This window comes from Pandoraea fibrosis, from assembly GCF_000807775.2.
Taxonomy (GTDB): domain Bacteria; phylum Pseudomonadota; class Gammaproteobacteria; order Burkholderiales; family Burkholderiaceae; genus Pandoraea; species Pandoraea fibrosis.
On sequence record NZ_CP047385.1, the window covers coordinates 3,339,386 to 3,453,474 of the forward strand.

Below are 114,089 nucleotides of genomic sequence, written 5' to 3' on the forward strand. Positions count from 1 at the left end.
AGACCGGCATGGTGACCGGCGCGCATCTGCATTTCGAACTTCGCAGGGACGGCGTGCCGGCCGATCCGCGCCCGCTGCTTCGCCGCACCGCCAACGCAAGTCAGGCGAATACCGTCGTCAACAACGTCTGTCAGGGGTTGCTGGAAGACCTGCCATCGTGCCATGCGCCCGGGCGAGCGGGGGCTGCCGAGCGCTGGCAGTACTCGCCGCTCTGAGATTCACCTCGACGCCCGGCTTCCGGGAATAAAACGACATACCCGCCGGTATTACGGATAACGGCGCGCCCGAAACCCGTCATGGTGACGAGCCGGGCAGCGCGTCTATCCCGCGGAGGTGTGTCATGAGTCGCAACGAAAACGACAAGCCGGACGTCACGTCTGACGAAGCCGGTCCGGTCCCTGCCGGCGAGGCGTCGCCCACGATGTCGCGGCGCAGGGCGATGGCTTGTCTCGCGTGGGCGGGCGCAGGCATCCTGTGGACGCTCGACGGCGGCGTGCCGCGTGGCATCTCGCTTGGCACTGCTGCCGCAGCGGAAATGCCGGCCAGCCATGCGCTCACTTTCGTGCAGATCAGCGACAGCCACATCGGCTTCAACAAAGCCCCGAATCCCGATCCGGCTGCCACGCTCCAATCCGCCATCGAGCGGATTCGGGGGGCGTCGGAGCGCCCGGCGTTCATGCTGCATACCGGCGACGTCAGCCATCTCTCCCGCCCCGAGGAATTCGATATCGCGCAGCAGATCGTGAACGGCGCGGGGCTGGAGACGCATTACGTGCCCGGCGAACACGACGTCATCGGCGACGACGGCCGCACGTTCTTCGCGCGCTTCTCGCCGGACACCAAAGGCCTTGGCTGGTACAGCTTCGATCAGCGGGGCGTGCACTTCGTCGCGCTCGTCAACGTGCTCAATCTGAAGGCCGGGGGCATGGGGTATCTCGGCGACGCGCAACTCGCATGGCTCGCTGCCGACCTCAAGGGACGCTCCCACAGCACACCGCTCGTGGTGTTTACGCACATGCCGCTGTGGTCGGTCTACCCCGCCTGGGGATGGGGCACGGACGATGGCGATCGCGCGCTGGCCTTGCTCCGGCCGTTCGGTTCGGTCACGGTGCTCAACGGGCATATCCATCAGGTCCTTCAGAAAGTGGAGGGCAATGTGCGGTTGCAGACCGCGATGTCGACCGCGTTCCCGCAACCCGCGCCGGGCGATGGCCCCGGCCCCGGACCGCTGAAGGTCGAGGCCTCGCAATTGCGGCAGACGCTCGGCATTCGTCGCGTCGACTTCACCACGCTCGATGGCGCGCCGTTGCTCGGCGACACCACGTTGGCGTCATGACACAGACCGCTTCCGGAGACCTCTCATGAAATCGCTTCTCCCGAGCACACACGGCATGCAGCGGCGCCAATGGCTGCGTCATGTGGCCGTAGTCACCATAGCGACCGCAGGTACGCTTGCTCTGACACTGCCCGCGCCGGCGAACGCCGCCGAGGCGGATGCCGTTCACATCGACAACTTCACGTTCTCTCCGGCCACGCTCACCGTGCGGGCAGGCACACGGGTCACCTGGACCAACCGCGACGATGAACCGCACACCGTGACCAGCTCGGGCAACCCGCGCGCGTTTGCGTCCGGGGCGCTCGACACCGACGGCACGTTCTCGTTCGTCTTCGACAAACCGGGGACGTATCCGTATTACTGCGCGATTCATCCGCACATGACCGGTGTGATCATCGTGAAATAGTCATTTGCCTGACCGGATGTGATTCAATGAGCCCATTGGCGTCGCGCTCGCGACACCTGACCGATTCACTCGGGCACTGCGTTGCCCGTTCTCGGGAGACCCCGGTGACCGACGCTGAAAAACCCGGCGCACAGGCGTCGGGACGGTTCGAAGCCCTGGCGTTGCCGCATCTCGATGCGGCGTACAACCTCGCGCGATGGCTGTCTGGCAGCGCGAGCGATGCCGACGATATCGTGCAGGAAGCCTATCTGCGCGCGCTGCGTTTTTTCGACGGCTTTCGCGGCGAGAATGCGCGGGCGTGGTTGCTGGCCATCGTGCGCAACACCTGGCTGACGGAGTGGCGCCGCCGTTCCGATGCGTCGGACGGCACACCGTTCGACGAGGCCACGCACGGTCTGCACGGCGATGCGAGTTTGCCTGGTTGGGACGACACGACGCCCGGCGATCCCGAAATGCTGGCGGTTCGCCGCGACGAATGTGCGCTGGTACGCGACGCGCTGGCCACGCTGCCGGTCGTCTTCCGCGAGGTGCTGGTGTTGCGTGAGATGGAGGACATGAGCTACCGGGAAATCGAGACGATCGTGGGGGTGCCCGCCGGCACGGTCATGTCGCGTCTGGCCCGCGGCAGACAGATGTTGGCCGCCGCCGTGCGCGCCGCGCGGGACACGGTGCACAAGCCCGCCGCCGCGACATCGAGCACGCCGTCGGCGCAGATCACACGTCTCACACGTCTGCCGCTCGACGGCACCACCCGGGGAGGACGCGATGAATAAGCCCGACGAACCCAACGACACGACCCAGGCGGGCGGGATGACGGACAAGTCCGCTGGCGCGACACCTGCCACACCGGTGGCTGGCGAGGCCACGACGCTCGGCAAGATGTTGCGTGACGGCTCGCTGCGTCACGAGGCACCGCAGTCACTGCGCGAACGCCTGCGCGACGAACTGGCCCATGCCGAACGTCACGTGAGTCCTACCCCCGACGCGACCGCTACACCATCGGTATCGCCGCGGCCAGAGCCGAAGCCCGAAACCACGCCGGTCAGGTCGAATAAGCCCGACAAACCCGGGAAGCCGCCGGAGGCCGCCTGGGGGCCGAGTCTGGCACCGTGGCTGTTTGGCGGGGCAGGGGGAGCATTGCTTGGCGGCATGGCCGTGGCGATGGCGTTGCTGGTGGCGCGGCCGCCTGCGCCGCCGCAAGATCCGCAGGAGATGCAGGCCAGCGTCGGACTGCAACCGCAGGAGATCGTGGCGAGTCACGTGCGGGCGTTGCTGTCGCAACACCCGATCGATGTGGTCTCGACCGACCAGCACACCGTCAAGCCGTGGTTCAACGGGCGCATCGACTATGCGCCGCCTGTGGTGAACCTCGCGGACAAAGGCTTCCCGTTGGAGGGAGGGCGGCTCGATTACGTGGGCGGACGCACCGTCGCGGTGCTCGTCTATCGGACGGACAAGCACCCGATCGATCTGTATGTGTTTCCCGCACGCGACAAGGGATCGGCGGCACCGACGATCAGTGGCACGGATGGGTACACCATCGCGCGTTGGCGACGCGCGGGCATGACGTACTGGGCCATTACCGATGCCGAAGCGTCGCATCTGCGTGTGTTTGTGGAGGCATTGCAGGCGGCGACCTGATATCGTGACGGCTATCGTTTTCCCCCGGAGTCCGTCATGTCGCAAGATCCGTCGCCCAATGCCCCGGTGAATCCGGCGTGGCAAGCCGCGCAGTACGTCAAGTTTGAAGACGAGCGCACGCGTCCTGTGCGCGATCTGGTGGCTGCCATTCCTACCATCGAGGATCGCGATGTCAAACGCGTGGTCGATATCGGCTGCGGCCCGGGCAATTCCACGCAAGTGCTCGCTGCGCGTTATGCGCAGGCGCAAGTGCTGGGCCTGGATAGCTCGCAGGACATGGTCGATGCGGCGCGTGCCCGCCTGCCGCAGTTTCGCTTTGACGTCGCCGATATCGCCCAATGGAAGGACGGGCCGTTCGACGTCATGCTCGCCAATGCGGTCTTGCAATGGCTACCCGATCACGAGACGCTGTATCCGCGTCTGATCGACTGTCTCGCGCCCGGCGGCTCGCTCGCGGTGCAGACGCCCGACAATCTCGACGAACCTGCACATCAACTCATGCGCGAAGTGGCAGCCGATCCCCGCTGGGCGTCGTCGCTCAGGGGCACGGAACGCACGGCGCGGCATGGCGCAACGTTCTACTATCCGTTGCTGCGCGCCCTATGTTCGCGCGTCGACATCTGGCGCACCACGTACTATCACCCGCTCGCTGGCGGTGCGCCGGCGATTGTGGAATGGTTCAAGGGCAGCGCATTGCGGCCGTTCCTCGCCAAGCTCGACGACGCGTCGCGCGACGCTTTCCTGACGCGCTATACCGAAGAAATCGCGAAGGCTTATCCGTCGCTGGCCGACGGTACGGTGTTGCTGCCGTTCCCGCGACTCTTTGTGGTGGCCACGCGCTGAGGGGCCGGTGGCCGCACGGCGATGGAGCGCCGGTGTAAAGTAGCGGGCATGAATGCCCTGTACCAACCCATTGCGCCGTTCCGCAATGCCCCGCTGTACTGGCGCTCGTCGCTGGTGCCCGGCGGGGACATGCTGACGGCCGAATACAACGACCACACCTTTGCGCCGCACTGGCACGATGCGTACACGTTCGCGTGTATCGTCGAAGGCGCAGAGCGCTACGCCTATCGGGGCGGCGAGCATGTGGCAGACGCCGGGTCGGTCGCCATCATTCATCCCGGCGAAGTGCATACCGGCGCGCGCGAGACCGACTTCGGGTGGCGCTACAGAGTGTTCTATCTGCCCGTCAGCTTTGTGCAGGGGGTGCAGCGTCAGTTGAGCAGTCCCTTGCCGGGGCTGATGGCGTCCGAGGGCGCCTTGCCGTGGTTCGGCGAGAACGTCATCTACGACAATCAGGCGATGCAGCGGCTGATCGAAGCCCACCGTCTGTTGCAGACCGGGGCGGACCCGCTGCTGGCGGAAAGCGTGTTGATCGAGGCGGTGTCGATGATGCTGATTCGTCATGCGCAGGCAAACGTGCCGGAGATGCCGGCACATCGTGACGCCGTGCGCGTCGAGACGATGAAGGCGCGACTCTCGGCCGATCTCACCGAATCACTCTCGCTCACGGCGCTGGCCGAGGCCGTCGATCTCTCACCCTTTCATGCCGCACGGTTGTTCTCACGCGAGACGGGCCTCGCGCCGCATGCGTGGCGCAATCAGCTGCGTCTGGTACGCGCGTTGCCCGCCCTTCGGGCGGGGACGTCGGCCACCGACGTCGCGGTGGCACACGGGTTCAACGACCTGTCCCATTTCACTCGTCATTTCCGGCGTGCGTTCGGCGTGTCGCCCGGGAAGTGGAGCGTTCGGCCGAAGGAGTGAGGTCGGTGGCCCTCTCGTTGGCAGCGTCATGCACCCACGTCAGGAAGTCCCGTAACGGCCGCGACTTGTCGGCATCGCGCGGCACCAGTGTGACGTAAGTCGCGCCTGGCACCTGAACGTCCGGAAAAGGCATGGCCAGACGGCCGGCGGCCAGTTCGCGCCCGAGCGTCGGCGTGCAACCGATCCCCAGTCCCAGCCTGTCGATGACGGCTTGCAAGCTCACGTGGTAGTGGTCGAAGCGATGGAATCGCACTGGCCGCAAAGCGGGCACGCCGGCGGCACTCAGCCAGTCCTCCCACGCGCCCACGCGGGTCTGTGTCGCGACGAAGGCATGCTTCGCGAGATCCTTCAAACGCCGTAGGGGGATGGCGTCGAGCAGCGCGGGCGCAGCGACGACGCTCGCCTGCTCGGTGAACAGCACGGCCTTCTCGTAGGGCTGCCATTCGGGACGCGGCGGCGGATCGCGCCGCATCGCGACATCGAAGCCGCCGCGAAACGCCGGGTCGGCGCTGCTCGATGTGGTCACGACCACTTGCACGTCGGGATGCGACGCGTGAAACGCGGGCAAGCGTGCGATCAGCCAATGCATGGCGAGCGTGGTTTGCGCATTCACGCGCACGATACGGGTTTGCGGCGCTTTGCCGAAGCGCAGGGCAGCATCGTCAATCCGGTCGAATGCCGCACTGATCTCGGCGGCGAACGCGCGGGCATGGTCGGTTGCGACGTTACGTTGCCCCTGCCTGACGAACAACGTCTGCCCAAGCCAATCTTCCAGCAGCGCGATCTGACGGCTCACCGCCCCATGAGTGATCGACAATTCCTGCGCGGCCGCGCTGAGACTTTCGGCGCGTGCGGCCGTCTCGAACACACGTAACGCGTGCAACGGGGGGGGTTGACGACGCGACATCCTGAGCCCTCATCGGTGACATGACATTGGAGTTGTGACTTTTTATCACGGAACTCATGCCAATTTGTCGATGGTGTGAGTCTTCGTCATGCTTTATCGTCCTACTCATGGCTCACGCGGCACAAGGCGGGGTGAGCGCGCAGGCAAACGACGAGGCAAGCATGCTGGCAGGGCTATTCGGGCTTTATGAGGGACACGCGTGGGGGATGGCGATGATTGCCGTCGTGGGTACGGCGGCGGGAGCGGTGAGCGGCGTGGTCGGCACCGGGTCGTCGATGATGCTGCTTCCCGTGCTGGTCTACACGTATGGTCCGAAGCAGGCTGTGCCGATCATGGCCGTCGCTGCGATCATCGGAAACGTCTCGAAGGTGCTGGCCTGGTGGCGCGACATCGACTGGCGCGCCGTGATGGCTTACTCGCTGCCCGGCGCGCCGGCCGCGGCACTTGGCGCACGCACCCTGTGGAGTCTGCCGGCCACGGTCGTCGACATCGCGTTGGGACTGTTCTTCATCGCCATGGTGCCGGCGCGGCACTATCTGCACCGCAAGCAATGGCGACTTGCGCTCTGGCAGTTGGCGGCTGCCGGTGCGCTCATCGGCTTCCTCACCGGCATCGTGCTCTCCACGGGGCCGCTCAGCGTGCCGGCGTTTGCCGCGTATGGCTTATCGGGGGGCGCATTCCTCGGCTCGGAGTCGGCCAGTTCCGTGCTGATCTACGTCGCCAAAGTGCTGATGTTCTCCGACCTTGGCGCATTGCCGCCCGAGGCGTGGGCCAACGGACTGATCGTCGGCCTGACGTTGATGCTCGGTACCGTTCTCGGCAAGCACTTCGTGCTGGGCCTGACCCCGGCAGTGTTTCAGCGCTTGCTCGATACGATGCTCGTCGTCTCCGGCGGCGTGATGCTCAGCGCCGCTTGGCGTTGACGTTCACGCCCGTTCGAGGCGGGCGGCGATCAGGTTGAGCGCCGACCAGAGGGTGATGGCGACACCGCCGCCCTAAGCCGGGCACCGGCATTGGCACGGCCCAAGTCTGCGCAACGTAGGTAACGCGCAACGTCCGCGCGATCACCCGGTCAGAAGGATGAGCAAGATTGCCCTCAAACCCGGCAATGCGGCGACAATGGCGTGCGGATTTCCCGCCGGAGCCAGACATCATGCTGACGGTTCATCACCTGAACAACTCCCGCTCTCAGCGCGTGCTATGGCTGCTCGAAGAGCTGGGCGTTCCGTACGAACTGCGCCGTTACGAGCGCGACCCCAAGACCATGCTCGCCCCGCCGGAATTGCGTCAGGTGCATCCGCTAGGCAAGTCGCCGGTGGTGACCGACGGCGAACTGACGCTGGCCGAGTCGGGGGCAATCATCGAGTATCTGGTGGAGCGCTACGGGCAGGGCAGGCTCGCGCCGCCACGCGACACGCCGCAGCGGCTGCGTTGGACGTACTGGCTGCACTATGCGGAAGGATCGGCGATGCCGCCGCTCTTGCTCAAGCTTGTGGCGTTGCGCATTGCGAGTGCGCCGATGCCGTTCTTCGTGCGGCCCATCGCCCGCAAGATCAGCGATACCTTGCAGTCGAGCTTCGTCGACCCGCAGTTGACACTGCATTTCGGGTACGTCAACGACGCGTTGACGAAGACTGGCTGGTTCGTCGGCGACAGTTTCAGCGCGGCGGACATTCAGATGAGCTTTCCGCTCGAAGCCGCCACCGCGCGTGCCGACGGGCAAACGTCGTGGCCCGCCATTGACGACTTTCTCAAACGTATCCATGCCCGAGACGCGTATCAACGTGCGCTGGCGCGCGGCGGACCGTATGAACTGCTAAGCTGATCGCTCGCCAATGCAACGCTAACGCCACCCAACTCAAACATCATGAAAACGCCCATCGCTTCGAGGCTTGCCATGGCCGTCGCCGCTGCCACTCTCTCGGTCGTCGCGACCGTTTCCGTTCACGCCGCCGAGGGCATGCCGCCGGTGCCCGGCGCCGCCATTTCTGCGGCTGTCGCAGCACCCGCTGTGTCGGCGTCGCAGATGGCGGCCAACAAGCAGGCAGTGCTCGCGTTCTACGACGCCGGCCTCAACCGCAAGGATTTCGAGGCAGCGCGACAGTATCTCGGCGCGCAGTACATCCAGCACAATCCGAACGCGGCCGATGGTGTTGAAGGGTTCGGCAAGTTTCTGGACTTCCTGCGCAAGAATCAGCCGGACTCGCATAGCGATATTGTCCGGGCGTTCGCCGATGGCGATTACGTGATTCTGCATGTGCGCAAGGTGCCCCATCCGGGGGATCTGCCCATCGCCATCGTCGACATTTTCCGTCTGGACAAGGGCAAGATCGTCGAGCACTGGGACGTGTCGCAACAGGTCCCGGCAAAGACCGTCAGCGGCAACCCGATGTTCTGATCAGGCGGCTGCGGCGAATCATGCCTGCCCGGAGAACAACCGTTTGCAGTGCTCCAGATAGGCGGCTTCGTGTTCGCTTGTGAGTTGCACAACGCTGTTCCAGAGCCATACCGGGGAATCGATCGACTTTGATCGGTTGCGCAGCAGATCGGCCTGCCACGCGCGACAGGTGGCGTTGTCCATCTGCCGCGCGTGCGCCTGCCCGACGACACGTCCAAGATAGCGGGCCACCTCGGCGGCGTCGTCGCGGGTGAGCGTCTCGATGTCGAGCTTCAGATCCTGCGGAAGGAGTTCACGGATCACGATCGAGCGGTCCATGAAGCGCGCTGCCCGCATCCGCTCGCCCAGCGACGGCGAGAGATGGCGGGCACCTTTGACCACACGCTCGGCGTTGTCGCGCGGCATGCGCACCCCCGAGTAGCGCGGTGCAGCGGCTTTCACACCTTCTTTCAGATCCATCAGACACAGATCGTCGCCTTGTACCACGCCGCCGTCTACGTCGAGCAGCACGGCGTAACGCAGACGCCCCAGAGAACTGCATCCTTTGACCCAGTAAGCGGCGTCGAGCACCTCGACATGCCCGTCACTCGGGCGTCCGCGCAGCGATGTCGCGAGGCTGGCGATGGCGTCGACCTGAAACAGCGCATCGATGTCCTGTTGCTCCGCCTTGCTGAGCGGCCAGAAGCGGCGGCCCAGCGGAATCTTCGGACGAATGTCCTCAATACGCTCCAGCGCGAGATGCTTCCACGAGCGCTTGACCGCGCGCCGCATGATGAGATCGACGATGGCAGGCCGCGTGTCGTCTTCCTTATCGGTCTTCCCGGTCTTCGCTTTGCCGATGCGCTTGCCCGATTTGGATTTGCGTGGTGCGTCGCCGTTTGCAGCGTCTTCGTCGCGCTCGAACGCCGAGGCATAGCCATGCGTGAGCGCTTCGAGCATCTGAATGATGGTCAGGCCAGACAGCGCTGAGCCGCGCGCGGCGCTGGCCAGCGAGAGCGCCAGTCGGATCAGGTCGTGGACGGGATTGCCGATGACGGTCTGATCGAGATCCCGGATCAGCACATCGACGCGGCCATGCGCATCGGCCAGCGGGCCGAGATTGCCGGTATGGCAGTCGCCGCAGATCCAGATGGCCGGTCCTTGCGGCAGATTGACATCGGCCTCGTCGAGCCATTCGTAAAAACGGGCCGTGCTGCCTCGCACATAGGCGTGAGGCGAGCGCGCCATCTTGCGCTCGCGCTCACGGGTGAGTCGTTCCCACCGGACCTCGGGTGTGGCCCATCGTGTCTTCTTGCTGCGCTTGCCGTTCGCCATTCGACGCTCCCTGAGTGCACACCGCCCGGCCGTCTGTGCTGCCGGGGCGATGTCGTGCCCCCAGTGTCGGTGAAATGTCCGCCAAGTGGCAAGCCGCGAGCGTGCGTCGACCTCGGCGAGGGGGGCGTGTCGCGCCCCTGGGCACCCTCGAATGTCATCCGGGTAATGCTCAGGCACAACGCCCCGCGTCATGCCCGAGTCATGCCCGAGTGATGCGTTAGCCGGCCGAAGCACACACGTCGACAATCTGCTCGCGCAGCCAACGATGCGCCGGGTCGACGTCACGCCGTGCGTGCCATATGGCCTGAAAGGGGAACGGCGGGATCGGGAAGGGAGCGGCGAAGCGGCGCAACTGGCGGTCGTGACGCAACGGTGCCACCGAGCGCTCGGCCACCGTGAGCACAAGGTCGGTGCCGGCGATCAATTCGGGGGCGATGCTCCAGTGCGGCAACGTCACGGCAACGCGTCGCGCGTGTCCTAGTCCCGCAAGCGCCTGATCGATTTCGTTGTCCGGCCCCGGGCGCATTGCCACGAGCACATGCGGCCGTGCGAGCCATGCCGCCAGTGACAGACCGCCGCGCGTGGGCAATGTCGCACGGTCGGCCACACAGACGAACGATTCGTTGAACAGCGTCTGCGTCTGTAGTTCGCCGGGCAAATCATGGAACACCCCCAACGCCAGATCGATTTCGCCATCAAGCAATTGAGTGAGCATCGCCTCGCGACTAGCTTGCGACGAAGCCAGGTCCACGCCCGGCGCTCGCTCACGCAGACGCCGGGTCAGCGCAGGCAATGCCACGCGCGCGCCATAGTCGGACAACGCCACGCGAAACGTGCGTCGTGCTCTGCGCGCGTCGAACGCCGGGGCGTGCAATAGCCCCTGCAACTGATCCAACGCGTCTTCGAGCGGCCGTCGAAGTTCGATGGCCCGCGCCGTCAACGTCAGTCCGCCATCTCGCCGCACCAGCAGCGGATCGTCGAAGATTCCCCGCAATTGCGCCAATGCGTGACTCACGGCCGGTTGGCTGCGATGCAACCGCAACGCCGCGCGCGATACGTGACGCTCGGCGAGTAACGCGTGCAGCGTGAGCAGCAGATTCAGGTCGATCCGACGAAGATCATCCATTTGGCGAATAGTTTGTGTGAAAATTAAGAATTTCCATTATTGAAATGGATGATTCAGGCTAATGGCAAGTGATATTTACGTGAGAGGTCACACCATGAATCCTTCCTTTTCCTCCTCGCTTTCGTCCTCGCTTTCCGCCACCGCGTTGCTGCCGCTTGCCATCGCCATGCTCGCCGGCGCGGTCGTACCGTTTCAGGCAGGTAGCAATGCGGCACTGGGGCGCGCACTGGGTCATCCGCTTTGGGCAACGGTGGCGTCGCTACTGGTCAGTCTCATTGTGGTGCTGCCGGTATTGCTTGCCATGCGGGCCGGCGCCCCGGATATCGGTGCGGCCATCCGTGGGCCTTGGTGGCAGTGGATCGGCGGTATCGCGGGCGTTGCCTATATCACGGCGGCGCTGATATTGACGCCGCGTCTGGGCGCCGCAAATTTCATTGTGTGCGTGGTGGCAGGGCAAGTCGTGGCCTCGCTCGTCATCGACCACTTCGGACTGATGGGCCTGGCAGCCAGGCCAGCCAATCTGGCGCGCGTGGCAGGTGTGGCGCTCATCGTGGCGGGCATGCTCGTGGTGCAGTGGGGGACACGCGCCGCACCGGCAAGTGCGACGGCCGCTGTCGGGTCCTGAGCGCCTGGATGGCTCTGATATACGAGATTTGCGTTGTTTTGGTGCCATTGTCCATCCGTGGACAGCCTTGCTGCGTGGGTGTTTGCGGGCGGTTTGACGATTTCGTCGTCCGCACGCTCAAGTTTCGTCAAAAGGGCTCGTTAAGTCTCGTCAGGGGTACCGAGAGAGACAGTGGCCTGTTGCGCGTGCCGGCAGTGGGCTGAAATTACGATCCGCAGGACGAACCGCGCAAGGCAATGTTCAACAATCTGAGTATCAGCAAACGGCTCGCAGCCGCTTTTTCCATCAATGTCGTCATGTTGTTGGTGGTGGCTGTGGTGGCGGTGACGAAAATGGCGACGATGGACACGAATACCCAGCTCATCGTGTCCGACCTCAACAACAAGATTCTGGAGTTTCACGGGCTGAAGGATCGGGCGGCGAACATCGCCGTGGTGCTGCGCGATATCGTGATGTCGGAAGATGCATCGCAGCTCGACGCGCGTCTGGCCAGAATCGACGAACTGAACGCCGCCAACCGCAAGAGCATTGCGGGCATGGCGACGATCTTTTACACGGAGAAGGGCAAGGCGTTGTACCGCACGCTGACAGAAGCCAGCGCCGAATACGCGAAGCAGCTCGATGCCATCAAGGGGCTGGTGCGCAGCGGCAATTACGCGCAGGCCAAGACCGAACTGCTGGGGCCGGTGCAGAAGGCACAGTTGGCATTCTTCTCGCCGCTCGACGATCTCATGGGCGTGGGCAAGGCCGTCAGCGCCAAGGAAGCCGCCGATGCGAATGCCGCCTACGCGTCGGCGCGCCTGTGGTTGCTGATTGCGCTGCTGGCGTCCGTCGGGATCTCTGTGGTGTCGGGGGTGGCGATTGTCCGGTCGGTCACGCGTCCGGTGCGCGCTGCGGCGCAAGGAGCCGCGGCGCTCGCGAGCGGCGATCTGACGCATCGGGTGAAGGCGACGCAGTCCGACGAGATCGGGCAGATGGCCAACGCGCTCGACACGGCGGTCGAACAATTGGCGCATCTGGTGCGCAATATTCAGGGCGCGTCGGGGGCGATCGACAATGCCGCGCGGGAGATTGCGCAGGGCAACACCGATTTGTCGCAGCGTACCGAGGAGCAGGCGGCGTCGCTGGAGGAGACGGCGGCGTCGATGGAAGAGCTGACGTCGACCGTGCGTCAGAACGTCGAACATGCGATGCAGGCGCGCCGTCTGTCGCAAGACGCGTCGGGCGCCGCCGATGCCGGTTCGCAGAGCGTGCGTGCCGTCGTCGAGACGATGCAGGCGATGGCCAGCGCCTCGGCGCGCATGAGCGACATGATCAAGGCCATCGAAGGGATTGCGTTCCAGACCAATATTCTGGCGCTCAATGCGGCGGTGGAAGCGGCGCGCGCAGGTGAGCAAGGGCGAGGCTTCGCGGTGGTCGCCGGTGAAGTGCGCACGCTTGCACAGCGTTCGGCCGGCACCGCCAAGGACATTCGAGAACTGATTGCGGCATCCATCCAGCAGGTCGAGGACGGCACGTCGCGTGTCGAAGTGGCCGGCCGCACGATGGATCAGATCGTGGTGTCGGTGCGGCGCGTGAACGAACTGATCGCCGAGATTGCCGCCGCGAGCGAAGAACAGGCACGGGGTATCGAGCAGGTGAACCAGGCGGTTACGCAGATGGATCAGGTTACGCAGCAGAACGCCGCCCTGGTGGAAGAGGCGGCGGCTGCGGCCGAACATATGCGTCAGCAGGCCGCCGATCTGGTCGGCGAAACCGCGAAGTTCCGGGTGGACGGCGGCGACAGTCTTTCGCTCGATGCGCCCCGATATGCGCCGACGCTGACGGCGTTGGCCGGTACATCCCGGCAGGCCGGCCTTGAACCGACGGCGCAGCGCAGGGGACAACAGCGCGCAGCCGCCTGACGCCATAGCGTCAGGCGCGCTCGCGCAGCACATCACCCCCCGTCGGACATCAGGCCGCGGTGGCCGCCCTGGTGCCGAATTCGGCGTCGATGGCGGCGACCGCCTCCACCAACTGTTGCGCCAGCGTTGGCGATGCGCTCGTCATCGGTGCCCGCAACACGTCCATCAACAGCCCTTCGCGCGCGAGCCACGCCTTGACCGGGCCGGGATTCGCCTCCGCGAACAGCAGCTTCACGACCGGCATCAGCGCGTGGAACAGCGAGCGGGCCACGTCAAGCTGCTGCGCTTGGACTGCGCGATACAACGCTGCGAAGTGCGCCGGCCGGCAATGCGATGAGGCGATGATCGCGCCGTGACCGCCCATCGTCAGCGTGGACAGCAACTGATGATCCTCGCCCGCGAGAACGGACAAGCGGCCGTCGGCGATGAGCGCCTGTGTTGTGTGGGCGTTGCCGCCACAATCCTTGATCGCGCGAATGTTGCCGTGACCCGCGAGCGCGAGCAATGTCTCGAGCGTGAGCGTCGCGCCGGTGCGATAGGGAATGTCGTACAGCACGAGCGGTGCGCGCGAGTGGTCCGCCAGCGTCTGAAACCAGTCGACAAGCCCTGCCTGCGACGGTCGTATGTAATACGGCGCGGGGGTCAGCACGCCTGCCAACGGGAGCGTGTTGAAGGCGTCCAGGCGAGCGAGTGTGTGGCCCAGATGGTTGCCCGCTAGCCCGGCAATGACCGGCAAATCGCAGGCCTCTGCCAGCACGGTGTCGAACACGGCAAGCTGCTCGGCGTCGTCGAGGGCCGCCGCTTCGCCCGTCGTGCCGCAGATCACAAAGCCGGCAATCCCCGAGCGACGGTAATGGGCGACGAGCCGACGTAACGCAGCGTGGTCGACCGGTGTGTCGCCGCCATGGCGCAAGAATGGCGTAACGAGCGGCAGCCAGATGCCGCGAAAGGCCGGCGTACCGGCGGCGGTGTTCGAGGTGGACGACGCCGATGAGACCGGCGACGAGGCGTAATGGGTATGACGTTGCGCGACTTGCATGAGTGTCTCCCTGGACCGTACGTAGGCAAGGAACGTGGGGTGACCTGTACGGAAACCGAACAGCGGCGCGACGCAATGGGTCAGACGCGTGGGAGAACTTCAGGGCAGGGGCCGGGTGATGCTGGGTGCGCCAGGCGCAGGGCGGGACTGCCGGGTCCACGTGGCTATTCCGTCGCTCAACTGACGGAACAGCACGCTCCGGTCAGTTGAGCGACTGTTTTTTGCTTTTGACGAACGCACCCCGCTGTCCCATCGGGACAACGCGCAAACGCGGCGAGAGGTGGATGCTGGAATTCGTCATGCGGCGACTCTATACGCTTTGCGCGGGTGACGTCAAGCGCGTCGACAGTGGGCGTGGGGAGAGATCGTCGGCGAATATCCCGGGTGCGCGCGAATGCGACATTGAAATTTTGTAGCCGATCGCCGCAAGACATAGGAAGTTTCGATGACATAGCACCGAACGGCATCGCAGATCGCGTAGTCGAACGGGCATCATAGGGCCGGGACATTCCAACGACACGACTGCTTTTCCGGGAGGGCAATATGCAATCACGACACATCACCGCGCGCGGCGCATGGCTGGCCGGCGCTGCATTGCTCACGAGCTCTGTCGCCATGGCGCAGGAGTTGCCCAAGGGCGAACCCGCGCAGGGCGGGGGCACTGAGTTGGGGTCGCCTGTCGCAGGCGAAGACGTAACGCATTCCCCGGCGAAGGTGGTGCGCACGGCGCAGCCGACGGCAGGGCTCGATGCCGAGTTCGTCGACAACGCGCAAAAGGCGGGCAAGGCGGAAGTGCAGGCGAGTCAGGTGGCGTTGCAGCGTTCAAACAATGCCGCCGTCAAGCGCTTCGCACAGCAGATGGTGACGGACCACAGCAAGGCCAATGAAGCGCTGCGCCAACTGGCCGCGAAGAAGGGTGTGAGTGTGCCGAATGACCCTGGCGTCAATCCCGACGTCGAAGCGCTCAAGCGGAAAAAGGGGCGTGAATTCGATGTCGCCTATATCGCGCTTGTCGGACCCGAAGCGCACGAGAAGGCCGTCGCCCTTTTCCAGACGGAATCCGAAAAGGGGCAGGACCCGGACTTGCGCGAATTCGCGCGTCAGGCGCTGCCCACGCTACGCCATCATCTGAGCGAGGCGCGCGAAGTGTCCGCCAAGGTGGAGATGGGGAAATAAGGACGTATCGCTGGAGCGTCGCCGATGACCCGGAGGGGCGCCGGCGACGGACAATGCACGGCAATTACCGATATCAATCGGCATCAACCGGCAACCGCACGGTCGAGCGCAGCGATATCGATCTTGTGCATGGTCATCATTGCCTCCATGGCACGGCGCGCCATCGCGACGTCCGGGCTCGTGACGAGATCCAGCAGTCGCTGCGGCGTGATCTGCCACGAGAACCCCCATTTGTCCTTGCACCAGCCGCACGCCGATTCCGTGCCGCCATTGCCGACGATCGCGTTCCAGTAGCGGTCGGTCTCTTCCTGACTGTGCGTGAGCACCATGAAGCTCACCGCTTCGTTCGGCTTGAATTCGGGGCCGCCGTTCAGGCCGACGAATCGCTGGCCGAGCACGGTGAATTCCACCGTCAGATCGTCTCCCTGGCCGATGCCGGGAATCGGTGAGGCATGGCCCGCGTCGACATGACTATCAGGGAACGTTGCGGCATAGAAATTCGCCGCCTCACGAGCCTGTCCCTGATCGAACCACACACATGTCACTAGCTTCGTCATTGCAGTCTCCTGTCGTCTCCGCTGTCGTGAGCGGTCATCACGCCTTCCATGCTAGTCGACATCTGCCCGAGAAGGTAGGTCTCCATGTCGTCGAAACGAAAACCGACATCGACCGCGAATTGTTTTCCGGAATGTCGGGGGCTGGCTTTGAATCGCGGTTTCGCGAACGACGCCGCTCAAGCGCGAACATTATTAATAAGTCGTTGGATATGTGTCCGAACGGATTTTTATCGTTGGCGGAAATTCATTGCGCGACGACTCTATATCAACGCAATTCGAAGGTAAGAATTTTTTAATTCGTCATCCAATGTATTTTTCAAAGAATTGTTACGAATAAATCGCGCTGCATCAGTCCTTGCCGACCGTCGTCCGTCGACAAAACGCCCCGTGGTAAGGCCGCCACGGGGAGGATTACGGTGGTTGCCAATTTGAATTTGCCAAGTGACAATCAGCTTCACCACCCGGCAGCACAAAAAATAACGGAAAAGTCCGGGAAGGGGCGAAACGGATAAGAACGGGGATAAGATGGCCGCCAAATTGGTGAAGTATTCGCGCGACGGGGTGATTTATTACGAAATTCGAGGCGCTTTGCCGGACGGTACGAGATATGTGGAGCGGGTGGGATTTAGCGAACGAGAGTTGGAATTCCGGCATCTCGTAGCGGGCAGAATCAGGCTGCTGCGTACCGAGTACGCGGCGGCGTGCCGGAAATGCCGGTCCGAATGTGTGACGGATGTCGCCACGCCGGGCTGGGTGAAACAACTGATCTTTTGAGTCGCGCGCCGCAGAGCAGGCAATGGCCAGTGTTGTGTTGTCACGGTGATGAAATATTCACATGTTGAGATTGTCATATGCAGGTCCGACGCTTTGTGTCCGTTCGAAATAAATGGAATTCGTAACAAAAGACGTCCTGGCGAGTTGCATGGAGCTGCTGCTGGACGCGGTTTTTCTCGTCAATCAGGCCGGCACTCTGGTGTACGTGAGTCCGGCTTGCGAGCATATTCTCGGGTACTCCTCACAGGAATTGATGGGGCGCTCGATGATCGATTTCGTGGCGAAGGAAGACCGCGAGCGCACGATTGAAGAGTCGAAGCGGGTGATGTCGGGACAGCCGCGCATCGGCTTCGAGAATCGTTACCTCCACAAGGACGGGCATTACGTCCACATCATGTGGTCTGCCCGCTGGTCCGACGAACATGGACTGCGTATCGGGGTGGCGCGCGACGTATCGGCCAAGAAGCACGCCGAGGCGCTGCAACGCGCAACCTACTCGATCTCCGAAGCGGCGCACGACGCGGCGGACGTTCGCACCCTCTGCAAGGCCGTTCACGACACGCTTTCCACGCTGTTTCCCATCCACGCCATCGTGGTCGCGACGTGTGACGTCGAACTGATGACTTGGGAGCGGGCCTATCAGTATCGCGAGAGTGCTGACGTACCGGTGCTCGACTGGTCGCAGGCAGAGGCGCTGTCTACCCGGGCCACGAATGCTCAGCAAACGCAGTGGCGGCGATTCGAGACGGTGTCCGTCGATGGACGCGACCTGCCGTTCGCGCAGTGGCATGGAGACCCCCTTTCGCCCGAGGAAACCGCAGCGCCCGGCACGCATGCGTTGGCCGTGCTGCCCATGTACACGGCGCGGCGCGCGGTGGGCACACTCATGATCTACGGACCGTCCGGTGCGTTGCATGCGGAGACGGCGCAGCGCCTGCTCGCGTTCGTCTGCGATCAGACTGCGCTGGCGATCGAGCGCAAGCAACTGATCGACGACCTGTACAAGGCGGCACGTTTCGACGAACTGACCGGCCTGCCGAACCGCCGTACCTTTGGGGAGTTCGCCAGCGAGGCTGTGCGACGTGCGCAACGCACCAATGGCAAGCTGGCGCTGCTTTTTGCCGATGTTGACGGATTCAAGGGGGTGAACGACAGTCTTGGCCATGCCGCGGGCGACGTGCTGCTCAAAGAGATCGGCCGTCGGATGAAAGCGGGGGTGGCGGAGTGTGGTTTTGTGGCGCGTCACTCCGGCGACGAGTTTGTCGCTTTGGTCCAGGACGCGGAGATCGTGGAACGGATCGACTTTGCCGTGACGCGTCTGCGCTCGGAGATCGAGCAGGCCATCTCGGTGAACGACGCTAGTCTGACCGTGCGCGTGAGCGTTGGCGTGGCGGTGTTCCCCGACGATGGCGAATCAATGAGCGAACTCATTCGTGTGGCCGATCAGCGCATGTATGCGAACAAGTCCGAGCGCAAATCCGGCGGCGCCAGCTTTCTGGAACGGTTGATGTAAGGCGCGTCGGGACGTCCGCCATGGGGGGCCATGGCGCGGGCTTACCCAAGTGTCTGCGTCGGCCAGACCATTTCGATTTCGACGGCGATCGAGCGTGCCAGACCATCGAGGTCAGGGAACAGCGATGCGTTCGTCACGTTCATCCGGTAGAGCCATTTCATGGCGTCCGCGCGCAGTGCGACCGGCAGCACGATCTTGCGCAGCAGCGGCTCGTCGCTTTCGTAGCCGTCGAGAATGCGATGCAGCGGCCGGTCGATCACCCCCGGCACAACCAAGGTGCCCGATTGCGCGATCAGGCGGCCATCCATCTCTTCCGGCTCGCCGAACCAGACCACTTCATTGTCGTTGCCGAGAAAGTACTTCTCCATGTTCCCTTTCACACGCGGATCGATCGTATCGCGCGTGAGCCACGGCGCATGGCGCGGGCGGGCGCGGTCGTCGTACAGCGCAGGGGTATTCAGGGCGAAGATGGCCGAATCGCTCGTCGCGCGCTCCAGCGCGAAGAAGGCGGCGACGAAGGGCGACTTCGTGAAGTCCAGCAAACGGGTGGGGGCGCCGTGGTGTTGCATCAGCCCGAGGCAACGCAGGTCGTCGTGCAGCAGTTCGGGCCAGGGCACATGGTTATGCGCCTTGCGCCGGAAGATGCGGATGGCACGCGCTTCGCGACTGCGCCACTGCTCCTTGTCGGACACATAGGCGTGCAGATACCGCGAGAGCGAACTTTGCAGGTGCCAACGCGCATCCTGCTGCCCGCGAAAGGCCCAACCTTCGAAGCGGGAGGACAATTCCATGAAATCCTTCCAGCTTTCGACGACGGTGGTGTCCATAGTGGGCGAAATCCTTGAGTTGGCGTGCCATGACGCCATGCCATTTTTGTGAGGACGCCAAGGCACCGCAAGCGATGCATGGCGTCGGCCACTATAGTACGGCGTCTGTGACAGCTCAAGCGTGCGTCGTGCGAAACCGGGAAACCGCGAGATCAACTTACCCGGCCGTTGCGCGGTCTGCCAGACTCGCCAGCCACGCCCCCCCATACAGACCGAGACCGAAGACGCTGTGCGTCATGAGGCTGCGCAGTCTGGCCTGTGCGGGGTTGGGCGCCTTCGATGCCGCAATGCCTGCGCCGAGCGCCGGTTGCAAGACGAAGAACGGCGCCACGATGGTGACAATGCCGAAGGCCAATGCCGGCACGAGCGTAGGCGCGCGCAGCCACGCCGGGCCGGCGAGACCGACGAGACAGGCAGCGAACCCCACGCCAATGGCGTAATGGGCGAACCATCCCAATGCCCTTTCCCCTGCGACCGGCAACGCGTGCCCAATGCCCGCGTGGGCGAAACGTCCGGTCCGCATATGTCCCAGCCATCGGCCGACCAACGCGTAATCGAGCGATGCCATGCCAAACGCACGTCGTAGAAACACCGCCCAGAGGTCCATCACTACGGTAGCGAAAATGCCCATCGCCAGCACCTGAGCGACGAGGAACGACAGAACTTCGGGGGCGGTTGTCATGTTCGACTCCTGAATGCCAGTGGAGCGGCAGGCTGAGCAATGCCGCCGCGATTGAGGCACTATACGAACTCAAGTCAACTTGAAGTCAAGCGGGGGCGTCGACATGACACTGGACATTGGCGAAGTCGTGGCGCGGGCAGGGGTGCCGCCGTCGACCTTGCGCTATTACGAGGAGAAGGGGCTGATTGCAGCGACGGGGCGGCGCGGGTTGCGTCGTCAGTACGATGCGTCGGTCTTGCAGACGTTGGCGCTGATCGCGCTGGGCCGAGCCGCCGGGTTTTCGCTGGACGACATCGCCGGGATGTTGCTGCCGCAAGGCAAAGCGAGCATTGATCGCGCGAGGCTGACGGCAAAAGCCGATGACATCGACCGGACCATACGGCAACTGAGCGCGCTGCGCGACGGGCTGCGACACGCGGCCGTCTGCCCCGCGCCGGAGCATTTGGCGTGCCCGCAGTTTCAACGGCTCATGCGGCTCGCCAGCGTGAAAGGGGGGAGGATAGCCGCGACGGACCCGCCATCGCTGTCACGCCGCAAGGCGACCGCGAAACGGTAGAAGCGGTAGAAACGGGGGACGTGAAGCGTGCCGGCAGCAACGGGCGGGCATCCCGGAGGTGACCGCCCGTGGTTCATTGCATCGGGCAAACGCTCGCGAGACTGCGCGGCGTTGCAGGCGTCGCACGCAACTCGCGCTGCGTTTCCGGTGTGCCGATGAGCGTCATCAACCCGCAGGCGAGCGATCCGCGCCAGTGGAGGTAATCGTGACCAGTCGCTGTCGACGCATACGTCACGTCATACCCCTTCGCGCGCAATACGTCGCGCATGTGCCGGCCTGACGTGCCGATGCCGGTCGGCCCGCGCCGGTCTTCGAACAGTCCCGACTCAAGGTAGAACTTCACTGGCAGACGTGGGCCGTCGGCGTACTGGCGGATCAGCCAGCCGGACTCGCGCGTTGCGGTGTCGCCTTGTGACGGTGCCCACCAATAGGACCCCGACTGCGACAGCACATTACCGAACCACTGGGGGGCAATGTGCGCCGCCCATGCGGAAGCCAGCCCGCCATAGCTGGACCCGGCGACCACGGTGCGTGTAGCGGGTGCCGACACGCCTTGTGACTTCGCCCACGGCATCAACTCGTCGGACAGGAACCGCGCGAACGCCGGATTCGGTGGCAACTCCTTGCCTCGCGTGCCGCCGTCGATAACGCCGACGATCAGCGCAGCCGTGCGCGGAATTCGTCCCTCGGCGATGAGGTTGTCGAGAATGACGGGCGTGGGTACCGTGTTCACATAGGCATGCGCGTCGAATACGACGAGCAAGCCTTGCGAGGCATCGTCCGCGCGATACCCGGCAGGACGATAGAGGTAGACATCGCGCGTGTTGCCCAGCGCTTTACTGGTAAAACGTATCGCCTGCACGGCGCCGGCGGGCACGTTCGCGCGCCGATCGATCCATGGTTGGGGCGGCGCGCCCGGCAGGGTGACCGACGACTTCACACTGCGCTTGCCATCGAACCCTTCAACGATGAACGGGTGACGATTAAGCGGGTCGGCCTGTAACGTTTTCACCACGGCACGGCGACGTTCCATCGCGGTACCTTCCAGATCGGGAACGTCCGGCGCGAGCTGATACGACAGACGCGCCGAGTCGGGCACGACGTAGCTTCGGTACCAGACATCGCTGGTGCCGAGTTGACGCATATCGTCATGGTCGCCCGAAGGGGCCCCCAGAATGCGCACGTTACGCGGATGCCCGCGCCACAGGAACGTCAGCAGCGAGACTTTACCGGGCGGCTGCGCCAGCAGCGACGCCGACTCATCGCCCGTCACCGTCCCTTGCGGGATGGCTTCGATCATGGGCGTGCCCGACGTGCTGACTTCCTGCCAGAACGCATCGGTGCTGCCGCCTGCGCACAATGAGGCATTCAATGCCAGCAAACGCGGGCTGACGAGTCCAAGCCGGTATTTCGGCGCGTGCAGATCGCCGGTACACGCGTCATGCGACGTTTTGGGGGGGAGCGTGCCCGCCTGAACGTCGGTCACGGCAACGCTCATCAGCGTAACGATGGCCGCGAGTGCGGCGCGGGTCATGGGACGTGTCATGACGAACCTTAGAAATCGATGCTGGCGGAGAGCTTGACCGTGCGCGGCGCGTTCTGGATCACGTATCCATCGTTAAACGTGCCAGACCAGGCAATACGATTGGTGACGTTTTCCACGGCGGCGCGAAAGACCACGCCTTTGCCGTAAAGACGTGTGGCATAACGCGCGCCAATGTCGTAACGCGTCCAGCCGCCGATCTGTTGTGTGTTGGCGGAGTTCACGTATTGCGCGCTGGTGCTGATCATCCGTCCCGTGAGGGTGACGCCGGGCACCCACGGCAAATCCCATTCGGTGCCGAGGTTCGCCGTCCATTTCGGCACGCCGTAGGGCGTATTGCCGTTGTAGAGATTGCCGGCGGTCTTGGTCAATTCGCCACGGGTGTAGGCCACGCCGCCCAGCACCCGCCAGCGCGGTGTGAACTCGCCGAACACATTCCATTCCACGCCACGGTTGCGTTGCTCGCCGTCGGGGTTGTAGGTGTTGGTCGCCACGTCCTTGATCATGCCGGGCTTGGTGATCTGGAAGAACGACAACGTGTTCGAGAAACTGCCCGCGTCCCACTTCACGCCGACTTCCGCTTGCTTGCTGCGATACGGGGCGAAGACCTGACCGTAGTTGGCGGCACTCACATCGGTGACCATGCCACCTTGCGTGAGACCTTCGATGTAGTTGCCGTACAACGAGACGTTCGGGCCGAACGGCTTGAGCACCAGACCGAACGCCGGCGTGATGGCGCTCTCGTCGTAGCTGGAGGTGCGCGCGCCGGTGGTGGCGGCGAAGGCCGCCGCGCGCACGCGTTGACTACGCACCCCCGCGATCACGATCACGCGGTCTTGCCACATCGATACGGTGTCCGACACGGCAAAGCTCGACAGCGTGGATTCGGCCGTCTTCGGCGCAGCGCCGGGATCTTTCGCGAGCGTCGGATTGACCGGCGCGTAGATGTTCGAGTTGTAGTTCGCGCTCGTCGTGAAGACATTGCCGCTGGTCGTGTCGAGCGAGGTGGCCGAGAGCGTCAGCTCGTGCGTGACCGGCCCCGTGCGAAATCGTGTGCGCACGCCGGCATCGAGCGAAAGGGTTTCCGTCCACCCGCGCTGGAAGTAGGTCGCGCCGGTGTAGCTGCCGTCCGGCTGGATCGGGCCGGTGCGCGTGCCCGTGATGTAGCCCGCGTAGCGATAGCTCAGTGCGCCGATGCCCGCGTAGGCCGTGACGGCGTCGGTCACGTCGACCTCGCCGCGCAACTGCACACCATTGCTCTCCAGATCGCCGTATTCGCCGCGCAGCACGTTGGTGCCTGCGCTCGGCGGTGTGACGACTTTCGTGGCGAAGGTCGCCATCCACGGACTGCCGCCCGTGTACTTCTCCGTGTCGGTATAGGCGTCCAGTCCGATGCGCACGCGATCCGTTTTCAGATCCAGCGCGACCGAGCCAAACTGACGCCGCTTCTTCTGGCCGTCGAGTGTGGTGCGGCCGTCGCGCAGCGCGCCGTTGAAGCGGATGCCGACCTCTTCGTGGTCGCCGAAGCGTCGCCCGAGATCGGCTTGCACGCCGAATTGCGAATCGGACAGGTAGTCGGCCGTGAGGCGAGCCAGCGGCGTGCTCTCGGCCTTTTTCGTCACGACATTGATGGCACCGCCGACGGCACCCGATGGCGACATGCCGTTGAGCAGGGCATTCGGCCCCTTGAGCACTTCTACGCGTTCGATGAACTCGGTCGGCACGTGACCATAGGGCGAGAGACCGAACATGCCGTTGAGCGAAACTTCATCGGCCGTCAGCGGGAAGCCGCGAATGCTGAAGTTCTCGTACATGTGGCCACTCGACGTGGTGAAGCGCACCGACGGGTCGTTATCGAGTACGTCGGCCAGCGTGGTCGACTGTTGATCCTGAATGGTTTGCGCGGTGTATGACGTGAGGTTGAACGGCACGTCCATGAAGTCCTTGTTGCCGAGCAGGCCGAGATGGCCGCCACGCGCAACTTGCCCGCCGTCATAGGCTTCGGGCAGTCCGACCGCCTGCGCCACGACGTGCGTGGTCGGCAGCAGCACACCATCGCCCGCCGTCGCCGCAGCACCGTTGCCCTGCGTCGCGGCGCGCACGGTGTAGACCCCCTGGCTGCTGCGCATTGCCTGCAACTGATACGGCGAGAGCAACTGGTACAGGGCTTGAGTGACGGTGTATTCGCCATCGAGTCCGGTGCTCTGGCGACCCTGTGTCAGCGAGGCGTCGATCACGAGTTCGATGCCCGCTGTGTTCGCAAAGCGGTTGAGCACGGCGTCGAGCGTGCCGGGCGCGATCTGCCAGGCGCGGCGCGCGTCGGGGGCGGTTTGAGACGCGGCGGAAGCCGTGGAAGCGGGGGCTGCGATGGCGGGGTGTGCGACGCCGGCAGCCGTGAGGGCGACGAGCAGCGCGACGGCAGGGCGGAGCGCGGCGGCAAGTGGTGTCGGACGCAAGGGAGCAGCTTCGGAAATCAACACGGTCGGAGTGCCTGAGAGTTCGGAAAAAGGGATGCCGGTGCCATCGTTTCGCACCGGTGCATACAGGTATTCCGAACGAGATCGGCAATCCCTCAACCGACATCGCAAAAAAAACGGCGTTTGTCGGGACATCGTCAGGCGGCGCTTGCCCCGTATACGGGGCCGCCGTCGCTGCGCGCTCCTAACGTGCTTTCACCGTGACCCAGTACCGTGTGCGGTAGACGGTCTCGACAGGTAGTCCCACGGCCAGGCTGGCCAGCGCGCGGTCGGTATCGGCGAGCGAGAATATGCCGCTGACGCGCAGATCGGCCACGGCAGCGTCGCATCGCAGAACACCTCGCCGGTAACGTGCAAGCGTGTCGACGAGGTCGCCCAGACGCATGCGCTCAACGATGAGTTGGGCTCGGGTCCAGGCTGCTGCGTTGTCGTCAAAGCCGTCTGCCGGATCGACCGTCTCGATGGCGCTCGATGAGAAGCTCGCGGCCTGACCGGCGTCAAGGCGTTGTGAGCGTGCGCCCTCGGCGGTGCGCACGAGCACGATGCCGTCGAACACGGCGACCTGCGTGCGATCGCCGCCATCGCGCACCGTGAAGCGCGTCCCGATGTCGCGGATTTCCCCTTGACGGGTTGCCACGACGAGGGGCGCACGCGAGTTGCCGTTGGCCGTCGCCGCCGAGCCTGTCTCGATACAGATGCGTCCGCGTCGAAGGACGATGCGACGCTCGCCGGGTACAAAACGCACGTCGACGGCAGAGGCGGTATCGAGCCAGAGGCGTGTCCCGTCGGCCAGTGTCAGGCTTCGAACTTCCCCGACGCCGGTGGTGTAATCGGCGGTCACCGTGTCCCAGACCGACGAGCGACGCAGCGTGTAGCCCGCGCCGGCCAGCGTGATGACGCCGCCGAAAACGCGCAGCACGCGGCGACGTCCTGCGGCGCTGACGCGTGGTGTGGCGCTCGCATTCAGTGTGTCGAAGGCGACGCGCGACGGGACCGCATCGAACTTTTGTCCGATAGCCCCAAGGCGTTGCCATGCGCGTTCGTGATCGGGATGCGCGGCACGCCAGCACTCGCAAGCGGCCACGTCCTCGGCGCTTGCCGTGTCGGACCACAACCGCGCGAGCCAAAGACTTGCACGCTCGATAACTTCCGGTGAAAGGGCACCCGCCGACAATGCGGTGTGCGAGGGCGTTTTCAAGGTCACGCGCCGCCCCCGTAGTGCACGGCGTAACATTCGCGCAGCGCCTGGGCGACGTACTTTTCGACGGACGACACCGAGACATGCATTTGCTCGGCAATCGCGCGATAGCCGAGGCCTTCGAGTTTGCAGAGCAAAAAAGCGGTGCGTGCCTTGGCCGGCAGACGTGCAAGCAGCGCGTCGATTTCGATCAGCGCTTCGAGTACTAGGGCGCGTGTTTCGGGCGACGGCACGACTGGCTCGGGCAGGGTGGCGAGGACTTCCAGATAGGCCGCCTCGATATGACGTCGGCGGAACAGGTCGATTACCAGACAGTTGGCGATGCGGGCCAGATAGCGTCGGGAGTCTTCTGCCTGCGGCGCACGGCCGGTCGAAAGCACGCGAAGGTAGGTGTCGTGCGCGAGATCGGCAGCGTCGAACGCATTGCCCAGCTTCTTGCGTAGCCAACCGCGCAGCCAGCCGTGATGATCGCTATAGAGCGCTCCCACTTCGCGCTGAAAATGACTTTCCATGATTCCCCGTGTTCGCATGACGTGCTCGCCACGGACGAGCGCCTACCGACCCTGCGGCGGTTCGCGACGGCATGGCGTCGATCTGCAAATGATAATGATTCTTATTAATTCTAAGCGCGAATCGTGGGGCGACGCAATAGGCGTGACAATCAGGCGGCTTGCGCGGGGGCCAGATCGGTCTTGAGGACCGCGAGGGCGGCTTCCGGGGTGATGTCCGAGGTATCTAGTGTGATGTCGGCTAATCGGTAGAGTGATTCGCGGGCGTCGAGCATGCGATGGATATGGTCGAGCGCCTCGTTGCGCAGGGCTTCGGTGGCAATGCGGGCGTCGTTCTGCTGCATCACGCGCTGGAAGTGGACTTCCGGCCGGGCGCGTAGCCAGACCGTGCGAAACGCGCGGAGCACGCGCTCGTAGGTGGGGGCTTCGGAGACGATGCCGCCGCCCGTCGCGAGCACGACATGCTCATGCTCGGCAATGATCCGTTCGATGCACTGTCGTTCGATGCGTCGCATGGCGGCCTGCCCATAGAGCGTAATGACCTCGCCGATGGCGATGCCCGCTTCACGCTCGACTTCCTTGTCCAGTTCGATGAAGGGTGCGCCGATGGCCTGTGCCAATTGTGGCCCGAGCGTCGATTTGCCGGCGCCGCGCAGGCCGATGAGCGCAATGCGCTGCCCGGTGCGGCGTGTGTCCGTCGCGCCTGGCACGACAATCTGGCGCCGCAGGCGAGAGAGGACTTCCGGCGGTTGTTGTCGCAGATACTCGACGAGGATCAGCAAATCGCCGTCATGGGCCGAGCGCTCGGCCACAAGCGTTTCCACGCCGACGTTCAGCGCTTGCGCCAGTTTGTGCAGAACGGCCAGCGAGACGTTGCCGGTGCCGGCCTCAACACGGGCGAGATAGGGCAGCGAGACCCCCGACTGCGCGGCGAGTTGCTTGCGCGTCATGCCGCGCTGCGCGCGCAGCGTGCGTACCTGCCGCGCCAACGACGCCAGATGCGACGACACCCCGGCTTCGGCATCGTCGGTCGAGTCGAGTGGCGGGGCGTCAGCAGGCGATTGGCTCATGGGCACGTCTGGCAGAAAGAGTGATAGCAATAAATATACTATGAGATACCGACGATGCGGCCACTCCACTGCACTGGTTCCGCATCGCATTCTCAAAATATGCATTAAATTGCTTTTTGAATCGAATCATCCCTGTTAACCCTGAACTGCATTACACAAATCACGCAACGACGAAAATATCTTATAAGATACTTTTCACGATTTGGAGCCAACGCAGACAATGACCTATCCCCATCTGTGCGTGCGCGTCGACGACGCCATCGCCTTCGTCACCCTCGACCGTGCAGACAAGCGCAACGCGCTTTGCGATGCGGCGATCGACTCGCTCGAAGCTGCCTTTCGCGATTTCGACGACAGTGTTCGCGCCGTCGTGCTGAGCGGTTCCGGAGAACACTTCTGCGCAGGACTGGACTTGTCCGAAAACAGCACGCGCGATCCCATCGATGTTCTGCGCGTCTCGCAGCGCTGGCACAAGGTGTTCCACGAGATTCAGTTCGGCAAACGCCCGGTGGTCGCCGTATTGCATGGTGCCGTGATCGGCGGCGGGCTGGAGCTGGCGCTGGCTGCCCATGTCCGTGTCATCGAGCGCAGCGCATTCTTCCAGTTGCCCGAAGGCAAGCGCGGCATCTTCGTGGGTGGCGGAGCATCGGTGCGCGTCGCCCGCATTCTCGGGCCGGACCGCATGACGGAGATGATGCTGACCGGGCGTCGCTATGACGCGGTTGACGGCGAGCGTCTCGGCCTCGGTCACTATCTGACGCAGGCGGGAGAGGGCATGGCGTTGGCGACGCAACTTGCCCGCGACACGGCGGAGAATAGCCCCTTGTCGAACTGGGCGACGATTCACGCACTGTCGCGCATCCACGACATGTCGATGGCCGACGGCCTGTTCACCGAGTCGGTGACGAGTGCGCTCATGTTGGCTACCCCCGAAGCGCGCGAGCGCATGGAACGCTTTCTGGGTCGCGCGGCACGCTAGCCGTCCGGCTCACCCCCACGGAGACGAATGTGAAATACGACAACATCGAACGGGTTGCCGTCATCGGCACCGGTGTCATCGGTGCAAGCTGGGCGGCTTATTTTCTCGCGCGTGGTTTGCGCGTGAGCGCCTGGGACCCGGCGCCCGGTGCTCGCGAGCGGTTGCGCGAAGCGGTCGATGCGCACTGGCCCACGTTGATTCGCATCGGACTATCTGCGGATGCCTCACGCGACGCGCTGACGTTCCACGACACGCTTGACGGTGCGCTCGCAGGGGCCGACTTCGTGCAGGAGAGCGGTCCCGAGCGTGAAGATCTGAAGCAGGACCTCTTTCGCAAGATGGACGGTGCGCTGCCGCCGTCCGTCGTGATCGCGTCGAGTTCGTCGGGGTTGTTGATGAGTCGCGTGCAGTCGGTGTGTGCGCATCCCGAGCGTGTCGTGCTCGGGCATCCGTTCAACCCACCGCATCTGATTCCGTTGGTCGAAGTCATCGGCGGCGAGCAATCGTCGCCAGCGGCCATCGATACGGCGATGCAGTTCTATCGCGCCATCGGCAAGCGTCCGATTCACGTGAAGAAAGAGGTCAAGGGCCATATCGCCAACCGACTGCAAGCCGCGCTTTGGCGCGAGGCGATGCATCTCGTCGATACCGGTGTGGCGTCCGTCGCCGATATCGACGACGCGATCGCTTACGGTCCGGGTTTGCGCTGGGCTGCACTGGGGCCATTTCTCAATCTGCATTTGTCGGGAGGCGCAGGTGGGATCGCACATCTGCTGGAGCATCTTGGGCCGCCCATCGAGTCGTGGTGGGCAGACCTCGGCGAGCCCGTGCTGACGGACGACCTGAAGGCACGCATCACTGCCGGCGTCGACGCCGAACTCGCCGGGCGAGGGAACGCACGACTCGAGGCGCAGCGCGACGCCGTGATCCTCGGCATTCTCGCGAGCAAGCCTTAAGCGCGATCGGCGACACCTGCGTCAATAGCGGGTCCGCCCGCAGCATCCATGGAATCCCCCGATCCGGCGGATGGGGGGCGTGAATTCAACGGTTGAAGGAGACAGGTATGAGCAAACCGAAAGTCATCGTCACTATCGCCCCGACGGGCGGCATGGCGTACAAATCACAGAACCCCCATCTGCCCACCCAGCCCGACGAGATCGCGCGCGACGTCTACGACTGCTACAACGCGGGCGCAAGTGTGGTGGCGATCCACGCACGCCGCCCGGACGACGGCGCCACATGTGACCCGGCGATCTATCGCGACATCAACCGTCGCATTCGAGATAAGTGCGACATCGTCATCAACAATTCCACGGGCGGCGGCGTACACGGCGAGATGATCGGTCAGGCCGAGAACGGATACTGGGAAATTCTCTGGGAAGAGCGCCTGAAGGGCATGGATGCCGGTGCGGAGATGTGCACGCTCGATGCCACGACGATCATCGCGAGCTTCGGGGGCAAGGAGATCCTCATGCATACGTCACCGGAGCGCTCGAAGCATCTCGCCGTCGAGATGAAGAAGCGTGGCATCAAGCCGGAATGGGAGGTCTTCAGTCCCACGCACATCGTCCAGGACCTGGCCACGCTGACGGCCGCCGGTTTCGACGACGAGCCGTTCTTCGTGAACCTCGTGCTCGGCGTGCATCGCGGGTTTCAGAACGCCATGCCGTACACGCCGCGCGTGTTGCAGTCGATGGTCGATCTGCTGCCCAAGGGAAGCATCTTCTGTGTGAGCGGTATCGGCCCGGCGCAACTGCCGTCGGCCATGAATTCACTGCTGTTGGGCGGGCACGTGCGCGTCGGTCTCGAGGACAACCTGTATTACGAGCAGGGCGTGCTGGCAACGAACCAGCAACTGACCGAGCGCGTCGTGCGCCTCGTGCGCGAGATGGGCTACGAGCCGGCCACGCCCGCCGAAGCGCGCGACATCATGGGGTTGCCTCGCAACCGCGAAGTCCTGCCGGAGTTCGCCGTGCGTTGATCGTTGGTCGTGCGTCGCAAGCTGTCTGGCCCCAAAAAATGAAAAGACAAGGAGACATGTCACATGGCGGCAAACAGATTCACACGTGGTATTGCATTCTCTGGCGCGAGACTTCGTGCGCTGTCCCTGTGCCTGGCGGCGCTGTGTGCGGTCACGCAGGCGGGCGCACAACCGGCGGGCGTCGCCATCGGCGTCACGCTCTCCACAACAGGCCCGGGCGCGTCGCTGGGGATTCCGGAGAAACAGGCCATTGGCATGCTCCCGCCGACGCTCGGCGGACTCCCTGCACGCTACATTCTGCTCGACGATGCCACCGACCCGACCACGGCGACCAAGAACGCCCGCCGGTTGGCCACGGAGGATAAGGTCGACGCCATCATCGGATCGTCGACCACGCCGGCATGTCTGGCCGTCGCGGCGGTCGCCGCCGATACGCGCACGCCACAACTGGGCCTGTGTCCGTTCGTACCGAGCGCGACGCAGATGCGCTACGTGTTCTCGTTGCCGCAGTCGGTTGCCGTCATGGCCGACGCGGTGCTGGACGACATGAAGGCCCACAAGGTGAAGACGCTGGGCTTCATCGGTTTCTCGGACTCTTACGGCGAGGCGTGGCTCAAGGACATTCAGGCACGGGCGGCCGCCCGGCAGATTCAGGTGGCGCCGGTTGAGCGCTATGCCCGTAACGATCAGTCCGTGACGGCGCAGGTCCTCAAGATGATGTCGGCCAATGTAGACGCCGTCATCATTGCCGCGAGCGGCACGCCGGGCGCACTGCCGATGAGCGCGTTGCGCGAGCGTGGCTACAAAGGGCGCATCTATCAGACGCACGGCGTGGCGAACAACGACTTCCTGCGGGTGGCGGGCAAGAGCGCCGAGGGGGCGATTCTGCCGGTGGGCAACATTCTGGTGGCAGAACAACTGAGCGCGAATCACCCGGGCAAAGCGGTTGCCACTGACTTCGTCAAGCGCTACGAGGCGCAATACGGTGCCGGTTCGCGCAACCTGTTCGCCGGGTATGCGTATGACGCCTATCTGGTGCTCGATCGCGCTGTTGCCGTGGCGGCGAAACAGGCACAACCGGGCACGCAGGCGTTCCGAGATGCCTTGGTCGGCGCCATCGAGCAGACCCGTGGCCTTGCGGCAACGCACGGCATGATCAATGTCAACGCACAAGACCATTCGGCCTATGGCCAAGACGGTCGCGTGCTCGTCACGGTGAAGGGCGGCAAGTGGACGATCGACTGAGCGTAGCGGCGGCCGGCGCGCGGCGCCTGGCCAGACCGGATATCGAGCGCGAGGACCGTGCGGACGGCAGCTTCGTGATTCGCTCGCGTACCCCCTTGAGCGAGTTTGCCCGCAGTCCGGTCGATTGGCTCGTGCAATGGGCCACGCGCACGCCCGACGCCGTGTTCGTCGCAGAGCGCTGGCAGGCAGGCGAGGGGACTTCGGCGACCGACCTCTGGCGGCGGATTACCTACCGCGAGGCGCTCACGATGGCGCGCGGCGTCGGTCAGGCGTTGCTCGATCTCGCGGTGCCCCGCGAGCGGCCGGTGGTGATCCTCTCGGACAACAGCGTGAACCATGCGTTGCTCGTGCTTGGCGCGATGATGGCGGGGCGTCAGACGGCGATCGTGTCGTCCGCGTACTCGCGCGTCGCGAAGGACATGAGCAAGCTGCACGGCATTCTCGCGCGGCTCGATCCGGCGCTGGTGTACGTGGAGGATGGCGAGCACTATGCGGGTGCGCTCGCCGATGCACCGATCCGCTGCCCGATTGTCGCGACCCGTCATGCGCGGCCGGACTGGCTACGCTTCACTGCGCTAGCGGCCACGCCCGCATCGAGTGCACTCGATGACGCCTTTGCGCAGGTGCGTCCGGAAGACACGGCCAAGCTGTTGCTGACGTCCGGCTCGACCGGGAAACCCAAGATCGTCGTCAACACGCACCGCATGTTGGCGGCGAACCAGCAGATGATTGCGCAATGCTGGCATTTCATCGACGAGGCCGCGCCGGTGGTGGTGGACTGGCTGCCGTGGAGTCACACCTTCGGCGCCAATCACAACTTCCACATGGCGCTGCGCAACGGCGGTGCCTTTTACGTGGACGATGGCCGTCCGGTGCCGGAGTTGATCGGCCGATCGGTCGATAATCTGCGCGACGTTTCGCCCACGTTGCATTTCAACGTACCCAAGGGATTCGAGGCGCTGGCCCCGTTTCTGGAGGAGGACGATGCGTTCGCCGCACGCTTCTTCGGCCGTCTTCAGGTGCTGTTTTACGCGGCCGCCAGCCTGCCGCCGGCCGTGTGGCAGCGCTTCGAGCGAATAGCATCGCGGCACTGCGACACGCTGCCGTTCTTCACCTCGGCGTGGGGAGCGACGGAGACGTCCCCGCTCATCACCAGCGTGCATTTTCCGATTCCGGGCGCCGGCAATATCGGTGTGCCGGCGCCGGGCAACGAACTCAAGTTCGTGCCCAATGGCGACAAGCTGGAAATGCGCGTGCGGGGGCCGTCGGTATTTCATCGCTATGTAGACGATCCGGACGCCACAGCCAACGCGTTCGACGATGAGGGGTTTTACCGCACCGGCGATGCGGGCCGATTGTCCGATCCGGAAGATCCCGGCGCGGGGGTGATTTTCGACGGCCGCGTGTCGGAGGATTTCAAACTCACGAGCGGCACGTGGGTATCGGTCGGTGCGTTGCGCTTGCGTGCCGTGACCGCGCTGGCGCCCTACGCGTCGGATGTCGTGATCGCAGGGCACGACCGCGACGAGATCGGGCTGCTGATCTTCCCGAGTCCGGCCATGAGAGCGAAGGTGGCGCACGCGGCCCAGACGCCTCACGCGGGCAAGGCCATGGCAATGCATGACGAGGTGCGTGCCTGGATCGCGCAGGCGCTCGCACAGCTGGCGCAAGACGCCGGCAGTTCGCAGCGTGCCGCACGCGCCGCCGTTCTGGCGTCGCCACCATCGCTTGAGCAGGGGGAGATCACCGACAAGGGCTACGTCAATCAACGCGCCGTGCTGAGCTTGCGCGAGGAAGACGTTGCACGGCTTTACTCGGATTGCCCATCGGTCATCCGTTTGCCGTTGCCGTGAGTCGCGCCGCAGCAATCGGAAGGTTGGGGGAAGGGAAAGCGACAGCGCGCCAGTAGCGAGTAACCGCCGCTGGCGCGCGAAGTCGTTTGGAACGCTTGGATCAGGCGAGCGCTTCGCCGTGACTTTCCGGCAGGAAGAAGTAGACGATGATCGCGGCGAGCAGGAAGAAGCCGGCGGTCGCCCCCAGGGCCGCGCTGACGTTCTCGCCGCGCGACAGCAAACCGACGGCCGCCGGCGCGAGGGCACTGGCGGCGCGTCCCGTGTTGTAGATGAAGCCCTGCGCGGTGGCACGCACCTGCGTGGGGAACATTTCGGCGAACGTCGGGGCGAAACCGCTATAGAAGCCTGTGCCGAAGAACGCCACGACGGGCCCGAATACGAGCAGCAGCATCGGTTCGCGAATCGCGACGTAAAGCGGTACCGTCACTGCCGACACGATGAAGAAGAGCAGAAACGATTTGCGGCAGCCGATGCGATCGGCGATGTAGCCGAAGCACACGAAGCCTGCGGCGGCGCCGATCTGCATGATGACGATCCACGTGGTGGAGCGCAGCAGATCGAACCCCGGGCCGCCTTGATCGACCGGCGTGGCGAGGTACGCCGGAATCCACGTGAACAGTCCCCAATAGCCGCACATGGCTGCCGCCGTGAAGGCAAGCCCGACGGTCGTATTGCGTGCATACGGCCCGAACAGCATGGCAAGCGTCTGACCCAGCGTCAGGCGAACGCGTTGCTCGCGCCAGATCGCAGGTTCTTCGACATGGCGACGCACCCAGAACGCGAGCACCGTCGGCAGCAGCCCGAAGGCAAACACCCAGCGCCAGCCGAAGTACGGCAGGATCACGGCCGCCACGATAGCGGCGACCGCGTAGCCCACGGCAAACGCGCTTTGCACCCATGCCATCACCTTTGCACGATGCTCGGCAGGCCACGTCTCGGTGATGAGCGCCGCGCCGGCCGACCATTCGCCGCCAATGCCCAACCCGAGCAGAAAGCGGAACACGAGAAGTTGTGTGACCGAATCGGCGAAGCCACACAGTGCCGTGCCGATGGAGTAACAGAGGATCGAGAGGATCATCGACCGGGTGCGGCCGATACGGTCGGCGAGGAAGCCGAAGAACAATCCACCGAACGCCGTCGCGAGCAGCGTCAGCGAGGCAATCATGCCGGCCACGCCCTTGTCGAAATGCAGATCGACGCTGATGTAGCGAATCACCATCGCAAACAACATCAGATCCATGATGTCGAGCATCCAGCCGATGTAAGCCGAACCAAATGCCCGCCATTGCGCAGGACTCGCGCCGCGATACCACGGCCGACGTGCTGCACCCGCCGCGCTCAGGGCGGTCGTGCCAGTGTCCATTCTTGTCTCCTTCATGGAACCCATCCTAATGTCATGCCTCATGTATCGACTATCGATACACATGGGAATGATTTCGTTTGAATGGTAACAGCACAGTGCGAAGCCGTGTGTCGTGGTAAACCATAAATGGTGCTTTGCGTATCGATGATCGATACTTCGTGTCAGCGTTGTCTCGACAGTCGGGGCAATCGGCTGGTTACAGGAGATCGAGAAGTGAAGCCGTTCCAATTGCGTTTGTACGAAGATGTCATCGCGCCGAACCATGCGCCCATCTATCTGGCGGCCGCGCGTCGCGCGATCTATGTCGTGCGCGGCGACGTGGCCATCGAGTTCGAGACGGGCGCGCAGCATCACCCGGCACAGAGTGCGTGGCTGGGTGAGGACGACGTGGCCTTGATCGCGGGTAGCGAGGGCGCCACGTTGTGGCGTTGGGAACTGATGTCTGGCGAGGCGCCGTCCGCGGGAGAGATGACGTCGGCACCGGGGGCGTCCTCGACACTCAAACTCGCGGCGCCGATTGAGCTGGACCCGCGCCAACGCTGGCTCATGCGTTGCGACAAGGTACAATTCCCCCCCGGCGGCGTGGCGCATACGCACGTGCATCAAGGGCCCGGCGTGAGGTGCACGCTCGAGGGCGAGATCACGATCGAAACGCTCGGCGCGTCGCACACCCACGGGCCGGGACAGGCCTGGCTCGAACTCGGCCACGCACCGGTGCTCGCACCCACGACCGAGGCGCGCGACACGACATTCATCCGCTGCTTCATCCTGCCGCGGGCATGTCGCAATCGCAGCTCGATCCGGTACGTGAATCCCGAGGACACGAACAAGAACAAGCCGCAGCGCTACCACGTGTTCGGCGAGCGTTTCATTTCGCTCGACGCGCAATAGGCAGAGCGCCGCGGCAGCGATAAAGGACACGCAGTGAAACGATCGAAGGACACCCCGAACGACGTCATCCGCAGCACGCATATCGCGACTGGCGAACGAGGCGAGCAGGGCGGCGATGAGCTCAACACGTCGTCGACTTCGGTCATTTCTCTGCGCATTCTGGAGCTGCTGGCCGAGCGTAATGCCGAGTGCGGCGTGACACATCTGGCCGAGGCGCTCGGTGTGCCGAAGGCGCGTGTGCATCGTCATCTGACGGCGCTGCGTCAGGAAGGCTATGTCGTGCAGAACCCGCGCACCAGCCGATATCGCATCGGCTGGCGTCTCTTCCTGCTGGGACAGAAGCTGGTCAAACAGTTCGATGTGGTGAGTCTGGCGCGCCCCGTGATGGAGGAGTTGCGCGATGCCGTCGGTCAGACCATCGTCATCAGCTCGTTCACGGAAACCGACGTGGTCGTGCTCGACGTCATGCGTGGGCGCAGTCCGCTGGAGATCCTGCTGCATCCGGGCACGCAATTCAAATTGCATAGCGTGGCGCAAGGCAAGATCGCGTTGGCGTTCGGTGCACCTGAGCGTCGGGAGGCCGTGCTCGCCGGTCCGCTCGATGCCTGCACGCCGCATACGATCACCGACGCGATGCGTCTCTCGCATGAACTCGCGCTGGTGCGGGAGCGCGGCTGGGCCGATGCGCCCGAAGAAGTGTTCCTCGGCGTGAATGCGCTGGCGGCCCCCATTGTGCAGGACGACGGCACGCTGTTCGGCACGCTCGCCATCGTCGGCTCGATTCATTACCTGCCGGCGCACCCGAACCCGCAAACCGTGGCGGCACTCACCGACGCGGCCCGTCGCATTTCCCGCCTGTTGGGCGGTGGCCGCGCCGACTGACGCGTCACGTCACATCCGCCCTCGCTGCCGCAATGATCGTCAGACGGACGAGGAGACAACCCCTTTCGCGCCCGGCTTGCCCGGGACGCAGCCGAGCCCGTCGAGCGTGGCACGCACGGCGACATCGAGCGGGGTATGCGGTTCTTGTCCGAGCGCCGCGACAAGTCGCGTGTTATCCATGCGCACCGGCTGTTGCCACAGGTAGCGCATCTCGCGCAATTCGCGCAGCGTCGTGACGAAAGGCGACGCCACCCACGTGAGCCACCAGGGAAAGCGACGCGTCTTGACCGTCACGCCGTAGGGGGCCATCACTCGCGCGATCGCACCAGCCATCTGCGTGCCGTCGGCATCCCAGTGACCGGCCATGTGGAAGTTGGAGAAGGCATCGAGCGTGCGGCGGCGCTCGATGAGCAGAACCATCGAGCGTGCGACGTCGGGCAGGTACGACCATTCGTGTCCGACGCCGGGTGCGTTCGGTATCTGGACGACGCTCGCCGGGCGGCCCGGCTTAACGAGTCCCTGGGCGAACCAGCTATTGCGTGTGCGGGGACCAAAGAAGTCGCCCGCTCGCACAATGATCGTCTGTACGCCATTGCGGCTTGCATCGCGCAGGCGGCCTTCCATCGTCGCGCGAATTCGGCCTTTGCGGGTGAGCGGCCGTTGCGGGTCATCTTCGCGCAACACGGGGAACGTTGCCGGTCCATAGTTGTAGACCGTGCCGGGCAGCACGATGGTGGCGCCATGCCGTGTGGCAGCGGCAATCGTGTTGTCGAGCATGGGCAGCACCTGGATATCCCAATGGCGATAGCCGGGCGGATTGACGGCGTGGACGATCACATCGCAGTCTCGCGCTGCGGACAACACATCGTCGGCATGCATGGCGTCACCGTCGATCCACTCGATCCCGACGTCGGGCGTGTCGGTGCTTGGCGCACCGCCGCGACGCATGGCGCGCACACGCCACCCCGCCGTCAGCAATTGCCGTGCGACTTCGCCGCCGATGCCGCCCGTTGCGCCGAGCACCAGCGCGCGAGTCTCAGGGTTGCGGGATGCTTGGGTCATGGTGTGGCTCCTTAATGTCTGTCGATGACGCCATTCTCCGCGCGAGATGATTCAAATAAAATTACCTAAAATCATCTATCGGCTATACATTTTTGTATGACAAAAAATTTGAGCTGGGATCTCTACCGGACGTTTCTCTCGGTGCTGACCGAGGGATCGTTGTCGGGCGCGGCACGGGCCCTGGACATCACGCAACCCACGGCCGGACGCCATATTGCGGCGCTGGAGACGGCGCTGGGACAAACGCTTTTCACGCGATCGCAAACGGGTTTGCTGCCAACGGATGCCGCGCAGTCGCTGCGAGCTCACGCGCTGGCCATGCAGCACACGGCGCTCGCTTTCGAGCGAGCGGCGGCGAGTCATGGCGATGGAGTGAACGGTGTCGTGCGCATTTCGGCGAGCGAGGTAGTCGGCGTGGAGGTGTTGCCACCGATTCTGAGTGCGCTACGGCGCGCGCATCCGCAGCTGATCCTCGAACTGGTGCCGACGAATCGCATACAGGATCTGCTGCATCGCGAGGTCGACATTGCCGTGCGGATGGCGCCGCCACAGCAAGACGCACTGATTGCGCGTCGCATGGGGAGCATCGACATTGGCCTGCATGCGCGAGAGGACTATCTGGCACGTTACGGGGTACCGACGTCGATGGCCGATCTGGCCAATCATGCGCTGATCGGTTTCGACCAGATGACGCCGTTTCTTCGGGAAGCGACACGCAACGCGCCACTATGGTCGCGCGATGCCTTCGCGTTTCGCGCCGATAGCGATCTGGCGCAACTGGCGATGATTCGCGCGGGTTACGGCATCGGGGGATGTCAGGTGCCACTGGCGCGACGCGATCCCCGGCTCGTGCGTGTCTTGCCGTCAGCCTTCCGGTTCAGGCTGCCCACATGGGTCACGATGCATGAAGACCTGCGTCAGAGTGCGCGTTGCAAGGCGGTGTTCGACGCACTCGTGGCCGGATTGTCCACCTACATGGCCGGATAAGACGGCGCTCACACAAATGGCGGGTGTCTGTGATGAAATTTCATGATATACAATATATCAATAATATCAACGATCACGAGACAATCATCGCGCCATGTTCGACCCTTCCTTGTTCGGACGCATGCCACCGGACGTCATCGCGTCCGCGTCGGCTTCTGCCTCAGCCACTCCGTCATCGTCGCTGCTTCCCGGGCGTCATTCGCTGGGATTGAGCGAGACCCGCGACGCGGTGCTGTATGTGCCGGCTGACCTGCCGACGGACAAGCCCGTCCCGCTGTTCGTCATGTTTCATGGCGCGGGTGGGTTTCCGGAGAAGGTGTTGCCGTTCATCGAGCCGCATGCGCAACGGCACAAGTTTCTCGTGCTCGCCCCGCACTCGACCTTTCCGACCTGGGACATCGTGATCGGCGGCAACGGCCCCGATCTGGAGCGATTGCAGCTTGCGCTGGGCAGTGTGGCGGCGCGCTATCGTATCGACGCGGGGCGTGTGGCGTTTGCGGGCTTCTCCGATGGCGCGAGCTACGCGTTGTCGATCGGTGTGACGAACGGCGACATTGCGAGCCACGTCATTGCCTTCTCGGGCGGCTTCATGTCGGTATTCGTGCAAGAAGGGCAACCGCGGATATTCATCGCTCACGGGCTCATCGACGAACAACTGCCCATTGCGACCAGCGGCCGCCAGAACGCCACCAAGCTCAAGGCGGCGGGGTACGACGTGCAGTACGTCGAGTTCGACGGCCTGCACATCATCGAACCGGGTGTCGTGGCGCAGGCCGTCGACTTCTTCCTCGCCTGAGACGCGCTGCCGAGAGGGCAAAGCGCGTACGGGCGACATGCCATATCGCGATACGGGGAGTGCCGTTCATGGATTTCGAGATTCCAGAGTCACTGATTCATCCGCTGATGCAATTGATCGGCGCGGATTCGCCGTTAGGCAAGCAGTTGACGGCCTATGGGGTTTGCCGCGGCAACATGATGGTGTCGAGCGAATGGTTCGATGCCAAATCGCTCAACACGCTGTATGTGCTGAGCAAGACGCAGAACGAACGCGCATTGATGTTCCAGATGCTTGCGCTGGACAACGTCTACAACGCGCCGCAGGCACGCGAGATTCCCGATCTGGACAAGCTGGTGCCGGGGCTCGTGGCATATCTCGCGCGCGACGTCATCGACGGCTGGGTGTACCAGCGCCATCGCGACGGCGCATTGCTGCCGTGGCTCGTGCGCCGGCTGCGTTATGTGGAACCTGAACAGGGCTCGCCGTATGTCGTGATGGACATGCTGGCGAACACGATGCAGTCGGCGAACTCGAATCTGACGGAACAGCGCCTGCGTCGATCGGGCATGACCACATCGCTCGTGTTCACGCGCGAGGACATCGCCAACCGCACCATTCCCGAGTTGCTCGCCGAGTTCGGTTTCTACAAGGAGTGTGCGGAGTTCAAGCACGAGTACGAGCAGCATGCGCAGCGTTTCCTGCGGGTGCAGCGCGCGTTCGGCGCGCAGTTCGTGCTTCGCCGCGCGGCGTTCTCGGTCGATCCGAAGGGCGCGACGGAGTTGATCCGGGTGGTGGAGGGCGTGAGCGCGAAGTGTGTGAACGACGAAGAGCGCCTCGAACGCAATTTCGAGATGGTGTGCGATGCCGACTTCTGGCGTAAGGCGCAGATCGATCGTGCCTTCGAGACCATTCCGCTGCACTGCTATGTGCACGTATTCCATCTGGACTGGCATCGCAATCTCTGGGTGCATGTGCAGAACATGACCGAGTACGAGTACCAGCCGGGGTTGCGCGACAAGCTGGTGCTGCCGGCACATCACCACGATCTGATCGACATTCTGACGTCGAATATGGACGTGATGATGCCGGATTTCGTCCCGGGAAAATCGGGCGGTGCGACGATTCTTTGTCAGGGTGCCCCCGGACTGGGCAAGACCCTCACGGCGGAGATCTACTCGGAAGTCGTGGGCAAGCCGTTGTACCGCGTGCATTCCGGACAGTTAGGGACGACGGCGGCGTCTGTCGGTGCCACGCTCATGAGCATTCTGCGTCGCGCCATGCGCTGGAACGCGATTCTGTTGCTCGACGAAGCAGATGTCTACATCCGCCGACGCGACAACGATCTCGAACACAATGCCATCGTCGCGGAGTTCCTGCGTTCGCTGGAGTACTTCCACGGATTGTTGTTCATGACGACGAACCGGATCGGCGATGTGGACGACGCCATTCTCTCGCGCTGCATCGCGACGATTCACTACGAGATACCGTGCGCAGAGGATGCCCGGCGACTCTGGCGCATGCAGGCCGAGCAGGTGGGCGCCTATCTCGACGATGCACTGATCGACTCGCTCGCCAGCCGCTATTCGCAGGCGAGCGGTCGAGACATCAAGGAACTGATGAAGCTCGCGAGTCGCTATTGCAAGGTCAAGGACATACCTTACACGGAGGACGTGTTCAAACTCTGCGGACTCTTCCGCGGCTACGACGATTGAGAGGATCGGTAGCGGCGCAGACCCATGCGCCGCGATGCCCAGATCACGGCGATGGCCAGTGCGATGCCGGCCAGAATATCGATGAGGTAATGGCCGCCGAAAGGCAGGGCGGCGATCGTCATCGTGACATTGACGACGGCAAGGCCGACGTTCCACCCACGCAAGTGCCGCACGACATAGACGAACATCACCGCATGCGCGGCGTGCAGTGAAGGCAGGGAAATCAAGCCCTGATTGTCGTTCAGATCGATCACCCGCAAAGCGCCGTCGCGAAGCGCGGCGAACTGCGACCACTCTGAGGTGTCGTGAGGGCCGACGTACCCGAAATGGATGTGCGGATTCGATGCGGGGACTATCGCGGAGATCAGGATCGTCAACATGACGATCACGGAAAATAGCAAAAAATAGTCGGCGAGATCGTCTATCCGACGGGTACAGACGAGCAGCACCGGGATTAGGGCAACTTGCCAACCGTATAACTGATAGCAGGACCCGAGAAGATTAAATGCTTGCGCGTGGGCCTTCAGCCATTGATACGTGTGGTGCCAATGAAAGCCCAGTGAGGCATCGATTTGCACAAGGCGATCATCGACCAGGTCGAAGTGCGCGGTGATGGCCGTGTTTTGCAGGACCACAGCCGCGAGCGAGAACACCGTGAGCAGCGAAAGACAGAAGAGCGCGGCGCTGGCTTTTTCCCAGAGCCATCTCAGGGACGAGGCAGGCTGTCGCGCCAGCAAGTGAGCGAATCCAGCCATCGCTACCGTTGGCGTGAGCCAAAGTACGCGATCGAGTCCGGAGAGTGTCAGGCCCTGCGCATGCGTAGCAATGACGTCGAGCGTCAACAGGGCCACCAGCAACGCGAGCATGATGCGGAATCTTGGCTGAAGAAAGAGACGGACAAGAAGGGGCGAGGCTTTGTCGGCCACCGTGACGGCGACGTTCGATGCTTGCCTTGTGTCCGCTACGAGCGCGGCGGCCTCGTTCCCCGATGTCGTGACTGCGTCGATCTCATTCATATGAGTCTCAGCGTAGCGAATGTCCGCGTCTTTGAGCGCGAGCTTGTGTGTCGAGATCACTCACCAGTCGACCCAACGTAACCCTGAAGAGTCAAATGGTTCCCGGAATCATAGCAGGGCTTTCGATCCTTTGGCGCGGACGTTGGCGCAGTCATTGGCACCGAATTTTCCGTCCATTTTTCGAATGGCTGCTAACCAAACATTTCATTTTTCAATTCAAAACGTCCCACCCATACCGTTGCTTGGCTGACGTAGCTCCCCAGGTTGCAATCATCAGAAAAATTCATGAAACGCCGCAGCATTCCGATATGCGGGAAAACTAGAGGCGCGCGCGAGCGCCGGTCTGGCTATATTGAAGCCGGACCGGCGCTCACGTCACTGCGTGCCTCCCATCGGGTGAATGTCTCGGTGGCGAGTCTCTGACGCTGCTGCGCCGCGCCATTTCCCCGGTGGGGCGACTACCGTTCCGGCAGTCCGGCATACCGGTGGTCAGGCAAGGAGACGTAGTGGAGACGCATGGCGAACTGCACCGGGCGATATTGAACAATATCCCGGACCAGGCATGGCTCAAGGACACCGAGTCGCGCTACATCCTCGTCAACGATGCCTTCATGGCTGCTTGTGGCCGTACCGAAGCGGAAATCATCGGCAGCACCCCCGACAAGGTCTGGTCGTCCGAGTGGGGGCTGGTCTATCTCGCCACCGATCGTGCGGTCGTGACCAGCGGCGTGCGGCGTCGCTATGAAGAAAGCCGTCCCGGTGCCGATGGCGCGCCACGCTGGTTCGATACCGTCAAGATGCCCATTCGTGACGCGGCGGGGCGCATCGTCGGCACCGTCGGCATCTCGCGCGACATCAGCGACCGCAAGCGCTCCGAAATGGCGCTGCTCGACTCGCGTGCGCAATTGCGTCAACTCTCCGCCTATCTGCAAACCGTTCGCGAAGCCGAACGCACACGCCTCTCGCGCGAACTTCACGACGAACTTGGGCAATGGCTGGGCGGCTTGCGTCTGGGATTGAGCTATCTGGAGGCAAAACCCGGCGCGGCACCGGCCGATCAGTCTGCGCACATCCAGATGCTCAAGGATCTGGTCGACGAGACTATCGATGCCGTGCATCGCATTGCGGCGGACTTGCGACCGGCTGTCCTGGACGAGCTGGGTTTGCACGCCGCCCTGGAATGGCTCACCGAATCGTTTACGCAGCGCCACGGGCTGCCATGTGAACTGGTCATGCCGGAGTCGGTCACGGCCTGTCTCGACAGCGAGTGCAGTACTGCGATTTTCCGTATCGTGCAGGAGTCGCTGACCAACGCCAGCCGTCACGGTCAGCCCTCGCAGGTGCGCGTGGTGCTCGATCTGCGCGACGGTCACTGTCATGTCAGCATTGCGGATGACGGCAAGGGAATGGATACCACGCGGGCCGGACACGGACAGCGCCTCGGCCTGATGGGCATGCGCGAGCGCGCGCTGATGCTCGGCGGTGCGTTCGAGATCGAGAGCGCACCGGGGCAGGGAACGCGGGTGCTCGTGCGCATCCCGGCGCGTTCGCCAGCACACGGGCTGGCCGCCACCCCCACCGCAGACGTGACTCATCGGGAGACGTGGTGATGCGCGTGATGATTGCCGACGACCACGCCATCATTCGCGATGGCCTGAAAAAGATCATTTCGACGTCGCCCGATATGTGTGTGGTGTCGGAGGCCGTCGACGGTGCAGACGTTCTCAATCGCCTTCGCCTGATTAACGTGGACGTGCTGCTGCTCGATATGTCCATGCCGGGCAAGAGCGGCATCGCGCTCATCGCGCAAATCAAGGCGACCTATCCGGCGTTACCGGTGCTCGTGCTCAGCATGTACCGGGAGTCGCAATACGCGGTGCAGGCCATTCGCGCCGGGGCCGCCGGATATCTCACCAAGAACGCCGAGTCGGAGCAATTGATGAATGCGATCCGGCGTGTGGCACGCGGCGGCACGGTCGTCTCGCCACTGGTCGCCGACAAACTCGTGCGTCAGTTGCAGCAACCGGCCGAAGCGTTGCCGCACACCCGGTTGACCGCCCGCGAATTTCAGATCTTCCAGATGCTGGTCGAGGGCAACGGCATCAACGAGATTGCCCGTTGCCTTTCGCTCTCGGCGAAGACCGTGAGCACGCACAAGGCCAATATCCTCACCAAGATGGACATCCCGTCGACCGCAGGCCTCGTGCATTACGCTATCGAACATGGCCTGATCGTGGCAGGCACCGACGCCTGAGCCAGCTTGCCGGACACCGTGTCCGGCCATCGTTTTGCCCACCCTGTTGATTGCTGCACCGCGTCTAGGGAAATTCTTAGACGAAAACCAGCAAATCCCGATGCCCCGTTCGCGGGCGCTCTTCTAATCTTGCTCTCAGGCCCCGAACACGGGGCGCGCGTTTATTGCCACCCGGCCGGCGTTTGCCAGCACTTCAACTCAACCCTGTGACGTAAGGAGACCGCACCATGCATGTGGACCTGCTGATCAACAACGTATGTGTCCGCGATGATGCGCCGCTTGTGGACATCGCCATTAAAGGCGGCCGCATCGCGGCGATGGAGCCCGGCATCGACGCCAGCGCAGACGAGCAGATCGACGCGCAAGGGCGTGCGGCGATTCCCGGTCTTGTCGAAGCGCATTTGCATCTGGACAAGGCGTTGTTGCATCGACGCTTGCCAGCGCGTTTCGGCACACTCGACGAAGCGATTCGCGTCACCGGCATTCTCAAGAGCAAGCAGGAACGCGAGGACGTGCTCGATCGCTCGCGCCAGGTGCTCGACATGGCGATCAAGAACGGCACGGTCGCCATTCGTGCGCATCCCGACGTCGACCTCATTCAGGGGCTGATCGGTGTCGAGACGCTGCTCGCCCTGAAGGACGAATACCAGAGCCTGCTCGATCTGCAGATCGTGGCGTTTCCGCAGGAAGGCATTCTCAAGTCGAAGGGCACTTACGAACTGATGATCGACGCGCTGCGCATGGGCGCAGATGTGGTGGGTGGCTGCCCGTACAACGAGCTGAACTGGGAAGACACCAAGCGGCATATCGACATCGTGTTTGAACTGGCACAGCGCTTCGATGCACCTGTCGACATGCACGCGGACTTTGCCGACGATACCAGCGACCAACGCTTCGCCGCCATCTCCTATATCGCGCAACGCACCATCGACATCGGCTATCAGGGGCGTGTTTCGCTGGGACACGTGACGAGTCTGGGCGCACTCGATAACGACGAACTCGCGCCGGTGATCGAACAGATCCGGCTGGCGGGTATCAGCATCGTGACGCTGCCCGCGACCGACCTCTATCTCGGTGGACGAAAAGACACGCAAAACCAGCGACGGGGTCTCACGCCGGTCAAGGCACTGCATAGCGCGGGAGTGAACGTCGCGTATTCGTCCAACAATGTGCGCAACGCCTTCACGCCGTTCGGCAAGGCGGACATGTTGCAGATCGGCAATCTGCTCGCGCACGTTGCGCAGTTCGGTGTGCCCGAGCACCAGCAGGCGATTCTGGACATGGGCACGCACAACGCAGCGCGCGCCATCGGGCTTTCGCATGACTACGGCATCGCCGTGGGCAAGCAGGCCGATCTCATCATTCTCGATACGTTCAAAGTGGCCGATGCGCTGCTCGACATCCCGCCACGCCTGTGGGTGATCAAACGCGGCCGGATCACGGTCGTGACGCAGCATCACTGCGAGATTCACCGGCATTCATGTTGTTGTGCGCAATGAAGTTCACATAAAACTCAAGGAGACAATCATGAAAAAGCTGCCTGCGGAAGTCGTTGCCTCACTACTGGCTGTCACCACCATTCCGATTGCCATGCTGCCACTGCACTTGCCGCCATGGGCGATCTTCATCAGTTGGGCCGCCACGTTCGCGATGGGCGGGCCAACGCTGGTGAACCTCAAACGTATCTGGGCGACGCTGCCCGTGGGGTCGTGCTTCGCGTTCCTCATTGTGCTCGGGTTCAAGCAGGCGGCGACCCAGTTCAGCGGAAACTCGCTCGTGCTCGCCGAGATGGTGATCCTCTTTGCAGGCAACGGCACGATGATGGCGCTGGCTCGCATCTTCCCCGGGCTGAACTTCATTCCGGGCATGTTCTTCGGCTTTGCGACGTACTTCGCCACGTTGTTCGGCGGCTTTGGTCCGGTGGCGCAGGACCCGCTCGCCGCCCTGGGCGCGGCCGTGGCGATGAATGCGCTCGGTCCGGTCTACGCCTGGGTGAAGGAACGCTATTCGGCACCGGAAGTCACGCATCAGCGCAACTGGAAGGGCTGGAAAGCCGAGGTCTGACGCGGGATCGCCGCCGCGCACGTTCATCGCGAGGCGGCGGCAAGCGGCACCGCAGCACTGCGGCATGACGGTTCAACGATTTGACGATTTGACGATGTAAAGGCGAAGCGTTTGCCAGTGTCGGGCGCGCTTCGTCTTCCAACGACATCCCGAGGGGAGACGGCATGAAGTTCGCACAAGAAGCGGCCGATGGGCTGAAGACGACACCACCGGCAACGACCGGAGACGGCGCGAGCAGCAACGCGCGGCGCAATTTTCTGATGGGCACGGCCGCTTTAGCCGGTAGCGCGGTACTGCCGGCCTCGGCGGCGGAAGCGGTGGCATCGTCCCCGCCGTCCGTCGCGGCCAGGTCCGACACCCACCCGACCATCGGTCCGCGTCTCGCACAGTCGAGCCGTGGCATGGTGACCAGCCCGCACGAACTGGCGAGCGAGGCAGGGCTCGAAGTTCTGCGAAACGGCGGTAACGCCCTCGAAGCCGCGATTGCCATCGGCGCGGTGCTGAGCGTGACCTATCCGCATTTCACCGGCCTGGGGGGCGATGCCTTCATGGTCATCAGCGACCGCGACGGCAACGTTCGCACGCTCTCGGGCATCGGACAGGCGGCCGCCAACGTGCCGGCCTATGGCAGCGCCATCCCGGTGCGAGGGCCGGGGGCAACGCTCACCACGGCGGCAACCGTCGCCATCTGGGACAAAGCGTTCGATATCAGCCGCACGCAATGGGGCGGTCAGCAAGCGTGGTCGTCGCTATTCTCGCGGGCGACGGAATACGCCGCGAACGGCTTCCCCGTCACGCCGTCGCAACACTTCTGGCAGACGTTTCGCGCGGGCGAGCTGTCAGGGTGGGAAGGCTTCGCCTCGGTCTTCATGCCGAATGGCCGTATTCCGCAGGCCGGCGAGCGCTTCTATCAGCCGGCGCTCGCGCGTAGTCTCGATCGTATCGCGACACACGGCGGACGCGAATTCTACGAAGGCGATCTGGCCGGACGCATCGCCGCCGGACTCAAACAGGTTGGCTCGCCGTTGCGTGCCGACGATCTGTCCCGGGCGCAGGCCCGCGAGGAAGTGCCGCTGCGCGTGGCGTATCGCGATGGTGAACTGCTGGGGCTGCGTCCGCCTACGCAAGGGGTGACGACGCTCGAGATCATGGGCATTCTCGATCGCTTCGATCTCAAGTCGATGCCCGAGGGCAGCGCGGACTACTACCATGTGCTGGTCGAAGCGGTGAAGCTGGCCTTCATCGACCGCAATCGCTACGTGGCCGATCCCGATTTCGTCGACGTCCCCGTGGATCGTTTGCTGGCCAGCGCCAGTCTCGACGCGCATGCGCGCAGCATTCGCATGGATCGCGCGATGCCGTGGCCTCATGTCTTCAAGACGGGCGATACGGTGTACATCGGCGTGGCAGACGCTCAGGGCAACTGTGTGAGCATGTTGCAGACGGTGTATTTCGACTGGGGCAGCGGTGTCGTGCTGGGCGACACGGGCGTGCTGTGGCACAACCGGGGGGCGTCGTTCAGTCTGGACGCCAGCAGTCCGAACGTGCTGCGTGGCGGCAAGCGGCCGTTTCACACGCTCAACCCGGGCATGTACCTGAAGCAGGGGCGTCCGCAATTGCTTTACGGGACGCAGGGGGCCGACGGGCAACCGCAGACATTGGCCGCCGTGCTCACGCGTCTGATCGACTACGGGATGGACCCGCTGACCGCCCTGGGCCGCCCGCGTTTCCTGCTCGGCAAGACGTTCTCCGACAGTCGCGACAGTCTCAAGCTCGAACAGGATGCGGGCGCAAGCGTGTTCACGGCACTTGCCGCACGCGGGCATGAGATGAGCGCGTTGCCGCCGCAGAGCCAGTTGGCAGGACATCCCGGGGCGATTCGCATCGGTGCGCAAGGGCAGATGAGCGGTGCGCACGATCCTCGCAGCGACGGGCGGGCGCTGGGGCTCTGAGCACTGGCGAATGTCGCGGCGTCAGTGATTTTGCAGTCACGCGCGATGGGATACCCGGCAACGACGCAAACCCCAGTTGCCGGGCGTTCGTCGCGCGTGATACAAGTTCAGCCATCCATCGACAATGTAAATACCTCACATGGCTGGCAGTGCGAAATCGAATCGACCGCTCTTCGATCTGGATCTGTTGCGCTCGATCATCATGGTGGCCGACTGCGGCAGTTTCACCACGGCGGCGGCGCGTCTGCACTCAACGCAATCGACCGTAAGCCAGAAAGTGCGACGTCTCGAAGACATGGTCGGGCACAAGCTGCTCGAGCGTGGCAATCGCGAAGTGCACGCCACCGACGCCGGGGAACTGCTGCTCGGCTACGCGCGCCAGATGCTCACCCTCAACGACCAGATGTTCGAAGCGCTCTCCGGCGCCGTCGTGGCCGTGACGGTGCGCCTCGGTGTGCCGGAGGACTTCGCCACCGGCGCCACCACGCAGGTACTCGCCCGTTTCAACCGGCAGTATCCGCAGGTTAAGCTCGAAGTGACGAGCGGCCTTAGCCGCGACCTGCTTGGCAGTTACGATCACGGAGAACTCGATCTGGTGTTGGTGAAGCAACATCGCAATAGTCGGGAGTCGGTGGCGAGTCGCCCCGAAAAGCTGGCGTGGATCGACAGTGCAAAGCATCCGTCGTTCGGACTCGATCCGGTGCCGCTCGTGACCTTTCCCACACGCGGGCTGTATCGCGACGACATGATCAACGCGCTCGAAGCGATGGGGCGCAACTGGCGCATTAGTTTTACCAGTTCTAGCCTGAGTGGTATTCAGGGCGCGGTGGCCGATGGCATGGGAATCAGTCTGGTGCCGCCACGCGCCGTGTTGCCGGGGCATGCGGTGCTGGGGCGCGCGCAGGGGCTGCCGGTCATCGACACGTTCGAGCTGGCGATCTTTCACCGCCCGACGGCTGACCCGCTGGTGGGGGCGCTCGCCAAGGTGCTTGTCGGGATGCTGGAATCGAAACCGCGCGCGTCGAAGTGAACGACGCGCGCGGCCTGGGCACCACGACAGAGAAAGCGCGAAGACCGCGCGATGGCTGCGCGATTACTTCGGCTGAGCGCCAAGCGTCAGGGTCATGTGACGGTTGACGTCCTTGTACAGCAGGTAGCGGAACGGGCCGGGACCGCCGGCGTAGCAGGCCTGCGGGCAGAAGGCGCGCAGCCACATGAAGTCACCGGCTTCGACCTCCACCCAGTCCTGATTCAGACGATAGACGGCCTTGCCTTCAAGCACGTACAGGCCGTGCTCCATCACGTGCGTTTCCGCGAACGGAATCACGCCGCCGGGCTGGAACGTCACGATGTTCACGTGCATGTCGTGACGCATATCCTGAATGTCCACGAAACGCGTGGTCACCCAGCGGCCTTCCGTGCCCGGCATCGCGATCGGCTCGACATCCTGCTCGTTCTTCACGAACGGCTCGGGATAGGGCAGCCCTTCCACCGCCTGATAGTGCTTGCGAATCCAGTGGAAGCGCGCGGTACTCTGGCTCTGATTGCGCAGTTGCCAGTCGGTCGCGGGGGGGATGAACGCGTAGCCGCCCGGGGTGAGCTTGTTGGCTTTGCCCTGAATCGTCACGGTGATTTCGCCTTCCACGACGAACAGCACGCCTTCGGCCTTCTCGTCCTGCTCCGGCTTGTCGCTGCCGCCACCGGCACCGACTTCCATGATGTACTGCGCGAACGTCTCGGCGAAGCCGGAGAGCGGACGTGCCAGCACCCACAGGCGCGTGTTGTCCCAGAACGGGAGATGACTCGTGACGATGTCGCGCATCACCCCCTTCGGAATGACGGCATACGCTTCGGTGAACATCGCGCGGTCGGTGAGCAGTTCCGTTTGGCCCGGATGCCCGCCGTGCGGCGCGTAATACGTGGTCTTCGACATAACTGATTGCTCCTGAGTCATTCTGATTTTTCTCCCCATCGTCCGTCGCCGGGCGCCTTGGCTACGGGCGGCGCCTGGGGGCACGCGCAGACCGCTTCACCTTGGCGCGACGAACGCGAGCGACGCCGTGACCTCGCGCAGGCGACGGCATCGCGCATGACAGTCAGGTCGGGGTGGACCCTGCTGTGTCCTGAAGCAGGGCGGGGTCCAGCGCGAGTTGCGCCGGGCCGCCCCAATAACGTCCGTGACGAATGACCGCGCGTGCGGCGGGCGCGGCGGCAACGGCAGCGGCAGCGTTCGGCACGTCGAACACGACAAAACTGGCTTCGTTGCCGATGCGCAGTCCGTAATCCGCCTTGCCGATCACGGCGGCTGCGGCATCGGTCGCCATTTCCAGCGCGACGCGCAGATCGTCGTCGGTGTAGAAGCGCGAGCGATAGCCGATGAGCATCGCGCGTTGCAGCATGTCGCCGTTACCGTAGGGCCACCAACTGTCCTGAATGTTGTCGTTGCCCGTAAAGACGCGCACCCCCGCTTCGCGCAAGCGCAGAATCGGGGGAAACGCCCGATCGCCAGGGGCATTGGTCATGATGGACACGCCGGCGTCGGCCAACGCGCGCGCGACGGTGTCGAGTTCTGCGGGGCCAATGTCGCCCAGACCGTAGGCGTGGCTCACCGAGACACGCCCCTGCAAACCGCCCGCCTGCGTCCGCGCGGCAATACGGTGCAACTGCGCCAGACCGATATCGCCCGGTTCGTGCAAGTGAATGTCGATTTTCGTGCCGTGCTTCTCGGCGAGGCCGAAGATCACACTCAGTTGTCCGTGCGGATCGCCGTCCAATGTCGTCGGGTCGATGCCGCCCACGACCTGCACGCCTTCGCGCACGGCCGCTTCGAGCACGTCGGCCGTGCCGGGACAGGTCATGACACCTGCCTGCGGGAAGGCGACCAGTTCGATGTCCAGCAGGTCGCGCCACTTCTCACGCATGGCCATGACCGCATGCAGATGCGTAAGACCGGTGCTGGCGTCGATATCGACATGGCATCGCATGGCGACGGTGCCGAACGATACGGTTTGTCGCATCAGCGCGTCGGCGCGTTGTGCCATCGGCGCGGCGGCGGCAAGTTCCTGCTTCTCGGCGGCCAGACGCTCACGCAATGTTGCGGCGGGACGATGCGCCCGCCAGCGGTCGCCAACGAAACTCTTGTCCAGATGGATGTGCCCGTCGACGAAGCCCGGCAGGACCAGCTTGCCCTGCAAGTCGATGACTTGTGCGCCGGTACTGTCGGGCGCTTGTGCGCCCACGTAGGTGAAACGACCGTCGCGCGTGGCGAGGGCGAGGGGGCTGCCGTCGGCGTCGACGGCGCCCACGAAAACGCGGTGAGTCATGGAACGGCCTCTGTCCTGCCCGGGGCCTCGCTGGCGCTGCGTTCCATGGGGTGGCGCAGCCGCGCCGCGGGGTCTCGTAGGGGGTGAAACTGCGGGGAAAGACTTACAAGATAGCGAACCGATCACGCATCGACAAATTAAATATCAGAATGCATGGCATTCGGTTTCTAAATAGTTGACGGGGGAGTTACGACACCACCACCGGCAGCGACCACCGGAGGCGGGCCAGCACGTTGGCGTCCCGGTCTGTGACGATGGCTTCGACGTTGACGTTGGCCGTGCCACTTGCCACGACATCGGCTTGCCAGAACGCGTCGGGGGCTTCGCGCGCGACGGGTTCTTGCGGCGCGTCCGACTGCGGCGCATAGCGTTGGGCATGCTCGTGAACATGCAGTTGCAATCCTGCCAATGTCGATTCGTCGTCCAAGGCGAGCTGGAGCAGCACAGCGTGTTCGCCGCGCATGGCGAGCGGCGTCCAGCGCACGCGCAGGCAGTCGCCGGGGCGGACGTCGATCGGCCAAGGTGCGGCGCTCACACCTTCGAGCGCCTGCTTGTCGGGCGCGAGTCCGTAGTAGCCGTTGCTCTCGATATCCACAGGGGCGTGCGCCGCATCGGGGTGCCGGTCGAGCAGCGTCACCGTATCGATGACCAGCAGAACATCGGTGATGGCGTGGGCGTCGTGACTGGCGCCATGAGTTCGTGCATCGGACATGGGGTTCCTTGCCGTAGAGCGCCGTTGCATTGCCGCGATCCGGCAGCCCGCCATGCCACATTGCGCAGGTGAGGGATCGCGGTCCGGCGTGGGTCAGTGATTGCGGATGGTGATGAACGGGTCCCACTGGTAGCAGCCGCACACATTGCCGCTACGGTCGAGAATCATGAACTGGAAGTGGTACGTCACACGCCCGGTCTTGAGCGTTTCGCAGGACCAGAAGTAGTTCGAGCATTTTTGCTTCTTCGGCTTGGTCGGGTCCGGCGGGTTAGGCACCGGCAACGTGACCTCGGCTTCGCGCGGCGAGGGCGGAGAAATCAGCTCGTTGCCCTGGTTGCCGACAAATTTGTAGAAGATGCACGATTGCTCGAAGCCCAGTGAGAGCGAGCATTCGCGCCACCGGATGACGTCGCCGACCGTGGCGGCAACGTCCAGCTCCCCACCGGCCTGTCCGCTCACGACATTGTTCTGCGTCACGATCATGAAGACATGCTTGAAGTCGATGACCGGTGGATTCGCCATGCTGGAGTTCTTGCCGTACCGGTCGACGATCGTCTTGGTGTCGATGCTGACCAGCACATCGGTAATTTCGGACATGTGTTTCTCCACGAAAGACTGCGTTGATGGCCGCCGACTTAGTGCGACGACGGCCTTGAAGGCAGCGGCGCGATGGCCGCGTGCGAAACGCCGGAGCGCGTTCCACCGATGGAGCGTAGGAAGGGGATGGGCGACGTTCAACCACTCGAGGATTGCGCGAGATGAGTGACACCTGAGCGCTAAGCCCCGCCACAGCGAGGCCTGTCAGCGCGCTTGCCTGTTCACCAATCGAGAAATTGGAGCGCAATCACCAAAACAGCCCATGCGCGCTTGGCGGGCATGGGCTGTGTCACCGTTGTCGGGGTGTGGGCCGGGGGCGCGCAGTGACGCGGCCCGTTACCGTTGAGAGAGGTTGAGAGAGGGTCAGCCGAGTTTGCGGCTGTGCTGCAGGCGTTCGAGCACATGAATGCTCAGCCGCGCGGTGTGACTGCGCATGGCGTTGTAGGCGGCTTCGGCGTCGGCCGCCAGTACCGCTTCGACGACGCGGTCGTGTTCGTCAAACGACACGGAAAAGCGTTCTTCGACATCCGACTGCGCCGCCCGGAAAGGGGCCAGACGGTCGCGATGACTGTCGATGAGCGCCATCAGGGTCTTGTTCTGTGTTCCCGCGCTCAGCAACTGGTGGAATTCACGGTTCAGCGCAAGATAACCGGCCTCGTCGCCGGCATCCATGCACTGTTTGCTCTGGATGTGGATCATCTCGAGCTGCTTCTTTTGCATCGCGCTCATGCGCTGGGCGCTCAGACGGCAGCAGAGGGCGTCGAGTTCGCACATGGCTTCGAGCATGTCGGAGAGATCGTCCACGCTGATGCTAGCCACGACACCGCCCTTGTGCGGCGTGAGTTCAATGAGCCCGCGGGCGTTCAGCTCGCGTAGCGCCTCGCGGATGGGCGTGCGCGAGGCCTTGAAGCGCTCGGCCAGTGCGACTTCTTCCAGCTTCTGTCCCGGCGGCAGGCGTCCGTCGATGATCTCGCCCGTCAACACCCTGCAGATTCGTGCGGCAATGGTTTCGGCCATGCTGTTCTATCTCGCTCCGTGGATGCGTTTTTCTGATTGGATTGTATACATGGGGATTATACGGGTATTTTTTCGGAGACTTAAGGCTGGACGGTGTCTTTGACGCAAGTCGGGCGAGCGAACCGGCATTCAATGTCCTTCAGTGCATTCAAAAATACGTTTTTGAATGCAATTCGCTGAGATAGTATACATAAAGACTCTGCCGGATGTTCCGGCACGAGCCGACATCTCAATCCGAAGGAGACATTCATCATGGCCAAACTGCGTCACATTGCGCTTTCCGTCCCCGACCCCTGGAAAGCAGCCGAGTTCTACATGCAGGCGTTCGACTTCAAGAAAGTGGGGGAGACGGACTCGTCGCTCGCCCGGGGCGTCTATCTGTCCGACGGCGTCATCAATCTGGCGTTGCTCAACTACAAGAACGACGAAGCGGCGGGCGATCGTGGCCGCGAGTACGTGGGGCTGCACCACATCGGCATCTGGGTCGAAGACGTGCAAGCCACGCGCGAGAAGATCGAAGCCGCCGGCGGGCGCTATTACATGGGCGAAGTCCCGGTGAAGAGCAACATCTTCTACGAGGTGAAGTTCTTCGATCCGAACGGCGTGATCTTCGACGTGACCGCGCACGGCTGGGGCGGCGCATCGAAGGACGGCTCCGGCACGGACAACGCACCGAAGCTGCGTCACGAGGGATTGCAGGCCGATCGCACCGGACTTTGATCCTGCGACGCGGCTATCGCACTGATCGTCCGCCAGACTCTTTTTCCCCGCCGGGCATGCCAGCCGGCGGCGGCCAACGCGTATCAGGGGTTACCCGCTATAAAAAAATCGCCCGCTTGTATAAGCAAATAGCGGTAGAAATTCAATTTCTTTGTTATGTATAATCATTCGAAAGATTGTATACATATAACGGGCGGGCGGCAGACATCCGGACAGGGGCGCCGCAAACAAAAACGAGAAATTTCAGGAGACAGCATGAAGAAGCGAGTGTTGTGTGCATTGCTACTGGGCGCAATGCAGGGCGGTGCGTACGCGCAATCTTCCGGGGGCGTGACGCTCTCGGGGTTCGTGGACCTGAACATGGAGCAGTTGTGGGGATCGGGGGCGAACGGCGGCAAAGTCACGAGAATGTCGAGCGGCGGCCTGAACAACTCTCGCTTCAATCTGAGCGGCTTCGAGGAACTGGGCGGCGGCAACCGCGCTTTCTTCACCTACGAGCCGATGTTCTCGGCCAACAACGGCACGCAGTCGACACAAGCGCGTCAGTCGTTCGTGGGGTTGAAAGGACCGTGGGGCGAGTTGTCGCTGGGTCGTCAGTTCACGCCGTCGTACTGGATCGCGGGCTACGCCGATCCGAGTTGGGCGGCCGACTTCAGTATGGTCAACAACATGGAGTTCTTCTACGCGTCGTATCGCGTCGACAACTCGATCCAATACAACACGCCTCGCTGGAACGGGCTGATGGGCCGCTTCATGGCGACGACCGGCGTGGGCGATGGCACGCGCTCGGGGCGCTTCTACTCGGCGGCCCTTGACTACCGCAACGGCGGCCTCTTTCTGGGCGCAGTGAGCGAGTTGCAATATACGCGCGACATTTACTCGTCGAGTCAGATCCGCTCGTCGCGCGACAATTATTTCGCCGCGACGTACAAGTTCGGCAGCATCGAGCCGACCTTGCTCTATCACACCTACAACGGCTACTACGCCTATCCGCCGTATGTCGCATTCAACGTGCGCGGCTGGGATGTTCAGGTGGGCGTGCGCTACGCGCTGACCGACCGTCACCGCTTCTATGCGAGCTTCGTCCACCGTCAGGACGACGACAACAAGGCGTTGTCGAACGCCAACGGCTTCGTCGTCGGCTACATGTACGGCCTGTCCAAGCGCACCACGTTGTACGCCACCTATGCCCGTGTCCAGCACAGCAACGACACGACGGTGCATTACCCGGTGACCTTCCAGGTGACGCCGACGGGCACGCAGAACCCGTCGGGGGTGCAGTTGGGTATTCGCCACGCGTTCTGATCGACGGTATCTGAATTCATGCATCACGCCGCCAGCGATATCCACGGCAAGGTAGTCGCTGGCGAGAAGACTTTTGAGACGAAGGAGGAAGACATGTTTCGCAAGCAGACACTCGGCGTTTCGTTGACCGCCACGGCAGTACTCGCGGCGCTCACGATGACGCTCGCGGCTCACGCGTCGGCGCCGGACAGCGCGCCGGTCGCCCCCGCAGCGGCACCGACCGACGTACAGCCCACGGGCACGCCCGGCACGCCGAACGTCAAGGACCCCTATCTGGCGGGCTGGCTGCGCCTCACGCCGGACCGCGAGCCTAAGCCGCTCAAGCCTGGCGTCGATTACGGCATGGATCCTGCGACCGGCAAGTTCATCTGGCCGAAGGCTACGCCGGAAGTGCATACGGGGCAGCGCTTCCCCGGTGAGCTCACGTCGTGGGACAAGAAGAGCTATACGAAGAACGTGAAGGTGCTGGCGTTCTACCCCGGTGTCGATTCGCCGTTTCACGCCTGGAACAACATCGCCGACTTCAACGGCAAGCGATACCTGTACATCCATGATCGCGACTACCTGCGCATCATGGACGTGACCGATCCGGCCAACGGCAAGGTCGTGTATTCGAAGGGCGGCGTGTGGGGCCCGAAGGGTTCGAGCGAAAAGTTCGACGCCAACAACGTTCAGGATTATCTGGGCGGCGCCACCATCGTGTGGAGCAAGAAGCTCGGCAAGCCGATTCTGGTGGCGTCGTTCGAGATCGGCCGCTATGGCCTGATGACGGACAAGTCGAAGCAACCCGACAAGGTCGCCGCGCAGCGCAACTACAACTCGCTCAAGGGTTTTAAGGTCTTCGAGATGGACGGCCCGCTGCCTTCCGACTGGAAACTGATCGCCACGCGCACGACCGACTACAAGCATCCGGACGCGCCGGTGGGGCAGCAGCAAGGCTCGGGCTCGCTCGATTCGCCAGAGTTCTACGGCGGCAAGTACATGATTCTCTCGGCGGCGCCGGATGACAGTTACGCGCTCTCGGAATATCCGAACTATCTCTACTCGCCGGGCTATCAGGTGTGGGATATGTCGGATCCGGCCAATCCGAAATTCCTGTCTCAGATCGCAGTGCCGGGCCAGATTCTCGGTAACGCAGAGCATGAGCAGGCCTATTTGCAGAATCCGCGTGCGGGCAATCGCACGTCGTGGATGGGCTCGCGCATGCCGATCTTCCTGCCCAAGCCGCTGGAGCAGGGTGGCAAAGTGGGCTTCGGCGCGATGGGCGGTCTCGGGCTGTGGTCGTTCGACCTGTCCGACCCGGTGCACCCGAAGGTGTTGGGGAACGTGAACACCGCACCGAGCTTTGCGGGCACCGAGTACGACAACGCCGACGTGAGCCAGTACGAGCGCACGGGGTACGTGCTCACCAGTGGCTATCCGATGAACCGCGATTGCTACGAGCCGTACAAGGACATCTTCGTCGTCGATGCGCGCAACCCCGCAAAAATGAAGGTCGCGGCGAAATTCCCCGAGCCGGAAATTCCGGAAGGGGCGCCGTTCACGAGCTTCTGCCAGCGTGGCGGCAACTACGGTCCGAAGCGTTCGAATTCGATAGGCCAACCGGGCACCTGGCGTCAGGGGATCGTGCCGTACTCGTTCTACAACGCCGGCGTGCAGATCTTCGACGTGAAGGACCCCGCCAAGCCGCGCATTGCCGGCTACTTCGTGCCGGGTCTGGCGGATGAGACCGAGTTGCCGGTCTACACGCTGGGCAAGGGCGTGTTCGCGATGTACACCGAGTACGACCGCAACATCATGTGGGCCTTCACCGAGAACGGTGCCTACGCATTGTCGAGCCCGTTGCTCGGCGAGCCGGTGATGGGCGCCCCGGCGAAACCCTGGCCGGCACGCTAAGCCTCGCAACATGGCGAAGGGACGGCACGACGCGTCGTGCCGTCACCGCAGACGACTTCACAGGGCCTCCAAAGCGTGAAGTGTTCGAAGCGGGCAACCTCCGATGGTCTCCCGGTTGCCCGCTTCATTTTTTTATTCGAACGCTTTATCGCTCGCCGCGCGGCGAGGGGGCACTGAGGGTATTGACGCCAGCGGGCAGCGACCGGCCCGAGAGATGGGCGCGGATATTGGCAAGCAACAGATCGATTTGCGCTTGCAGGGCGGCAGGCGAGCGTCCGGAGACGTGCGGTGTCAGCACCACGTTCTCGAGCATGCGTAGTGCCGATGGCACTTCCGGTTCGTGCTCGAAGACGTCGAGCGCAGCGCCGGCAATCACGCCATCGCAAAGCGCCTCGATCAACGCCACCGTATCCACAACGCTACCCCGCGCCACGTTCACGAGAAAGCCGTTTGCGCCGAGTCGTGCCAGCACGTTGGCGTTCACGAGGTGATGGGTGGCCGGGCCGCCGGGGCAGGCGAGGACGAGAAAGTCGCTGGCATCGGCCAGCGCGCCCACGTCGTTGAAATGGCGCCAGCGGCAGTCGCTGCGCGCCGTGCGCGTGTGATAGCCGATGGACATGCCGAAGCCTTCGGCGCGCGTTGCGATGGACCGGCCGATGTTGCCCAAACCGACGATGCCGAGCTTCGCTCCGTGCAGTGTCGGACGCGGTGCGCGGTGCTTGGCCCAACCGCCGGCCTTGACGGCACGGTCGAGCGTGACCAGGCCGCGTGCGCTGGCGAGCATGAGGGCAAGGGCGTGATCGGCCACCGTCTCGCCGTTGGTGTTCGGCGCGTGCGCGACGGCAATGCCGCGTTCCGTGGCGGCCGCCACGTCGATGTTTTCGTGACCTGCGCCGAAGGCACAAATGAGTTCGAGGTGTGGCAGGGCGTCCATTTGTACGGCGGTGAATCCGGTCGTGCCGTTGGTCAGCACGATCCGTGCAGTCAGCCCGATATCGATGTCGCTCAGGCGCGTACTGCGCACGTCGACGTCGCGCAAATTCAGGCCGGCGTCGAGCAGTTGGGCGCGGGCGATCGGTTCCAGTGGAATCAGGTTGAGCAGCAGCGGAGCGTCGTTCATGGAGGCCTTAATCGTGTCGAAGAATAGGTTTAAAAAATAAAATACAAATCAGTTGCTATGTATACATATGCTATGTATTGTATCTTCACATAGCAATCAAAAAGACAACCGATGCGAAAGATCGACGTCGGTTTCCCGAAGGAAGACAAGGAGGAAGGTGTGACCTGGTTTGGTATTGCAACTTATGAATCGCTGGCGCCGGGAGCAGGCGCGCAACGTCGCACGGCGCTGGTGCAACATGGCCGTCTGTACGATCTGGAAACCGTGCTGCGTCACGTGGGCGCGCAAGAGAATCTGCTGGCAGCACAAGATCTGACGGCGTTGCTTTCCGACTGGTACGTTCATGGCGAAGCCCTGAGCGCTGCGGTGCGTCAGGCGTTGGAAGCCGGGGTACCGGCCAAGGTCGGCGCGTTGGAGAGCACCGATTACCGTCTGTGCGTGCCGTACCAGCCGGGCCGCATCTTCGCGACGGCGTCGAACTTCTACGAGCACGCGGCCGAGATGGGCACCAAACTCGCGCCGCGCAGCGAGAGTTCGCCGTATATGTTCATGAAAGCGGAGACCAGCGTGACCGCGACCGGCACGGACGTGGTGCTGCCTGCGCATGCCGAGCGAGTCGACTGGGAGGTCGAACTGGCGGTCGTCATTGGCCGTCCGGGCCGCCATATTCCGGTGGAACAGGCGCACGAGTGGATCGCCGGCTACACCGTCATCAACGACGTGAGCGCGCGCGACCTGAATCGCCGCACCGACTATCCGTTCACGCACGACTGGTTTCGCGGCAAGAGTTTCGATACCTTCGCTCCTCTGGGGCCGTGGTTTGTGCCGCGCGACGTCATTCGCGATCCCCAGAACCTGCGTATGACGCTGTCGGTGAACGGCGAAATGATGCAGGACGACACGACGGCAGGAATGATCTTCAACATTGCGGAGCAGATCGCCTACCTGTCCGGCATTCTCACGCTCAAGCCCGGCGATCTGATCGCCACGGGCACGCCGACAGGCGTGGGCATGGGGCGTGGCGTGTATCTCAAGGCGGGTGACGTGATGGTGGCGGGAATCGAGGGCATTGGCGCCATCGAGAACCGCGTCGTGGCACAGCGCAAATAACAAGGGCCGCTCATGGGGCGGTCAGGAGGAGGCAGCAATGCAGCAGTGGCAGTGGGCAACGCGCTGGGGGAAGGCGCTCGCATGTGCCGGAGCGATCGGAGCCATGGGCGCGAGTGCTCTGTGGGCGACGCCGGTCGCCGCGCAGGAGAAAGTGAAGTTCAACCTCTCATGGCTGCCGCAGGGCAGTACCGGCGGCGTGCTCGTCGCCATCAACAAGGGCTATTACCGCGAGGCCGGGCTGGATGTCTCGGCCATCGTCGGTCACGGCGGGCAGCGTACCGTCAATGAAGTCGATCAGGGTCTGTTCGATTTCGGCTACGGCGACCCGATCAGTGTGATGCTCAATCGGGCGCAAGGCGGAAAGACGAAGATGGTCGGCTCGATCAACGCCGTCTGGCCCGGCGCCATCTGCTATCTCGCCAAGCCCGGTCGCACCATCGCCAAACCTGCCGATCTCAAGGGCCTCTCGATGGGTGGTGGCGGCGCATCGCCGTTGCAGAACATCGTGCCGGCATGGCTCAAGGCCAACGGCTTGCCACCGACGTCGGTCAAATTGCTTCGTCTCGATCCGTCGACGATCAATCCGTCGTTCCTGCAAGGTCGCGTAGACCTGACCGAGTGCTGGGAGGGGGCAAACCTGCCGGTGCTCAAATCGCTCGCCGCGAAGCAGGGTCGCGAGATCGGTTCGCTGCGTTATCGCGACTTCGGGCTGGACATGGTCGGCAACGGCATCGTCACGACCGAGAAGATGATTGCGCAGAAGCCGGACGTGGTTCGCCGTTTCGTGCAAGCGACGTATCGTGGCTACGCGTGGATGCGCGAGCATCCGGAGGAATCGGCCGTCGTCATCGCCTCGCAGTACCCGATGCTCGACAAGCAAGTCATGGTCGAGCAGATTCGTCAGATCGGGGCCCTGGAGACCGACCGCGAGACACAGGGGCACAAGCCGGGCTGGCTGCCGGTGCCGCGCATGGAGTCCACGGCGAAGTTCGTGCGAGATGCCTTCAATCTGGCGCCCACGCTCAAGGCTACCGACATCTATACCAACCAGTTCGTCGAGTGACGGTCCCCGAATCGCTGCAAAGCAAGGAGTCGAGATGACAAGCCCCCAACCCCAAGCCAAACCCAGGCTCAGCCCGAAGCGACTCGGCCATTTGGTACTGGTCGTGCGCGATATTCAGAAGTCGGCAAAGTTCTATACCGAGGTTCTCGGCCTGACGGTCTCCGACTGGATCGGCGACCAGATGGTCTTCCTGCGCGCCGGTTCCGATCACCACGATCTGGCGCTTTCGCAGATCCCGAAGGATTCGCCGGACATCGACGATTTGCCGCGTTACAGCCGTCCCGGCATGGAGCATTTTTCCTACCTTGTCGACAGCGTCGAGGAGATGGAGCAGGCGGTGGAGGTACTGCGTGCGCATAACGTCGAAATCGTTCGCGGCATCGGGCGTCACGGGCCGGGGGCGAACTATTTTCTGGTGTTCAAGGACCCGGACGGCAACAACGTCGAGCTGTATTGCGAGATGACGCAGATCGACGATGACCATCCCTACGAAGCGAAGGTGTGGGAGCGCTCCATCGAGAGCTTCGACCGCTTCCGCTTCGAGCGCTTCGTCGTGCCGCCCCCGCCGGGCATGGTCAAGGACAAATCGGGCGGCAAGGCTTAGCGCCCGACGTTCTGGAGGAGACATCGAATGAAACGCATCGCACAGACGATCGTATTTTGGGGCGTGTTACTCGCCCTGTGGGAAATGGCCGTCACGTATTTCAAAGTGCAGTCGTACCTGATGCCGCCGCCATCGGCGATCTTTCGCGCCGCGTGGGAAGTGCATCCGCAGATGCTGACCGACACGTGGGTCACGACGGTCGAAGTCCTGACCGGCTTCGTGGCCGCGGTGACGGGGGGGCTGGTGATCGGCGTGGTCATCAGCTACAGCGCGTTTGCGCGCCGCACGCTGTATCCCCTGGTCACGGCATTGCAAAGCATGCCGAAGATCGCCCTCGCGCCGCTGATGATCGTGTGGTTCGGGTACGGATTCGCGTCGAAGCTGGCCTCGACGTTCCTGTTCGCATTCTTCCCGGTCGTGGTCGCGACGATGGGGGGCCTCGCGTCCGTGGCCCGCAATCTCGACGAGCACTTCCGTGCGCTCGGCGCGAGCCCGTGGGACACCTTCTGGCGTCTGTATCTGCCGGCGGCGCTGCCCGCGTTCGCCGACGGCCTCAAGATCGCCATGCCGCTCGCGGTGATTGGCGCCATCGTTGGCGAGTTCATCGGTTCGGAGGAAGGGCTGGGGCATCTGATCGTGTTCGCGTCGGCGGCAGCACGTACCGACGTCATGTTCGCTGCCATTCTCATGGTGACATTGCTGGCCGTGGTGCTTTACTGGGCCATCGAACGTCTGGCGCGCTTCGTCTGGTGGCGGGGGATCAACGTATGAGTACCGTGACGACGACCGTGACGCCACTCCACTCGGCACGGCCTGCCGGGCAGGCGGACAAGACGGATGAAATGCCGGCGGGCGCAGCCCAGCCGCAGAGCACCATGATCGAAGTGCGCCATGTCGACAAGACGTTTGCGGCCAAGCAGCGCAAGGCCTCGCCTGTCAGAATTCTCGACGACGTATCGCTCTCGATTGCGGAGCGTGAGTTCGTATCGATTCTCGGCGCGAGTGGATGCGGCAAGAGCACGCTGCTGCGCATTGTGGCGGGACTGGTGCCGCATGACGGCGGCGAGGTTCGTGTCGCCGGGCAGCGTGTGGCGCGCCCGGTGCCGGAGATCGGCGTGGTGTTCCAGACGAGCAATATGTTGCCCTGGCTCACCGTCCGGCAAAACCTGCTGCTTGGCACCCGCTTGCGCAAGATCCCGAAGGAGAAGAGCGAGCCGCGTGTCCAGGCACTGCTCGAAATGCTGGGACTCGCACAGTTTGCCGATCATCATCCGCACGAGTTGTCAGGTGGCATGCGCCAGCGCGCGTCGATCGGCCAGATTCTGGCGCTCGAGCCAAAAGTGTTGCTCATGGACGAGCCGTTCGGGGCGCTCGACGCACTCACGCGCGACAACCTGAACGTCGAACTGCTGCGCATCTGGCAGGAGCATCGGCAGACGGTGTTGCTCGTGACGCACAGTATTGAAGAAGCCGTGTTTCTGTCCGACCGGGTGATCGTGATGTCGGCGCGTCCGGGCAAGATTCAACAGGAAGTCGTCATCGATCTGCCCCGACCGCGTTCGCCGCAGACGATCAAGCAGCATCCGCGTTATGCCGGGTACATCGCGCAGCTCTCTCAGTTGATGGGAGTCTATTGATGAACGGGCAGACGTTGCTGGCGAGTGCTGCGGGCTGGCAGGAGGCACGCGCGCGAATGCGTGCGCTCGGTCCACGCTGGGCGCAGGACATCGCGGCCGGTCGACGTGCCGTGCTCGAGACCTACACGCCGCTGCTGGCGCGGCTACCGGTCGAGGGATATACGGTCGTGCGCGATGTGGCGTATGGCCCGCACGCCCGGCATCGGCTTGACGTCTATCGTCCGACGCTGGTCCCGGCGGCAGGTAGCCCGGCACCGGTCGTGGTGTTCGTCCACGGGGGCGGATTCGTTCGGGGCGACATGAATGCCAACGCACAGATCTACGGCAATGTGCCGCGATACTTCGCGCGTCATGGCTGTGTGGCAGTGAACGCGGAGTACCGGTTGGCGCCCGAAGCCCCGTTTCCGGGGGGCGCGCAGGATGTGGCGGCTGCCATGCGCTGGGTGCACGCGCATCTCGATGAATACGCAGGCGAGGGCGGCGTCGATCTGTCGCGCATTGTGCTGATCGGTCATTCCGCCGGCGGCTCGCACGTCGCGAGCTATCTGTGCGACCCGCGTGTCCGGCCTGCACAGCCCGAGGTGGCCGGCGCCGTGTTGATCAGTGCGCGTCTGCGCGCAGACGTGCTGCCGGACAATCCGAACGCGCCGGGCGTTGTGGCGTACTACGGCGATGACCCGGTACGCCACGCGTCCGACGCACCGATGGCGCATGCCGACGCGATGCCCGTGCCCGTCATGACCGTGATCGCGGAGTTCGAGAATCCCCATCTCGATACCTATGCGCTCGAGTTCTGTCACCGCCTGGCACAGCGAGACGGCCGCGCACCGCGGTTGCGTCAGGTGCGCGACCACAACCATACGTCGGTCGTGGCACACATCGATTCGGGCGACGACTCGCTCGGTCGCGAGATTCTGCAATTCCTGCACGAAATCAACCCGTCGCCCTGATGCGGTTCGCGTCTGCCTGAGTCGCTGAGCCGCAAGGCTCGGCACCGGCAGCGCGGTTCATCTCTCCCTCCCTCTTAGGAACTGTCATGGTCGATCACGAATTGACCGGGGCGTTTGCGCCCGTCGTCACGCCGTTTCATGCGGATTTGACGCCGGATGCCCCCCGTTTTCTCGCGCACTGCAAATGGTTGCTCTCTCACGGTGTGGGGCTCGCCCCGTTCGGTACCAACAGCGAAGCGAACTCGCTGAGCGTTGGAGAACGCATGGCGTTGCTCGATCATCTGGTCGGGCACGGTCTCGATGTGCGCCGCATGCTACCGGGCACAGGTTGCTGCTCGCTGCCCGAGACGGTCGCGCTCACGCGTCACGCCGTGGCGCACGGTTGTGCCGGTGTGCTGATGCTCCCGCCGTTCTTCTACAAAGGCATTACCGACGACGGCTTGTACGACTACTACGCTCGCGTGATTGAGCAAGTGGGCGACGCTCGTTTGCGCTTGTACCTCTATCACATCCCGGCACTCTCGGGCGTGCCGATCACGTTGCCGGTGATCGAGCGGCTGATTCGCGACTTCTCGCAAACGGTTGTCGGGATCAAGGACAGTTCGGGCGACTGGAACAATCTGAGCGCGATGCTCGATGCATTCCCTGGCTTCGGCATCTTTCCGGCGTCGGAGTCGCTCGTATCGAAGGCGTCGGCCAGAGGCGCGAAGGGCTGCATTTCGGCGACGGTCAACGTGAATCCGCAGGGCATCGGGCGGTTGTGCCGCGAGTGGTCGTCCGAAGCGGGCGAGGGGTTGCAGGCGCAGGCCGATGCCGTGCGCAGCATCGTTCAGTCCTTCCCGATGATCCCGGCGCTCAAGGCGGTGCTGGCATCGCATCGCGACGACCCGGCATGGACGCAGGTGCGCCCACCGCTGAGGGCGCTGACGAGCGAACAACACGAGCGGCTGCATGCGCAATTGGCCGCTTGTGGTTTCGCGTTACCGGGGTAAGCGGCGATGCGCGGCGCGTTGCGGTATCGGGGGTTACGTCGTGGGCTTGCGCGTCATGGGTCGACGCGGTCTCGCACCGGTATGCCCGGCACCATGCTGGCGATGGTGTTGGGCATGGGCGCCTGCGAGGTGTCGCAGGCACAGGTGCAAATCTACGGACACCTCACGCCGATGACCGATTGGGTCAGCGTGAGCGGTCGACAGGTGAGTGCCTCTGCGCCGCGTCCGACGCAGGCGCCGGCAGGCGCGATCAACGCGCCGGAAGCGAGCGGCTCGCGCATGTTGTCGAGCATTTCGTACTTCGGCATGCGCGGCAAAGAGGATCTCGGCGACGGGTACGCGGCGATCTGGCAGATCGAGACGCCGGTCTCGATCGACGGCAAATCGACCGGCGCCATCGCGGGGCGCAACTCGAACGTGGGCCTGAGCGGACCCTTCGGGAGCGCGTTTCTCGGCAATTGGGACACGCCGTATCAATGGTCGACGCTCTCGGTCGGATCGCCGGTAAGAAACCCGTACACCGGCGATCTGAGCACGATCCTGAGCAACCCCGGCTTCAATGTGCCGAATACGACGACGCAGTCGGGGCGCGTGGGTAACCCGGCCGACGCCACGTTCAACCGCCGTCAGGGCAACAGCATTCAGTATTGGTCGCCCGACTGGGCCGGATTTCACATGCGGCTCTCGTATTCGCTTTCGCAGGGCGGCATGACCACGCCGGCCGGCAGTATTTCTCCGCAGGTGTTCGGCGCCGGGCTGGAGTATCTGAACGGCCCGCTACGCGTGCGGTATGCCTACGAAATGCATAAGGACTATTTCGGGCTTGCGTGGCTTGGCGCCCCGGCGTCGGCCAATCCGTCCAATGCAGGCTCGCGTGCCACGGGGTCGCGCGACGACGCGCACAAGGTGTTGATCGTCTTCACCTACGCCCAGACCAAGTGGGTTGCCGGGTGGGACTGGTTGACCTATCGCACCGATGACGGCACGACCGGCAATCTGAACCGGTACCGGCGCGACGCGTTTTACGCGATGGTCCAGCACTGGTTCGCCGGCGGACAGCACTCCGTCTGGCTCGGTGGCGGTTATGCGATGAACGGGGCGTGCTCGCGCACGGGCGGTGCGATGTGCAACACCGACGGGCTCGGCGCGACGCAACTCAACCTCGGCTATCGCTACGACTTCTCGCGCCGCACCGACGTTTATCTCGCCTACTACCAGGTCATCAACCGCGCGTGGGGCAGCTACGGCTTCTCGCCGCGTCCCACGATCGGTAATGGCGCAACTGCGCCACCGGGCGCGCACTACCGGGGCATTGGCTTCGGCATCGAACACAGTTTCTAAACACGACTTTGCGCATTACAGGAGACAACCTTGAGTACGACACAACCGGGCTTCGACAGTATCGTCGAGCGAGAAAAAGGGCTGCATCGCGGCCTGAGCAGCGGGCAATTGTCGATGATTGCCATTGGCGGTGCGATTGGCACCGGTCTGTTTCTGGGCAGCGCGTTCGCCATCGGCTTCGCCGGCCCAAGCGTGCTGCTGAGCTACGCCATCGGCGGCGCCATCGCGCTGTTGCTGATGGGGTGTTTGGCGGAGATGACGGTGGCCCATCCGACATCGGGGTCGTTCGGCGCGTATGCCGAACATTACATCGGGCCGCTGGCCGGATTTCTGGTGCGCTACGGCTATTGGTCGTCGATCGTGTTCGCGGTCGGCACCGAGGTCACGGCCATTGCCGTCTACATGAAGTACTGGTTCCCGGCAGTCCCCGGCTGGTATTGGATCGTTGGCTTCTCGGCCGGGTTGATCGGTATCAATGCGGCAAGCGTCAAGGTGTTCGGTGCGGTCGAGTATGCGTTCTCGATGCTCAAGATCGTGGCCATTGTGGTGTTCCTGATCCTCGGTGCGTATGTGGTTTTCCGTGCGCCGCAAGCCAGTGGCATCGGCGTGGCCAACTACACGTCGCACGGCGGATTCTTCCCGAAGGGGGCGTGGGGCATGTGGGTCGCGGTCATCGTATCGATCTTCAGCTATCTGAGCATCGAGATGATCGCCGTGGCAGCCGGCGAAGCACAGGACCCGCAGCGCGCGATCACGCGTGCCTTTCGCGCGACGATGTTCCGGTTGGTGTTCTTCTATCTGCTCACGCTTGCCCTGACGCTCGCCATCGTGCCGTGGAATTCAGCGGGTGAAGACGGTAGCCCCTTCGTGAAGGTGATGGCCGCCACGCATATTTCGGGCGCGGCAGGGGTGATCAATCTGGTGATTCTCGTGGCGGCACTCTCTGCGATGAACAGCCAGCTCTACATCACCACGCGGATGATGTTCAGCCTGTCGCGCGCGGGTTACGCGCCGCGCCGTTTCGGCGAAGTCAGCCGCAATGGTGTGCCGGTCGCGGCGCTCATGCTGTCGACCATCGGCATTGCGTTGGCCGTGGCGTTGAACGTGCTCGCGCCGAAGGCGTCGTTCACGCTGATGATGTCCGTCTCGATGTTCGGCGCGATGTTCACCTGGCTGATGATCTTCGTCACCCACCTGTACTTCCGCCGCGCCCACGACGCGAAGTCGCTGACATTCCGCATGTGGGGCTACCCCTATGCGAGTCTGGCGGGTGCGTTGCTCATGCTGGCAACGCTCGTCACGACGTATTTCACCGACGAGTTCCGCATGACGCTCGTCTACGGCGTGCCGTTTGTCGTGGCGCTGTCGGTGATCTATGCGGTGTGGTATCGCCAACGGGCAGGCGCGCCTGCGGTGACGACCCAGGGGCAGGAGGGATAAGGCGAAGTGTGATGGGGGGAGCTTGTCCGGGCGCGACGGTATGACGCCGTCGCGGCCCGAGGCGTCTCGATCAGTGAGCGTTCAGGCGCGCCGGATCGATTTCCAGCAGCGTGTGTTGGCGGATTTCGCTTCGGGTGGCGTCATTATCGTTCGCGTCGTCGTTCGTGGCCGATTTGCCGGAGCGTGCCGCGTCGTTCTGAATCACGGACTGAAGCAGACCCATCAGATCGGTGCTGCTCGAACCCGAGAGCGGCGTCGTGACGTGACTCACCAGCTTGCCAATTTCGTAGCGCATGACTTGCATCGACCGGCTGGCGGTACGGCGTGCCTGTGCGCGGATCAGCAGGCCGTCGCGATAGCCGACGTCGACGCTGCTGTTCGCCGAGTCCTGAACCTTCACGTACTCGTAGTTCTGCGACTTCGGATCGGTCGTCAGATTGAGTGGCACACCGGCCCAGAGCGAGCGGTGATAGTTCGCCGAGAGTGTTGCCTGCGTCTGCTGCGCAAGGGTTCGGTCAAGCGTGTTCTTCCCCCCGATCTGGGTACTTTGCGAAATCTGGTAATCGAACGAATCGATTTCCGACGGACGCATTGGATTGGGGGATTTCGTCGTCTGGGAAATCGACGCACTGAAATCTGCCAACCCACTCAGTACCGACGTGTCGGCATTGCTCAATGAGATACGCGGCAGCGTCGGTGCGGGAGGATAGTGGCTATTCAGGCCCACGAAGGCGGCCTTGAACATGTCCATGAGCGTAGCGTCGCCATTGCCGCGTGTCTGGGCTGTGCCGAAACGGGCGAGCCAGGCGTCTAGCGCGGCGGCCTGGGCTTTCGGACTGCCGATGGCCTGCAAATGGGTCAGATCGACATTGACATCGAACTTCCCGGCCGTTCCATCGACGTGCATTGAGCGTTGTGTCGCGTCGGCATGGAAGCTGACGTTCTGTGGCGCCTTGCCGTTCGCGCCGAGTGTGGCCGACAGGTCGACTGACTTCAGCACCGAGGCATCGAACCCCGTGAGCCCGCTGAAATCGACCGCGGGCGGCTGTTTCGCCAGACCGTTCACCGCACTCTGAAAGGCATCGGCGAGCTTGCCGAGTTCATCGCGTTCGGCATCCGTGAGCGTGCCCTGTGTCACCGAGAACTCGGCGGACAGGCCGTCGTCGCTACTGCCAAGACGAACTGTGACCTTCGCGCCGCTGGCCGTGGAGATCGTCAACGCGAACCGGTTGTCGGCGTTCGTCTGCAAATTGGACTGCTGCAACGCCAGATCGGTGTCCGACACCGGCGTGAGCGAGTTCGACCGGAGCACGCTTTGCGAGTACGAGGTGGCGCCGCCCGCAATGGCAGACATCAACTTCGTGCCGAGTTGATCGAGACGATTGCCGAGCGCAGATGTTGTCGCATTGCCCGACATGATCAACGACAGCGGGTCGGACGGCACGCGCTGCCAGAGCAGGGCGCCTCCGTTGGCGACCGGCTGGCTATACGTCGGCCAGTTGGCAACGGGGGGTGTCTGGGTGAGCGTGACCCTAGTCGATCCGGTGATGGTCGACGTGTCTGCGTTAGGCACAGTGAGGCCCGTGGCGGCCGCTGCGCGCGAGGCAATGTCGCTAGTAGTGAGCGAGGCGAGCGTTGAAACAGAGTTTATGGACGTCATCGGGGGGCGTGTCGTCGGAACTGTCCTGATAAGGCCCGGTAAGGAATGTCGGGCGATCAATAGGATTAACGACTTCCAGACGTCAATATTTAGCCCGGCCTCTTAATTCCTGCGGGGGCGTTCCGGCGCCGCGCGAACGGTTTCATTTCAATGCCTGCGGGAAAACGGGGGCGTCGAGAAGAGAGCTTGCGCCGTCCGCTTGCCTCATGGCATTATGAAACATCAAAAGTTACGTTTAGGTTGGCGCCGGGCCATGCAACAAGACACGATAGCGATGTTCGACCAGCACGCAGCCACATACGATCAGACCTGGCAGGCGATGGCGCCACTGCGCGAGGCTCTGCAACTGGTGCTGGACAGTGTTTTTGCACCATTGCCGGAAGATGCCGAAGTGCTGTGCGTCGGTGCAGGCACCGGGGCGGAAATCCTGTATCTCGCGGCTCGACATCCCGGCTGGCGTTTCACCGCCGTGGAGCCGTCAGGGCCGATGCTCGACGTATTCCGCCGGAAGGCCGAGGCGCACGGGATCGTGTCGCGTTGTGCATTTCATCGAGGGTATCTGGATTCGTTACCGTCGACGGCGCCGTTCGACGCGGCGACGTCGATCCTCGTCTCCCAATTCGTGACCGACCCTATCGAACGCCGGGGGTTCTTTCGTGGCATTGCGCAACGGCTGCGCCCGGGCGGGTACCTGGCGAGCGCCGATCTGGCGTGCGAGATGACGTCGGAGGCCGGTCGCCGGTTGCTCGACGTCTGGTTCGAGATGATGTCGGTGAACCCAGAGGCGCGTGAGCGTGCGAGGGCGGTCTATGGTTCGCAGGTGGCCGTGGTGCCGCCCGAGGCGGTGAGCGACCTGATCCGGGAGGGCGGCTTCGACGGGCCGGTGCGTTTCTTCCAGAGCGGTCTGATACACGCCTGGTTCGCGCGTCAGGCACTCGACAGTTGAGATCACCATGAGAAGCGATAGTCGTCTTTCACGCATGTTGCATGTATTGCTTCACATGGCGCGGCGCGACGCCCCGTTCACTTCCGAGCAACTTGCTCAGATGCTACGCACGAATCCCGTGGTAGTCAGACGCACCATGGCGGGCCTGCGCGACGCAGGCTATGTGCGCTCCGACAAGGGGCACGGCGGTGGCTGGTCCATCGCCTGCGACCTGCGCGACGTGACGCTGCTCGATATTCATCGTGCCGTGGGTGGCCCTCACATCTTCGCCATCGGTGTGCAGAGCGACAATCCGGAATGCGCCGTCGAGCGGGCGGTGAATGTCGCACTCGACGGCGCGTTGCGTGAGGCGGAGCACATCCTCGTCAAGCGGCTCGGGGCGATCTCGCTGGCCGACCTCGCGCAGAACTTCGATGCGCTCTGCCGGCAGCACGAATTGACGGCCCAGTGATCAATGCACGGCCGAGAGCTGCGCCTTGATGGCCGCCTCGGTCTTGTCGTAATCGCCTTCACCGAAATGCGTGTAGACGATTTTTCCCGACTTGTCGACCAGGTAGAACGCCGGCCAGTACAGGTTGTCGTAGGCCTTCCACGTGGCGTAGCGGTTATCCTGCGCGATCGGATAGGTGATGCCGAAGCGCCGGATGGCGTCGCGGACATTGCCGGTGTCTCGCTCGAACGCGTATTCGGGCGTGTGCACCCCCACCACGACCAGTCCCTGATCCTTGTATTTCTTGTACCACTGCTGTACGTAAGGCAGCGTGTGGATGCAGTTGATGCACGAGTAGGTCCAGAAGTCGACCAGCACAACCTTGCCGCGCAGTTGCTCAAGCGTGAGGGGCTGGCTGTTTAGCCAGTTGTCTATGCCGGTGAATTCGGGGGCGGCGCCCTCGGTCATCGGACGCGCCTGCGAAGGGCCGCAGGCAGCAAGGCCGGTGAGGGTGAGGGCGATCAGGGCACTTCTGAGCAACGTCAACATAGCAATTTTTCTCCTGAGAGCAGTGCAACGGTTTTACCTACGTCGGTCACCGTATTTCACTGCCGGGGCGTATCTGCCATGTGTTCGCCGATGCCCATTTTGGCAATGTCCTGTATCCCGATACCCGCCAGATACACAGGGATACAAACGCAGACAGCGATTGGGCTATAAAGCAGACAGCGCTCGCGCCGCCGGCGCGGGCTCACTGGGGAGTCCACACGATGTCGTCCAAATGGTTGCAAGGGTCCTGTCATTGCGGGGCCGTTCGTTTTGAAGTTCAGACGCCGGTCGAGCCGGCCGCGCGCTGCAATTGCAGCCTCTGCCGTCGAAAGGGAGCGCTGATGACGCCGGCCTTTCCCGAAGCCAATCTGCACATCCTGTCAGGGGCGGAGGATCTGACGTGCTATCAGTTCAATACTCGCGTTGCCCGTCACTACTTCTGCAAACATTGCGGGATATACCCGTTCCATGCATCGCGCACGTCGCCCGGCATGTGGCGCGCGAACATCGGCTGTCTGGAAGGCATCGATCCCTACGCGCTCGACGCGTCGGTGGCCGACGGGCAGACACTCTCCGTGGTGGAGGACGCATGAAGCGCCTGCTCGGTTTGCTCGCCTTTCTGGCTGGCGGCTTCAGCACTGAAGCCGTCCATCCGCTGCAATGCGATCTCGCACCGCTCAGCCGCCGGGCGGTGCCGGTAACGGAACGCTCGCGCCGCCGCACCGGCCCGGACTTGTCCGGCGACGGTCATGGTCCGCGCCATTCGCCGTCATCGCTATAATCGCCGGCATGGAAAAGCTCGATCATGTGTTGATCGTCGACGACGATCGCGGCATTCGGGAGCTGCTGGCCGAATATCTCGAAAAGAACGGCATGCGCGTGAGCGTTGCCGCGAACGGGCGCGAGATGCGCGCGGTGTTGGCCGACGGCGCGCCCGACCTCATCGTGCTCGACCTGATGCTGCCCGGCGAAGACGGCCTCGTGCTGTGTCGCGAACTGCGCGCGGGCAAGTTCAAGGCCGTGCCGGTGTTGATGCTGACGGCGCGAAGCGAAGAGACGGACCGCATTGTCGGGCTGGAAATGGGCGCGGACGATTACCTCGCCAAGCCGTTCGCGGTGCGCGAATTGCTCGCCCGCATCAAGTCGGTACTGCGTCGTACCCGGATGTTGCCGCCGGGCATGCAGATTACCGAGACGGCCGAAGTGCTCGGTTTCGGTGAGTGGCAACTGGATACGACGGCACGGCATCTACTGGACGCCGATGGCACGCAGGTGGCGCTCAGCGGCGCGGAATACCGATTGCTTCGCGTGTTGCTCGACCATCCGCAGCGCGTGCTTACGCGAGACCAGTTGCTTAACCTCACGCAGGGGCGTCAGGCCGATGCCTTTGATCGTTCCATCGATCTGCTAATCAGCCGGTTGCGCCAGCGTTTGCGCGACGGCGCGCGTGAGCCTCGCTATATCAAGACGCTGCGCAACGAAGGCTATGTCTTCTGCGCGGCGGTCACTGTGGTTGCTGCCTCCGAATGACACCGTCAACGCTGCCGGCTCCGGCGCTTCGCCAGCCTCGCTGGCACTGGCCGCGCTCGCTGTTTGCGAGGCTGGCCCTCATTCTGTTCCTTGGTCTGGCGCTGGCGCAGGCACTCTCATTCTGGCTCACGATGACCGAGCGCAATCGCGTAACGTCGAACATGATGAGCGTCTATATCGAGAGCGAAGTCGCCAGTTCTGTCGCGTTGCTCGACCATTTGCCACCGGCCGAGCGGGCGCAGTGGTTGCCGCGACTGGCGCGGCGCAGCTACCGCTTCGAACTGGGGGACGGTGAGCGTGGTGGCAAGCCCGACGCCGGCCTCGCCGCGCAAGTCGCCCGCGTGATCGAAGACGCCATTGGCGTGTCGTATCCACTGACAGTGAACAGCGTGCCCAACGATCCCGACCGCCTTCAGGTGCATTTGCGCCTCACGGACGGCTCGCCACTGACCATCGATGTCTTCCCGACGCCAACACTGCCGCTCTCCGGATGGCTGCCGGCTGTACTGATGCTGCAATTGGTGATGATCGCAGGCTGTTGCTGGCTTGCCGTGCGCGTGGCGACGCGTCCGTTGAGCGTGCTGGCGGATGCGGCCGACGCGCTGGGCCCGGATCTGCGCGCCGAGCGTCTGAACGAAGACGGTCCGTCGGAAGTCGCCCGTGCCGCCCGTGCATTCAACGCCATGCAAGATCGCATTGGCAGCTACATGACCGAACGCATGCAGATTCTCGCCGCCATCTCACATGATTTGCAGACGCCGATTACGCGGATGCGCCTGCGGGTCGACACGATGGATGACGAGACCTCGGCGGTGCGTCTGCGGCAGGATTTGCGCGAGATGGAGTCGCTCGTCAAGGAGGGCGTGACGTATGCCCGCACGCTTCACGGGGCTTCCGAGGCGCCGTGCAAGGTCGATCTCGACGCGCTGCTCGACAGTCTGGTCTGCGATTACGTCGACGCGGGGTCACCCGTCGCCCTCACGGGACAGGTCGGTCACCCGATCGTGACGCGTCCACAGGCGTTGCGGCGCATTGTCGGCAACCTCGTCGACAACGCGCTCAAGTATGGCAACGAAGCGCAATTGACGGTGACCCCGCATGCAAACGGTATCGATGTGGTGGTGAGCGATCGCGGGCCGGGTATTCCTGACGACATGCTCGACGCCGTCTTCGCGCCATTTGTGCGTATCGAGACGTCGCGCAATCGCAATACCGGTGGCACAGGGCTGGGTCTCGCCATTGCGCGTCAGCTCGCGCAGGCCATGGATGCCACGCTCACGCTGCGCAATCGTAAGGGCGGCGGTCTGGAGGCGCGGCTTTTGCTCAAGGCTTGAGACGACGTAGCAAAAGACAATGCGGGGCGACATGTCATCGAGATGTCGCCCCGCTTTTTTTGCGCCACTTGCCGGTGCCCGTGACGCGACCGGACCGCTTACACCAACGTAATCGTCACGCCGATGTTTCCGCGCGTCATCTTCGAGTAGGGACAGGTAGCGTGTGCGGCGTCCACAAGGCTTTGCGCCACATCGCGCGGCACGCCCGGCAGGTTCACGAACAGGCGGGCTTGCAATGCATAGCCATCGTTCAAACGACCGAGATCGACTTCGGCATCGACCGACAGATCTTCCGGCAACGCCACCTTGCTGGCTTGCGCGGCGAGGCCCATGGCGCCGATGAAGCAGGCAGACCAGCCTGCGGCAAAGAGCTGCTCGGGGTTAGTTCCCGTGCCGCCTGTGCCGGGCGAGGAGAGCGCGATGTTGAGACGGCCATCGCTGCTGCGTGCCGTGCCGTCGCGGCCACCGGAGGTGGTGTGGGTGCGGCCGGTGTAAAGGACTCTGTCGAGTTGGGTCATGAGGTGCCTCTGTCAATGGAATGCGCCGAATGGCGGCGCGAACCGATGTCCATGCCGGGGAAGTCCGGCGTGTCTGGCATCGACTTCTCGCATTGAAACGGGGGGAGGTATCGGGGATGTGTCCGGTTCGTGCCCGGCAGTAACAGAGGTTGTCCCGTCGCTGGCGGGATACATTGAAATACAAATGCGGCCCACGCAGACGCCGAGAATCGGGCATCGGCGAGGCGCAGAGGGCGTGCGAACGGTTCCGAACCCTGCTGCCCCCGGCGCGCGACGGTCGAGGGGCTACCGCTCCAGACCGGCCCGATGCTTCTGATACTGAATCGCGGAGACGATGGCCACGCGACGGATCGGCTCGGGCGGCAGCCATGTCGGGCGCTCGAAGCCCAGCGCGTCGGATAGCTCGGGTGACTGTTGGCCACAGGCCATTTCCCCGAGCAGCTTGCCGAACATGCTGCCCTTGAGCACGCCCGCGCCATTGCAGCCGAGCGAAGCGAACAGGTCTTTGCGAATCTCGCCGAAATACAGCGCGCCGTTGCGGGTGAGGGCCGTCACGCCGCCCCAGACGTGTTCGAACTTATGCGAGCCCATTTGCGGATAGCGGCGGCGATAGGCATCGGTGAGCATCGTGTTGACGTCGCTCATCGGGCGCTCCTTCTCATACGAATAAGCGCTACGCACGATAAATCGGCCACCGAGGGTCTTGCGCAGCGTGGTGCCGAGCCGGTTCGCGGGAATCACGCCCCACTCCGGAGCTGGGCCCAGCTTGGCGAGTTCGTCGGCGGACAGGGCCGGTGTCATGGCGGCATAGGTGTAGATCGTGAACACGCGATCGCGCGCGAGTCCCAGCTTGCGAGCGAAGCCGTTGTTCGCGACGATGACCTGCTTGGCGCGTAGTTCTGTGCTCGCCGTCGTCACCGTGAAGGGACCATTACCGTCGAGCGACACGACGGGTTCGTTCTCCCACAGCCGGACATTGGCGGGCAGGCTGTCGGCCAGACCCCGCACGAGTGCGGCAGGTTGCACGAAAACGTTATTGTCCGAGTGATAGCCGTAGCCGTAATAGTCCGTGCCGATCTCGCTTCGAAGCGCGTCGCGCGACAGTTCGCGATACGTCACGCCCCACTCGCGGTACTGCCCGAGCGTGTCGCGCAGGCGTTGTTCACCGTCTGGCGTGGCGGCGGCGTGATACTTGCCAACGGGATTCCAGCCACAGTCGATGCCATGCATCGTCACGAGTTCGTGCAGCCACCTGAGACCGATGTCGTAGAGCCGGATTTGCTTGCGTGCGACTTCCACCGGACTGCCGTGTCCACCCATGCCGGTGTTATGGGGCAGGTTGATGAGAAAGCCCGAGTTGCGGCCTGCCGAACCGTTACCGACCGTTGTGGCATCGATCACGAGCACAGTGGCATCGGGGCGGAGCTCCGCGACACGGCGGGCGGCGGCCAGACCCGTGAAACCCGCGCCGATCACGATGACGTCGAAACTGCGCGCCACCGGTGCCTGCGTGTGGGGCATGCGCGACGGTAGCAACGCGTTCCAGCCCGCACCTGCCTGATAGGCGGGAAACATGTCCCGCGCTGGGCGGGAGGAAGTGACTTGATTGGACATGACGATAGAAATGCGGGGGCTTGCCGGAGGTTACGCAGCCTGGCTTTCCAGACTGCGCATGACTTCGGTCTGTACGGTGTTCCAGATTTGCGACTTGAGTTCGTTGTAGCGCGGCGAGAGTTGGACTTGAGCGTCGCGCGGCATGGGCAGATCGTTCGGCATGTCACACGCTACGCGGCCCGGACGTGCGCTCATGATGACCATGCGGGTCGAGAGCATCAGGGCTTCGTCGATCGAGTGCGTGATGAAAACGATCGTCTTGCCGCTCTTTTGATAGATCTGGAGCAGTTCCTCCTGCAACACCTGACGCGTCATGGCGTCGAGCGCCGCGAAGGGTTCGTCGAGCAGAATCACGTCCGGGTCATTGGCGAGCACGCGGGCAATCGACACGCGCTGGCGCATACCGCCCGAGAGCGCTTTCGGAAAGCGGTCTTCGAACCCCTTGAGGCCGACCATCTCGATATAGCGCCGTGCCGTCGCGTAGCGCGAGGCCTTATCGATGCCCTTCATCTTCAGGCCGAAGGCCACGTTGTCGAGCACATTGAGCCAGGGAAACAGCGCGTATTGCTGAAAGACCATGCCGCAGTGAGGATCGATGCCTTTCACCTCACGGCCGTTCACGCGAATCTGTCCGGTCGTCGGCGCGTCGAAGCCCGTGATCAGATTGAGCAGCGTCGACTTGCCGCAACCGGAAGCGCCGAGCAACACCACGAACTCGCCGCGGGCAATGTTCATATCCACGCGCTCGAGGGCCTGGAAATCGCCATAACGCTTCGAGACACCGTCGATGGCGATCATGGTCTCCGTGTTGCCGGTCGATGCCTCACCGGGGGTGCGTTGTGCGCCAACGTGCGAATCGATGCGATCGTTCATGCCTGCCACCTCAACACCTTGCGCTCGATGGCGCGAAAAACGATATCCGTCACCAGCACGGTGACACTGATCATCACCATGCCGAGCACGACCACTTCCGTCTGGAAGAACTCCTTGCCGTTCATGATGAGGAAGCCCAGACCTTCGCGTGCGGCGACGAGTTCTGCGGAGATCACACACGTCCACGACAGGCCGAGAATGATCTTCATACCGGAGAGAATCTGCGGCAGACTCGCTGGCAGAATCACCTCGCGCATCACCTGCGCGTTGCTCGCGCCGAGATTCTTGGCGGCACGAATCAGCAGCGGGTCGACATTGCGCGTGGCTTCGATCACATAGACCAGCGCCGGGGCGAACGTACCCATGAACACAATGCTGTACTTCTGCGTCTCCGAGATACCGAACCACAGCAGTGAGAGCGGAATCCAGCTCATCGACGGGAGCGGGCGCAGGAACGACAGGATCGGATCGAACGCGGCACGGGCATAGCTCGACGTGCCGAGCACAATGCCCAACGGAATCGCCACGATCGTTGCCGCGACGAAACCCGTCATCACGCGGCGCGTGGAGGCGAGCACATTCGAGAGCAGCGTGCCGTCGGCCAGCATCGCGACAATGCGTTCGCCGACAGCCGACGGCGGCGGCAGGAACAGGGGATCGACGATCCCGGTGCGGCAGGCGGCTTCCCACGCGAGCAAGAACACCACCACGGACGCAAACCCTACACCCAGCAGCGTGGTGCGGGACGGTTGACGATGATTCACAATCAGACTCCTCGAGCGTGCGCCGGTGCGTCTATCGACGAACAACGGCGCACTGATCCAGCCGCAGGGCTTACAGATACGACGTGTTGATCCACTGGCGCACGGCCGGTGCCTTATCGATCTGCTTATACGTCACCAGCATTTCCGCGAGGCGTTGCAGGCCGTCGACATAGCTGCCGGGCGACTTGAGCAACTGCGTTTGCTGGGCGAGGCTGTACCACTCTGCGCCCTTGATCGTCTCGATCTGATCGAGTGCCGACATGCCGGTGAGGGCGATCAGCGAGCGGGCGGCTTCGTCCGGTTTATCGCGCAGCGTCTGGCAGGCATCGAAATACACCTTGAGGTACTTGCGAACCGCGTCGGCGTTCTTCTCAGCCCACGCATTGCGCACGATCAACACATCCGGACCTGGCGTCACGTTGTACTTCTTGTAGAGCGAGAACTGCGTGTCGTCCGCCAGCAGCTTCATGCCCGACATGGCGCGAATGCGGTTGAACTGCGGCGTCCAGGCGGCGGCCGCGTCGATCTGCCCCGACTGAATGGCCCCCGGCAGCTCCGGGGCGGGCACATTGAGCACCGTCACGTCGTTCGACAGACCGGCGCTGCCCAGCAGATCCAGTACCAGCAGGTGCGCGCTCGACGCGAACGTCACGCCCAGCTTCTTGCCCTTGAGGTCTTGCAGCGAATTCACGCCATCGCGCACGAACAGACCTTCCACACGGCCGAAGCTCTCCGGCACGGCCACAATCGAGAAGTGCTTCGAGCCGCGAGCCATCAGCGCGAGTGCCGACACGATGCCGGTACAGGCGATATCGATCCCCCCCGAGAGCACGGCGCTCATGCGAGCGGACGACGTGCCGAACGACTGCCATTGCTGATCGATGCCTGCATTCGTCAGTGCGCCGGACTTCATGGCCAGATAGGCGGGGTAGTGTCCCAGCCAGGCCGATCCGCCGTACTGAATCGTCGTGGCGTCTGCTGCGCGGGCGATTCCCGGAAGCGTCAGAGCGCCGGCAGCGGCAGCGGCCGAAAGCGTTGCGCTTGTGTGAAGGAACTTGCGTCGAGAAAGGTTCATGCGTGTCTCCATATTGGTTGTGTGTTATTCGCGTTGAACAATGGGCGCGCTTCAGGTGAGATCCATCTGGCCCGGCGCCCGGGGCGGTGGCTTGAATTCGTTGGCCGTTAGCAAAGCGCCAGGCGTTCGCCGAGCCAGGGCATGATGCGGCGCAGTTCGGGAAACGCTTCCTGGGCGAGGGCCAGACGACCGGCGAGAAAACATTGCGAGGCCATCTCCGACACCTCGCCTTCGCGCGAGACCTGATAAATCGTGCGAGACAGGGCGGGGCCTGGCAGCGGCAGCGCGGCGAGTTCCGGAAGCGAAGCGCGGCCTTGCAGCAGGCAGAGCGGGGTTGCGATCGTGAAGCCGAGATCGGCGGCGACCATCGACATCACGATGTCCGAGGTATCGATTTCGAGGTGCATGCGCGGCGAGTGTCCGGTGCGCCGAAGGTGGCGTTCGATGACTGCACCAAAGTGCGAGCGACCGGAAAAGCGGATCAGGGGCATCGTGCGGATCAGCTCGCTGAGGTCTGCGCGTGCGAGATCGGCTTCGCGCGCCTTGGGCACGACAACGATGAACGGCTCCGTGAAAATCGGGCGTCGTACGAGACGTTCCATGTCGTTCATGGGGTCGCTCGTCACGATCAGATCGAGGTGTCGGGCGAGCAGCGCTTGCGCGTGTCCATTGGCGAGGCCGGACCAGAGCAGGAGTTCGCTGGTGCTGCCGGACATTTGCCGGACGATCGAAGGGCCGACGGTTGCGGCAAACGAGTCGATCATCCCTACGCGCACGGCGGCACGGCTGGCGACATCGGCGTCTTGAACTTGCGCGATGAGCCGGTCCATATCGTCCACGATCTGGCGGGCGTGGCGGGAGAGGGCGAGTCCGGCGGGCGTAAGTTTGAGCGGCCGGCGCGAGCGATCCAGCACACGGGTGCCGACCGTTTGTTCGATTTGGGCGATCGCTTGAGAGATGGCTGACTGGGTGATACCGAGTGCGGCGGCGGCACCTGAGAGGCTACCGGCGGAAGCGACGGCTTCGAAGATCCGCAACGATCTAACGTCGAGGTCTGCGCGTTTCTTCATCGGCGTGTCTCCGGTGCGAGCAGTGAGTCTCGAGAGGCGAGAAGGCCCTTTCTGGCTCACTACAATGAATCGATATAAGAATTTCTGGCGATTGTAGGGATAGAAGTGGGTAAAACGAAATCAACTTAAGAAAAACTAATACTTTGTATTAGGTCGTGAGAATTTGAGGTAGGAAACGGCAGGGGTGGCGCGATGTTGGTCTCAGCGATCGAAATTAGGCACGGATGGGGGAGGTTTCGGTGGAGGTATTGAGGGAGAGGAGGGGGACGGACCGAGGCCGCTTTCTGCAGCGAGTTGGGTTTATGTCTGAGAGGCGGAAAGGGGCCTCGGTCCGTCTGACCGGGGGAGCGTGAAGTGGGTGAGGCGGATGAAACGTGAGGGAGCGTGACGGATCGTGAGAGACAGGCAGGCCATATCCGAGACGCGCGACAACGTCCCGGACAAAGGGGGTGAGAGTCAAAGTAGGCGATAAGCGAGTCGGGCGGCGACACGTGCGCCGGTGCCCTGGGGGTCGAAGCGCGGGTTGTATTCGGCGAGATCGGCTACACGAAGTTTCCCTGACTGGCGAACTTGCGTAACGATGGCCTCGACGACGGGCATTGGCACGCCGTAAGCGGCGGGCGCTGAGACCCCGGGCATGACGGGGGCGGGCAGCACATCGAGATCGATCGTGAGGTAGACGTGTGAGACATCGGCGATGAGGGCATCGATCTGAGCGAGGCGGGCATCCAGATGCCGGTCTTGCATGTCGGTGTCTTCCACGTAGGTCACTTTCAACTCGCGGGCGCGTTCGAACAGTGAGGCTGTATTACTCAACCGGCTGACGCCGAGGCAGGCGTAGTCGAATGAGAGTCCTGCGGCTTCACAGGCCTGGGCGATCTGATCGAACGGTGTACCCGACGTGCCGGGACGTGCTGTGCGCAGGTCGAAGTGAGCGTCGAGATTGAGGATCAGTACGCGCGAGCGATCGCCCTTGGCATCAAGATGGGCGCGAAGCCCTTGCCATGTACCCCAGGCAATCTCGTGCCCGCCGCCGAGTACCACGGGTTGCGCGCCCGCGTCGAGTTGACCACGGACTGCTTCGGCCAGTTTGCGCTGCGAAGCTTCGAGGTCGTCGTCATCGCAGGAAACGTCGCCCGCATCGAACAGCCATGCGATGTCGTGCGCGGGCAGATTTGCCAGCGCGCGACGGATCGCTTGTGGCCCCTCGGCGGCGCCGACGCGCCCTTGATTGCGTTTAACGCCCGTATCGCAAGCGAACCCGAGCAAAACGGGGGCGCCGGCAGGCGTGGCGTCGGCGCGCGGATCGATTTCGCGCACGACGTTGAACAGGCGGCGGGTATCGCCGCGTTCGCCGGTATCCGTGCGTCCTCGCCAGACGGGGGTGTCGCCGGGCGCCGGTTTCAGTTGTGTTGCCATGAAAGCGTCTCCTGTTGGCCGGCCAGACTCAGACCGTGGCGAGATCGCGCCACTGTCCATTGCGCACTGTGCGCGACGGCAGGTCGCCACCGAGCCAGTAGGCCAGTTCGGCAGGGCGTTCGATTTCCCATGCCACGAAGTCCGCCGTCTTGCCGGCTTCAATCGTGCCGTGCGTGTCGAGCATGCCCAGTGCCTTGGCGGCATTTCGGGTAACGCCGGCGAGCGCCTCTTCCGGCGTGAGGCCGAAAAGCGTGCAGGCCATGTTGAGCATCAGCCGCAGCGACAACGCGGGCGAGGTGCCGGGATTCAGATCGGACGCCACCGCAATATCGACCCCGTGACGTCGCAACAAGTCCACAGGCGGGCGGCGTGTCTCCTGCAACATATGGAAGGCGCCCGGCAGCAGCACGGCCACCGTGCCCGCGCGCCCCATTGCGGCGGCATCCTCCGGCGTCATGTACTCGAGGTGATCCGCCGACAATGCGCCCAACTCTGCGGCGAGACTCGAACCACCGAGTGGAGAGAGTTGTTCCGCGTGCAGCTTCACCGGCAGCTTCAGCTTCTGCGCGCGCAACAGCACGCGCATCACCTGTGCCGGCGTGAAAGCGATCGTCTCGCAGAAGGCATCGACGGCATCGACCAGATGTTCCTCGGCGAGCTTGGGCAGGATCTCGGCGCAGACATAGTTCACATACTCGTCGGCCTTGCCTGCGAACTCCGACGGCACCGTATGGGCGGCCAGACACGTCGTCTTTACCGTGACGGGCAGCGCCTCGCCCAGCCGACGCGCCACCCGCAACATCTTGCGCTCGCTATTCAGATCGAGGCCGTAACCCGATTTGATCTCCACCGTCGTCACGCCGTCGCGCATCAGTGCGAGCAGGCGTTTTCGTGCCGATTCGAAGAGCGCGTCCTCCGTGGCGTCGCGCGTGTGCCGCACCGTGTGCTTGATGCCGCCCCCGGCCGCCGAAATCTCGGCATAGCTCACGCCTTGCAGCCGCTGCTCGAACTCGAGACTGCGATTGCCGCCGAATACCAGATGCGTGTGGCAGTCGATCAGACCGGGCGTGACCCACGCGCCTTGCAGATCGACGCATTCGTGCGCGCCCGACGCCGGGCGTTCACTGCGCGGCCCGACCCACTCGATCTGCTTACCGACAGTGACGATTACCGCATCCTCGATGGCGTGGTAACGACCGTCGCGCATCGTGGCGACGTGGCAGTGCTTCCAGTAGGTACGTTTCATGTGAGGCTTATTCCAGGCTCATGGGGGCGCGCACCTGCGCTTCCTTGGGTTTGACACCGAGCAGATAGGCGATGGACATCAGCACGATCCAGGCGGCGCCGACATACAGCGCGACGCGGGTGTCCTCCATGTAACCGAGCATGCCGATCACGAAGAGCATGAACGCGATCGCCAATGCCGGCCCGACCGGCCACAACGGCACCTTGAACTTGAGTTCAGCGACTTCGGCAGCCGAGAGACGCCGGCGCATTGCCACCTGCGAGAGCAGGATCATCAACCATACCCACACCGTTGCGAACGTGGCGATCGACGCAATGATCAGGAACACGCCTTCCGGGATCAGATAGTTCAACACCACCCCGCCGAGCAACGCCGCCGTCATCACCAGCACCGTGACCCAGGGCACCCCATGGCGCGACGTCGCCGAGAAAGCGGCCGGCGCCTGACCATGCTCGGCCATGCCGAACATCATGCGACCTGCACCGAAAATATTGCTGTTGATGGCCGAGATCGCGGCCGAAATCACGATCAGATTGAGGATCGCCGCTGCCGACTTGATGCCCAGACCCGAGAAGATCTGCACGAACGGGCTGCCCTGGCTGCCGATACCGGTCCACGGGAAGATCGCCATCAGCACGCACATCGTGAGCACGTAGAACAGCAGAATGCGCACCGGCACCGCATTGATCGCGCGCGGAATCACCTTCTCGGGATTCTTGGCTTCACCGCCGGTAATGCCGATGATCTCAATGCCACCGTAAGCAAACATCACCACGGCCAGCGACGCCACCAGCCCGCCCCAGCCGTTGGGCAGGAAGCCGCCGTGCGACCAGAGGTTGCTCACCGCCGGCGCATGTTCGCCGTGCAGTTGCACGCCGGCGAACAGAATCACGCCGCCGCCGACAATCATCGCTACGATGGCAACGATCTTGACGAGCGCCAGCCAGAATTCCATCTCCCCGTACACCTTGACGTTGCACAGGTTCAGGCCGCAGATCACCATCACGACACCGAGTACCCAGATCCATTGCGGTACGTCGGGAAACCAGAATCCCATATAGATACCGAACGCCGTCACGTCGGCCAGACAGACGATCACCATCTCCAGAATGTACGTCCAGCCCGTGAGGAAACCGGCCAGCGGGCCAAGATTGTCGCGCGCATAGCGGCCGAACGAACCGGAGACCGGCTGGCGCACCACCATCTCGCCAAGCGCGCGCATCACCATGTAGACCGCTGCGCCGCCCACGATATAGGCAAGAATGACCGCCGGACCGGCGAGTTGAATGGCCGAGGCCGACCCGTAGAACAGGCCTGTGCCGATGGCGGAGCCGAGCGCCAGAAAGCGGATATGCCGCGCGCTCAGATTGCGTTGCAGATTCTTCAAGTTGTCTCCTGAATGCGTAATGCGCCGGCCCGCACGAGCGGGCGGCAGGGAGAAATCGGGTTGGTCGGCCGACGCTTGGCCGAGCGGCGCCAGTGCACCGCCGGACAAGGGGGCAACCCGTCACACCACTGGCCGGAGCGCGAATCACCGTTCGTTTCGCCCCGACAGGGTGGAAATCAAACGCGACTCAAACGCTCGGCAACGTACCGGAGGGCACCAGTGTGCTCAGTTGCCGTTGTGCGATCAACGCACTCGCACCCTCGATATCGGGCGCGAAATAGCGATCCTTATCGTAAAACGGAACCGACTGGCGCAGCAGCTCGCGGGCGCGCTCGAGCACCGGCGTCGACTTGACACCTTCGCGGAAGTCCAGCCCCTGGCAGGCGCTGAGCCATTCGATCGCGATGATGCCTTTCACGTTATCGGCCATCTCCCAAAGCCGCTTCCCGGCGTTGGGCGCCATCGACACGTGGTCTTCCTGGTTGGCCGAGGTCGGGAGACTATCAACGCTGGCCGGATGTGCCAAGGCCTTATTTTCGGACGCCAGCGCCGCAGCCGTTACCTGCGCGATCATGAAGCCCGAGTTCACGCCGCCGTTGGCCACCAGAAATGCAGGCAACTGCGACATATGCTTGTCCATCATCAGCGAGATGCGACGCTCGCTCAGCGCACCGATTTCGGCAATCGCCAGCGCGAGATTGTCGGCGGCCATGGCAACCGGCTCGGCGTGGAAGTTGCCACCGGAAATGACGTCGCCTTGCTCCCAGAACACCAGCGGATTGTCCGACACGGCGTTCGCCTCCACCGCGAGCACCTCGGCGGCCTGACGGATCTGCGTGAGACACGCGCCCATGACCTGAGGCTGGCAACGCAGCGAGTACGGGTCCTGCACCTTCTCGCAGTTTGCGTGCGACTGACCAACCTCGCTTGTTTCGCCAAGTAAATGGCGATAGAGCGCAGCGGCGTCGATCTGGCCGCGCTGGCCACGGGCTGCATGAATGCGGGCGTCGAACGGGGCGCGCGAGCCGAGCATGGCTTCGACCGTCAGGGCACCGCACACGCTGGCCGCCGCGAACATGTCTTCCGCTTCGAAGAGGCCACGCAGCGCGTAGGCCGTCGACACCTGTGTGCCGTTGAGCAGCGCGAGCCCTTCCTTGGCGGCAAGCGTCAACGGTTCCAGCCCGGCCACGGCGAGCGCTTCGCGAGCGCTCATCCACTGACCGCGATAGCGCGCCTCGCCTTCGCCCAGCAACAGCAGCGACATGTGGGCGAGCGGAGCAAGATCGCCCGATGCGCCGACCGAACCCTTGAGCGGAATGCGCGGGTAGACCTCGGCGTTCACCAGCGTGACGAGTGCGTCGATCACCTTGCGGCGAATGCCCGAGAAGCCGCGCGCCAGACTGTTGATCTTGAGCACCATGATGAGACGCACCAGGGCGTCGTCGAGCGGCGCGCCGACACCGGCGGCATGCGAAAGCACGAGGGAGCGCTGAAGATTTTCGAGGTCCTCATAGGCGATGCGTGTCGTTGCCAGCAGGCCGAATCCGGTATTGATACCGTAGGCCGTGCGGCCTTCGGCCACGATGTTTTCCACACAGGCCACGCTCTTGTCGATAGCGGCGTAAGCGTTCTCGTCGAGCGTGAGGGTGGTCGGGTTCTGGTAGACGTCGCGCAATTGCGCCAGCGTGAGCGCGCCGGGCGTCACAAACAGTTTTGCCATGGACAGATTTCCTTGATTCGACATATTCGGGGGGGCTGACTGGTCTTGCTTATTTCGCGGTGCCCAGCATGGGCAGGTTCAGGCCATGTTCGCGAGCGCATTCGACGGCGATGTCGTAACCGGCATCGGCGTGGCGCATGACGCCGGTGGCCGGATCGTTGTTCAGCACACGGGCGATGCGTGCTGCGGCGGCGTCGGTGCCATCGCACACGATCACCACGCCCGAATGTTGCGAGAAGCCCATGCCGACGCCACCGCCGTGATGCAGCGAGACCCAGGTGGCGCCGCTCGCCGTGTTGAGCAGGGCGTTGAGCAGCGGCCAGTCGGAGACGGCGTCCGAGCCGTCGCGCATGGCTTCCGTTTCGCGATTGGGGCTGGCGACCGACCCCGAGTCCAGATGGTCGCGGCCGATCACGACCGGTGCCGAGAGTTCTCCCGAGCGTACCATTTCGTTGAACGCCAGTCCGAGCTTCGCGCGCAGTCCCAGACCGACCCAGCAAATGCGCGCGGGCAGGCCCTGGAAGCTGATGCGCTCACGCGCCATGTCGAGCCAGCGATGCAGGTGTTCATCGTCCGGGATCAGCGCTTTGACCTTGGCATCCGTCTTGTAGATGTCTTGCGGATCGCCCGAGAGCGCGGCCCAGCGGAACGGCCCCACGCCACGGCAAAAGAGCGGGCGGATATACGCGGGGACGAATCCTGGAAAGTCGAACGCGTTCTCGACGCCTTCGTCCTTGGCCATCTGACGGATGTTGTTGCCGTAGTCGAACGTCGGCACGCCCATCGCCTTGAAGTCGAGCATGGCCTTGACGTGCACGGCCATCGACTGCTTGGCCGCCTTGACGACCTCGGCCGGCGTCGAGCGGGCGCGTTCGCGGTAGTCGTCCCACGTCCAGCCGATCGGCAGATAGCCGTTGAGCGGGTCGTGCGCGCTGGTCTGGTCGGTGACCATGTCCGGCCGCACGCCCCGGCGCACCAGTTCCGGGAGAATTTCTGCCGCATTGCCGCACAGCGCAACGGACGTGGCCTGACCGGCCGCCGTGTATTTGGCGATACGCTCGAGTGCGTCGTCGAGATCCGTCGCTTGCTCATCGACGTAGCGTGTACGCAGACGGAAATCGATGCTGGTTTGCTGGCACTCGATGTTGAGCGAACAGGCCCCGGCGAGCGTGGCGGCCAGTGGCTGCGCACCGCCCATGCCGCCCAGGCCGGCGGTCAGCACCCAGCGTCCCTTCAGATCGCCGCCGTAATGCTGACGGCCGGCTTCGACAAACGTCTCGTAAGTGCCTTGCACAATGCCCTGGCTACCGATGTAGATCCATGAGCCGGCAGTCATCTGGCCGTACATGGCGAGACCCTTGGCGTCGAGTTCGTTGAAGTGTTCCCAGTTGGCCCAGTGCGGCACCAGATTCGAGTTGGCGATGAGCACACGCGGCGCGTCGGCGTGAGTCTTGAAGACACCGACCGGCTTGCCCGACTGCACGAGCAGCGTTTCATCGTCGCCCAATGTCTTGAGCGTTTCGACGATCTTGTCGTAACACTCCCAATTGCGCGCGGCACGACCGATACCCCCGTAGACGACGAGGGCGTTCGGATTTTCGGCAACGTCCGGATCCAGATTGTTCATCAGCATGCGCAGCGGGGCTTCGGTGAGCCAGCTACGGGCATTGAGCTGAGTGCCGCGCGGGGCGCGGATCGTGACGTCGCGATAACGGGGGGATTGGCTCACAGCGTATTCCTCTAGTTCGGAGCAGATGATGGCTTGTACAGTATTGTATATACAACTCATCGTGAACTAGGGTTTTCACGCACTTCACCCCATGGGCAAAAGCGTTCCGAGCGACGAGCGGCAGGTGCGTCGGGGCGACGGGCAGGAGGGCTTACTCGGGTTCGCCGAAGCGTCCTTCGAGTCGATGGCGTGAGCCGGGGTGCAGCAAACGGGCGACGGAGACGATGCGCTTGCCCGACCACGTGCGTCGCCGGATCAGCAGACACGGTTCGGTGCGTGCGATCTGCAACATCTGGGCTTCTTCGGGGGTTGCCGTCACGGCTTCGACGACGTGCTCGCCCGAGGTGAGCGGCGAGTGCCGCTGCAGATAGACGTTGGGGGTGATCTTGGTGAAGTCCTGCTCGAGGTAATTGGGCGCAAGCGCAGGATTCACGAAACGATCCTCGATCTGCACCGGCACGTTGTCCTGATAGTGCACGATCACCGAGTGGAACAACGTCTCGCGCTCTTGCAAACCCATGGCGAGGGCGCGTTCGGGGCCGGCGAGTTCCGCCCGCAGCAGTTTGACTTCCGCACGGTGGCGATGCCCATGTTCGGAAATCTCGTCGGCGATGTTATTGACGGCGAGCAGAGGGGAGTGCGATTTCGGTTCCGCGACGAAAGTGCCGACCCCCTGCATGCGCACGAGACGGCCTTCGGCAGTGAGTTCTCGCAGCGCGCGGTTGACCGTCATGCGGCTCACGCCGGACTGTTCGACCAGTTCGTTTTCCGAAGGTACACGGTAATGCGGCGGCCACGCGCCACTGTCGATCTGACGGCAGATGAACTGCTTGAGCTGCAGATAGCGGGGCGCTGGCCCTTGTTCGTTGAGCGTTTCGACAGTCGGCTGGGCGGTTTGACGTGGCACCTTGTTGGGCTCTCCGGTCACGGGCGTGCGGGGGGAAAGGTTGAAGGATAAGCCAATCGTCTGCCGGAGACGAGAAAAAAGAGGCACGCCTGCGCACGACACGGCTTGAGGTCAGACCGTGGGAGGAGTAGGTGACGACGTGCCAAAGGGAGCGCTGGCCCGTCATGCCACGCCAAGCCTGCAACGTTGCGCGTCGATCCGGTTCTCGCGAAGTCTCTCGGGCGGGGTTAGCGCGACGCACTTTGCCGCGCCGCCGGACGCTTTGCGTCAAGCACCGCTGTGAACGATGTGTCGACAATCGAACTCACGTCGAAACGATTCGGCAGGGCGCCGGTCTGGGTCAGGAAGTCGCTCGTGCCCTGATAGTCGGCAACGGCTTGTTTGTCGAGCGCATCGATGGTCATGCCGGCCTGACCGATCCAGTGGCGCGCCACGTCCCGGTCGATCCCGGCCTTCCTGGCCCACTGATCGGCGTAGATATCCTGATGGGTCTCGACCCATGCCCGTGCCTTCTGCAAGCGCACGAGAAAGTCGGCAATCGCGGCATGCTTCGCCGAGACCGACGGCGCATATGCCGCCACACTGCTCAACCCGGGCATCAGATTGCGCGCGGTGATGATCGGGCGTGCGCCGTTACGCACCACTTGCTGCGAGATGTACGGCTCCCAGACGGGGAACGCATCGATGGCGCCATTGGGCAACGCGACTGCCGCGTCGATCGGCATCAGTTTGACGAACTGCACGTAGTCCGTCGGCAAGCCGGCTTTCTCCAACGCGCGCAGCGTCAACTGCTGGCTCCACGCGCCGGGCCAGTACGCGACTTTCTTGCCCTTCAGATCCTGAATCGACTTGACCGGTGAGTCCTTCGGCACGAGCAGTGCAATCGTGTCCGGGTTCTGACGAGAGACGGCGATCAGCTTGACCGGCGCCCCCTTGGCGGCGAGAAACAGGAAACCGGAGTCACCGAGAAAACCAAGGTCGAGCGCGCCAACGTTGAGACCCTCTGCGACCGGTGCGGCGGACTGAAAATGCTTCCACTCGACCTGATATGTCGCTCCCTCAAGTGCCCCCGAGGCCTCCATGGAGGCGCGCACGTTGTAGTAGTTCTGATCGCCGACGCGAAGCGTGACGCTTTGCGCTTGCACGGCGCCGGCGTGCATGACGCCGAGCGCAGTGAAGGCAGACAGGGACAGGGCCGTAACGGCAAAACGGGCGCGACGAATCCAGCGCAGCAACATCATGACACCTATGAATGAAGAAACGATTGAGAAGACGAGCGGGAAGCATCGGCGCGTGACAGACACGGACTAACGCTGCCCCAGGCCAACTTAGGTCAACTCAGGCAGCCTTGGCCGCCTGGGCCGTGCGCAGTCCGGCGATATGCCGACGAATCGCGGGGATCAGTGTTTCGCCGTAGCGAATCGTGTCCCCCAACGGATCGAAGCCACGAATGAGGAACGTGTCCACGCCGAGTTGGTAATAGCGCCCCAGCGCTTGCGCAACCTGCTCGGGCGTACCCACGAGCGCGGTGGAATTCCAGCGTGCGCCGGTGGCCTTGGCAACGCCCATCCACAGGCGTTCGTCGAGCACGTCGCCGCGTTGGGCGGCGGCCAGCAGCCGCTGCGAGCCGACGTTCTCCGGGGCTTCGGCGTGCAGCCCGAGCCGCGCGCGCGACGCCTTGACCTGACGAAGCACCTCGTCGGCGCGCTCCCAGGCCTGCGCCTCGGTATCGGCCACGATCGGACGGAAGGAGATCGAGAAGCGCGGGGTGCGGCCGTGGCGTTGTGCTGCGGCGCGTACCTGCGTAATCAGGGATTCGACGGCGTCCAGCGGCTCCCCCCACAACATATAGGTGTCGGCGTGACGGGCGGCGACCTCGATGGCCGCCTCGGAGGCGCCACTGAAGTAGATCGGAATGTGCGGCTTCTGCCAGGTCGGCACCGCCGGCGATGCCTGTTCGAAGCGATAGTGCGCGCCGTCGAAGTCGACCGGCGCGTCGGCGGTCCAGATACGTTTGAGCGCGTCGAGATACTCGTCGGTGCGCGCATAACGGGCATCGTGGTCGAGGAAATCGCCGTCGCGGCGCAGGTCGGCATCGTTGCCGCCGGAGACGACATTGAGCGCGAGACGTCCGCGCGAGAACTGGTCGAGCGTGGCAAGTTGACGGGCGGCAAGCGGGGCGGCGATCACGCCCGGCCGGTAGGCGAGCAGAATGCCCAGCCGCTGCGTGGCGGCCGCAACATGGCTGCTCACAAGGCTGCCTTCGGGACCGTTGGAGAAATAGCCAATCAGCGCGCGATCGAAGCCCGCCGTCTCATGGGCTTGCGCCATGCGGGTGATGAACGTCGGATCGATGGCCGCGCCGGTCGGTTGATCGACCTCCGATCCCGGCGCTGCCGTGATCATCCCGATAATTTCTACGCTCATGAATGCCCTCCAGTGCTGGCGAAGAGTGAGTGCGTCGCGCATCACACCGGTCGGCGCCATCGCGTGGCGATCCGGCGTGAAGCGTTGGCACAGCAGGAGAGCGGGCGAGCGGTGTGTGCCGCGATGGGCAACGTCGTCACAGCGTAGCGGGCATGTGGCCCGCCGTGAACGAAGCAAATCGGGATTCGTTATGCCGCACTACGGCATAAGCATCCGTGGGGCGAGCGCCGTTATTCGGCGCGCGTGTAAAGCGCGCAGAGCGACTGGGGAAACATCACCAGCCGTGCAATCGCGGCCAGACAGCGGGATCGCGATCCGGCGCAATGGCGTGATACTCGGGGAATTGCGCGCCCGTGGCGCAGGCGTGATTCGGCATGATGCGCAGCAGCGTACCGATAGGGAAGCGCGCGACGATGTCGGCGTCCGGTTCGCCGTCACGCGACAGAATGCCGTGCTCCTGATTCGCGCCGCTGAGCGTGTAGCCGGGGACTACGCTACCGTCGATACGGCACACCTGCCCGTACCCGAAATCGTGCTTCTGCTTTTGTGTACCGCGATCACGGCTCATGGCCATCCACCCGGCGTCGACAATTGCCCAGCCTTTGTCCGCCTGATGTCCGATCACGGTGGTCAGCACGCTCAGCGCCAGGTCGTCGGTCGTGCAAACGCCCACGTTGTGCATGACGAGATCGAAGAACACATACACGCCGGCACGCACCTCCGTCACGCCGTCGAGATGCGTGGCGGCAAGGGCTGTCGGCGTCGAGCCGACGCTGACCACAGGGCACGGCAGGCCAGCCTCGCGTACCCGCGTGGCCGCCCGCACACAACCCGCGCGTTCCTGTTCCGCAATGGCGGCGAGCGCTTCCGGCGTGTCGAAGTCGTAGCTGGAACCGGCGTGTGTCATGACACCGCCGAGTCTCGCGCCGCCTTCGTGCAGCACGCGCGCAACGTCGAGCAGCGCGTCCTCCTCGGGGCGGATGCCCGAGCGATGCCCGTCGGTATCGATCTCGATCCACACGTCGAAGGTCTCGCCGAACTCGGCGCCGAAGGCCACAATCGCCTGTGCCGAAGCGACGCTATCCGTGACGATCTTGAGATCGCAGCCGCGACGACGCAGCGCCAATGCCGCAGGAAGCTTGCTGGCGACCATCCCGACTGCGTAAAGGATGTCCGTCACGCCGTCGTCGAAGAAGCGCGCAGCCTCCTTGAGTGTCGAGACGGTAATGCCCGTGGCGCCCGCGTCGATCTGGGCGCGGGCGACTTCCATGCATTTGCTGGTCTTGACGTGTGGACGGAAGCGCACGCCCAACGCGTCCATGCGCGACTGCATGAGGTGAATGTTGTGCTGCATGCGCGGCACATCGATCACGGCTGCCGGCGTTTCCAACGTCTGCAACGAAGCTAGCGGAACATGCTGAATCGAGGTCATGGTGAAGGAGTGTCCTCAGGCAGTCTTGTGAAAGTCGCGAAGCCACGCGAGCGCCGGTTCGAGCGTGGGGGCTTCCTTATCGGGGGGCGGTGCACCATCGGGGCGCGACAGGCCCACGCGGTTGTGCCAGAACGTGCGCATTCCCACGGCAGACGTGCCGAACAGGTCGTAGCCGGAGCCAGCGACGAATGCCGCGTCGCGGGCCTCCACGCCCAACCGGTCGAGCGCGAGTCGATACGGGCGCGGATCGGGTTTGTAGAAGCCGGCTTCTTCCGACGTCACCACGACATCCCAGTCGACCCCCAGCAATTGCGCCGCCTGATGCCCGAGCCGTTTCGAGCAATTGGTGACGACCGCCAGCTTGCAGTGCGGTCGCAGCGACTGAAGCAATTCGCGGGCGCCGTCCCACGCGGGCAACGTCAACCATTCGGCTTCGAGCGCTTGTGGCGCGCTCGACGGCAAGCCGACGTGCGCTGCCGCCTCGGCCACCAGTTGCTCGTAGCTTACATAAGCGCCGCAACCGTAGGTGCGCCGCAGGTATTCGGCACGCCAGGTGCGCCCGGCAGTCTCGCTGCCGGCTGCGCGGTTCCATACGGTCCACGAGTCGAGCAGCGCGGTGAGCAGATCGAAAAGCACAGCACGCGGCCAGTGGGCGTGGTGTGGGGATGCAGCGTCGGACATGGGGCCTCTATCGGTGTGATTGCGTCAGGGAAGGACAGCGAGCAGCCGTCGTCACAAGAGGCAGTGTAGGAAGGATAGGGGGCGTCGTGGTTAAATAACGCAACATCAAACATTAAGCTCAGGTGAATGATCCAGATCGAGGACCTGCGTCTGATCGAGGCATTGGCGCAGTCGGCATCGCTCAGCGCTGCGGCGCGCATGCTCAACGTGACGCCGCCCGCACTGTCTGCCCGCCTGCGTAAGCTCGAAGCAACCCTCGGCCTTGCGCTGGCCACGCGCACGTCGCGCCAGTTGAGCCTCACGGCCGAAGGCGAGCGTCTTGCGCGCGAAGGGTCGGCGCTGCTCGCGCAACTCGATGCGCTGCCTGAATCGTTTCGCCGCGAGGACAAGCGCCTCACCGGTACGTTGCGAATTGCCGCGCCGTTCGGTTATGGCCGTCATCACGTGGCACCGGCGCTGGCGCGTTTCGCGCAGCTTCATCCCGATTTGCGTTTGCAACTGGATTTGCGCGAGACTCCCTGGCCCGACAAATACGATTCGGATGCTGTCATCCATGTGGGGGCGGTCAGAGATTCGTCGTGGATCGCGCGTGCGCTGGCACCCAACGAACGATGGCTGTGCGCCAGTCCAACGTATCTGCGGCAATACGGCGTGCCGGCCACACCGAGCGATCTATTGCGACATCGCTGTATCTGCATCCGCGAGAACGATGAGGACGTGACGTTGTGGCGATTCCGACGCGAAGTCAAATCGTCCGCTGCCATGCCCCGGCGCGCATCGACGCGCGATAGCATTCGCGTCGTTCCTGCCTACACGAGCAACGACGGCAGCGTGGCGCGCGAATGGGCCGAGCAGGGGCTGGGATTGGTGTTGCGCTCCGAATGGGACACCCGCGAGGCTGTCGCGCACGGCAAGCTGGTGCGGGTGTTGGCGGACTGGGCGTTCGACAGTGCGCCGGTCACGTTGCTCGTGCCGACGAGACGCGGGCGCACGGCGCGTCTCCAGGCGCTCATGGCATTTCTGGAGGACGCGCTGGGCGCATCGACGCCTGCACGCCGCAAGCGCCCTTATTGACGTCAGAACGGTTTGGACATTGCGAGATAGAAGGTGCGACGTGGGCCGAACTGCGGCGCACCGACCCCAATGCCGGTGCCGTCGCGCAATTCGTAGACGCGATCGAACAGATTGATGACCGAGAGCTTGGCGTCGAAGCGACCAAGCCCCGGCACATTGATCTTCTGCCCGATACCGAGGTTGACCTGGTAGTACGCGGGCAGGTGTTCGCTGTTAGCGAATCCGCTGCGCAGGCCGGAGCCGAAGAGGGCATCGGCCGAGAGCAACGTCTGGCCCCATTGGTACGACACCCCCGCCGACGCCGTGATTTGCTGGTCGTGATCCAGATGCACCCAATGATTCGTGATGTACGCCAGCTCATCGGGATCGAAGTTGAACTGCCCTGTCTCGATGCCCTGACCCATGGCGCGTGAGACCGCCACGTTCAAATAGGCGCCGAGATTGCCCTGACGATAGTTGACCGTGCCTTCCAGGCCGTAGATTCGCCCCTTGTCGTAATTGAAGGTCGAATAGATCAATGCATTGCCGAACTGACCTTCGTCCTGAAGATGCCGCACATTGCGGTAGTAGGCATCGAGCCCGAGCGTGATCGACGACGTCAACTGGTGCGAGATACCCAGATCGAAGTAGTCGGATCGTTCGGCACGCACGGAGGTGTTCGCGTCCGAGGGCAGGGCATTCGTGGTGTTGAGGAATTTCGCCACCGACGTGGTATCGATCTTCTCGGTCGCTGGCGGCGTGAAGTAGCGCGCATAGCCTGCATGCACGCGGGTGCTGCTGGTCAGGTCGTAGGTGAGGCCAAGCCGTGGGGAAAGCTGCCCCTCGTCCGTGACCGTATTGACGTGATCGTAGCGCGCCCCATAGTTGATCGTCAGACGCTCGGTCGCTTTCCATTCATCTTGAAGGTACAGACCGTATGTGGTGCCTCGATCGCTGGCATTGTCCACAATGCTGATCGGCGTGCCGCTGGTCTGCTGACCGTCTTCGGCGGGAAACACGCTCGACGTATTGTCGACGCTGAAGTGTTCCTGCTGCAAAAACAGGCCGAAGCGCAGCGTGTGGCGATCCGTGAGCTTGTAGCTGCTGTCGGCCTGCATGCCATAGGCTTCATTGCGCCGGGTGATGTTGGCCGCAACCCCGTTGTAGACGAGATCGCCTATCGGATCGGGCGTGTAGTCGACACGGCTCGTGCGGTGGAACAGCGAGATTTGCGTATCGAGCTTCGGCGAGATATGGCTCTGCCACGACAGCACCTGAAACTCGGTGCGCTCCTGCTGGTTCGCATTGAGGCTCGAAGCATCGGGAATCGTGCCGTTATCGAGCGTATAAGCAGGCTCGACACCCGGCCGATTCGGAATCTGGAAGCGATTGTTGGCCGTGCCGAACATGAACGAGACACGATTATCCGGATTAAGCAGATACGACATCGTGCCGAATGCGTTCGTCTGGTTCGTATGGTCGTGAATCGCATTGCGCTCGCCCGTCGGGTTTTCGATACCGAGGTCGTTGGCCGACACACGCGCACTGAAGTAATAGCTCAATGCCCCCTTGGTGCCATACAACTGGGTGTTGACTTCGCGATCGGCGTGGCTGCCGAACACCACGCCGACTTCGCCGCCAAAGGCCTTGGGCGGCTCGCCGGTGTCGTCTTCCTGACCGGGTGATCCTTTGGTATGAATGTCGACGATACCCGCCGTGCGATAGCCGAACTGTGCCGGCAATGCACCGGTAATCAGGTTGATCTGCGACGCGATGCGCGCATCGATGGCCTGCCCGAAACCGCTGATGGCCTCCGGAATGATCACGCCGTCGATCCGGTACTGCAGATTGGCGTGGTCCCCACGCACATGCAACTGCCCATAGGAATCCTGCACCACCCCGGGCGCTTGCAGCAGCACTTGATTGAGGGGCGTGTTGGCACCGAGCGGCAGCGTCTGGATGTCGGTCTGGTCGAAGTTGTAGACCGAACTACCGGTGTCCGGCGAGAGCGCGTTGCGCGCGGCGTCAAGACGTTTGGCCGAGACGGTCGTGCCGGAGAGCGACACGTTGTCGTTGGTGGCCGGCGACGAGCTTTGTGCGTGAACGTTGACGGCAAAAGCCGATGCCGCCGCCGCAGCGAGCGCGTGACGGGAGAATGCGCCGAAGCGCGAAAGATTTGAACTGGCAGACATGCCGATCCTCAGTGTGCGTTGCGCGTGGATGCCATGCGGCCGGCCGCAGACGCGCAAGTACCGGTGCGCTGCTGACGGCGATGGCAAATGTTCTGATTCAGATGGACTTCAGACGAACGACGCTGAACGGCGAGGAGGATCGCGATTGCGTGTGGGGCCACGCGAGACGGAGCGCATGCCGACCGGCGTGCGCGGTGGGTAATGCCATTGCCGCGCTTCGGGAAGCGCAGCAACGACGGGCAGCGTGGGCAGCGCGACATCGACGGCGACGAATGCGAGACACTGCTCGCAAACACCGTCTTTGTCTCCGTCGTGCTGGCTGTGTGGGTCCGCCGGATCTGTCGGCGTCGTGATCGCGAGCGCCGCTGCCATGTGCCAGACGACATGGCGTGCCAGTGCAGTCTGCGAAATGAGTACGCAGATGACAAGCCAGAGCGGAAACCAGCGGCGAAGCATGAGCCGAAGAGGACGGTGAAACAGCAAGACGCGAATGTGGCGGCACGCTGCCGTCATGGGATCGGCAACGTGGGAAATAATATGCAACTCAATTGCATTGCAACTGAGTTGCGAATTCTGTCACATTCGGAGTGGCTTTGCCAAGTGCGGAAAGCCCGTGGTGGCGTGCAAGCCGTGCGGCGGATAAATCCGCCGACGGGCATGGGACGGATGATCCGTGCCGGTGCGCGGTGGGCATTCAGCGATTCACGATTTCGGCCCGACGTAGGCCACGCAAAGTGGAATGGGGGCGGTGTCGCCGTGATACGAAAACGGCACGGTTTCAAGGGCGTCGATTGTGAGCGTCGGCCATTGTGCCAAGGTGCGCGAGAAGCTGGTACGCCGGCAAGATTGTCCGGGGTGGCCGAGCAATATGGCGCCGTGCGCGCGAACGTCTGCCTCGTCGATGTCTTTCGTGTAGATGTTGGGGCGCTGCTGCGCCGACCACCGCATGAGCAGGCGAGGCTTGCCCGGCGCATAAAACGTGAGCCATGTGGCGAGGTGATCGTGACCGACGTAGCGCAAGGGAGTGTGATAGCGGGCTTGCCAGCGCTGCGCCAGCTCGACGCCCGCTACCTTGATGCCGCTGAACTTTTGTCCTGCATTGCGCAGATTGGCGCTCAGAAACACGGCGTATCCGGCCAGCACGAGCAAACCCGCCGCGACCAGCCAGCGTGCAATGCGCCATGGACGGGCGGCGATGTCTGGCCGCATGCACGCCACGCATACGGCGGGTAGCGAGACAGCGAACGGTTGGAGCCACTCCGAGATGCGTCCGCCGTTATGCAAGGTGAAGTACAGCAGAATCGGGATCAGAGGCAACAGCAAAATACCGGCCACGATTCGGGCATCGCGCGCCGGCGGCGCAAAGCGAGCGCCGGCCATGCGCATCACGAGCGCCAGCACGGCCACGGGGTAGAAGGCCGTGAGTGCGCCGTAAAGGGCGCGGGCGTTCAGTCGTGCGTTGATCTGATCGTCCACCCAGCGCCATGCGGCGAAGTCGTGATGGGCAAGCCATACGACGTTGGGCGCGATCATGGCAACAAGGATCGCCAGTCCCAGCAGAAAGGCCGGACGGCGGTAGTGACGTCGTGCCTCCGGTGTCCAGACCGTGACGACGAACATGGCGCCGAGCAGCGCGAACGTCGAGTACTTCGTCATGGTCGCCAGCCCGGCGGCCACACCCAATGCCGGCCAGTACCTCGGCGAATCGAGCAGGCTGCGAACGAACAACCAGAGCATCCACGGCCAGAACATGACGAGCAGGTAGTTGTCGTTGTACGGAAGCATGTCGATGTTGATCGCCCCCGACAGGTGCAGGCTCAACATGGCAAGCCAGGCGAGGTAGCGGTCCCCCGAGAGGCGATGCGCGAGATGCCAGACACCGAGCATGCCAATGGCGATGGCGGCGAAATGCGAGACATACCAATAGACCGCCATCCCTTTGCCGTCGAGGCCAAGTACCAGCCACATCGAAAACCCGACCAGCCATGGATTCTTCGGTGTTCCCCATTCGGCATTGCGTGCCCAATTGAATGCTTCAACGGCGTCGAAAGGCACGGTCGGGTCGAGTGATGCGCTAACGAGCGCCCATACGACTGCGTAGATCGCAACGTAAAACACGGGCGACCGCCAAACGACGCAGGGTGCCGCGGCAAGGCGCTGGAGAGGTGCCGGAGCGGGAACCGTCAGGTAGTCGGTGTCCGGTAGGGACGGGTTGTGTTTTTGCATGCGCGCTTCGACCGGGAGCGCGGGCATGTGTTCATGCAGCTATTTTGCAATCCGAAGCAAATGAAGTGGATTGAAAAACAATCGAAGATCGTTGTTTTTATTGGATTTTTCGTATTTCTCGATGCGGCGGATGGCGCGGTTTCGTCAACACATATTCACAAACGTGAACAATTCAAAACGAATGAAAACAGCGCACAACAAATCGGTGGCCCAGGGGGCTGTGCGTCACTCGTGATCGATGGTCGCATCGACGATCAGATCGGGGTTCAGCAGGCGGATCCGTTGATCGACGAAGTATCCCCCGCCTTCCTGATAGCGCAGGTAGAGGCGGGCACATTCGCGGCATCGGCAGACGTTGGCGCGGTTGTACGGAAAGTAGCGTGGCGCAATCGGCGCATCGACCGCCCAATATGACGTGCCGTCAGGGTGATATTCGTTGAACGTCGGTTCTTGCGAGTCATGCAGCGCCATGAGCGTGCCGACGGGTTCCAGCAGATCGTCGGGTAGCGAGTTGGGCAGACTGGCCCAGCCGTCGAGCGGGGTCTTCGTGCATTGGCAAGGGGAGGCGATGCGAGCGTTCGATTGGGCGAGGGCAAAGAGCGCTGCGTAATCGAGATAAGGGAGATCGTTCATGGCGCGTGTCGGATGGGCTTCTTACCGTGATGCCGACGCGCTGCGAAAGCGGATGCGACGGCATGGGGCATGGCGTCCGACATGGTATCGCGTATTGATCCCTGCGATTCACTGCCCCCGGATTTCATTTCAGATGTTAATCTTTCGGGCGTTCGTCCTCGATGGCGAACGCTCTGGATTACGAAACTAACGAGACAATGATGTCATCAGGAGGGTATGTGTTCGAAATGTTCCGTCAACGCGGCGCGGGTCTGGCTCGCCAATTGGCTGTGGGGGTGATGGCGAGTGCTGCACTTTTCAGTCTGTCCGCCAACGCGAGCGAAGTGGTCTCGAGCGAGGTCTACAGCAAGAATCTGGCACGGCCGCTGACTTACAACGTGTACTTGCCGACAGGCTACGAGGCGAGCGGCAGCACGCGCTACCCGGTGTTGTACTTGCTGCATGGCAACGACGGCGTGAAGAACGATTGGGTCGTCAAGGGACACATGCAGTCCACCATGGACGAGTTGATTGGGCACGGCGATATTCCGCCGGCGATCGTCATCATGCCGGACGCCAATACCAACTGGTACGTCGACCTGAAAGAGCGCATGGAGACGGCATTCTTCAGCGAGTTGATCCCGCACGTCGAGAAGAGCTATCGCGCGATCAAGACGCGTGACGGACGCCTGATCGGTGGTTTGTCGATGGGGGGATACGGCGCGATGCGTTACGCACTCAAGTACCCGGAGAAGTTCAAGGCGGCCGCACTGCTGAGCCCGGCCATCTACAATCCGGAGCCGCCCAAGGATTCGTCCGCCCGCTTCGTGAAGGTGTTCGCCGAACCGAATACCAATGGCGAGTACAGCGCACGCGTCTGGCAGCAGAACAACTATCCGGCGTACTTCGACGAGTTCCTCAAGAAGGGCATCAAGGTGCCGATGTACATCAACTCGGGCGACGACGACGATTTCAACATCGAAATGGAAGCCACGCGCTTCTATGAGTTGCTGCGTGCGAACAAGCAACCGGCCGAGTTGCGCATCGTGGACGGCAAGCACGAATGGTCGGTCTGGTCGAGCACCTTGGCCGACGCATTGAAGTACATCTTCCGCGACGTTCAGCGTCCGCAGCGCAACCCCTGATCGGCGGCAGCAACGGCGCCACGAACCCCAAATGGACGGTTCGCGGCGCCGCCTTCGTTACAGCGACCGCTCGATTGCCTGACCGAGCAACGACACGCCGAGATCGACTTCCGCCTCGCTGACGGTCAACGGCGGTGCGATCCGGAATACGCCGCCCATGCCGGGCAACTGAACGATGTTCATGCTCAGGCCGAGGTTCATGCATTCACGCGTGATCTTGGCGCCGAGGCCATCCGCCGGCGCTTTGGTGTGGCGATCCTTGACGATCTCCATGCCCAGCAGAAGACCGCGCCCACGCACATCCCCCACACACTCGAAACGCTCCATCAGGCCCAGCAGCCCGTTGCGCAGACGCTCGCCCATGACATTGGCTCGCGCCACCAGGCCGTCGCGCGCCACTACGTCGAGCACACGCAGGCCCACGGCTGCGGGCAGCGGATCGGAGACGTGCGTCGTGTAGAACAGGTAGCCACGCTCGTGGGCGCGCTCCTCAATCTCAGCCGATGTCACGATGGCGGCAAGCGGCAACCCTGCGCCGAGGGTCTTCGAGAGGGTCAGAATGTCCGGCGTGACGCCGTCTCGCTCGAACGCGAACATCGTGCCGGTACGTCCGATGCCCGTCTGTGCTTCGTCCAGGATCAATAACATGCCCCGTTCTTCGCACTTGCGCTTGAGCGCTGCCAGATAGCCCGGCGGCAGTTCGATGATGCCCCCGGAGCTCAGGATCGGCTCCGCAATGAACGCGGCGAGATTGCCGCTGGACTGGCGATCGATCAGGTCGAACGCGTAATCCAGCTCGGCGAGATAGTCGTACTGCCCGGTTGGGCCGAAGCGCGGGCGATAGGTGAACGGGGCGGGAATCGCGAACGAGCCGACAGCCGCAGGGCCAACGCCCTTACGGCCCGCGCTGTAAGTGGCCGACGCGGCGGCCCCCGTCATGCCATGCCACGACTGCGCGAACCCGACGATCTCGTACTTGCCGGTCACGAGCTTCGCCATGCGGATGGCGGCCTCGTTCGACTCGGCGCCGGTGCTCAACAGCATGGCCCGGTCCAGACCCTCGGGGGTGACCTCGGCCAGTCGTTTGGCGAGGTCGACCACTGGCCGCGAGAGCATGCCGCTGAACAGGTGATCGAGTCGGCCGATGGACTCGGTAACGACCGAGACGATGTCGGGATGACTATGGCCGAGCACGGCGCTCATCTGACCTGATGTGAAGTCGAGAATGGCGCGACCGTCGGCGTCGTAGACGAAGCTGCCTTGTGCCCGTTCGACGATCATCGGTTCGAACGTGCCGCCATAACGAATCAGATGCTGCCGGGCATTGCGCCAGAAGTCGGCGTCTTGGTTCTTGGACACGCAGATATCTCCGATAGACAAAGCGATGGGCAGGGGCAACCCCCGCTTGCAGTCTAAGCAGCGCTCTGCTTTCATAGAAGCGAATAATGCTAATGAAAGATAGAAGTGAGGCTAATACCTTGAGTGTCTCTCTTGAAATCGATCTGCTGCGGTCGTTCGTTGCGATTGCTCAGGCGGGATCGCTCAGCCGTGCGGCGCAGCGTATAGCCCGCACACAATCGGCGCTGAGCCAGCAAATGAAACGCCTGGAGGACATCGTCGATCAGCCGCTGTTGCAGCGCACCGGGCGAGGGGTGGTGCTGACGAATCCGGGGGAGCGATTGCTCGGCCATGCCCAGCGAATCCTTCGGGCGCATGACGAGGCCATGGCCGATATGTCGGGCAGGGGCCTGAGCGGCACCCTCCGCTTCGGTTGTCCTGACGACTATGCCGCCGCATTTCTGCCGCATCTGCTGCGCGAATTCGCCGTGGCGCATCCGCATGCATTCGTGGAAGTGATTTGCGAGCCGACGCCACGACTGCTGGAGCAACTGAAGCGGCATGCCCTCGATCTGGCGCTGATTTCCCTGCCGGAAGGCGTCGACGAGGGCAGTGTCATCCGCCGTGAGCCGTTGGTGTGGATTGGGAATCCGGGGCTGGACGCGGTACTGACCAATCCCGGCGAGCCGTTGCCGCTGGCCTTGTCCGACCCCGATACGCTCGATCACATCGCCGCGTGCGAGGCGTTGACACAAGCGGGCAGGGCGTATCGGATTGCCTACGCGAGCAGCAATCTGTCGGGGCTGACGGCGTTGGCACGTTCGGGGCAGGCCTTTGCGGTCATGACACAGACCGCGGTGCCGGCAGATTTACGCATTGTTACAGGTGATACGCTGCCGAGCTTGCCCTCGGTCGGGATTACGGTAAAGTTCGATCGCGCACGTCCGAATCACCTGAGCATGGCGTTTGCCGATCACATCCGGCACACGCTGGCCGTGTTATAGCGCGGGAATGATGGGGCTTTCCGTCAGTTCCCGTCCGGGCGAATTTCAAGCACAATTGCGCGTTGTTTCAAGGCGTGGGCAGCAACCTGCGCACTATCAAGAATAAGTCGGGTTCCCGGCCTGTCGGTCCCATGCCGAAGGGGGAAACCTGGGGGTGAGTTCGTTTTTTTGTATCGAGGTCGATATGTTGTCGCGTTTCGTGGCGTTTCTCTTGGTGATCGGTTCGCTGTTCAGTCTGGCAGCCTGTAATACGGTCGATGGCGTCGGGCAGGATATCTCGGGCGCGGCGCGCACCGTCAAGCGGGCGTTGTAAGTGACAGGATGCCGGACGGGCGTCTCGTCCGGCTCACCGAACTCGTTCTGCCTGTCCCGACGCTGACGATCTTCTCCTGGCAGCCGACCTGATTGGCTGCGTCTCTCGCATCCCTCCGTCTCAATCGCGTATATCAGACGCTAATGCGTCGTATCCGTCGCCTTTTTCTCACCCTTCCCGTGTCATTTGATGGAACAGAAGCCCGTGTTTCCTCGGTGGCTCAAGTTTTGCGCGTTCGAGCCGTTTGATGCGGTTAACGCTGTCACCGCGTTGCGTGTATCGTGCCGGGTGGCAGATGGTGGAGGCCGGTGTCGGCCACCACGCTTTGGAAAGAAAGGCGGAAGCGCAAATGTTGAAGAATTGGACGATTCGTTGGCGGTTAAGGGTGGCCGTGGCTGGTCTGGCCGGTCTGGTGCTGGTGATCGGAGGGCTCGCACTGCTGGGCTTGCGAGGCACCGTTGGCAGTTTGCGCGAGGTGTACAACAAGGAGCTCACCAGCACGCGTTTGCTGGGCGAAGCGGAAATTCATATCGGACGGGCGCGAGCGGTCGTGCTGCGTGCGCCTCAGGCGCCAAGCGCCGAGATCAAGGCGGCTGACGTCAAAAAGGGCACCGAATATTGGGGGGAGTCGGAGAAGGCATGGCAAGCCTACCTCGCGTTGCCGGCCGACGCTGACGAGCAGCGTCTTGCCACCGAGGTGACAAGCGCACGACAGGCGCTCAAGGACGCGTTCACACAGGTTCAGAACAGCATCACCGCCGGGCAGACCGACGCCTACTATGAGCAGGCCGCCGTGCTTGGCAAGCGCTATACGGCATACGTCAACGCCAACGACGCCCTCAAGCAGCTTTACGACCGGCGCGCCAAGGAAAGCTTCGATTCGGCGACCGGCACGTACGACCGATTGTTCGCCATCACGCTCGGCGCGATCGTGTTCGCCGTCGTCGCCGCATTCCTCACGGCCCGCTCGCTCGATCGGGCAATTACGCGCCCTCTGGGCGACGTTCTCGATCATTTCAAGGAAATCGCCGACGGCAACCTGCAACGCGCCGTGCATGTGACCTCGAACGACGAGATGGGACGGCTTCTGGATGCCCTTGCCAACATGAAAGCGCAACTGGGCGAAACGGTCGCCAAGGTGCGCAAGAGTGGCGAGGCGATTGCCGCAAGCGCCCGCGAGATCGCCGCAGGGAATCTGGATTTGTCGGCGCGCACCGAGCAGCAAGCGGCCTCGCTGGAGGAAACGGCGGCCAGCATGGAGCAACTGACGAGTACCGTGCGTCAGAACATGGAACACGCCCGGCAGGCCAACCAATTGGCGCGTCAGGCCAGCGAACAGACAGGCGCGGGCGATACCGCAATGGTGCAGGTCACCGACACGATGCGGGCGATCGATGCGGGCTCCGCCAAGATTCGCGACATCATCTCGCTGATCGACGGCATCGCGTTCCAGACCAATATTCTGGCGCTGAACGCGGCCGTGGAAGCGGCACGGGCCGGCGAGCAAGGGCGTGGCTTCGCCGTGGTCGCGGGCGAAGTGCGCACGCTCGCGCAGCGCTCGGCCAGTGCCGCACGGGATATCAAGACACTGATCGAGACGTCTGCGGATCGCTCGGCAGCGGGCAGCCGCATTGTCGGCGAGGCGGGCACGGCCATGCACAGCATCGCCGACAGCGTGCGACGCGTGACCGACATCATGGCGGAAATTACGGCGGCGTCCGAAGAGCAGACGGCGGGCATCGACCAGGTCGCGCGAGCCGTCACGCAAATGGACGAAGTCACGCAGCAGAACGCCGCGCTGGTCGAGCAGGCATCGGCCGCGGCGCAGTCGCTCGCCGAGCAGGCCGAATCGCTCAAGCAAGCCGTTGCCGTATTCCGTCTGGCGCATCAGGCCGACGATGGGTTCGACTCGGGGAGCGCAACGACGGCTCGGGCGCGTTTGCACGCCGTGACGTCGTTCTGAACCGGCGGCGACGCTGGCAATCCAAAACGCCACGGCCGTAGACGGCGAATGCAGGGGGCGATGAGGCGACGTGGGGGAAGGAAAGCTTGTAATCTACGACTTCACTTCAACGAATGCCTGTCCGGCACAGCCCATCCATGAGCCAGCAAAAGCCAGTTGAGTACGCCTCCGCCTCCCCTGAAGTCAAAGCCGTCTTCGACGATATCAAGGCCACGCGCGGCGTGCCCGACGTCAATAACTTCTGGAAGTACATCGCGCAGCACCCGCCAACGCTGGCGCGCACGTGGGACAGCATCAAGGACGTGATGGCGCCGGGAGCCCTCGATCCGCTCATCAAGGAGCTGATCTATGTGGCGGTCAGCGTCACGAACAACTGCGGGTATTGCGTGGCCAGCCACACGGCAGCGGCGCGCCGTGCAGGCATGACCGACGAAATGTTCGGCGAGTTGCTTGGTGTGGTGGGCATGGCGAATGAAACGAACCGGCTCGCGGTGGGGTACCGCGTGCCGGTCGATCCTGCATTCGAGTAAGTCAAGCCAGCCGGCTCGACGGCGACCCGGATCAGCGCGCGAGACCGCGTGCGATCCACTGCCGATACTGCCGCGTCTGGCACGCCGTGTTCAATTGCTGCAGGACGAGAGCGCGTACCGGCGAGACAGCGGGATGCGTCGAGCGGCCCGCGCTCAGGCGCATGAGCTGAAACTTCACGACGGCCATGTTCGCCAGTGAACCGAGTGTCTTGTTCTTCCACCGAATGGGCTTGAGCTGCGGCTCGCTCGTCTCGCCGGCGCGCCATTGATTCGGCAACTGCGGATCAAGCGACAGCGCGGTCGCAATGCCAACCATGGCCGTGCCGCTCGCTATGACTTGTTCGGCGACGGCGCGACGTCGAATGCCGCCCGTGATCATCAACGGCATGGCCGCTACCGCCACCATCTCGCGGGCAAACTCCAGAAAGTACGCCTCACGCGCCAGCGTCCTGCCGTCGCGCGCTTCGCCCTGCATGGCCGGCACCTCGTAACTACCGCCCGAGAGTTCGACCAGATCCACGCCGAGCGGGCCGAGCCATTCGACAACGCGCCGCGCATCCTCGGGGCCGAATCCTCCGCGTTGGAAGTCGGCCGAATTGAGTTTGACCGAGACCGCAAACGTTGGCGCGACAGCCTGCCGAACCGAGCGCACGACATCGATGAGCAACCGGGCGCGATTCTCCAGACTGCCGCCCCAGCGATCTTGCCGCTTGTTGGTGAGCGGAGACAGGAACTGACTGATCAGATACCCGTGCGCCGCATGGATCTGCACCCCGGTAAAGCCGCTTTGTTCCGCGAGCCGGGCGCTGCGCGTGAAACGCTCGATGACGTCGGCGATATCGCTATCGGTCAGTTCGCGGGGCATGGCGAAACGCTTGGACAACGAGCCGAGTTCAAGCGCCACCGCCGACGGCGCGACCGTGGGCTGGCCCAATGCCGCCTGCATCTGACGCCCCGGATGGTTGAGTTGCATCCAGACCTGCGCGCCTTTCGCCCGCGCCGTTTCGGCCCAGCGGCGAAAGCGGGCGAGATGCGCATCGCTTTCCAGCACTACGCCGCCGGGGCCGGTCATGGCGCGGGCATCGATCATGACGTTGCCGGTCAGGATCAGGCCGGCGCCGCCCTGTGCCCAGGCGTCATAGAGGCGGAGTAGCGCGTCGGACGGTGCGTGGTCGGCGTCTGCCATGTTCTCTTCCATGGCCGCCTTGGCAATGCGGTTGGGGATCGATGTGCCGTTAGGCAGGGTGAGGGGCGTGAAGAGTGCCATGGTCGATGCCTCGAACTTTCAGTTGACGATGGCGTGACGATAACCTTAAAGTTCACTTTAATGTCAAGCGTCCAGAGGTGAACGATGAAGATCGGAGAACTGGCACAGGTGAGTGGCGTGGCGGCGTCGCGAATCCGCTTTTACGAGGCGCAGGGTTTGTTGCCGAACGCGCAGCGGCAGGCCAACGGCTATCGCGAGTACGACCAGGATGCGCTAACCCGTCTCGACCTGATTCGCCGCGCGCAAAACGCCGGCTTTTCGCTCGACGAGATCCGCTCGATCCTGCCGCCGGATCTGAACGCCTGGCCTCACGACACGCTGCTGGCGGTCTTGCGTCGCAAGGTGGAAGAGATCGACGCGCTGGCGCACAACCTGGCGCTAGCGAAGCACAATCTGTCGACACTGATCGATGCCATCGAGCATCGTGCCGAGGGTGAGGACTGTCAGATGGCGGCGCAACGCGTGCTGACGTCGGTTCGCCAGACTCAGGACACGCTGCCGAGCGTGGCGGGACGTAAAGCGGGTGGGGCGGCGGGGAGTGCGAAGGCTGGGGGTGGTTCGGTTCACATGGCCGTGCGCAGGAAGCGCGCCTGAAGTGACGCGCTTCTGCACAGACCTATGCGTCGCTGACGTTCGCGGTAGTCGCTTTCCCAGCCCTCTTCGGCGATGCGAGCGATATCCGCCTGCGACGATTCGGCGTCGCTCGTCACGTGAAAATTAGCGGCTGGCGAGGATCTCGTTAGCCTTGGCGATCACGGGGGCGTCGATCATCTTGCCGTCCAGTGCCACGGCCGCACCGCCGCTGGCTTGTGCAGCCGCCACCACACGTTTGGCCCAGTCGATCTCGTCGTCGCGCCAGGCGAACGCTGCATGTACGGCGTTCACCTGACGAGGGTGGATGCACAGTTTGCCGCGAAACCCGAGCGCGCGTGCGCGACGTGCCGACGCCTCGATGAGCGCGGCATCGTCGAGCGACGGGGTCACGCCGTCGACGGGGGCCGCAATCCCCCCGATGCGCGATGCCAGCGTCAACTGCGAACGGAAGAAAAGCAGTTCGTCGCCGTCGCCCTCAATGCCGGTATCCAGTTGGAAGTCGATGGTGCCGAACATCAGGCGTTCGACGCGCTCCGCCGAAGCAATTTCGGCAAGGGAAGCGAAGGCTTTTGCGGTCTCGATGAGCGGCACGAGTCGCAATGCAGGGCCGGCACCGCGGGCGGCTTGACGCAGCGTGGCGGCATCTTCCGTCTTCGGCACGACGAAGCCGCACACCTGCGGCAATCCGGCCAGTGTTGCAACGTCGTCGTCGAACCAGGGGGTCGATGCGGCGTTGATGCGCACGTAGACAGAGGCCGTTGCAGTGGCGTCGAGTGCACTCAACCAGTGACGAACGGCGTCGCGCGCGGCAACCTTGTCGGCAGGCGGCACGGCATCTTCGAGATCGAGAATGACGGCGTCTGCACCGGATGTCAGCGCCTTGTCGAAACGCTCCGGTCGGTTGCCCGGGACAAAGAGCCAGCTTCGGATGACTGGGTGACGTGACATCGCTTACACCGCCTTCGCTGCATGCAGCGCGTCGATCTGCGACGCGGACCGGCCGAGTTCGGCGAGGATGGCGTCGGTGTGCTGTCCAAGGGCCGGAATCGGGTCCATGCGCGGTGTGAAGCCAGCGCCCGTGCAGGGCATGCCGGGCGGGATCGGTGCCTTGATCGTGCCGTTCGGCGTGGCGACGTCCGCCCAGCGCTCGCGCGCGATGAGCTGCGCATGCTGCCACACGTCGTGCATCTCGTTGAGATTGGCGTTGGCGATCCCGACCGCATCGAGACGGCTCACCAGTTGTGGTGCATCGAGCTGCATGAAGACGTCGTGGATGATGGCGCGCAGGGTGTCGCGATTTTCCAGCCGCATAGGGTTCGATGCGAAGCGCGCATCCTCGGCGAGCGACGGTTGCTCAAGCACCTTGTCGCAGAAGATCTTCCATTCGCGTTCGTTTTGCAGACCGAGCATGACGGTCTTGCCGTCGCCTGTTTCGAACGGGCCATACGGAAAGATCGTTGCGTGCGCGGCGCCTGCACGCGGCGGTGGCGATTGGTCGTCGACGGCGTAGTAAAGCGGGAACCCCATCCATTCGACCATGCACTCGAGCATCGAGATGTCGATGCGGCAGCCGCGTCCGGTCTTGCCGCGCTGGATCAGCGCTGAAAGGATATTGGTGTACGCATACATGCCGGCTGCGATGTCGGCAATCGAGCAGCCCGCTTTGGCGGACGCCTCCGGCGAACCTGTCACGGACAGGAAGCCGGACTCGCTCTGGATGAGCAGGTCGTAGGCCTTCTTGTCGCGATAAGGGCCGTCGGGGCCGTAGCCGGAAATGCCGCACACGATGATGCGCGGATAGCGGGCCGACAACGCCTCGTAGCTCAGGCCCAGGCGATCGGCCGCGCCGGGGGCGAGATTCTGCACGAGCACGTCGGCATCGGCGAGCAGGTCGTGCAGCACGTCTTGCGCGGCGTCCTGCTTCAGGTCGAGCGTCAGGCTTTCTTTGGAACGGTTGGTCCAGACGAAGTGAGACGACATGCCGTTCACGCGGGCATCGTAAGCGCGGGCAAAATCGCCCGCACCCGGACGCTCGATCTTGATGACACGCGCGCCGAGATCGGCCAGTTGACGGGTGCAGAACGGCGCCGCGATGGCGTGTTCAAGTGCGATGACCTTGATACCGTCCAAGGGCCTCATGACAAAAGTCTCCGGAAATGATGAGTAGGGCGGGTGCCGGGTCAAACGATCTTGGCGAGCACGATCAGGCTCAGCGTGATCGTGATGGCACCGCCGATGCGGGTGGCAATCTGAGCAAACGGCATGAGTCGCATGCGGTTGGCGGCTGTCAGGATGGCGACGTCGCCAGTGCCGCCCATGCCGCTATGCGTGCCCACGACGATGGCCGCATCGATGGGGTGCATGTTCATGCGGCGCGCCACGACGAAGGCCGTCACCATGAGCGTGAGGACGGTTGCCACAATCGTCACGAGCGTCGGTACGTTGAACGAGGCGACCACTTTCTGCCACGGGGTGATGACGACGCCGATCGCGAACAGCAGCGGGTAGGTCACGGCCGTGGCGAAGAATTTGTAGACGACGCCGGCACCGGCTTCGATCTTCGGCGAGAAGATGAAACCAATCTTCGCGGCGACCGCCAGCACGAGCATCATTACGGGCCCGGGCAGGCCCAGCGTGTTCTGCGCGAGCATGCCGACGAAGTAGAGGCACACGGCGATCATGCCGGCAGCGGCGATATCGGTGGCGTCGACCGGCAGTGCGGGCTTGCCGTGTTCGCTGTGGGCGTCCTGTGCGCCGAGGTCGTCGTCGCCGGTGCGCATGAGCTGGCCGTTGCCGGTGAGCGATGGGTAGCGTTTGCCGATGGCGTTGAGCACACCGGAGAAGACGATGGCGCAGACGTTGCCGAGCATGACGGCGGGCAGCGCTTGCGCAAGCAGGTCACCCGCGCTTTCGTGGAGCACTTCGGAGTAACCGAGGGTCAGGGGAATCACGCCTTCGCCCAGACCGCCGGACATCACCGGAATCACGACGAAGAACACGGTGTGGAAGAGCCCCATGCCGAGCAGGGTGCCGACAGCGGTCCCCACGATGCCGGCGAGGACCGAACCGATGGCCAGCGGCACGAAGATTCTGAGGAAGCCGCCGATCAACACTTTGCGGTCCATGCTCAGGATGCTGCCGACGATGATGCCGGGAATGAACAGGTACAGGAAGTTGCTCTGCTTCCAGAAGGCGACGATGGGCGTGACGACCGACGGCGGCAGCGCATGCGTGAATACGAGCCACGACGGCAGGAAGGTGACGAGGATCACCGGGCCGCCGATGCTGCGGAAGATGGGAATGCGTTGTCCGATTTCCATGCAGGTGAAACTGCACACGGCGAGCAGGGCGATGATCGGCGAGAGTTCGGCCGAGAGCTTGCCTGTGGTGAGGACTGTCGTGACGATGGCCGCGATCAGTACCAGGTGAACCGGTAACGGCACGATACCGACGCGCATGTCCATGATGCGCCACCATGCGTCTCGCAGCGGGTGGGTGGCGGGTCTGGCGGTGGAAGTGCCGCTCGCGCCGTGACCGCCCTGGGCCGTCGTGGCAGAAAGTCCGTCTCGCATTCTGTTGTCTCCGTGCGTCAATTTGGAATTGGTCTGTTGACGGGACTATAGGCGCGCGAAACGCCTCGGAGGAAATACCGATTTTGGATGTGGGTATAGATTGAGACTATGGCTCGCGCATCGGCCTGGTTCTCGGGGCGCGAGAATTGGCCTTTGTTTGGAGATAATCGGGGGTGATCGCTAGAACACGGGTATATATCCGGCCACTGTATAGCGGTACGCTATGGCTTTTCTTCTTTGCGGCCACCGATGCCCCTCGGTGGCGTGTGCCGTGATGGACGTCAGACAGCTTCGAAATTTTGTGACGATCGTGGACAGCGGCAGTCTGTCGAAGGCGGCCGAGCGGCTGCATATCGCGCAACCGTCGCTAAGCGCGCAACTGCGAGGGCTTGAGGACGAGCTGCAAGCGCAGTTGCTGGTGCGCAGTGCGCAGGGCGTCACGCCAACGGAAGCCGGCAAGGCGCTTTATCGCCATGCCCGCGTAGTGCTGCGGCAAATGGAGCAGATCCGTCAGGAGGTTCGCGAAGGCGGGGGCAGCGAGGCGGGCCCGGTCGCGGTGGGGTTTCCGACGACGATTGCGGCGATTCTTGCGGTGCCGTTGTTCGCGCGGGTGCGCGAGCAGTATCCGGGCATCCGTTTGCAGATTTTCGAGAGTATGAGCGGCTACATCGGCGAGTTGCTGGCGAACGGGCGACTGGATCTCGCGATGTTGTTTCGCGATTCGGAAACGCGCGGTGTGTCGGTGATGCCGTTGTTCGATGAGGAGTTGTATGTCCTCGGGGGACATCGGGTGTGTCCGGCGATTTATGAAGACGACGGCGATGGCACGTGCGAGTTGGCGAAGCTGGCCAATGTGCCGATTGTCGCGCCGAGTGGATCGAACGGCCTACGTCTGCTGATCGAGCGCAGTTTTGCCCAGGCGAATGCCGAGTTGAACATCGTGGCGGATATCGACTCGCTGCCAACGCTGATCGACATTGCGCGCTCGGGCGACGCGTGCGCGATTCTGCCGGCGTCGTCGCTCGCTTCGCGCGATCCGGCCCTGCGCCCGCCGTCGCGACGTATTGTGGCGCCGCACCTGCAACGGCCGGCCAGCGTGTGCTGGTCGAACTCGCTGCCGGTGGGCTCGGCCACAGTGGCGGTACGTCGGTGTATTGCCGATCTGATCCGGGAGTTGCAGGCCGACGGGCATTGGACCGGCATCACCTTGCGCCCCGCAGAGCGCGGTACCGATCTCGCTTGATCCGGGGGCTGGCGGCGGTTTGCGGTGATTTCGCCTGGCGCGGCCTTTCACATTTACTGACGCATGCCGATGGCCAGACGATTGAACGCACTCATCAGGGCGACGGCGAAGCTCAGGTCGGAGATCTCAGCCTCGGTGAAGTGTTCCCGCAGCGGCTCAAAGTCCTCGTCTGGCGCGTGGGTGCGGTCGATGGCAACGAGCGATTCGGTCCAGGCCAGCGCAGCGCGCTCACGGGCGCTGTAGTGGGAACTGACGCGCCACCCCGCCAGGCTGTCTATCTTGAAGTCGGGGGTGCCGCCTGCGCGCAGCGCTTTCGCGTGCATTTCAAGGCAGAACGCGCACCCGTTGATTTGGGACACGCGCAAGTACACCAGTTCGACCAGCGGCTTGCCGAGGCTGCTTTTTTCCAGCGCCTTTTTGGTTGCGCCGAACCCTTGGTAGGCTTCGGGCGACAGCGTGTAGTACGGCAAACGAAGGGCACTCATACGAATTCTCCGGGTTGGGTAGTGAAGCAACGTGCGACGATCGGGGGGCTTGTCGCGGTGTCATCACTTTAGGAGAATGATGTCCTAGTCGTCAGATGCAAGAATTGACGAAATGAATGGGACATCGCGATGGACTTTCCTTATCTGAAGCCGGGCCCGGGTGACGACGCGCCGCTCTATTTGCAGTTGTATCGCCGTTATCGCGACGCCATCGCCTCGGGCAAGCTCCGTGCGGGAGACCGTGTGCCCTCGGTGCGTAGCCTGGCCAGCGAACTGAATCTGGCGCGCGGCACGGTCGAGCTGGCCTATCAGGTGCTGACGAGCGAAGGTTATTTCTCGCCTCGCGGTGCGGCGGGGACGTTTGTGTCGCCGCATCTCGAACCTCTTGGCGAGACGGTACCGATCAGTGCCCCGGCGCTATCCGCCCAGATACCCGTCGATACGCAGATGCCTGCCGGTGTCCCAAGACCGTTTCAACTGGGACTGCCCGCGCTCGACGCTTTCCCGCGCAAGACCTGGGTACGCCTTGCCGCGCGCAATCTCCGTGCTCTGGATCTCACGTCGATGGCATATCCCGAGTCTGCCGGCTACTTCCCGCTGCGCCACGCCATCGCCACTTATCTCGGCATTTCCCGAGGCATCGCCTGCACGGCCGATCAGGTCTTCGTGACAGCGGGCTATCGCGCCGGACTCGATCTGGTCTGTCGAACGTTGCTCAAACCGGGAGACGAAGGGTGGTTCGAGAACCCGGGCTATCTGTTCGCCCGTCAGTTTCTGACGGCCTCCGGCATGCGTCTCTCGCCAATTCCGGTGGATGAGGAAGGGCTGGAGGTCAGCCACGGGATTCATCACGCTGCCAACGCCCGTTTTGCTGTCGTGACCCCAACGCATCAAAGCCCCACCGGCGCCACGTTGTCGCTGCCACGGCGACTCGCACTGCTCGAATGGGCGAACCAACAAAAGGCTTGGATCGTGGAAGACGACTACGACAGCGAGTTTCGCTATCACGGCCGCCCCGTTCCCGCGCTGAAGAGCCTCGATCACGATGGCCGC

The 114,089-nt window shown here is 63.3% G+C and carries 108 protein-coding genes (2 of these 108 running past the window's edge); 59 read left to right on the forward strand and 49 right to left on the reverse strand.

All coding sequences use genetic code 11. The annotated features are described in order from the left end of the window. The 7 genes from PI93_RS14720 to PI93_RS14750 form a co-directional block, all read left to right on the forward strand. A protein-coding gene (locus PI93_RS14720) for a M23 family metallopeptidase (RefSeq protein ID WP_080759006.1) crosses the window boundary here: on the forward strand, positions 1–215 show its final stretch. It extends 727 nt beyond the left edge of the window; only the last 215 of its 942 coding nucleotides appear in the window; its start codon lies off the left edge, out of view; the stop codon is at positions 213–215. Between the two features lie 125 nt (positions 216–340). Next, entirely contained in the window at positions 341–1,336 is a 996-nt protein-coding gene (locus tag PI93_RS14725) for a metallophosphoesterase family protein (protein ID WP_080759005.1), read from the forward strand. 25 nt (positions 1,337–1,361) lie between these two features. Next, on the forward strand, positions 1,362–1,742 hold the full coding sequence (locus tag PI93_RS14730; RefSeq protein ID WP_201278395.1) for a cupredoxin domain-containing protein: 381 nt from the start codon (positions 1,362–1,364) through the stop codon (positions 1,740–1,742). Positions 1,743–1,846: 104 nt separating this feature from the next. Continuing rightward, positions 1,847–2,515, forward strand: coding sequence for an RNA polymerase sigma factor (locus tag PI93_RS14735; RefSeq protein ID WP_039365855.1), 669 nt, complete (start codon positions 1,847–1,849; stop codon positions 2,513–2,515). Continuing rightward, the gene (locus PI93_RS14740; protein WP_052240379.1) at positions 2,508–3,383 is read left to right on the forward strand and encodes an anti-sigma factor family protein; all 876 of its coding nucleotides are present in this window, start codon (positions 2,508–2,510) and stop codon (positions 3,381–3,383) included. Before PI93_RS14735 ends, PI93_RS14740 begins: the two co-directional genes overlap by 8 nt. A 36-nt stretch (positions 3,384–3,419) precedes the next feature. Beyond that, a complete protein-coding gene (gene tam / locus PI93_RS14745; protein WP_052240378.1) occupies positions 3,420–4,226 on the forward strand; it encodes a trans-aconitate 2-methyltransferase in 807 nt (268 codons plus the stop codon). A 48-nt stretch (positions 4,227–4,274) separates the two neighbouring features. Beyond that, positions 4,275–5,147 carry an AraC family transcriptional regulator gene (locus PI93_RS14750; RefSeq protein ID WP_039365853.1) on the forward strand — a complete coding sequence of 291 codons (873 nt, stop codon included), beginning with the start codon at positions 4,275–4,277 and terminating at the stop codon, positions 5,145–5,147. Here PI93_RS14750 and PI93_RS14755 read toward each other — a convergent pair. After that, complete coding sequence (locus PI93_RS14755) at positions 5,080–6,054, reverse strand: LysR substrate-binding domain-containing protein (RefSeq protein WP_039365851.1); 975 nt, start codon at positions 6,052–6,054, stop codon at positions 5,080–5,082. The genes PI93_RS14750 and PI93_RS14755 overlap by 68 nt on opposite strands. Positions 6,055–6,260: 206 nt before the next feature. Between PI93_RS14755 and PI93_RS14760 the strand changes: the two genes are divergently transcribed. The 3 genes from PI93_RS14760 to PI93_RS14770 all read left to right on the forward strand — a co-directional run bounded on the left by PI93_RS14760 (position 6,261) and on the right by PI93_RS14770 (position 8,452). Continuing rightward, positions 6,261–6,977 (forward strand): sulfite exporter TauE/SafE family protein, encoded by a 717-nt coding sequence (locus PI93_RS14760; protein WP_039365849.1) that lies wholly within the window; start codon positions 6,261–6,263, stop codon positions 6,975–6,977. Positions 6,978–7,207: 230 nt separating this feature from the next. Beyond that, on the forward strand, positions 7,208–7,879 hold the full coding sequence (locus tag PI93_RS14765) for a glutathione S-transferase (protein WP_039365846.1): 672 nt from the start codon (positions 7,208–7,210) through the stop codon (positions 7,877–7,879). A gap of 135 nt (positions 7,880–8,014) precedes the next feature. Next, the gene (locus PI93_RS14770; protein ID WP_150598748.1) at positions 8,015–8,452 is read left to right on the forward strand and encodes a nuclear transport factor 2 family protein; all 438 of its coding nucleotides are present in this window, start codon (positions 8,015–8,017) and stop codon (positions 8,450–8,452) included. A gap of 18 nt (positions 8,453–8,470) precedes the next feature. Here the strand turns inward: PI93_RS14770 and PI93_RS14775 are convergent, their stop codons facing one another. Then, the gene (locus PI93_RS14775; RefSeq protein WP_039365842.1) at positions 8,471–9,766 is read right to left on the reverse strand and encodes a DUF2252 family protein; all 1,296 of its coding nucleotides are present in this window, start codon (positions 9,764–9,766) and stop codon (positions 8,471–8,473) included. Between the two features lie 217 nt (positions 9,767–9,983). Continuing rightward, positions 9,984–10,892, reverse strand: coding sequence for a LysR family transcriptional regulator (locus PI93_RS14780; RefSeq protein WP_039365840.1), 909 nt, complete (start codon positions 10,890–10,892; stop codon positions 9,984–9,986). 94 nt (positions 10,893–10,986) lie between these two features. Here PI93_RS14780 and PI93_RS14785 point away from each other — a divergent pair, with 94 nt between their 5' ends. Together PI93_RS14785 and PI93_RS14790 are read left to right on the forward strand one after the other, a co-directional pair. After that, on the forward strand, positions 10,987–11,517 hold the full coding sequence (locus tag PI93_RS14785; protein WP_039365838.1) for a DMT family transporter: 531 nt from the start codon (positions 10,987–10,989) through the stop codon (positions 11,515–11,517). Positions 11,518–11,753: 236 nt separating this feature from the next. After that, positions 11,754–13,421, forward strand: coding sequence for a methyl-accepting chemotaxis protein (locus tag PI93_RS14790; protein WP_052240377.1), 1,668 nt, complete (start codon positions 11,754–11,756; stop codon positions 13,419–13,421). Between the two features lie 49 nt (positions 13,422–13,470). Here the strand turns inward: PI93_RS14790 and dapA are convergent, their stop codons facing one another. Beyond that, positions 13,471–14,460, reverse strand: a complete 990-nt coding sequence (gene dapA, locus PI93_RS14795; protein ID WP_080759003.1) for a 4-hydroxy-tetrahydrodipicolinate synthase — start codon at positions 14,458–14,460, stop codon at positions 13,471–13,473. A 543-nt stretch (positions 14,461–15,003) separates the two neighbouring features. On the opposite strand from dapA, the gene PI93_RS14800 reads away from it, so the two are divergent. Beyond that, complete coding sequence (locus tag PI93_RS14800) at positions 15,004–15,636, forward strand: DUF4142 domain-containing protein (RefSeq protein WP_039365836.1); 633 nt, start codon at positions 15,004–15,006, stop codon at positions 15,634–15,636. 83 nt (positions 15,637–15,719) lie between these two features. On the opposite strand, the gene PI93_RS14805 is transcribed toward PI93_RS14800, so the two are convergent. Continuing rightward, on the reverse strand, positions 15,720–16,193 hold the full coding sequence (locus tag PI93_RS14805) for a VOC family protein (protein WP_039365834.1): 474 nt from the start codon (positions 16,191–16,193) through the stop codon (positions 15,720–15,722). A gap of 525 nt (positions 16,194–16,718) precedes the next feature. Here PI93_RS14805 and PI93_RS14810 point away from each other — a divergent pair. Then, positions 16,719–16,967 carry a hypothetical protein gene (locus PI93_RS14810; RefSeq protein ID WP_039365833.1) on the forward strand — a complete coding sequence of 83 codons (249 nt, stop codon included), beginning with the start codon at positions 16,719–16,721 and terminating at the stop codon, positions 16,965–16,967. Positions 16,968–17,115: 148 nt separating this feature from the next. After that, on the forward strand, positions 17,116–18,480 hold the full coding sequence (locus tag PI93_RS14815) for a sensor domain-containing protein (RefSeq protein WP_052240376.1): 1,365 nt from the start codon (positions 17,116–17,118) through the stop codon (positions 18,478–18,480). A gap of 41 nt (positions 18,481–18,521) precedes the next feature. Here the strand turns inward: PI93_RS14815 and PI93_RS14820 are convergent, their stop codons facing one another. Beyond that, complete coding sequence (locus PI93_RS14820) at positions 18,522–19,307, reverse strand: FRG domain-containing protein (RefSeq protein ID WP_039365832.1); 786 nt, start codon at positions 19,305–19,307, stop codon at positions 18,522–18,524. Between the two features lie 157 nt (positions 19,308–19,464). Continuing rightward, on the reverse strand, positions 19,465–19,989 hold the full coding sequence (locus PI93_RS14825; protein WP_039365830.1) for a DUF2938 domain-containing protein: 525 nt from the start codon (positions 19,987–19,989) through the stop codon (positions 19,465–19,467). Between the two features lie 103 nt (positions 19,990–20,092). Here PI93_RS14825 and PI93_RS14830 point away from each other — a divergent pair, with 103 nt between their 5' ends. After that, positions 20,093–20,545 carry a helix-turn-helix domain-containing protein gene (locus PI93_RS14830; RefSeq protein WP_039365828.1) on the forward strand — a complete coding sequence of 151 codons (453 nt, stop codon included), beginning with the start codon at positions 20,093–20,095 and terminating at the stop codon, positions 20,543–20,545. A 73-nt stretch (positions 20,546–20,618) separates the two neighbouring features. Here PI93_RS14830 and PI93_RS14835 read toward each other — a convergent pair whose 3' ends face one another. The 5 genes from PI93_RS14835 to PI93_RS14855 all read right to left on the reverse strand — a co-directional run bounded on the left by PI93_RS14835 (position 20,619) and on the right by PI93_RS14855 (position 27,342). After that, on the reverse strand, positions 20,619–22,079 hold the full coding sequence (locus tag PI93_RS14835) for an enterochelin esterase domain-containing protein (protein ID WP_052240375.1): 1,461 nt from the start codon (positions 22,077–22,079) through the stop codon (positions 20,619–20,621). A gap of 20 nt (positions 22,080–22,099) precedes the next feature. Continuing rightward, positions 22,100–24,568 carry a TonB-dependent receptor gene (locus PI93_RS14840; RefSeq protein ID WP_236105560.1) on the reverse strand — a complete coding sequence of 823 codons (2,469 nt, stop codon included), beginning with the start codon at positions 24,566–24,568 and terminating at the stop codon, positions 22,100–22,102. Positions 24,569–24,749: 181 nt separating this feature from the next. Next, positions 24,750–25,763: a FecR domain-containing protein gene (locus PI93_RS14845; RefSeq protein WP_236105558.1), complete on the reverse strand. Its 1,014-nt coding sequence runs from the start codon at positions 25,761–25,763 to the stop codon at positions 24,750–24,752. Between the two features lie 2 nt (positions 25,764–25,765). Next, positions 25,766–26,275, reverse strand: coding sequence for a sigma-70 family RNA polymerase sigma factor (locus PI93_RS14850; RefSeq protein ID WP_039365826.1), 510 nt, complete (start codon positions 26,273–26,275; stop codon positions 25,766–25,768). Positions 26,276–26,424: 149 nt separating this feature from the next. Then, complete coding sequence (locus PI93_RS14855; protein ID WP_236105555.1) at positions 26,425–27,342, reverse strand: helix-turn-helix transcriptional regulator; 918 nt, start codon at positions 27,340–27,342, stop codon at positions 26,425–26,427. A 220-nt stretch (positions 27,343–27,562) separates the two neighbouring features. Between PI93_RS14855 and PI93_RS14860 the strand changes: the two genes are divergently transcribed. The 5 genes from PI93_RS14860 (at position 27,563) to PI93_RS14880 (ending at position 33,400) form a co-directional block, all read left to right on the forward strand. Beyond that, on the forward strand, positions 27,563–28,321 hold the full coding sequence (locus tag PI93_RS14860; protein WP_039365823.1) for a crotonase/enoyl-CoA hydratase family protein: 759 nt from the start codon (positions 27,563–27,565) through the stop codon (positions 28,319–28,321). Positions 28,322–28,350: 29 nt separating this feature from the next. Then, positions 28,351–29,277 (forward strand): 3-hydroxyacyl-CoA dehydrogenase NAD-binding domain-containing protein, encoded by a 927-nt coding sequence (locus PI93_RS14865; RefSeq protein ID WP_039365821.1) that lies wholly within the window; start codon positions 28,351–28,353, stop codon positions 29,275–29,277. A gap of 107 nt (positions 29,278–29,384) precedes the next feature. Further along, on the forward strand, positions 29,385–30,302 hold the full coding sequence (locus PI93_RS14870; protein ID WP_039365818.1) for a BKACE family enzyme: 918 nt from the start codon (positions 29,385–29,387) through the stop codon (positions 30,300–30,302). Between the two features lie 63 nt (positions 30,303–30,365). After that, a complete protein-coding gene (locus tag PI93_RS14875) occupies positions 30,366–31,547 on the forward strand; it encodes an ABC transporter substrate-binding protein (protein ID WP_052240374.1) in 1,182 nt (393 codons plus the stop codon). Next, a complete protein-coding gene (locus PI93_RS14880; protein WP_039365816.1) occupies positions 31,532–33,400 on the forward strand; it encodes a feruloyl-CoA synthase in 1,869 nt (622 codons plus the stop codon). The genes PI93_RS14875 and PI93_RS14880 overlap by 16 nt, the downstream gene beginning before the upstream one ends. Positions 33,401–33,500: 100 nt before the next feature. Here PI93_RS14880 and PI93_RS14885 read toward each other — a convergent pair whose 3' ends face one another. Then, complete coding sequence (locus tag PI93_RS14885; RefSeq protein ID WP_039365814.1) at positions 33,501–34,763, reverse strand: MFS transporter; 1,263 nt, start codon at positions 34,761–34,763, stop codon at positions 33,501–33,503. Between the two features lie 213 nt (positions 34,764–34,976). On the opposite strand from PI93_RS14885, the gene PI93_RS14890 reads away from it, so the two are divergent. Together PI93_RS14890 and PI93_RS14895 are read left to right on the forward strand one after the other, a co-directional pair. Further along, a complete protein-coding gene (locus PI93_RS14890) occupies positions 34,977–35,654 on the forward strand; it encodes a cupin domain-containing protein (RefSeq protein WP_039365812.1) in 678 nt (225 codons plus the stop codon). 33 nt (positions 35,655–35,687) lie between these two features. Further along, entirely contained in the window at positions 35,688–36,536 is an 849-nt protein-coding gene (locus tag PI93_RS14895; RefSeq protein WP_052240373.1) for an IclR family transcriptional regulator, read from the forward strand. A 39-nt stretch (positions 36,537–36,575) separates the two neighbouring features. On the opposite strand, the gene PI93_RS14900 is transcribed toward PI93_RS14895, so the two are convergent. Continuing rightward, on the reverse strand, positions 36,576–37,598 hold the full coding sequence (locus PI93_RS14900; protein ID WP_039365810.1) for an NAD-dependent epimerase/dehydratase family protein: 1,023 nt from the start codon (positions 37,596–37,598) through the stop codon (positions 36,576–36,578). A gap of 96 nt (positions 37,599–37,694) precedes the next feature. On the opposite strand from PI93_RS14900, the gene PI93_RS14905 reads away from it, so the two are divergent. The 3 genes from PI93_RS14905 to PI93_RS14915 all read left to right on the forward strand — a co-directional run bounded on the left by PI93_RS14905 (position 37,695) and on the right by PI93_RS14915 (position 41,075). Further along, entirely contained in the window at positions 37,695–38,585 is an 891-nt protein-coding gene (locus tag PI93_RS14905; RefSeq protein ID WP_039365808.1) for a LysR family transcriptional regulator, read from the forward strand. A gap of 94 nt (positions 38,586–38,679) precedes the next feature. Next, the gene (locus tag PI93_RS14910; RefSeq protein WP_039365806.1) at positions 38,680–39,381 is read left to right on the forward strand and encodes an alpha/beta hydrolase; all 702 of its coding nucleotides are present in this window, start codon (positions 38,680–38,682) and stop codon (positions 39,379–39,381) included. Between the two features lie 68 nt (positions 39,382–39,449). Next, the gene (locus PI93_RS14915; RefSeq protein WP_039365804.1) at positions 39,450–41,075 is read left to right on the forward strand and encodes an AAA family ATPase; all 1,626 of its coding nucleotides are present in this window, start codon (positions 39,450–39,452) and stop codon (positions 41,073–41,075) included. On the opposite strand, the gene PI93_RS14920 is transcribed toward PI93_RS14915, so the two are convergent. Beyond that, positions 41,063–42,091: a phosphatase PAP2 family protein gene (locus PI93_RS14920; protein ID WP_052240372.1), complete on the reverse strand. Its 1,029-nt coding sequence runs from the start codon at positions 42,089–42,091 to the stop codon at positions 41,063–41,065. The genes PI93_RS14915 and PI93_RS14920 overlap by 13 nt on opposite strands. 506 nt (positions 42,092–42,597) lie before the next feature. Here PI93_RS14920 and PI93_RS14925 point away from each other — a divergent pair. From PI93_RS14925 to PI93_RS14950, 6 genes are all read left to right on the forward strand, one after another. Continuing rightward, complete coding sequence (locus PI93_RS14925) at positions 42,598–43,701, forward strand: PAS domain-containing sensor histidine kinase (protein WP_052240371.1); 1,104 nt, start codon at positions 42,598–42,600, stop codon at positions 43,699–43,701. Next, positions 43,698–44,345: a response regulator gene (locus PI93_RS14930; protein ID WP_039365802.1), complete on the forward strand. Its 648-nt coding sequence runs from the start codon at positions 43,698–43,700 to the stop codon at positions 44,343–44,345. Before PI93_RS14925 ends, PI93_RS14930 begins: the two co-directional genes overlap by 4 nt. A 227-nt stretch (positions 44,346–44,572) precedes the next feature. Then, positions 44,573–45,844 (forward strand): amidohydrolase family protein, encoded by a 1,272-nt coding sequence (locus PI93_RS14935; protein ID WP_052240370.1) that lies wholly within the window; start codon positions 44,573–44,575, stop codon positions 45,842–45,844. Positions 45,845–45,872: 28 nt separating this feature from the next. Then, complete coding sequence (locus PI93_RS14940; protein WP_039365800.1) at positions 45,873–46,409, forward strand: DUF1097 domain-containing protein; 537 nt, start codon at positions 45,873–45,875, stop codon at positions 46,407–46,409. A gap of 401 nt (positions 46,410–46,810) precedes the next feature. After that, the gene (gene ggt, locus PI93_RS14945) at positions 46,811–48,361 is read left to right on the forward strand and encodes a gamma-glutamyltransferase (protein WP_407945367.1); all 1,551 of its coding nucleotides are present in this window, start codon (positions 46,811–46,813) and stop codon (positions 48,359–48,361) included. Between the two features lie 139 nt (positions 48,362–48,500). Then, positions 48,501–49,391: a LysR substrate-binding domain-containing protein gene (locus PI93_RS14950; protein ID WP_039365798.1), complete on the forward strand. Its 891-nt coding sequence runs from the start codon at positions 48,501–48,503 to the stop codon at positions 49,389–49,391. A gap of 63 nt (positions 49,392–49,454) precedes the next feature. Here the strand turns inward: PI93_RS14950 and PI93_RS14955 are convergent, their stop codons facing one another. From PI93_RS14955 to PI93_RS14975, 5 genes are all read right to left on the reverse strand, one after another. After that, a complete protein-coding gene (locus tag PI93_RS14955) occupies positions 49,455–50,294 on the reverse strand; it encodes a bifunctional allantoicase/(S)-ureidoglycine aminohydrolase (RefSeq protein WP_039365795.1) in 840 nt (279 codons plus the stop codon). A gap of 163 nt (positions 50,295–50,457) precedes the next feature. Then, the gene (locus tag PI93_RS14960; RefSeq protein WP_039365794.1) at positions 50,458–51,684 is read right to left on the reverse strand and encodes an amidohydrolase family protein; all 1,227 of its coding nucleotides are present in this window, start codon (positions 51,682–51,684) and stop codon (positions 50,458–50,460) included. A 187-nt stretch (positions 51,685–51,871) separates the two neighbouring features. Next, on the reverse strand, positions 51,872–52,396 hold the full coding sequence (locus PI93_RS14965; protein ID WP_039365793.1) for an AidA/PixA family protein: 525 nt from the start codon (positions 52,394–52,396) through the stop codon (positions 51,872–51,874). 93 nt (positions 52,397–52,489) lie between these two features. Continuing rightward, entirely contained in the window at positions 52,490–52,993 is a 504-nt protein-coding gene (locus PI93_RS14970; protein ID WP_039365792.1) for an inclusion body family protein, read from the reverse strand. Positions 52,994–53,356: 363 nt separating this feature from the next. Continuing rightward, a complete protein-coding gene (locus tag PI93_RS14975) occupies positions 53,357–54,010 on the reverse strand; it encodes a GntR family transcriptional regulator (protein WP_039365791.1) in 654 nt (217 codons plus the stop codon). A 252-nt stretch (positions 54,011–54,262) separates the two neighbouring features. Between PI93_RS14975 and PI93_RS14980 the strand changes: the two genes are divergently transcribed. The 3 genes from PI93_RS14980 to PI93_RS14990 all read left to right on the forward strand — a co-directional run bounded on the left by PI93_RS14980 (position 54,263) and on the right by PI93_RS14990 (position 57,931). Next, entirely contained in the window at positions 54,263–54,730 is a 468-nt protein-coding gene (locus PI93_RS14980) for a VOC family protein (protein ID WP_224785718.1), read from the forward strand. 255 nt (positions 54,731–54,985) lie between these two features. Then, on the forward strand, positions 54,986–56,035 hold the full coding sequence (locus tag PI93_RS14985; RefSeq protein WP_039365789.1) for a porin: 1,050 nt from the start codon (positions 54,986–54,988) through the stop codon (positions 56,033–56,035). 18 nt (positions 56,036–56,053) lie between these two features. Beyond that, complete coding sequence (locus tag PI93_RS14990; RefSeq protein WP_236105553.1) at positions 56,054–57,931, forward strand: LVIVD repeat-containing protein; 1,878 nt, start codon at positions 56,054–56,056, stop codon at positions 57,929–57,931. 145 nt (positions 57,932–58,076) lie between these two features. Here PI93_RS14990 and PI93_RS14995 read toward each other — a convergent pair whose 3' ends face one another. Next, on the reverse strand, positions 58,077–59,051 hold the full coding sequence (locus PI93_RS14995; protein WP_039365788.1) for a 2-hydroxyacid dehydrogenase: 975 nt from the start codon (positions 59,049–59,051) through the stop codon (positions 58,077–58,079). A gap of 159 nt (positions 59,052–59,210) precedes the next feature. Between PI93_RS14995 and PI93_RS15000 the strand changes: the two genes are divergently transcribed. The 9 genes from PI93_RS15000 (at position 59,211) to PI93_RS15040 (ending at position 68,188) form a co-directional block, all read left to right on the forward strand. Then, positions 59,211–60,161, forward strand: a complete 951-nt coding sequence (locus PI93_RS15000) for a fumarylacetoacetate hydrolase family protein (protein ID WP_039366122.1) — start codon at positions 59,211–59,213, stop codon at positions 60,159–60,161. A gap of 37 nt (positions 60,162–60,198) precedes the next feature. Beyond that, positions 60,199–61,224, forward strand: a complete 1,026-nt coding sequence (locus PI93_RS15005; RefSeq protein WP_039365786.1) for an ABC transporter substrate-binding protein — start codon at positions 60,199–60,201, stop codon at positions 61,222–61,224. 34 nt (positions 61,225–61,258) lie between these two features. Continuing rightward, the gene (locus PI93_RS15010) at positions 61,259–61,828 is read left to right on the forward strand and encodes a VOC family protein (protein WP_039365784.1); all 570 of its coding nucleotides are present in this window, start codon (positions 61,259–61,261) and stop codon (positions 61,826–61,828) included. Between the two features lie 27 nt (positions 61,829–61,855). Next, a complete protein-coding gene (locus tag PI93_RS15015) occupies positions 61,856–62,599 on the forward strand; it encodes an ABC transporter permease (RefSeq protein ID WP_039365783.1) in 744 nt (247 codons plus the stop codon). Then, positions 62,596–63,465, forward strand: coding sequence for an ABC transporter ATP-binding protein (locus PI93_RS15020; protein ID WP_052240369.1), 870 nt, complete (start codon positions 62,596–62,598; stop codon positions 63,463–63,465). The genes PI93_RS15015 and PI93_RS15020 overlap by 4 nt, the downstream gene beginning before the upstream one ends. Further along, the gene (locus tag PI93_RS15025; RefSeq protein WP_039365781.1) at positions 63,465–64,415 is read left to right on the forward strand and encodes an alpha/beta hydrolase; all 951 of its coding nucleotides are present in this window, start codon (positions 63,465–63,467) and stop codon (positions 64,413–64,415) included. Before PI93_RS15020 ends, PI93_RS15025 begins: the two co-directional genes overlap by 1 nt. 86 nt (positions 64,416–64,501) lie before the next feature. Continuing rightward, positions 64,502–65,407 (forward strand): dihydrodipicolinate synthase family protein, encoded by a 906-nt coding sequence (locus PI93_RS15030; protein ID WP_039365779.1) that lies wholly within the window; start codon positions 64,502–64,504, stop codon positions 65,405–65,407. Positions 65,408–65,488: 81 nt separating this feature from the next. Next, the gene (locus PI93_RS15035; RefSeq protein ID WP_052240368.1) at positions 65,489–66,748 is read left to right on the forward strand and encodes a porin; all 1,260 of its coding nucleotides are present in this window, start codon (positions 65,489–65,491) and stop codon (positions 66,746–66,748) included. Between the two features lie 30 nt (positions 66,749–66,778). Further along, positions 66,779–68,188 (forward strand): amino acid permease, encoded by a 1,410-nt coding sequence (locus PI93_RS15040; RefSeq protein ID WP_052240367.1) that lies wholly within the window; start codon positions 66,779–66,781, stop codon positions 68,186–68,188. A gap of 70 nt (positions 68,189–68,258) precedes the next feature. Here the strand turns inward: PI93_RS15040 and PI93_RS15045 are convergent, their stop codons facing one another. Further along, the gene (locus tag PI93_RS15045; RefSeq protein ID WP_039365775.1) at positions 68,259–69,848 is read right to left on the reverse strand and encodes a hypothetical protein; all 1,590 of its coding nucleotides are present in this window, start codon (positions 69,846–69,848) and stop codon (positions 68,259–68,261) included. Between the two features lie 253 nt (positions 69,849–70,101). On the opposite strand from PI93_RS15045, the gene PI93_RS15050 reads away from it, so the two are divergent. Both PI93_RS15050 and PI93_RS15055 read left to right on the forward strand, forming a co-directional pair. After that, entirely contained in the window at positions 70,102–70,794 is a 693-nt protein-coding gene (locus PI93_RS15050) for a class I SAM-dependent methyltransferase (RefSeq protein WP_039365773.1), read from the forward strand. Between the two features lie 7 nt (positions 70,795–70,801). After that, positions 70,802–71,245: an Rrf2 family transcriptional regulator gene (locus PI93_RS15055; protein ID WP_039365770.1), complete on the forward strand. Its 444-nt coding sequence runs from the start codon at positions 70,802–70,804 to the stop codon at positions 71,243–71,245. Here PI93_RS15055 and PI93_RS15060 read toward each other — a convergent pair whose 3' ends face one another. Continuing rightward, positions 71,246–71,773, reverse strand: coding sequence for a thioredoxin family protein (locus PI93_RS15060; protein WP_039365768.1), 528 nt, complete (start codon positions 71,771–71,773; stop codon positions 71,246–71,248). It lies immediately after the preceding gene. A gap of 221 nt (positions 71,774–71,994) precedes the next feature. Between PI93_RS15060 and PI93_RS15065 the strand changes: the two genes are divergently transcribed. Genes PI93_RS15065 through PI93_RS15080 form a run of 4 tightly spaced genes read left to right on the forward strand, consistent with a single transcriptional unit; the run spans position 71,995 to position 74,637 of the window. Continuing rightward, positions 71,995–72,366: a GFA family protein gene (locus PI93_RS15065; RefSeq protein WP_039365766.1), complete on the forward strand. Its 372-nt coding sequence runs from the start codon at positions 71,995–71,997 to the stop codon at positions 72,364–72,366. Beyond that, positions 72,363–72,554 (forward strand): hypothetical protein, encoded by a 192-nt coding sequence (locus PI93_RS15070; protein ID WP_039365763.1) that lies wholly within the window; start codon positions 72,363–72,365, stop codon positions 72,552–72,554. Before PI93_RS15065 ends, PI93_RS15070 begins: the two co-directional genes overlap by 4 nt. Before the next feature lie 8 nt (positions 72,555–72,562). Next, a complete protein-coding gene (locus PI93_RS15075) occupies positions 72,563–73,303 on the forward strand; it encodes a response regulator (protein WP_039365761.1) in 741 nt (246 codons plus the stop codon). Continuing rightward, positions 73,300–74,637: an ATP-binding protein gene (locus PI93_RS15080; RefSeq protein WP_039365760.1), complete on the forward strand. Its 1,338-nt coding sequence runs from the start codon at positions 73,300–73,302 to the stop codon at positions 74,635–74,637. The genes PI93_RS15075 and PI93_RS15080 overlap by 4 nt, the downstream gene beginning before the upstream one ends. 98 nt (positions 74,638–74,735) lie before the next feature. On the opposite strand, the gene PI93_RS15085 is transcribed toward PI93_RS15080, so the two are convergent. From PI93_RS15085 to PI93_RS15160, 16 genes are all read right to left on the reverse strand, one after another. After that, positions 74,736–75,155, reverse strand: coding sequence for an organic hydroperoxide resistance protein (locus PI93_RS15085; RefSeq protein ID WP_039365758.1), 420 nt, complete (start codon positions 75,153–75,155; stop codon positions 74,736–74,738). A 285-nt stretch (positions 75,156–75,440) separates the two neighbouring features. After that, entirely contained in the window at positions 75,441–76,769 is a 1,329-nt protein-coding gene (locus tag PI93_RS15090) for an NAD(P)/FAD-dependent oxidoreductase (RefSeq protein WP_039365755.1), read from the reverse strand. A gap of 30 nt (positions 76,770–76,799) precedes the next feature. Continuing rightward, a complete protein-coding gene (locus PI93_RS15095) occupies positions 76,800–77,567 on the reverse strand; it encodes an ABC transporter ATP-binding protein (protein ID WP_039366111.1) in 768 nt (255 codons plus the stop codon). A gap of 71 nt (positions 77,568–77,638) precedes the next feature. Beyond that, positions 77,639–78,406, reverse strand: coding sequence for an ABC transporter permease (locus PI93_RS15100; RefSeq protein WP_039365753.1), 768 nt, complete (start codon positions 78,404–78,406; stop codon positions 77,639–77,641). 70 nt (positions 78,407–78,476) lie between these two features. Beyond that, positions 78,477–79,481: an ABC transporter substrate-binding protein gene (locus PI93_RS15105; RefSeq protein WP_039365751.1), complete on the reverse strand. Its 1,005-nt coding sequence runs from the start codon at positions 79,479–79,481 to the stop codon at positions 78,477–78,479. Positions 79,482–79,588: 107 nt separating this feature from the next. Continuing rightward, positions 79,589–80,551, reverse strand: a complete 963-nt coding sequence (locus PI93_RS15110; protein WP_039365750.1) for a LysR family transcriptional regulator — start codon at positions 80,549–80,551, stop codon at positions 79,589–79,591. Positions 80,552–81,007: 456 nt separating this feature from the next. Beyond that, positions 81,008–81,970, reverse strand: coding sequence for a formimidoylglutamase (hutG, locus tag PI93_RS15115; protein WP_052240364.1), 963 nt, complete (start codon positions 81,968–81,970; stop codon positions 81,008–81,010). Between the two features lie 28 nt (positions 81,971–81,998). After that, positions 81,999–83,216, reverse strand: coding sequence for an imidazolonepropionase (gene hutI, locus PI93_RS15120; protein WP_039365748.1), 1,218 nt, complete (start codon positions 83,214–83,216; stop codon positions 81,999–82,001). A gap of 7 nt (positions 83,217–83,223) precedes the next feature. After that, positions 83,224–84,603: an amino acid permease gene (locus PI93_RS15125; RefSeq protein WP_039365746.1), complete on the reverse strand. Its 1,380-nt coding sequence runs from the start codon at positions 84,601–84,603 to the stop codon at positions 83,224–83,226. A 187-nt stretch (positions 84,604–84,790) separates the two neighbouring features. Continuing rightward, on the reverse strand, positions 84,791–86,347 hold the full coding sequence (hutH, locus tag PI93_RS15130) for a histidine ammonia-lyase (RefSeq protein WP_407945333.1): 1,557 nt from the start codon (positions 86,345–86,347) through the stop codon (positions 84,791–84,793). Positions 86,348–86,372: 25 nt separating this feature from the next. Beyond that, a complete protein-coding gene (gene hutU, locus PI93_RS15135) occupies positions 86,373–88,052 on the reverse strand; it encodes a urocanate hydratase (protein ID WP_039365742.1) in 1,680 nt (559 codons plus the stop codon). A 151-nt stretch (positions 88,053–88,203) separates the two neighbouring features. After that, a complete protein-coding gene (hutC, locus tag PI93_RS15140) occupies positions 88,204–88,959 on the reverse strand; it encodes a histidine utilization repressor (protein WP_039365740.1) in 756 nt (251 codons plus the stop codon). 227 nt (positions 88,960–89,186) lie between these two features. Next, on the reverse strand, positions 89,187–90,200 hold the full coding sequence (locus PI93_RS15145; RefSeq protein WP_080758995.1) for an ABC transporter substrate-binding protein: 1,014 nt from the start codon (positions 90,198–90,200) through the stop codon (positions 89,187–89,189). A 97-nt stretch (positions 90,201–90,297) separates the two neighbouring features. Continuing rightward, entirely contained in the window at positions 90,298–91,386 is a 1,089-nt protein-coding gene (locus PI93_RS15150) for an LLM class flavin-dependent oxidoreductase (protein WP_039365738.1), read from the reverse strand. Between the two features lie 274 nt (positions 91,387–91,660). Next, the gene (locus PI93_RS15155; RefSeq protein WP_039365736.1) at positions 91,661–92,818 is read right to left on the reverse strand and encodes a DSD1 family PLP-dependent enzyme; all 1,158 of its coding nucleotides are present in this window, start codon (positions 92,816–92,818) and stop codon (positions 91,661–91,663) included. A gap of 15 nt (positions 92,819–92,833) precedes the next feature. Further along, complete coding sequence (locus PI93_RS15160) at positions 92,834–93,499, reverse strand: HAD family hydrolase (protein ID WP_039365734.1); 666 nt, start codon at positions 93,497–93,499, stop codon at positions 92,834–92,836. Positions 93,500–93,625: 126 nt separating this feature from the next. On the opposite strand from PI93_RS15160, the gene PI93_RS15165 reads away from it, so the two are divergent. Next, a complete protein-coding gene (locus PI93_RS15165; protein WP_039365732.1) occupies positions 93,626–94,573 on the forward strand; it encodes a LysR substrate-binding domain-containing protein in 948 nt (315 codons plus the stop codon). 2 nt (positions 94,574–94,575) lie between these two features. On the opposite strand, the gene PI93_RS15170 is transcribed toward PI93_RS15165, so the two are convergent. From PI93_RS15170 to PI93_RS15185, 4 genes are all read right to left on the reverse strand, one after another. Next, the gene (locus PI93_RS15170) at positions 94,576–96,744 is read right to left on the reverse strand and encodes a TonB-dependent receptor (protein WP_039365730.1); all 2,169 of its coding nucleotides are present in this window, start codon (positions 96,742–96,744) and stop codon (positions 94,576–94,578) included. A gap of 108 nt (positions 96,745–96,852) precedes the next feature. Beyond that, the gene (locus PI93_RS15175) at positions 96,853–97,200 is read right to left on the reverse strand and encodes a hypothetical protein (protein WP_144400164.1); all 348 of its coding nucleotides are present in this window, start codon (positions 97,198–97,200) and stop codon (positions 96,853–96,855) included. Between the two features lie 246 nt (positions 97,201–97,446). Continuing rightward, positions 97,447–98,862, reverse strand: coding sequence for a glycosyltransferase family 39 protein (locus PI93_RS15180; protein WP_039366105.1), 1,416 nt, complete (start codon positions 98,860–98,862; stop codon positions 97,447–97,449). A gap of 333 nt (positions 98,863–99,195) precedes the next feature. Next, positions 99,196–99,603 carry a hypothetical protein gene (locus PI93_RS15185; protein ID WP_039365726.1) on the reverse strand — a complete coding sequence of 136 codons (408 nt, stop codon included), beginning with the start codon at positions 99,601–99,603 and terminating at the stop codon, positions 99,196–99,198. Between the two features lie 227 nt (positions 99,604–99,830). Between PI93_RS15185 and PI93_RS15190 the strand changes: the two genes are divergently transcribed. Continuing rightward, positions 99,831–100,727 carry an alpha/beta hydrolase gene (locus PI93_RS15190; RefSeq protein WP_039365724.1) on the forward strand — a complete coding sequence of 299 codons (897 nt, stop codon included), beginning with the start codon at positions 99,831–99,833 and terminating at the stop codon, positions 100,725–100,727. A 57-nt stretch (positions 100,728–100,784) separates the two neighbouring features. On the opposite strand, the gene PI93_RS15195 is transcribed toward PI93_RS15190, so the two are convergent. Beyond that, complete coding sequence (locus PI93_RS15195; protein WP_039365722.1) at positions 100,785–102,086, reverse strand: aspartate aminotransferase family protein; 1,302 nt, start codon at positions 102,084–102,086, stop codon at positions 100,785–100,787. Positions 102,087–102,178: 92 nt separating this feature from the next. Between PI93_RS15195 and PI93_RS15200 the strand changes: the two genes are divergently transcribed. The 4 genes from PI93_RS15200 to PI93_RS15215 all read left to right on the forward strand — a co-directional run bounded on the left by PI93_RS15200 (position 102,179) and on the right by PI93_RS15215 (position 105,875). Continuing rightward, positions 102,179–103,069, forward strand: coding sequence for a LysR substrate-binding domain-containing protein (locus tag PI93_RS15200; protein ID WP_080758994.1), 891 nt, complete (start codon positions 102,179–102,181; stop codon positions 103,067–103,069). Positions 103,070–103,223: 154 nt separating this feature from the next. After that, positions 103,224–103,382, forward strand: coding sequence for a hypothetical protein (locus tag PI93_RS15205; RefSeq protein WP_158453248.1), 159 nt, complete (start codon positions 103,224–103,226; stop codon positions 103,380–103,382). A gap of 349 nt (positions 103,383–103,731) precedes the next feature. Then, a complete protein-coding gene (locus PI93_RS25005) occupies positions 103,732–105,345 on the forward strand; it encodes a methyl-accepting chemotaxis protein (protein WP_052240362.1) in 1,614 nt (537 codons plus the stop codon). Positions 105,346–105,482: 137 nt separating this feature from the next. Continuing rightward, positions 105,483–105,875, forward strand: a complete 393-nt coding sequence (locus tag PI93_RS15215; RefSeq protein WP_039365718.1) for a carboxymuconolactone decarboxylase family protein — start codon at positions 105,483–105,485, stop codon at positions 105,873–105,875. 31 nt (positions 105,876–105,906) lie between these two features. On the opposite strand, the gene PI93_RS15220 is transcribed toward PI93_RS15215, so the two are convergent. After that, positions 105,907–107,142 (reverse strand): NADH:flavin oxidoreductase/NADH oxidase family protein, encoded by a 1,236-nt coding sequence (locus PI93_RS15220; protein ID WP_039365717.1) that lies wholly within the window; start codon positions 107,140–107,142, stop codon positions 105,907–105,909. A gap of 84 nt (positions 107,143–107,226) precedes the next feature. Here PI93_RS15220 and PI93_RS15225 point away from each other — a divergent pair, with 84 nt between their 5' ends. Beyond that, complete coding sequence (locus PI93_RS15225) at positions 107,227–107,736, forward strand: MerR family transcriptional regulator (RefSeq protein ID WP_080758992.1); 510 nt, start codon at positions 107,227–107,229, stop codon at positions 107,734–107,736. 123 nt (positions 107,737–107,859) lie between these two features. On the opposite strand, the gene PI93_RS15230 is transcribed toward PI93_RS15225, so the two are convergent. The 3 genes from PI93_RS15230 to PI93_RS15240 are packed head-to-tail and all read right to left on the reverse strand — an operon-like array spanning position 107,860 to position 111,308. Further along, positions 107,860–108,684 (reverse strand): HpcH/HpaI aldolase/citrate lyase family protein, encoded by an 825-nt coding sequence (locus tag PI93_RS15230; protein ID WP_039365715.1) that lies wholly within the window; start codon positions 108,682–108,684, stop codon positions 107,860–107,862. Between the two features lie 3 nt (positions 108,685–108,687). Beyond that, complete coding sequence (locus PI93_RS15235) at positions 108,688–109,875, reverse strand: CaiB/BaiF CoA transferase family protein (protein ID WP_039365713.1); 1,188 nt, start codon at positions 109,873–109,875, stop codon at positions 108,688–108,690. 41 nt (positions 109,876–109,916) lie between these two features. Then, the gene (locus PI93_RS15240) at positions 109,917–111,308 is read right to left on the reverse strand and encodes a 2-hydroxycarboxylate transporter family protein (RefSeq protein ID WP_236105549.1); all 1,392 of its coding nucleotides are present in this window, start codon (positions 111,306–111,308) and stop codon (positions 109,917–109,919) included. 274 nt (positions 111,309–111,582) lie between these two features. On the opposite strand from PI93_RS15240, the gene PI93_RS15245 reads away from it, so the two are divergent. After that, the gene (locus PI93_RS15245; RefSeq protein ID WP_039365709.1) at positions 111,583–112,551 is read left to right on the forward strand and encodes a LysR substrate-binding domain-containing protein; all 969 of its coding nucleotides are present in this window, start codon (positions 111,583–111,585) and stop codon (positions 112,549–112,551) included. Positions 112,552–112,604: 53 nt separating this feature from the next. Here the strand turns inward: PI93_RS15245 and PI93_RS15250 are convergent, their stop codons facing one another. Beyond that, positions 112,605–113,036, reverse strand: a complete 432-nt coding sequence (locus PI93_RS15250) for a carboxymuconolactone decarboxylase family protein (RefSeq protein ID WP_039365707.1) — start codon at positions 113,034–113,036, stop codon at positions 112,605–112,607. A gap of 129 nt (positions 113,037–113,165) precedes the next feature. On the opposite strand from PI93_RS15250, the gene pdxR reads away from it, so the two are divergent. After that, positions 113,166–114,089, forward strand: partial view of a MocR-like pyridoxine biosynthesis transcription factor PdxR gene (gene pdxR / locus PI93_RS15255; RefSeq protein ID WP_039365705.1) — the 5' portion only. The gene runs 510 nt beyond the window's last position; only the first 924 of its 1,434 coding nucleotides appear in the window; its start codon is at positions 113,166–113,168; the stop codon falls past the right edge of the window.

What these genes read in the sequence shown, in the direction of transcription:
- PI93_RS14830 (WP_039365828.1), top strand. Translation starts at nt 20,093, where the DNA reads ATGACACTGGACATTGGCGAAGTCGTGGCGCGGGCAGGGGTGCCGCCG.
- PI93_RS14760 (WP_039365849.1), top strand. Translation starts at nt 6,261, where the DNA reads ATGGCGATGATTGCCGTCGTGGGTACGGCGGCGGGAGCGGTGAGCGGC.
- hutH (WP_407945333.1), bottom strand. Translation starts at nt 86,347, where the DNA reads ATGTCGAATCAAGGAAATCTGTCCATGGCAAAACTGTTTGTGACGCCC.
- PI93_RS14940 (WP_039365800.1), top strand. Translation starts at nt 45,873, where the DNA reads ATGAAAAAGCTGCCTGCGGAAGTCGTTGCCTCACTACTGGCTGTCACC.
- PI93_RS15035 (WP_052240368.1), top strand. Translation starts at nt 65,489, where the DNA reads ATGCCCGGCACCATGCTGGCGATGGTGTTGGGCATGGGCGCCTGCGAG.
- hutI (WP_039365748.1), bottom strand. Translation starts at nt 83,216, where the DNA reads ATGAAACGTACCTACTGGAAGCACTGCCACGTCGCCACGATGCGCGAC.
- PI93_RS14825 (WP_039365830.1), bottom strand. Translation starts at nt 19,989, where the DNA reads ATGACAACCGCCCCCGAAGTTCTGTCGTTCCTCGTCGCTCAGGTGCTG.
- PI93_RS15090 (WP_039365755.1), bottom strand. Translation starts at nt 76,769, where the DNA reads ATGTCCAATCAAGTCACTTCCTCCCGCCCAGCGCGGGACATGTTTCCC.
- PI93_RS15230 (WP_039365715.1), bottom strand. Translation starts at nt 108,684, where the DNA reads ATGTCACGTCACCCAGTCATCCGAAGCTGGCTCTTTGTCCCGGGCAAC.
- PI93_RS15220 (WP_039365717.1), bottom strand. Translation starts at nt 107,142, where the DNA reads ATGGCACTCTTCACGCCCCTCACCCTGCCTAACGGCACATCGATCCCC.
- tam (WP_052240378.1), top strand. Translation starts at nt 3,420, where the DNA reads ATGTCGCAAGATCCGTCGCCCAATGCCCCGGTGAATCCGGCGTGGCAA.
- PI93_RS15105 (WP_039365751.1), bottom strand. Translation starts at nt 79,481, where the DNA reads ATGAACCTTTCTCGACGCAAGTTCCTTCACACAAGCGCAACGCTTTCG.
- PI93_RS15215 (WP_039365718.1), top strand. Translation starts at nt 105,483, where the DNA reads ATGAGCCAGCAAAAGCCAGTTGAGTACGCCTCCGCCTCCCCTGAAGTC.
- PI93_RS14860 (WP_039365823.1), top strand. Translation starts at nt 27,563, where the DNA reads ATGACCTATCCCCATCTGTGCGTGCGCGTCGACGACGCCATCGCCTTC.
- PI93_RS14905 (WP_039365808.1), top strand. Translation starts at nt 37,695, where the DNA reads ATGACAAAAAATTTGAGCTGGGATCTCTACCGGACGTTTCTCTCGGTG.
- PI93_RS14960 (WP_039365794.1), bottom strand. Translation starts at nt 51,684, where the DNA reads ATGACTCACCGCGTTTTCGTGGGCGCCGTCGACGCCGACGGCAGCCCC.
- PI93_RS14920 (WP_052240372.1), bottom strand. Translation starts at nt 42,091, where the DNA reads ATGAATGAGATCGACGCAGTCACGACATCGGGGAACGAGGCCGCCGCG.
- PI93_RS15010 (WP_039365784.1), top strand. Translation starts at nt 61,259, where the DNA reads ATGACAAGCCCCCAACCCCAAGCCAAACCCAGGCTCAGCCCGAAGCGA.
- PI93_RS14750 (WP_039365853.1), top strand. Translation starts at nt 4,275, where the DNA reads ATGAATGCCCTGTACCAACCCATTGCGCCGTTCCGCAATGCCCCGCTG.
- PI93_RS25005 (WP_052240362.1), top strand. Translation starts at nt 103,732, where the DNA reads ATGTTGAAGAATTGGACGATTCGTTGGCGGTTAAGGGTGGCCGTGGCT.
- PI93_RS14950 (WP_039365798.1), top strand. Translation starts at nt 48,501, where the DNA reads ATGGCTGGCAGTGCGAAATCGAATCGACCGCTCTTCGATCTGGATCTG.
- PI93_RS14870 (WP_039365818.1), top strand. Translation starts at nt 29,385, where the DNA reads ATGAGCAAACCGAAAGTCATCGTCACTATCGCCCCGACGGGCGGCATG.
- PI93_RS15250 (WP_039365707.1), bottom strand. Translation starts at nt 113,036, where the DNA reads ATGAGTGCCCTTCGTTTGCCGTACTACACGCTGTCGCCCGAAGCCTAC.
- PI93_RS14785 (WP_039365838.1), top strand. Translation starts at nt 10,987, where the DNA reads ATGAATCCTTCCTTTTCCTCCTCGCTTTCGTCCTCGCTTTCCGCCACC.
- PI93_RS15070 (WP_039365763.1), top strand. Translation starts at nt 72,363, where the DNA reads ATGAAGCGCCTGCTCGGTTTGCTCGCCTTTCTGGCTGGCGGCTTCAGC.
- PI93_RS14885 (WP_039365814.1), bottom strand. Translation starts at nt 34,763, where the DNA reads ATGGACACTGGCACGACCGCCCTGAGCGCGGCGGGTGCAGCACGTCGG.
- PI93_RS14775 (WP_039365842.1), bottom strand. Translation starts at nt 9,766, where the DNA reads ATGGCGAACGGCAAGCGCAGCAAGAAGACACGATGGGCCACACCCGAG.
- PI93_RS14980 (WP_224785718.1), top strand. Translation starts at nt 54,263, where the DNA reads ATGGCCAAACTGCGTCACATTGCGCTTTCCGTCCCCGACCCCTGGAAA.
- PI93_RS14755 (WP_039365851.1), bottom strand. Translation starts at nt 6,054, where the DNA reads ATGTCGCGTCGTCAACCCCCCCCGTTGCACGCGTTACGTGTGTTCGAG.
- PI93_RS15030 (WP_039365779.1), top strand. Translation starts at nt 64,502, where the DNA reads ATGGTCGATCACGAATTGACCGGGGCGTTTGCGCCCGTCGTCACGCCG.
- PI93_RS14855 (WP_236105555.1), bottom strand. Translation starts at nt 27,342, where the DNA reads ATGAGCCAATCGCCTGCTGACGCCCCGCCACTCGACTCGACCGACGAT.
- PI93_RS14835 (WP_052240375.1), bottom strand. Translation starts at nt 22,079, where the DNA reads ATGACCCGCGCCGCACTCGCGGCCATCGTTACGCTGATGAGCGTTGCC.
- PI93_RS15155 (WP_039365736.1), bottom strand. Translation starts at nt 92,818, where the DNA reads ATGACCTCGATTCAGCATGTTCCGCTAGCTTCGTTGCAGACGTTGGAA.
- PI93_RS14985 (WP_039365789.1), top strand. Translation starts at nt 54,986, where the DNA reads ATGAAGAAGCGAGTGTTGTGTGCATTGCTACTGGGCGCAATGCAGGGC.
- PI93_RS14725 (WP_080759005.1), top strand. Translation starts at nt 341, where the DNA reads ATGAGTCGCAACGAAAACGACAAGCCGGACGTCACGTCTGACGAAGCC.
- PI93_RS14990 (WP_236105553.1), top strand. Translation starts at nt 56,054, where the DNA reads ATGCATCACGCCGCCAGCGATATCCACGGCAAGGTAGTCGCTGGCGAG.
- PI93_RS15025 (WP_039365781.1), top strand. Translation starts at nt 63,465, where the DNA reads ATGAACGGGCAGACGTTGCTGGCGAGTGCTGCGGGCTGGCAGGAGGCA.
- PI93_RS15005 (WP_039365786.1), top strand. Translation starts at nt 60,199, where the DNA reads ATGCAGCAGTGGCAGTGGGCAACGCGCTGGGGGAAGGCGCTCGCATGT.
- PI93_RS15055 (WP_039365770.1), top strand. Translation starts at nt 70,802, where the DNA reads ATGAGAAGCGATAGTCGTCTTTCACGCATGTTGCATGTATTGCTTCAC.
- PI93_RS15240 (WP_236105549.1), bottom strand. Translation starts at nt 111,308, where the DNA reads ATGCGAGACGGACTTTCTGCCACGACGGCCCAGGGCGGTCACGGCGCG.
- PI93_RS15190 (WP_039365724.1), top strand. Translation starts at nt 99,831, where the DNA reads ATGTTCCGTCAACGCGGCGCGGGTCTGGCTCGCCAATTGGCTGTGGGG.
- PI93_RS14975 (WP_039365791.1), bottom strand. Translation starts at nt 54,010, where the DNA reads ATGGCCGAAACCATTGCCGCACGAATCTGCAGGGTGTTGACGGGCGAG.
- PI93_RS14780 (WP_039365840.1), bottom strand. Translation starts at nt 10,892, where the DNA reads ATGGATGATCTTCGTCGGATCGACCTGAATCTGCTGCTCACGCTGCAC.
- PI93_RS14935 (WP_052240370.1), top strand. Translation starts at nt 44,573, where the DNA reads ATGCATGTGGACCTGCTGATCAACAACGTATGTGTCCGCGATGATGCG.
- PI93_RS14900 (WP_039365810.1), bottom strand. Translation starts at nt 37,598, where the DNA reads ATGACCCAAGCATCCCGCAACCCTGAGACTCGCGCGCTGGTGCTCGGC.
- PI93_RS14790 (WP_052240377.1), top strand. Translation starts at nt 11,754, where the DNA reads ATGTTCAACAATCTGAGTATCAGCAAACGGCTCGCAGCCGCTTTTTCC.
- PI93_RS15060 (WP_039365768.1), bottom strand. Translation starts at nt 71,773, where the DNA reads ATGTTGACGTTGCTCAGAAGTGCCCTGATCGCCCTCACCCTCACCGGC.
- PI93_RS14850 (WP_039365826.1), bottom strand. Translation starts at nt 26,275, where the DNA reads ATGGAAAGTCATTTTCAGCGCGAAGTGGGAGCGCTCTATAGCGATCAT.
- PI93_RS15020 (WP_052240369.1), top strand. Translation starts at nt 62,596, where the DNA reads ATGAGTACCGTGACGACGACCGTGACGCCACTCCACTCGGCACGGCCT.
- PI93_RS15015 (WP_039365783.1), top strand. Translation starts at nt 61,856, where the DNA reads ATGAAACGCATCGCACAGACGATCGTATTTTGGGGCGTGTTACTCGCC.
- PI93_RS14730 (WP_201278395.1), top strand. Translation starts at nt 1,362, where the DNA reads ATGAAATCGCTTCTCCCGAGCACACACGGCATGCAGCGGCGCCAATGG.
- hutG (WP_052240364.1), bottom strand. Translation starts at nt 81,970, where the DNA reads ATGGCAACACAACTGAAACCGGCGCCCGGCGACACCCCCGTCTGGCGA.
- PI93_RS14875 (WP_052240374.1), top strand. Translation starts at nt 30,366, where the DNA reads ATGGCGGCAAACAGATTCACACGTGGTATTGCATTCTCTGGCGCGAGA.
- PI93_RS15160 (WP_039365734.1), bottom strand. Translation starts at nt 93,499, where the DNA reads ATGTCCGACGCTGCATCCCCACACCACGCCCACTGGCCGCGTGCTGTG.
- PI93_RS14815 (WP_052240376.1), top strand. Translation starts at nt 17,116, where the DNA reads ATGGAGCTGCTGCTGGACGCGGTTTTTCTCGTCAATCAGGCCGGCACT.
- PI93_RS14820 (WP_039365832.1), bottom strand. Translation starts at nt 19,307, where the DNA reads ATGGACACCACCGTCGTCGAAAGCTGGAAGGATTTCATGGAATTGTCC.
- PI93_RS14910 (WP_039365806.1), top strand. Translation starts at nt 38,680, where the DNA reads ATGTTCGACCCTTCCTTGTTCGGACGCATGCCACCGGACGTCATCGCG.
- PI93_RS15085 (WP_039365758.1), bottom strand. Translation starts at nt 75,155, where the DNA reads ATGACCCAACTCGACAGAGTCCTTTACACCGGCCGCACCCACACCACC.
- PI93_RS14765 (WP_039365846.1), top strand. Translation starts at nt 7,208, where the DNA reads ATGCTGACGGTTCATCACCTGAACAACTCCCGCTCTCAGCGCGTGCTA.
- PI93_RS14995 (WP_039365788.1), bottom strand. Translation starts at nt 59,051, where the DNA reads ATGAACGACGCTCCGCTGCTGCTCAACCTGATTCCACTGGAACCGATC.
- PI93_RS14770 (WP_150598748.1), top strand. Translation starts at nt 8,015, where the DNA reads ATGCCGCCGGTGCCCGGCGCCGCCATTTCTGCGGCTGTCGCAGCACCC.
- PI93_RS14955 (WP_039365795.1), bottom strand. Translation starts at nt 50,294, where the DNA reads ATGTCGAAGACCACGTATTACGCGCCGCACGGCGGGCATCCGGGCCAA.
- PI93_RS15225 (WP_080758992.1), top strand. Translation starts at nt 107,227, where the DNA reads ATGAAGATCGGAGAACTGGCACAGGTGAGTGGCGTGGCGGCGTCGCGA.
- PI93_RS15080 (WP_039365760.1), top strand. Translation starts at nt 73,300, where the DNA reads ATGACACCGTCAACGCTGCCGGCTCCGGCGCTTCGCCAGCCTCGCTGG.
- PI93_RS15165 (WP_039365732.1), top strand. Translation starts at nt 93,626, where the DNA reads ATGATCCAGATCGAGGACCTGCGTCTGATCGAGGCATTGGCGCAGTCG.
- PI93_RS15175 (WP_144400164.1), bottom strand. Translation starts at nt 97,200, where the DNA reads ATGCTTCGCCGCTGGTTTCCGCTCTGGCTTGTCATCTGCGTACTCATT.
- PI93_RS15245 (WP_039365709.1), top strand. Translation starts at nt 111,583, where the DNA reads ATGGACGTCAGACAGCTTCGAAATTTTGTGACGATCGTGGACAGCGGC.
- PI93_RS14970 (WP_039365792.1), bottom strand. Translation starts at nt 52,993, where the DNA reads ATGTCCGAAATTACCGATGTGCTGGTCAGCATCGACACCAAGACGATC.
- PI93_RS14965 (WP_039365793.1), bottom strand. Translation starts at nt 52,396, where the DNA reads ATGTCCGATGCACGAACTCATGGCGCCAGTCACGACGCCCACGCCATC.
- ggt (WP_407945367.1), top strand. Translation starts at nt 46,811, where the DNA reads ATGGTGACCAGCCCGCACGAACTGGCGAGCGAGGCAGGGCTCGAAGTT.
- PI93_RS14740 (WP_052240379.1), top strand. Translation starts at nt 2,508, where the DNA reads ATGAATAAGCCCGACGAACCCAACGACACGACCCAGGCGGGCGGGATG.
- PI93_RS15065 (WP_039365766.1), top strand. Translation starts at nt 71,995, where the DNA reads ATGTCGTCCAAATGGTTGCAAGGGTCCTGTCATTGCGGGGCCGTTCGT.
- PI93_RS14805 (WP_039365834.1), bottom strand. Translation starts at nt 16,193, where the DNA reads ATGACGAAGCTAGTGACATGTGTGTGGTTCGATCAGGGACAGGCTCGT.
- PI93_RS15200 (WP_080758994.1), top strand. Translation starts at nt 102,179, where the DNA reads ATGAAAGATAGAAGTGAGGCTAATACCTTGAGTGTCTCTCTTGAAATC.
- PI93_RS15150 (WP_039365738.1), bottom strand. Translation starts at nt 91,386, where the DNA reads ATGAGCGTAGAAATTATCGGGATGATCACGGCAGCGCCGGGATCGGAG.
- PI93_RS15145 (WP_080758995.1), bottom strand. Translation starts at nt 90,200, where the DNA reads ATGATGTTGCTGCGCTGGATTCGTCGCGCCCGTTTTGCCGTTACGGCC.
- PI93_RS15095 (WP_039366111.1), bottom strand. Translation starts at nt 77,567, where the DNA reads ATGATCGCCATCGACGGTGTCTCGAAGCGTTATGGCGATTTCCAGGCC.
- PI93_RS15170 (WP_039365730.1), bottom strand. Translation starts at nt 96,744, where the DNA reads ATGTCTGCCAGTTCAAATCTTTCGCGCTTCGGCGCATTCTCCCGTCAC.
- PI93_RS15045 (WP_039365775.1), bottom strand. Translation starts at nt 69,848, where the DNA reads ATGACGTCCATAAACTCTGTTTCAACGCTCGCCTCGCTCACTACTAGC.
- PI93_RS15110 (WP_039365750.1), bottom strand. Translation starts at nt 80,551, where the DNA reads ATGAAGAAACGCGCAGACCTCGACGTTAGATCGTTGCGGATCTTCGAA.
- PI93_RS14810 (WP_039365833.1), top strand. Translation starts at nt 16,719, where the DNA reads ATGGCCGCCAAATTGGTGAAGTATTCGCGCGACGGGGTGATTTATTAC.
- PI93_RS15185 (WP_039365726.1), bottom strand. Translation starts at nt 99,603, where the DNA reads ATGAACGATCTCCCTTATCTCGATTACGCAGCGCTCTTTGCCCTCGCC.
- PI93_RS14800 (WP_039365836.1), top strand. Translation starts at nt 15,004, where the DNA reads ATGCAATCACGACACATCACCGCGCGCGGCGCATGGCTGGCCGGCGCT.
- PI93_RS15050 (WP_039365773.1), top strand. Translation starts at nt 70,102, where the DNA reads ATGCAACAAGACACGATAGCGATGTTCGACCAGCACGCAGCCACATAC.
- PI93_RS14915 (WP_039365804.1), top strand. Translation starts at nt 39,450, where the DNA reads ATGGATTTCGAGATTCCAGAGTCACTGATTCATCCGCTGATGCAATTG.
- dapA (WP_080759003.1), bottom strand. Translation starts at nt 14,460, where the DNA reads ATGCAAGTCGCGCAACGTCATACCCATTACGCCTCGTCGCCGGTCTCA.
- PI93_RS15235 (WP_039365713.1), bottom strand. Translation starts at nt 109,875, where the DNA reads ATGAGGCCCTTGGACGGTATCAAGGTCATCGCACTTGAACACGCCATC.
- PI93_RS15075 (WP_039365761.1), top strand. Translation starts at nt 72,563, where the DNA reads ATGGAAAAGCTCGATCATGTGTTGATCGTCGACGACGATCGCGGCATT.